General features: G+C 36.2%; 95 protein-coding genes, 1 tRNA gene and 2 pseudogenes. 31 read left to right on the top strand and 67 right to left on the bottom strand.

What is annotated here, in order from left to right:
- Positions 1–334: 334 nt before the first annotated feature.
- The 6 genes from B3P23_RS21270 to B3P23_RS21245 form a co-directional block, all read right to left on the bottom strand.
- Positions 335–787, bottom strand: coding sequence for a nuclear transport factor 2 family protein (locus B3P23_RS21270; protein WP_293929441.1), 453 nt, complete (start codon positions 785–787; stop codon positions 335–337).
- A 473-nt stretch (positions 788–1,260) separates the two neighbouring features.
- The gene (locus B3P23_RS21265) at positions 1,261–1,656 is read right to left on the bottom strand and encodes a hypothetical protein (protein ID WP_293929439.1); all 396 of its coding nucleotides are present in this window, start codon (positions 1,654–1,656) and stop codon (positions 1,261–1,263) included.
- A gap of 93 nt (positions 1,657–1,749) precedes the next feature.
- Complete coding sequence (locus B3P23_RS21260) at positions 1,750–1,974, bottom strand: hypothetical protein (RefSeq protein ID WP_293929437.1); 225 nt, start codon at positions 1,972–1,974, stop codon at positions 1,750–1,752.
- 145 nt (positions 1,975–2,119) lie between these two features.
- Positions 2,120–2,611, bottom strand: a complete 492-nt coding sequence (locus tag B3P23_RS21255) for a hypothetical protein (RefSeq protein ID WP_293929435.1) — start codon at positions 2,609–2,611, stop codon at positions 2,120–2,122.
- A 107-nt stretch (positions 2,612–2,718) separates the two neighbouring features.
- A complete protein-coding gene (locus B3P23_RS21250) occupies positions 2,719–3,018 on the bottom strand; it encodes a hypothetical protein (RefSeq protein WP_293929433.1) in 300 nt (99 codons plus the stop codon).
- A gap of 108 nt (positions 3,019–3,126) precedes the next feature.
- Positions 3,127–3,609, bottom strand: coding sequence for an HAD domain-containing protein (locus B3P23_RS21245; protein WP_293929431.1), 483 nt, complete (start codon positions 3,607–3,609; stop codon positions 3,127–3,129).
- A gap of 470 nt (positions 3,610–4,079) precedes the next feature.
- Here B3P23_RS21245 and B3P23_RS21240 point away from each other — a divergent pair, with 470 nt between their 5' ends.
- Entirely contained in the window at positions 4,080–4,718 is a 639-nt protein-coding gene (locus tag B3P23_RS21240) for a suppressor of fused domain protein (RefSeq protein ID WP_293929429.1), read from the top strand.
- Positions 4,719–5,027: 309 nt separating this feature from the next.
- Here the strand turns inward: B3P23_RS21240 and B3P23_RS21235 are convergent, their stop codons facing one another.
- From B3P23_RS21235 to B3P23_RS21220, 5 genes and pseudogenes are all read right to left on the bottom strand, one after another.
- The gene (locus B3P23_RS21235; RefSeq protein WP_108159680.1) at positions 5,028–5,912 is read right to left on the bottom strand and encodes an Rpn family recombination-promoting nuclease/putative transposase; all 885 of its coding nucleotides are present in this window, start codon (positions 5,910–5,912) and stop codon (positions 5,028–5,030) included.
- Positions 5,913–6,134: 222 nt separating this feature from the next.
- Entirely contained in the window at positions 6,135–6,584 is a 450-nt protein-coding gene (locus B3P23_RS21230) for a nuclear transport factor 2 family protein (RefSeq protein WP_293929426.1), read from the bottom strand.
- A gap of 913 nt (positions 6,585–7,497) precedes the next feature.
- Entirely contained in the window at positions 7,498–8,058 is a 561-nt protein-coding gene (locus tag B3P23_RS21225) for a hypothetical protein (protein ID WP_248753776.1), read from the bottom strand.
- Positions 8,059–8,181: 123 nt separating this feature from the next.
- Positions 8,182–8,316: pseudogene (locus B3P23_RS21520) on the bottom strand (RHS repeat-associated core domain-containing protein); the annotation flags it as partial.
- 278 nt (positions 8,317–8,594) lie between these two features.
- Entirely contained in the window at positions 8,595–9,779 is a 1,185-nt protein-coding gene (locus B3P23_RS21220; RefSeq protein ID WP_293929423.1) for an IS256 family transposase, read from the bottom strand.
- A gap of 133 nt (positions 9,780–9,912) precedes the next feature.
- Here B3P23_RS21220 and B3P23_RS21215 point away from each other — a divergent pair, with 133 nt between their 5' ends.
- A complete protein-coding gene (locus B3P23_RS21215; RefSeq protein ID WP_293929421.1) occupies positions 9,913–10,158 on the top strand; it encodes a hypothetical protein in 246 nt (81 codons plus the stop codon).
- A 250-nt stretch (positions 10,159–10,408) separates the two neighbouring features.
- On the opposite strand, the gene B3P23_RS21210 is transcribed toward B3P23_RS21215, so the two are convergent.
- On the bottom strand, positions 10,409–11,395 hold the full coding sequence (locus B3P23_RS21210; RefSeq protein ID WP_293929419.1) for an Rpn family recombination-promoting nuclease/putative transposase: 987 nt from the start codon (positions 11,393–11,395) through the stop codon (positions 10,409–10,411).
- A gap of 299 nt (positions 11,396–11,694) precedes the next feature.
- Between B3P23_RS21210 and B3P23_RS21205 the strand changes: the two genes are divergently transcribed.
- Positions 11,695–12,327 (top strand): hypothetical protein, encoded by a 633-nt coding sequence (locus tag B3P23_RS21205; protein WP_293929417.1) that lies wholly within the window; start codon positions 11,695–11,697, stop codon positions 12,325–12,327.
- A gap of 187 nt (positions 12,328–12,514) precedes the next feature.
- Here B3P23_RS21205 and B3P23_RS21200 read toward each other — a convergent pair whose 3' ends face one another.
- The 3 genes from B3P23_RS21200 to B3P23_RS21190 all read right to left on the bottom strand — a co-directional run bounded on the left by B3P23_RS21200 (position 12,515) and on the right by B3P23_RS21190 (position 14,960).
- Complete coding sequence (locus tag B3P23_RS21200; protein ID WP_293929415.1) at positions 12,515–12,757, bottom strand: hypothetical protein; 243 nt, start codon at positions 12,755–12,757, stop codon at positions 12,515–12,517.
- A 216-nt stretch (positions 12,758–12,973) separates the two neighbouring features.
- Positions 12,974–13,423, bottom strand: coding sequence for a nuclear transport factor 2 family protein (locus B3P23_RS21195; RefSeq protein ID WP_293929414.1), 450 nt, complete (start codon positions 13,421–13,423; stop codon positions 12,974–12,976).
- Positions 13,424–13,874: 451 nt separating this feature from the next.
- Positions 13,875–14,960 carry a glycoside hydrolase family 43 protein gene (locus B3P23_RS21190; protein WP_293929412.1) on the bottom strand — a complete coding sequence of 362 codons (1,086 nt, stop codon included), beginning with the start codon at positions 14,958–14,960 and terminating at the stop codon, positions 13,875–13,877.
- A gap of 445 nt (positions 14,961–15,405) precedes the next feature.
- Here B3P23_RS21190 and B3P23_RS21185 point away from each other — a divergent pair, with 445 nt between their 5' ends.
- On the top strand, positions 15,406–16,380 hold the full coding sequence (locus B3P23_RS21185) for a glycoside hydrolase family 43 protein (protein WP_293929410.1): 975 nt from the start codon (positions 15,406–15,408) through the stop codon (positions 16,378–16,380).
- 102 nt (positions 16,381–16,482) lie between these two features.
- Here the strand turns inward: B3P23_RS21185 and B3P23_RS21180 are convergent, their stop codons facing one another.
- Complete coding sequence (locus tag B3P23_RS21180) at positions 16,483–16,932, bottom strand: nuclear transport factor 2 family protein (RefSeq protein ID WP_293929408.1); 450 nt, start codon at positions 16,930–16,932, stop codon at positions 16,483–16,485.
- A gap of 203 nt (positions 16,933–17,135) precedes the next feature.
- Complete coding sequence (locus B3P23_RS21175) at positions 17,136–18,056, bottom strand: hypothetical protein (RefSeq protein ID WP_293929406.1); 921 nt, start codon at positions 18,054–18,056, stop codon at positions 17,136–17,138.
- 339 nt (positions 18,057–18,395) lie between these two features.
- On the opposite strand from B3P23_RS21175, the gene B3P23_RS21170 reads away from it, so the two are divergent.
- Together B3P23_RS21170 and B3P23_RS21165 are read left to right on the top strand one after the other, a co-directional pair.
- Positions 18,396–19,139: a class I SAM-dependent methyltransferase gene (locus tag B3P23_RS21170; protein WP_293929404.1), complete on the top strand. Its 744-nt coding sequence runs from the start codon at positions 18,396–18,398 to the stop codon at positions 19,137–19,139.
- 59 nt (positions 19,140–19,198) lie between these two features.
- Positions 19,199–20,155, top strand: a complete 957-nt coding sequence (locus tag B3P23_RS21165) for an alpha/beta fold hydrolase (RefSeq protein WP_293929402.1) — start codon at positions 19,199–19,201, stop codon at positions 20,153–20,155.
- 294 nt (positions 20,156–20,449) lie between these two features.
- Here B3P23_RS21165 and B3P23_RS21160 read toward each other — a convergent pair whose 3' ends face one another.
- The 4 genes from B3P23_RS21160 to B3P23_RS21145 all read right to left on the bottom strand — a co-directional run bounded on the left by B3P23_RS21160 (position 20,450) and on the right by B3P23_RS21145 (position 27,451).
- The gene (locus B3P23_RS21160; protein ID WP_293929400.1) at positions 20,450–22,981 is read right to left on the bottom strand and encodes a tetratricopeptide repeat protein; all 2,532 of its coding nucleotides are present in this window, start codon (positions 22,979–22,981) and stop codon (positions 20,450–20,452) included.
- Between the two features lie 1,012 nt (positions 22,982–23,993).
- Positions 23,994–24,461, bottom strand: coding sequence for a ferritin-like domain-containing protein (locus B3P23_RS21155; RefSeq protein ID WP_045756500.1), 468 nt, complete (start codon positions 24,459–24,461; stop codon positions 23,994–23,996).
- 324 nt (positions 24,462–24,785) lie between these two features.
- Positions 24,786–26,711: a sensor histidine kinase gene (locus tag B3P23_RS21150; RefSeq protein ID WP_293929398.1), complete on the bottom strand. Its 1,926-nt coding sequence runs from the start codon at positions 26,709–26,711 to the stop codon at positions 24,786–24,788.
- Positions 26,708–27,451, bottom strand: a complete 744-nt coding sequence (locus tag B3P23_RS21145; RefSeq protein ID WP_293929396.1) for a LytR/AlgR family response regulator transcription factor — start codon at positions 27,449–27,451, stop codon at positions 26,708–26,710. The genes B3P23_RS21150 and B3P23_RS21145 overlap by 4 nt, the downstream gene beginning before the upstream one ends.
- A gap of 348 nt (positions 27,452–27,799) precedes the next feature.
- On the opposite strand from B3P23_RS21145, the gene B3P23_RS21140 reads away from it, so the two are divergent.
- The 4 genes from B3P23_RS21140 to B3P23_RS21125 all read left to right on the top strand — a co-directional run bounded on the left by B3P23_RS21140 (position 27,800) and on the right by B3P23_RS21125 (position 32,787).
- Complete coding sequence (locus tag B3P23_RS21140; RefSeq protein ID WP_248753790.1) at positions 27,800–28,162, top strand: hypothetical protein; 363 nt, start codon at positions 27,800–27,802, stop codon at positions 28,160–28,162.
- A gap of 175 nt (positions 28,163–28,337) precedes the next feature.
- Positions 28,338–29,120 (top strand): GLPGLI family protein, encoded by a 783-nt coding sequence (locus tag B3P23_RS21135; protein WP_293929393.1) that lies wholly within the window; start codon positions 28,338–28,340, stop codon positions 29,118–29,120.
- Positions 29,117–31,798: a TonB-dependent receptor gene (locus B3P23_RS21130; RefSeq protein ID WP_293929391.1), complete on the top strand. Its 2,682-nt coding sequence runs from the start codon at positions 29,117–29,119 to the stop codon at positions 31,796–31,798. The genes B3P23_RS21135 and B3P23_RS21130 overlap by 4 nt, the downstream gene beginning before the upstream one ends.
- 512 nt (positions 31,799–32,310) lie before the next feature.
- Complete coding sequence (locus B3P23_RS21125) at positions 32,311–32,787, top strand: hypothetical protein (RefSeq protein ID WP_293929389.1); 477 nt, start codon at positions 32,311–32,313, stop codon at positions 32,785–32,787.
- A 116-nt stretch (positions 32,788–32,903) separates the two neighbouring features.
- Here B3P23_RS21125 and B3P23_RS21120 read toward each other — a convergent pair whose 3' ends face one another.
- Entirely contained in the window at positions 32,904–33,353 is a 450-nt protein-coding gene (locus B3P23_RS21120) for a nuclear transport factor 2 family protein (protein ID WP_293929387.1), read from the bottom strand.
- Between the two features lie 600 nt (positions 33,354–33,953).
- Between B3P23_RS21120 and B3P23_RS21115 the strand changes: the two genes are divergently transcribed.
- The 3 genes from B3P23_RS21115 (at position 33,954) to B3P23_RS21105 (ending at position 38,315) form a co-directional block, all read left to right on the top strand.
- Complete coding sequence (locus tag B3P23_RS21115; protein ID WP_293929385.1) at positions 33,954–34,400, top strand: DUF1572 family protein; 447 nt, start codon at positions 33,954–33,956, stop codon at positions 34,398–34,400.
- Positions 34,401–34,662: 262 nt separating this feature from the next.
- Positions 34,663–36,882, top strand: coding sequence for a TlpA family protein disulfide reductase (locus B3P23_RS21110; RefSeq protein WP_293929383.1), 2,220 nt, complete (start codon positions 34,663–34,665; stop codon positions 36,880–36,882).
- Between the two features lie 296 nt (positions 36,883–37,178).
- The gene (locus tag B3P23_RS21105) at positions 37,179–38,315 is read left to right on the top strand and encodes a hypothetical protein (RefSeq protein ID WP_293929381.1); all 1,137 of its coding nucleotides are present in this window, start codon (positions 37,179–37,181) and stop codon (positions 38,313–38,315) included.
- Between the two features lie 422 nt (positions 38,316–38,737).
- On the opposite strand, the gene B3P23_RS21100 is transcribed toward B3P23_RS21105, so the two are convergent.
- Positions 38,738–39,295: a GNAT family N-acetyltransferase gene (locus tag B3P23_RS21100; protein ID WP_293929379.1), complete on the bottom strand. Its 558-nt coding sequence runs from the start codon at positions 39,293–39,295 to the stop codon at positions 38,738–38,740.
- Positions 39,296–39,477: 182 nt separating this feature from the next.
- Between B3P23_RS21100 and B3P23_RS21095 the strand changes: the two genes are divergently transcribed.
- On the top strand, positions 39,478–39,756 hold the full coding sequence (locus B3P23_RS21095) for a DUF4342 domain-containing protein (RefSeq protein ID WP_293929377.1): 279 nt from the start codon (positions 39,478–39,480) through the stop codon (positions 39,754–39,756).
- A gap of 168 nt (positions 39,757–39,924) precedes the next feature.
- On the opposite strand, the gene B3P23_RS21090 is transcribed toward B3P23_RS21095, so the two are convergent.
- From B3P23_RS21090 to B3P23_RS21050, 9 genes are all read right to left on the bottom strand, one after another.
- Entirely contained in the window at positions 39,925–41,433 is a 1,509-nt protein-coding gene (locus B3P23_RS21090; RefSeq protein ID WP_293929375.1) for a RagB/SusD family nutrient uptake outer membrane protein, read from the bottom strand.
- Between the two features lie 20 nt (positions 41,434–41,453).
- The gene (locus tag B3P23_RS21085) at positions 41,454–44,615 is read right to left on the bottom strand and encodes a SusC/RagA family TonB-linked outer membrane protein (protein ID WP_293929373.1); all 3,162 of its coding nucleotides are present in this window, start codon (positions 44,613–44,615) and stop codon (positions 41,454–41,456) included.
- Positions 44,616–44,642: 27 nt separating this feature from the next.
- Entirely contained in the window at positions 44,643–45,641 is a 999-nt protein-coding gene (locus tag B3P23_RS21080) for a TlpA disulfide reductase family protein (protein WP_293929371.1), read from the bottom strand.
- A 27-nt stretch (positions 45,642–45,668) separates the two neighbouring features.
- Complete coding sequence (locus B3P23_RS21075) at positions 45,669–48,329, bottom strand: M14 family zinc carboxypeptidase (RefSeq protein ID WP_293929369.1); 2,661 nt, start codon at positions 48,327–48,329, stop codon at positions 45,669–45,671.
- Between the two features lie 886 nt (positions 48,330–49,215).
- Positions 49,216–49,974, bottom strand: coding sequence for a LytR/AlgR family response regulator transcription factor (locus tag B3P23_RS21070; RefSeq protein ID WP_293929367.1), 759 nt, complete (start codon positions 49,972–49,974; stop codon positions 49,216–49,218).
- 1 nt (position 49,975) lies between these two features.
- The gene (locus B3P23_RS21065; protein WP_293929365.1) at positions 49,976–51,001 is read right to left on the bottom strand and encodes a sensor histidine kinase; all 1,026 of its coding nucleotides are present in this window, start codon (positions 50,999–51,001) and stop codon (positions 49,976–49,978) included.
- Between the two features lie 72 nt (positions 51,002–51,073).
- Entirely contained in the window at positions 51,074–51,820 is a 747-nt protein-coding gene (locus tag B3P23_RS21060; protein WP_293929363.1) for a hypothetical protein, read from the bottom strand.
- Between the two features lie 396 nt (positions 51,821–52,216).
- Entirely contained in the window at positions 52,217–53,683 is a 1,467-nt protein-coding gene (locus B3P23_RS21055; protein ID WP_293929361.1) for a sigma 54-interacting transcriptional regulator, read from the bottom strand.
- Positions 53,684–53,748: 65 nt separating this feature from the next.
- Positions 53,749–54,870 carry a vWA domain-containing protein gene (locus B3P23_RS21050; protein WP_293929359.1) on the bottom strand — a complete coding sequence of 374 codons (1,122 nt, stop codon included), beginning with the start codon at positions 54,868–54,870 and terminating at the stop codon, positions 53,749–53,751.
- Positions 54,871–55,352: 482 nt separating this feature from the next.
- Between B3P23_RS21050 and B3P23_RS21045 the strand changes: the two genes are divergently transcribed.
- On the top strand, positions 55,353–55,976 hold the full coding sequence (locus B3P23_RS21045; protein WP_293929357.1) for an MCP four helix bundle domain-containing protein: 624 nt from the start codon (positions 55,353–55,355) through the stop codon (positions 55,974–55,976).
- 86 nt (positions 55,977–56,062) lie between these two features.
- Here the strand turns inward: B3P23_RS21045 and B3P23_RS21040 are convergent, their stop codons facing one another.
- Positions 56,063–56,536 carry a YdeI/OmpD-associated family protein gene (locus B3P23_RS21040; protein ID WP_293929355.1) on the bottom strand — a complete coding sequence of 158 codons (474 nt, stop codon included), beginning with the start codon at positions 56,534–56,536 and terminating at the stop codon, positions 56,063–56,065.
- On the bottom strand, positions 56,537–56,962 hold the full coding sequence (locus B3P23_RS21035) for a hypothetical protein (protein ID WP_293929353.1): 426 nt from the start codon (positions 56,960–56,962) through the stop codon (positions 56,537–56,539). It lies immediately after the preceding gene.
- A 530-nt stretch (positions 56,963–57,492) separates the two neighbouring features.
- Here B3P23_RS21035 and B3P23_RS21030 point away from each other — a divergent pair.
- Positions 57,493–58,185 (top strand): 3-keto-disaccharide hydrolase, encoded by a 693-nt coding sequence (locus tag B3P23_RS21030; RefSeq protein WP_293929351.1) that lies wholly within the window; start codon positions 57,493–57,495, stop codon positions 58,183–58,185.
- A gap of 407 nt (positions 58,186–58,592) precedes the next feature.
- Here B3P23_RS21030 and B3P23_RS21025 read toward each other — a convergent pair whose 3' ends face one another.
- From B3P23_RS21025 to B3P23_RS21015, 3 genes are all read right to left on the bottom strand, one after another.
- On the bottom strand, positions 58,593–59,060 hold the full coding sequence (locus B3P23_RS21025; RefSeq protein WP_293929350.1) for a GyrI-like domain-containing protein: 468 nt from the start codon (positions 59,058–59,060) through the stop codon (positions 58,593–58,595).
- 329 nt (positions 59,061–59,389) lie between these two features.
- A complete protein-coding gene (locus tag B3P23_RS21020) occupies positions 59,390–59,788 on the bottom strand; it encodes a hypothetical protein (RefSeq protein WP_293929348.1) in 399 nt (132 codons plus the stop codon).
- A 74-nt stretch (positions 59,789–59,862) separates the two neighbouring features.
- Positions 59,863–60,912, bottom strand: coding sequence for an AI-2E family transporter (locus B3P23_RS21015; protein ID WP_293929346.1), 1,050 nt, complete (start codon positions 60,910–60,912; stop codon positions 59,863–59,865).
- A gap of 697 nt (positions 60,913–61,609) precedes the next feature.
- On the opposite strand from B3P23_RS21015, the gene B3P23_RS21010 reads away from it, so the two are divergent.
- Both B3P23_RS21010 and B3P23_RS21005 read left to right on the top strand, forming a co-directional pair.
- On the top strand, positions 61,610–63,187 hold the full coding sequence (locus B3P23_RS21010; RefSeq protein ID WP_293929344.1) for a Na+/H+ antiporter: 1,578 nt from the start codon (positions 61,610–61,612) through the stop codon (positions 63,185–63,187).
- 67 nt (positions 63,188–63,254) lie between these two features.
- Positions 63,255–64,031, top strand: a complete 777-nt coding sequence (locus B3P23_RS21005) for a hypothetical protein (RefSeq protein ID WP_293929342.1) — start codon at positions 63,255–63,257, stop codon at positions 64,029–64,031.
- Between the two features lie 281 nt (positions 64,032–64,312).
- Here B3P23_RS21005 and B3P23_RS21000 read toward each other — a convergent pair whose 3' ends face one another.
- Complete coding sequence (locus B3P23_RS21000) at positions 64,313–66,022, bottom strand: FAD/NAD(P)-binding protein (RefSeq protein WP_293929340.1); 1,710 nt, start codon at positions 66,020–66,022, stop codon at positions 64,313–64,315.
- A 259-nt stretch (positions 66,023–66,281) separates the two neighbouring features.
- Positions 66,282–66,935 (bottom strand): hypothetical protein, encoded by a 654-nt coding sequence (locus tag B3P23_RS20995; RefSeq protein ID WP_293929338.1) that lies wholly within the window; start codon positions 66,933–66,935, stop codon positions 66,282–66,284.
- 472 nt (positions 66,936–67,407) lie between these two features.
- Here B3P23_RS20995 and B3P23_RS20990 point away from each other — a divergent pair, with 472 nt between their 5' ends.
- On the top strand, positions 67,408–68,079 hold the full coding sequence (locus tag B3P23_RS20990; RefSeq protein WP_293929336.1) for an SRPBCC family protein: 672 nt from the start codon (positions 67,408–67,410) through the stop codon (positions 68,077–68,079).
- A gap of 243 nt (positions 68,080–68,322) precedes the next feature.
- On the opposite strand, the gene B3P23_RS20985 is transcribed toward B3P23_RS20990, so the two are convergent.
- Entirely contained in the window at positions 68,323–68,772 is a 450-nt protein-coding gene (locus B3P23_RS20985) for a hypothetical protein (protein WP_293929334.1), read from the bottom strand.
- A gap of 494 nt (positions 68,773–69,266) precedes the next feature.
- Between B3P23_RS20985 and B3P23_RS20980 the strand changes: the two genes are divergently transcribed.
- From B3P23_RS20980 to B3P23_RS20965, 4 genes are all read left to right on the top strand, one after another.
- Positions 69,267–70,322, top strand: a complete 1,056-nt coding sequence (locus tag B3P23_RS20980; RefSeq protein WP_293929332.1) for a serine hydrolase domain-containing protein — start codon at positions 69,267–69,269, stop codon at positions 70,320–70,322.
- Between the two features lie 225 nt (positions 70,323–70,547).
- Complete coding sequence (locus B3P23_RS20975; RefSeq protein ID WP_293929330.1) at positions 70,548–71,345, top strand: alpha/beta fold hydrolase; 798 nt, start codon at positions 70,548–70,550, stop codon at positions 71,343–71,345.
- Complete coding sequence (locus tag B3P23_RS20970; RefSeq protein ID WP_293929328.1) at positions 71,335–72,444, top strand: PAS domain-containing sensor histidine kinase; 1,110 nt, start codon at positions 71,335–71,337, stop codon at positions 72,442–72,444. Before B3P23_RS20975 ends, B3P23_RS20970 begins: the two co-directional genes overlap by 11 nt.
- A 202-nt stretch (positions 72,445–72,646) precedes the next feature.
- Positions 72,647–72,925, top strand: a complete 279-nt coding sequence (locus B3P23_RS20965) for a hypothetical protein (protein ID WP_045754808.1) — start codon at positions 72,647–72,649, stop codon at positions 72,923–72,925.
- A 69-nt stretch (positions 72,926–72,994) separates the two neighbouring features.
- On the opposite strand, the gene B3P23_RS20960 is transcribed toward B3P23_RS20965, so the two are convergent.
- The 5 genes from B3P23_RS20960 to B3P23_RS20940 all read right to left on the bottom strand — a co-directional run bounded on the left by B3P23_RS20960 (position 72,995) and on the right by B3P23_RS20940 (position 80,006).
- On the bottom strand, positions 72,995–73,540 hold the full coding sequence (locus tag B3P23_RS20960) for a hypothetical protein (protein ID WP_045754809.1): 546 nt from the start codon (positions 73,538–73,540) through the stop codon (positions 72,995–72,997).
- Between the two features lie 274 nt (positions 73,541–73,814).
- On the bottom strand, positions 73,815–74,531 hold the full coding sequence (locus B3P23_RS20955; RefSeq protein WP_293929325.1) for a LytR/AlgR family response regulator transcription factor: 717 nt from the start codon (positions 74,529–74,531) through the stop codon (positions 73,815–73,817).
- Positions 74,532–74,534: 3 nt separating this feature from the next.
- On the bottom strand, positions 74,535–75,608 hold the full coding sequence (locus tag B3P23_RS20950) for a sensor histidine kinase (RefSeq protein WP_293929323.1): 1,074 nt from the start codon (positions 75,606–75,608) through the stop codon (positions 74,535–74,537).
- 1 nt (position 75,609) lies between these two features.
- Positions 75,610–77,907 (bottom strand): outer membrane beta-barrel family protein, encoded by a 2,298-nt coding sequence (locus tag B3P23_RS20945; protein ID WP_293929321.1) that lies wholly within the window; start codon positions 77,905–77,907, stop codon positions 75,610–75,612.
- Positions 77,908–78,371: 464 nt separating this feature from the next.
- Positions 78,372–80,006: an alpha-L-fucosidase gene (locus B3P23_RS20940; RefSeq protein ID WP_293929319.1), complete on the bottom strand. Its 1,635-nt coding sequence runs from the start codon at positions 80,004–80,006 to the stop codon at positions 78,372–78,374.
- Positions 80,007–80,269: 263 nt separating this feature from the next.
- Here B3P23_RS20940 and B3P23_RS20935 point away from each other — a divergent pair, with 263 nt between their 5' ends.
- Entirely contained in the window at positions 80,270–81,130 is an 861-nt protein-coding gene (locus B3P23_RS20935; RefSeq protein ID WP_293929317.1) for a helix-turn-helix domain-containing protein, read from the top strand.
- A gap of 88 nt (positions 81,131–81,218) precedes the next feature.
- Here B3P23_RS20935 and B3P23_RS20930 read toward each other — a convergent pair whose 3' ends face one another.
- The 7 genes from B3P23_RS20930 to B3P23_RS21515 form a co-directional block, all read right to left on the bottom strand.
- Positions 81,219–82,028 (bottom strand): penicillin-binding transpeptidase domain-containing protein, encoded by an 810-nt coding sequence (locus B3P23_RS20930; RefSeq protein ID WP_414713167.1) that lies wholly within the window; start codon positions 82,026–82,028, stop codon positions 81,219–81,221.
- A 161-nt stretch (positions 82,029–82,189) separates the two neighbouring features.
- The gene (locus B3P23_RS20925; RefSeq protein WP_293929313.1) at positions 82,190–85,426 is read right to left on the bottom strand and encodes a PAS domain S-box protein; all 3,237 of its coding nucleotides are present in this window, start codon (positions 85,424–85,426) and stop codon (positions 82,190–82,192) included.
- Positions 85,427–85,853: 427 nt separating this feature from the next.
- Entirely contained in the window at positions 85,854–86,297 is a 444-nt protein-coding gene (locus tag B3P23_RS20920) for a hypothetical protein (protein WP_293929311.1), read from the bottom strand.
- Between the two features lie 13 nt (positions 86,298–86,310).
- Positions 86,311–87,408 (bottom strand): efflux RND transporter periplasmic adaptor subunit, encoded by a 1,098-nt coding sequence (locus tag B3P23_RS20915; RefSeq protein WP_293929309.1) that lies wholly within the window; start codon positions 87,406–87,408, stop codon positions 86,311–86,313.
- A 12-nt stretch (positions 87,409–87,420) separates the two neighbouring features.
- Positions 87,421–90,564, bottom strand: a complete 3,144-nt coding sequence (locus tag B3P23_RS20910) for an efflux RND transporter permease subunit (RefSeq protein ID WP_293929307.1) — start codon at positions 90,562–90,564, stop codon at positions 87,421–87,423.
- Positions 90,565–90,575: 11 nt separating this feature from the next.
- Positions 90,576–91,970, bottom strand: coding sequence for a TolC family protein (locus tag B3P23_RS20905; RefSeq protein ID WP_293929305.1), 1,395 nt, complete (start codon positions 91,968–91,970; stop codon positions 90,576–90,578).
- 90 nt (positions 91,971–92,060) lie between these two features.
- Entirely contained in the window at positions 92,061–92,483 is a 423-nt protein-coding gene (locus B3P23_RS21515; RefSeq protein WP_414713165.1) for an HYC_CC_PP family protein, read from the bottom strand.
- Positions 92,484–92,811: 328 nt separating this feature from the next.
- Here B3P23_RS21515 and B3P23_RS20900 point away from each other — a divergent pair, with 328 nt between their 5' ends.
- From B3P23_RS20900 to B3P23_RS20880, 5 genes are all read left to right on the top strand, one after another.
- A complete protein-coding gene (locus B3P23_RS20900; RefSeq protein ID WP_293929303.1) occupies positions 92,812–94,398 on the top strand; it encodes an ABC-F family ATP-binding cassette domain-containing protein in 1,587 nt (528 codons plus the stop codon).
- A 333-nt stretch (positions 94,399–94,731) separates the two neighbouring features.
- Positions 94,732–95,628, top strand: coding sequence for a pirin family protein (locus B3P23_RS20895; RefSeq protein WP_045752199.1), 897 nt, complete (start codon positions 94,732–94,734; stop codon positions 95,626–95,628).
- Positions 95,625–96,017: an OsmC family protein gene (locus B3P23_RS20890; RefSeq protein WP_293929301.1), complete on the top strand. Its 393-nt coding sequence runs from the start codon at positions 95,625–95,627 to the stop codon at positions 96,015–96,017. The genes B3P23_RS20895 and B3P23_RS20890 overlap by 4 nt, the downstream gene beginning before the upstream one ends.
- A gap of 161 nt (positions 96,018–96,178) precedes the next feature.
- Positions 96,179–97,030, top strand: coding sequence for a TraB/GumN family protein (locus B3P23_RS20885; RefSeq protein ID WP_293929299.1), 852 nt, complete (start codon positions 96,179–96,181; stop codon positions 97,028–97,030).
- 2 nt (positions 97,031–97,032) lie between these two features.
- On the top strand, positions 97,033–97,449 hold the full coding sequence (locus tag B3P23_RS20880) for a DUF1801 domain-containing protein (protein ID WP_248753830.1): 417 nt from the start codon (positions 97,033–97,035) through the stop codon (positions 97,447–97,449).
- Between the two features lie 35 nt (positions 97,450–97,484).
- On the opposite strand, the gene B3P23_RS20875 is transcribed toward B3P23_RS20880, so the two are convergent.
- From B3P23_RS20875 to B3P23_RS20840, 8 genes and pseudogenes are all read right to left on the bottom strand, one after another.
- Positions 97,485–97,558, bottom strand: a tRNA-His gene (locus B3P23_RS20875).
- A 115-nt stretch (positions 97,559–97,673) separates the two neighbouring features.
- The gene (gene htpG, locus B3P23_RS20870; RefSeq protein WP_293929297.1) at positions 97,674–99,563 is read right to left on the bottom strand and encodes a molecular chaperone HtpG; all 1,890 of its coding nucleotides are present in this window, start codon (positions 99,561–99,563) and stop codon (positions 97,674–97,676) included.
- Between the two features lie 292 nt (positions 99,564–99,855).
- The gene (locus B3P23_RS20865) at positions 99,856–100,980 is read right to left on the bottom strand and encodes a DUF2891 domain-containing protein (protein ID WP_293929295.1); all 1,125 of its coding nucleotides are present in this window, start codon (positions 100,978–100,980) and stop codon (positions 99,856–99,858) included.
- Between the two features lie 85 nt (positions 100,981–101,065).
- Complete coding sequence (locus tag B3P23_RS20860; RefSeq protein ID WP_293929293.1) at positions 101,066–102,568, bottom strand: alpha-L-fucosidase; 1,503 nt, start codon at positions 102,566–102,568, stop codon at positions 101,066–101,068.
- 10 nt (positions 102,569–102,578) lie between these two features.
- Entirely contained in the window at positions 102,579–104,204 is a 1,626-nt protein-coding gene (locus tag B3P23_RS20855; RefSeq protein ID WP_293929291.1) for a beta-N-acetylhexosaminidase, read from the bottom strand.
- A 177-nt stretch (positions 104,205–104,381) separates the two neighbouring features.
- A pseudogene (locus B3P23_RS20850) lies at positions 104,382–105,084 on the bottom strand (SIR2 family NAD-dependent protein deacylase).
- Between the two features lie 14 nt (positions 105,085–105,098).
- Complete coding sequence (locus tag B3P23_RS20845; RefSeq protein WP_293929289.1) at positions 105,099–105,545, bottom strand: hypothetical protein; 447 nt, start codon at positions 105,543–105,545, stop codon at positions 105,099–105,101.
- Between the two features lie 42 nt (positions 105,546–105,587).
- Complete coding sequence (locus B3P23_RS20840) at positions 105,588–107,429, bottom strand: alpha-L-fucosidase (protein ID WP_293929287.1); 1,842 nt, start codon at positions 107,427–107,429, stop codon at positions 105,588–105,590.
- A 107-nt stretch (positions 107,430–107,536) separates the two neighbouring features.
- On the opposite strand from B3P23_RS20840, the gene rnhA reads away from it, so the two are divergent.
- Positions 107,537–108,034 carry a ribonuclease HI gene (gene rnhA, locus B3P23_RS20835; protein ID WP_108159772.1) on the top strand — a complete coding sequence of 166 codons (498 nt, stop codon included), beginning with the start codon at positions 107,537–107,539 and terminating at the stop codon, positions 108,032–108,034.
- Between the two features lie 83 nt (positions 108,035–108,117).
- Here rnhA and trxB read toward each other — a convergent pair whose 3' ends face one another.
- The 6 genes from trxB to B3P23_RS20805 form a co-directional block, all read right to left on the bottom strand.
- Positions 108,118–109,068, bottom strand: a complete 951-nt coding sequence (gene trxB / locus B3P23_RS20830; RefSeq protein ID WP_021190301.1) for a thioredoxin-disulfide reductase — start codon at positions 109,066–109,068, stop codon at positions 108,118–108,120.
- Between the two features lie 47 nt (positions 109,069–109,115).
- On the bottom strand, positions 109,116–110,066 hold the full coding sequence (locus tag B3P23_RS20825) for a 3'-5' exonuclease (RefSeq protein ID WP_293929283.1): 951 nt from the start codon (positions 110,064–110,066) through the stop codon (positions 109,116–109,118).
- A 92-nt stretch (positions 110,067–110,158) separates the two neighbouring features.
- Positions 110,159–111,463 carry a M16 family metallopeptidase gene (locus B3P23_RS20820; protein ID WP_293929281.1) on the bottom strand — a complete coding sequence of 435 codons (1,305 nt, stop codon included), beginning with the start codon at positions 111,461–111,463 and terminating at the stop codon, positions 110,159–110,161.
- On the bottom strand, positions 111,453–112,706 hold the full coding sequence (locus B3P23_RS20815) for a M16 family metallopeptidase (protein WP_045756306.1): 1,254 nt from the start codon (positions 112,704–112,706) through the stop codon (positions 111,453–111,455). Before B3P23_RS20815 ends, B3P23_RS20820 begins: the two co-directional genes overlap by 11 nt.
- Positions 112,707–112,725: 19 nt before the next feature.
- Positions 112,726–113,625: an oxygen-dependent coproporphyrinogen oxidase gene (gene hemF, locus B3P23_RS20810; RefSeq protein ID WP_293929279.1), complete on the bottom strand. Its 900-nt coding sequence runs from the start codon at positions 113,623–113,625 to the stop codon at positions 112,726–112,728.
- Positions 113,626–113,631: 6 nt separating this feature from the next.
- Positions 113,632–114,636 (bottom strand): NAD(P)H-dependent glycerol-3-phosphate dehydrogenase, encoded by a 1,005-nt coding sequence (locus B3P23_RS20805; RefSeq protein ID WP_248753840.1) that lies wholly within the window; start codon positions 114,634–114,636, stop codon positions 113,632–113,634.
- Positions 114,637–114,850: 214 nt separating this feature from the next.
- On the opposite strand from B3P23_RS20805, the gene B3P23_RS20800 reads away from it, so the two are divergent.
- Entirely contained in the window at positions 114,851–115,168 is a 318-nt protein-coding gene (locus B3P23_RS20800) for a hypothetical protein (RefSeq protein WP_293929277.1), read from the top strand.
- Here the strand turns inward: B3P23_RS20800 and B3P23_RS20795 are convergent.
- The coding region (locus tag B3P23_RS20795) for a hypothetical protein (RefSeq protein ID WP_293929275.1) at positions 115,149–115,343 on the bottom strand (195 nt) is incomplete at its 5' end. The two genes, B3P23_RS20800 and B3P23_RS20795, sit on opposite strands and share 20 nt — an antisense overlap.

Raw genomic sequence — 115,343 nt, 5'->3', positions numbered from 1 at the left:
AAATATAATTGTAACTCCACTGATTACTAGTAAATATAGTAATTTTATTAATAATCTTTACTTTACAATTAAACCGTAAAAAACGAAAATGAATACAGAGAATAGTGAGCTAAATACAAAGAATTAAAAACCCAACAAAACACAGGGCAAACTACTGCATATAAGGCAATTATAAAACATCAAAACAAAATCACCACCTTCATAAGTTATAATACAAAGAAAAGTATTGAAGTGACAATGACACAAAACCTTATTCCTTACTACTGGACGATAAAAAGAAAAACCACATCTCGCGATGTGGCTTTAACTAAACATATGATTAAACTTAACTTACTTATACCTTATACGTGTTGATGGATTGGGATACTTTCCAGTTACCACCGTCATTGACTAACGTCACGAGATCGGTTTTGGTAAACCCTTCAAATTGTTGGGTTACTTTTGCAACCATATAGTCACTAGATTGCTCAACAATTGTAGTGCTTGTTTTACAGTTCAATTGCTCGCCTTTTTGTTTTTTCAAGAATGAGATTACTTCTGAGCGGCTGTTGATCCTATCTGTTGATGCATGAACTTTCTGATTAAAATCTGATGTAAACAACTGCTCTACTCCTGCCGACTGTCCTTCGGTCATAACGGCTACGTAATGATCAATGGCTAGATCTACTGTGGATAGATTGACTATTGCTTTTTTAGAGTTGTCTCCTGCTGGTTTGCCTGCTGCCATCGTGAATGTTGATACTGCGATCAAGGCTGCTGCTACGAATGTTTTTGCTATAGTTTTCATAATGTCTTTATGTTATATTGTTAGTTTATTGTTCTTAGTTGTTGATTCAAAAGTAGGGTGTAATTCGTCCCTACCCTATGGCAATTAGACTAAACCAACTAAAAACTCGGTGAATGGTGGAAATGGGTAGGTGAATCTTTCTAAACTTTTTTGATTGGAAAGGAATTGTGACTAAATGTAAGCCAAAAGTTGAGTTTAGGAAATACTGCGATGGATTGGCTATACTTTTTTATAAATTAGATTCATAAATACAAGTGTTATCGGTATGCAAAAAATCAGACGTTTTATTAAAATCTTAATGCTGAATAAAAAACGACATTACGAGTTATTTCAAGGCATTCAATAGAAAAAAATGTTCACTTGAATAACTGAAATCATTGCTTATAAGACCTTCAGTTTGCTTATTGCAAGCTATTTCGCAATTCTCATTTTTCTTTTATCTCCTCCAAGTATCAAACACTAATTGGCAATACCTACTCATAACGAAATGGATTAAATCCATTTACTATATCAAACTCTGGCTCTTCTCCTTTAGACCTTAGTCTTGGATAAAATTCCATCAAGATATATTCATTTGGTAATATAAACAAAGACATTGTGCTGTAAACATCAGCTTTTACAGATAAAATTTCAACTTTCCGAAAACCAATACCCAATTTCTTTTTTATCGTCTTATATTTATATGGATTATTATTGATACTATCTTTTGTAATCAGCTCTCCATCTATTTTCACTTGTGCATCAATACTGTAACCGTCTGATGTTGAAGATGACATACCCAGATATATGATCGTTTCATATTTTACACCAAAGAGAAAAAAAGCTATCAAAGCCAAAACAATCACCAAAATTATAGTTTTTCTTTTCATTAAAAATAATTTATTTATATGGTAGTCCTACATTATTTATATGACCATTAGTTACACTTCTTCCATGTCTCATATGTAAAAATGGATAAGGTTTTACTCGGAACGAATTACTACCTTGGTTAATATTCGAATATCATACATAGTTCGTTCCTCCTTTGTCAATTTTGCGTAGCTGGCCAACTGAAAGAAGCGTTGAAATACTTCGGAATTCATAATCCTTGGAAAGGTCTTTAACATAGACATATTCTTAAGCATAAAGAATACTTTGTCCAGTTCGGCTTCAACCTCAGCTTCGCTTTTAACAAAAAAAATCATCATATATCATTATTTGATTAAATGCAATGTGCTTTTAGATTATTGTCTGTTTTAACCTAAAATATAAAATTGATATTAAAATTTTTGGCATCTATTTTCAGGATTATAAGGAACTCTGTTAGGCTCAACCTCTCTCCATGATTTATAATCATAATTTATAAATACCACTTCCTTGAAAATCGACACCAGTATTGATTCCTGGCGAAACGATAATAGCTACATCAAATAAATTAAAATCATCTATGATAGAATTCCAATAATCTAAATTTAATGAATCAGTGGGTGAATCCACCAATTCATCATAATCAAATTTTGAGGCGAGGTTTAGGAATAATTCCTTATTAACAAAAATAACAACACCTGAATCTGTCGTAAAGAAACCAATATCATTAACATCAATTTTATCGAAATCGACGTTTTTTATTTGATCAATCCTAAATACTTTTCCCTCAGGAACAAATTCTGCAAAAGGATTGTAAGTATATGGAAATACGATATTCCTAATTTCGTCAAATATATCATCCCTTTTTAGGTGTGCTAATTCTGCTCTAATTTCATTAATGTATAATGCGTCTATGACGATATACTTAATGGTAACTGACAATTCAATAGGTTCACCATTTAGCGAAATATTTTTCATGACTTTTAAATCTTATTTATATAGAATATACGGCAAGTAATCCAATCCATGGCAAGCAGGTTTGCGTTATTTTTGTAAACAATTAAAATATAGATATTTCACACTATCTAATATAAAACTAAACTATCATCAATCGCTTGATTTTTATCATTTTCAATATATAGGTATCTGCCAACTTCATTATTACCTGCATACAACAGTAAACAGACCTCAATATTATACTCCTCGAAAACTCTTTTCGAAAATACAATTTTTATATCTTTCTCAATTAACACAATATCATCAAAAGGCATGCTTAATTCATCTTTCAAAAATTGATTTGCATCATTTTGAATACACTGTTCGAAGCTTTCTTTGGCTTTATGATATAGTAGCGATAAATGTAATTCCGTATTTACAAATTCCATGATCAATTAATTTTAAGCTTTGTAATAAATTGTATTATTCTTGATTTCTGAATTGAATTTACGGGAGTAATCACAGCCTCGTGTTTAATAGTGTAGAACGGTAAGTTCTCAATCGATCTTACTTGACAACCTTCTCTGTAAAATTCGTTTTAAGTCATTTAGATCATTTAAACCAGTATAAGAATTTGTCAAGACTAAACGATCCTTTAGATGTGCAGGTAAATCATTCAGGGACTTATCATCATCTATAATGACAACCTCTTTATAATCTAAATTATTGGATTGAATCCATCCTAAAATCTCCTCTCTTCGAGTATATCGATGATTTGAAAAATACGCTTTATCATCTAAAATGGATAGATTTTTCAGCTCTAATCCTCTCCTTTTAAAAATGACTTTCCATTCTTGAATACTATATTTAAAACGATGTGATGTGGAAAGAATGACATTGTCCTTTGTTTTATAGATAACAGACTTTAAAATCTGAATAGATTGCGGATTAAACTTATAAAAGCCATCATCCTCCAATTCCACTTTTTGATGTGGATTAGCATGAACCAATACTCCGTCAATATCTAAGAAAAAAATCATTGTATCGTCTTTTTATATTTTTTTAAAAGGTTTTGAAAGGTTTGGGTTTAGAAAATATAAGCTATCCTTTCTTAAAAATAGCGATTTCTTTCTGTATATACTCCTAAAAAAACACTTTATTAGTGGGTGAAATTAAAAGATGGACTTGCAAATAAAATCAGCAGTATAAGTTAAGCCGTTTTTTTAAGATTTTGTTTTCTGCTGTCAAATTGTGCTATAGCAAGATTTTCTTATGCATAATGGCGACGCTCTCTATTATACCAAACTTCAATTTATTCGAATAAGTCTGTCCTCATTTGTTCCTTCGACTCTCTTGATCCAATTTGTTACCGCGGTTAAAATGCTTTCTACTTTGTCATGAATATCTGCAGTGGAGTTGCTACCTTTGAGTGTAGACTGTTTGCTCCTTACTTGTATAGTAGGTGAAATTTTTATCTATCGCCATCTTTTATAAACAATATTCGTAGAATATGAAAAACTCTGTACCCAATAGTGTCGAACTAATTGATAAACATTTAGACCTGTTTTTCGATGAAAATGATGACATTGTCGTCTTTGATGAAATTGAATCAGATGTCATTCATAGAGATGTGTATTTTGTAAAAGCAAATGAAGACAGGCCATATCATATTTTGTTAAGTTGTGGCATGAGTGCTTTGCCCATGAAAATTCCTGAAGACATTGATTCCTCTCCTTATGCTGAGGTCATGATTTTGTTACCTAAAGAATGGAACTTAGAATATGACTCCTTTAAGGATGAACGAAATTATTGGCCAATTCGCTTGATGAAAGAAATAATGATTTTGCCTCATCCTGATGAAACTTGGCTAGGATTTGGCCATACCTTTGCTCATGAGGATAATGAGGAATTTGCGGAGAGCATTGGTTTTAATTCGGTGATGCTTGCAAATTCTATGGAGCTACCTGACGATTTCACACAGATCGAACTTGATAATGATGAGTTCGTGACCATTTTTACTTTAATTCCGCTTTACAAAGAGGAGCTCAAATTTAAGAAACAAAATGGCGCCACCACTTTATTGGAGCGCTTTGACCAATTTGGGGTTGAGGAAATCGTAAAAGTTGGCAGACCAAATATTTGTGCTTAAATATATTCGGAAGACCATTTGTATAAGATAATTCTGTAAATTATAGGATTTAAAACACTGTCTTTGCACCATAATTTAGTTTTACTAAAACAAACTGTAGCATTAGCCTCTTCGTCGGAGCGGCCTTGCTATAAACCTACCTTGCGCCTACTATTTCTGTATACAAACTTTAGGAAAAAAGTAGACATTTCCGGAAGCTATATCAAACAAAGGGTGAATAAAATGTGAAAATGCCACAAAAAAAACCGCCTGGTCATCTCAAGCGGTTCTGTATATTTTAGAACAATGTTCTACTTCAGTTTTTTGATTTTAAAGTTTGTTAATAACCTCCAAAGATATGCCTAAACTCTTTGAAATAATTTCATCGCTTACACCAGATTTCTTTAACTCTCTTGCTGAAGCGATTTTCTCAGCATAGGCTTTAGCCTCGGCTTTTTTCTGACCTTCTTTCTGGCCTTCTTTTTTTGCGTATGCCAACGTGTTGGTATAATCGCGTTTACGATCTAAGCTGGATATGTAAGACATCTGTTCCTCAGGCGTTAGTTTTGCCAGTTCTCCTAGTTCAAAGATACGGGAGAATATTCTTTTATCCAAATAGTTAGGTAGCTTATCGATTTTATCCAAGTGCTTCATCAGATACATCCATTGATCCAGAATCGTCGGTAAATCGGCTTTAGCTTTATTAAAATTAGGTAATACAAGCATCTTGTAACTCAACTTAGGATATAGCACCTCCTGATCGAATTCGTCAATAATCTTACCACTATAAAAGTACTTATCACTATTGGCAACATCCAAACGAAAGCCTAAAACAGCGATAAAATAAATTGGCGGTAACTCATAATTATCTCCTTTCTTTCCTTTTTTAGCTAGACGACTAATGGTCCTAGAGGTGTAACCCACCGCACGATCAAAAAAGAAATCCTGATTCTGCAATTGCATCTCCACTAGAAAAACTTCTCCACCTACACCAACACATCGCAAATCAAAAATAACTTTGCGCTCATTAGGTTCATCGCCATCTTCCTCCACATTGCTATAGGTAAGATCCTCTACAACATGTTCGCCTTCTAAAATACTATTCAGAAAATTAATTAGGTTACCCTTATTCTCCTCTCGACCGAAATAAAATTTCCAACCGAAGTCACTTAAGATATCGATGTACTTCGAAAGGTTACTTATCTTTACACTCATAATGGTATATTATTGGTTATCAAGTAAAAATAAAAAACAAAACCTTTTAAACCAAATAATTTAGCAAAAAATACTAAATTATTTATCAAATCAAATATTTCTCTACTTACTGTTAAAAGAATAGGAAAAAACGTTTGTTGTTGGGTAAAATAGCTGTGAATACTAAAAAGAAAAGCCACATCTCTCGACGTGGCTTTTACTAAACATATGATTAAACTTAACTTACTTATACGAGTTGATGGATTGAGATACTTTCCAGTTGCCGCCATCATTGACCAATGTCACCAGATCGGTCTTGGTAAACCCTTCAAATTGTTGGGTCACTTTTGCAAGCATATAGTCACCTGAGTGCTCAACGATTGACGTGCTTGTTTTACAGTTCAGCTGCTCTCCTTTTTGCTTTTTCAAAAAGGAAATAACTTCTGAACGAGTGTTGGTCTTAGCGTTTGATGTCTGTACTTTTTGACTGAAGTCTGATGTAAACAGTTGCTCTACTCCTGCTGACTGTCCTTCGGTCATAACGGCTACGTAATGATCAATGGCTAGATCTGCTGTGGATAGGTTGACAGTTGCTTTTTTAGAGTTGTTTCCTGCCGGTTTGCCTGCTGCCATTGTGAATGTTGATACTGCGATCAAGGCTGCTGCTGCGAATGTTTTTGCTAAAGTTTTCATAATATCTTTATTTTATATTGTTAGTTTATTGTTCTTAATTGTTGATTCAAAAGTAGGGTGTAAATCGTTCCTACCCTATGGCAATTAGACTAAACCAACAAAAAACTCGGTGAATGGTGGAAATAGGGAGGTGAATCTTTTTAAACTATTTTATTTTTAGTTTAGTAAGTGATGAGATGGATTAGCTGAAATATGAAAAAAATAACTCTTTTTATAAAATTAATATAAATCGCTGTTTAAGACGCTGTAAACGAAACATTCAGCCATTCAAACTCTGTTAACATGCGCTAGAGCGGGGATAACTTTAGTACACCAATTAAGTTTTTTTAAACATCTTTTACTGTAGCATCATAAATATTCATATTATCCATTGTAGTTCTATATTTGCGCCATAGAATTTGTGTCTGCTACCGTCGATGCGTTTATTAAATCAGTCAAGCTGAAAAGCATTGCCAACATGTAGGTAATAAAAAGCCCATCCGATTAAGATTGGGCTTTTCAAATAAGAGGTATTTCTATTAATTATTTTTTCTGTTTGAAAAACGGTTCCATGGTATAATTGAGAGAAATAAAAGAAATGAGAAAAAAAATAACCTGAAAGAGTCTCTCCGTGAACCATCTGGCTGGTAAAAGTAATCATATCTATCATTATAAACTAAAGATATCTTTGACCCCTTAGGATACTTCAAACATTCCTCATTAGCCATTCTGACATAGTATACTTTCCCGTGATAATTGATATGGACAGATGAACTCCCCTTATAAGATCTGCAATATTGCTCAATTACAACATGTGATACTGGTACTTGCTTTTCCAATCTACTATTTTGAAGATAGAAGTAAACATTATAAGCTACCCCAACAATTAATATTGCAATCAAAAATGGCCGTATTTTAGAATAATTCATATAGCTTAGTTAGAAACTTTAATAATTTGGGGCACTCCTGCTTCAACGATACCCTTCGGACTAGTAGGACTAGTGAAATAAAGATTCAATTGCTGTAAAGCTTCTGCTCCGCCTCCCTTATAAGCGTCATTCACTGTTTTTACTCCCATATATGCTCTTGTATAACTACTATTCTGTTTAGAAAATTCTTCAAATTTATTTCGATTACGTTTTTGGGTATTTTTATTACGATGGCTATCATTTGCCATTCTGCGTTTATACTTTTCGGCTTTGCGTGCACTAACATTCATCTTTTTAAATATTTTTTTTTCAAGTTTATCAACATATTTCAAGGGGATAAACTTACCAATACCCGCTTCTAACAAACCTCCTGTAAAAGATTTCCACACGTCAAAACTTCCTTTTTCCGCCATATTTGTTATTGCACTCTCTACTGTACTTACCATTACATCTACACCGACATCGATTATCTTTGTTAGAGCTTTCTTCCCGACCTGACTGGATAAAGTATTAGTTAGAGAGCTAATACCTCCCGTAGCCAAACCTGAGGCACCTGATACTGCCAAAGACCAATAACTAATATCAGTTAAGGAAGTCCCAAAATCTTTTCCATTAATAAAATAGTTAATACCAACCTGCTGAATATAATCAGCAGCTATACCAATAACAGCTCCAACAGGTCCTGGAATCTATCCATTTTCATCTGTATAACTAAGTGGGTCATTAAGCACATAAGCATACGGGGTAACTTCTGGATAATAATCCGCTGCTGGATCAACCACATTCCATCTACCTATCTCTGCATCATAGAACCCTGCATCATAATCATATTGGCTAACACTTTCTAGTTACTACCACATTGCAAACCAATACATTACACTTTTTTCATATCTATTAACAGCCACACCATAACTAATGCCATGCTTCCAAATAGATGGCATTGAAGCATTTTCACCAAGAATTTCATTTTTAAATGGCCTTTCCTTATTATCAGTATGGATTATATAAAATTCATAATTAGGATCAGAGTATATACCATTTTTATAACTTATAAAATTGGGGAGTGTAACTCAAACTGTGTCATTGGATAATTAACCAAAATCTAAAAGCCTCTATCAAGTTTGAGCCTATCCCCAAATTTAATGTAAAGTTGGGATATGGTCAAGCCCCAGTTATGCACTGGCATTGTCCACTTTTTAGAGATGTCCTTTATTATCAGAAACATCAGCTTCATAAGAGCCTGCTCAGAACTGAATGCACCTTTAGACTTCGTTATTTTTCGGATCTGACGGTGCATTCCTTCAATAGGATTAGTGGTATAGATAGTCTTCCGGACCTGCTCATCATACTCAAAAAAAGTAGAGAGGTTGATCCAGTTATCGAGCCATGACTTAGCGGCTATGGGGTATTTCTTGCCCCATTTCTCTTCAAAGACCAGTAGCTTTTCATATCCCATTTCTTCGTTTACAGCTTTATAAATGGGCTTTAAATCTTCAATAACAGCCTTTTTGTCCTTTTCTGTAACGTAGCGCATGCTTGATCTAATCTGATGAACAATGCATAACTGAACTTTTGTTTTTGGAAAAATAGCTTCTATAGCTTCAGGAAAGCCCTTCAGTCCATCAATACAGGCTATCAGGATGTCCTCTACACCGCGTTGCTTTAGATCGGTGAGTACGGATAACCAGAATTTTGCTCCTTCGTTTTCCGAACTATATAGCCCTATCAGTTCTTTGCGACCATCCATTCCTATGCCCAGGATATTATAAATGGCCCGGGACTCAACCGTACCGTTCTGACGGACTTTATAATGCATGCAGTCTAGGAAAACAAAGGAATAGACGGCTTCTAGCGGACGACTTCGCCACTCGTTAACAGCAGGTATGACGCTTTCTGTAATACGGGATATTTCAGTTGCAGAAATCTCCATAGCATACATCTCACGGATAAAATCACTTATTGCACGTGTGCTCATACCTTTGGCATACATGCTCAGCACATGACCTTCCAGCTGTTCTGTTATAATAAGCTGGCGTTTGGGAACTACCTTGGGCTCAAATGTACCAGATCTATCCCGTCCAGATTCAAGTTCAAATGTACCTCTATTAAGACCTCGAACAGTCGTTTTGGTCTTGCCATTCCGACGATTGGAGTTCCCGGAAGCTTTATCTTCCTGAAGGTGACTTTCAAGCTCGCTATCCATCATCGACTCCAGTAAGTGCTTCATTAAGGGCGCTAGAACGCCATCATTTGGAGATAAACTCTTTCCGTTATAAAGACCTTGCATAGCTTCCCCTTTGAAGCGTTCAAAACGGCGACGCCCTCTTGAGTTCCTTTAAAAACAAACACGAACGAAAAATCAAATGGGGTCTTTTCTTTCATGACCATGTCGTTTGAATAATTAAATATAAAAAAACTTATTGAATTATTCCGTTGACACAGTTTACGTTACAGTCTCTGTGCAATCGGATCGGGTTATTTTTCAGATCGAGGATATAATAATTCAGGATGATCCCAACACAATTTATGTCGACATCAGTAATATCATGACGATCTTTGTTTCTCCTGTTAAATTTATCGGTGACTTGGATGATCTTTATATATTAACATTGAAGGTACGTAATGAGAGAAATATGAAAGATATGAATACCATTCGTATTCGCTGATAGGTATCGTAAACCTCTATGATCCCAGCTAATTAATGTTGCTACTTCTGCGGAAACGATGATCCATATTTAATTACTTTTTTAAGCTGTGTTTTAAAAATTATGACCAACATATTTAATAAAACTTTCCTACCACTAAATAAGACTCTTTAAAAAAATGGTTATTTGAGTGTCGCCCACTTGTAAGTAACAAGGGTACAAAAAAACCGCCTGGTCATCCCAAACGGTTCTGTTATTTTAGAATCCTGTTCTACTTCAGTTTTTCGATCTCTTCTATTGAAAGTCCGGTACCCTTAGCAATATCTGCTATTGGTAACCCCATTTTCTTAAAATTCAAAGCTGTTTCAATGGATTTTTTATGCTCTCCTTCAACAAGACCTTCTGCTTTTCCTTGAGTTTTTCCTTCAGCTTTAGCTGTTATTGCAACTCTTTTAGCTTCTTTTTCTGCTTTCTTAGCTTCTCTTATAGCTTCTTTCAATTGCTTTTCTAGTCCTTCCAGCCGTTTCTGTTGCTCTTGTTGATACATCCGCACTGCTTCAGCATCCCACTTACGTTTTAAACTAATATCATACATAGTTCGTTCCTCCTTTGTCAATTTTGCGTAGCTGGCCAACTGAAAGAACCGCTGAAATACGGCCGAATTCATAATTCGTGGCAAGGTCTTTAACGTTGACATATTCTTGAGCATAAAGAATACTTTGTCGAGTTCATCTTCAACCTCTGCTTCGCTTTTAACAAAGTTAATAATTTCTAAATAGATAAAGCCCAAACCCTCGTAAAAAATTTGTCCTGAATCTCTATGACACAGGCAGGTATCATGAAAATATGTACTCCGATCACCCCCTGGCATATGAAAGCCATCCATCAAGACAATGGTGTAAACCTCTGGAATGGCATACGCCCAGGCTTTGCGGTTTCCTTTGGGTGCTGTGTCTGAAATGACCTTGCTGGCATAGTACAGCATGCGTTGCTTCAGGTTGGTCTGTGTACTCGTCTGCATCTCGATGATGATCTCTTCTCCTGTACTAATCTGGACAACCAAATCAAAGATAACTTTACCAATCTCTTCGGTCGCTCCGATACGCTCGGTATCCCGATAAGTAAGATCTGTGATGGTCTTACGACCACGAAAGATGATGTTTAGAAAGTTGATCAGGTTGATCTTGTCTCCGAATAACCGCTTGAATCCTTCATCGGTGGTTGGATCAATAAAGACGGGTTGTGAATGTGCTAACATAATTCTAGGATTTACTTAAATAATTAATTACATAAATCAAATATGATAAAAACTAAAAATATTAGTCGGTTATTAAACGTTTGTTGTCGTTTGTTGTCGGCTAGCACAATTTAGAGCAATCTTTAGAGATACATTAGAAAAGAAAGAAAAGCCACATCTCTCGACCTGGCTTTTACTAAACATATGAAATTTACTTAACTTACTTATAGGAGTTGATGGATTGGCTAATCTTTTATTATCTTAGTTTAGTTAAACATAATATGAGCGGTAATTTTAGATAATGCCACAGCCAAACAAGAATGATAAATTTTGAAAACATAAAAACTTATTCAACTGAATTCCCAGAGGCTTGGAGTTTTTTGTGGTCACCAGAACAGGCAAGTAAAATACCGGAGGAACATAAAGACCAAATCTTCTTTCTGAATAACGAAGCAAGTGAGTTTGTGGAAAATTACATCAACAGCTCGAAAATGATTACAGGCCCATTATGGAAACCATTTAATGAAAAATACTTTAAAACAATTGAAGAATTTGAAGTAACAGAAGACTGTGAACACGAAATAAAAAAATGGCTTTATTCGAAACCTATTCCGTTCAACAAGTTTGTATTTATTTACAGTGATAGAGGTGGACAATCTGTAACACTGACTTGGAAGATGGTAATTAAATATTGGGAAGGAATTTTTTTTGCTGACGACTTAATCATATTTGACGAAACACTAAATTGGGGACTTTTTTATTTTCATGAAGACAGAATTTACTTTGGTTCAGACAAAATCTACGACAAAGAATTTGAGTATGAAAAAACTAGAGAACTTAACGAATTGAAACATAGATTTCTCAATAAAGATAATCTTAACTTTAACAATGAGGACAAGAAGAAATCTATAAGAGATTTTAAACAGAAATACAACACAGATAGAATTGAATAAAACCTACCGCTAACATTTTAGCAAAATGGTAGGTTTAGTGCTACATTCAAGTTCAGTTTTTCAATTATGGCGAAATTGTTAAAAAAGAATGGGAAGACGATTGTGGTTATGAATATCCATATGACAATATGCCCAACCAAGTGATGAATAGCAATAAAAACAGCACATAACTACTAGTTATTGTGAACTAGTAGCTTGTAGGCACAGAGTATTTAATCTTTAGACTTCCCTTTTTTGCTAGATAAGCCTGAAACCGAACTGCAACTTTTGGATTATACCAATCAACTTTCAGTTCCTTTTTAATATCTCCGCCAGCGATTGAGATTCCATGTACTTTTATTGAGTCATCTGTTTGTCCATCAATTTCGAGAATCAAAGTGGTGGCATCACTTACATCAGTTTCTGCAATAAACAGCGTGTCTTTACGCATATCTGATAATTGCCATTCGCCACGGTTCTTAGTATTGCACGAGACAAAGATTGCTATTAGAATAGCTGTTAAGACTTGTGCAAAAATGAATTTATAAAATCCTAAATATGATCCATATGGTAGTCGAGTACTGTTGTCCAGCGCGTCTGAGGATACTAAAAAGCAAAGCCTCATCTCACGATGTGGCTTTTACTAAACATATGAATTAAACTTAACTTACTTATACGAATTGATGGATTGGGATACCTTCCAGCTACCACCGTCATTGACTAATGTCACCAGATCAGTTTTGGTAAATCCGTCAAACTGCATGGTTACTTTGGCTAGCATATAATCACTTGATTGCTCAACGATCATGGTACTTGTTTTACAGTTCAACTGCTCGCCTTTTTGCTTTTTCAAGAATGAGATTACTTCTGAACGACTATTGATCCTATTTGTTGAAGCATGTACTTTCTGATTAAAATCTGATGTAAACAATTGCTCTACTCCTGCTGACTGTCCTTCGGTCATAACGGCAACGTAATGATCAATGGCTAGATCCGATGTGGATAGGTTGACAGTTGTTTTTTTAGAGTTGTCTCCTACTGGTTTGCCTGCTGCCATAGTGCATGTTGATATTGCGATCAAGGCTGCTGCTGCGAATGTTTTTGCTAAAGTTTTCATAATGTCTTTATATTATATTGTTAGTTTTTTGTTTATACATGTTTGTAATTGTTGATTCAAAAGTAGGGTGTAAATCGTCCCTACCCTATGGCAATTAGATTAAACCAACTAAAAACTCGGTGAATGGTGGAAATAGGGAGGTGAAGATAAGTTCTTTAAAGCAATGCGAAATTTGCAGATCAAAGTTGGTATGTGTGTTATGGATTTAATCTTGCGGAGGAACGATTTCAAGATAGAAAACAAGCAGCAACAAAAAAGGTATATGGCGCATAATAACATAGAGAATGCCACTATTTAAGTAAACGGTGGTATTCTCTATATTGAATCTGGGTTATTATGTATAATATTATTGAAATATAATCAATAATCAACTTTTTGAATTTTAATTTATTATATGGTATTTCCTATCTCATCAAAGTCGCAATACAATAAACTGAAAACATCAGCTTTATTAAGGTTTGACAGTTGGACCGTCCACTATAAGTTGACCGTTAGGTAAAATTTTCAGTTCATCTAAGAATACTAAGCGCTGACTGCCTGTTTTAGTCGTGCGGGCATGATATACACACCATACTTTGCCTTCTTTATCTCTCAAAAGACTGTTGTGACCCGTCCCTGAAACAATACCTCCATGGGATATGTTTTTTTGTAATATAGGGTTTGTTGCAGACTTTTCGAATGGGCCAAGTGGATTTGAGGCTGTTGCATAGCCAATAGCATAATTCTCTCCTCCGAAATGATTTGCGGAGTACATCATGTAATAGAGATTGTTATGCTTAAAGAGATAGGATCCTTCTGTCCATCTTCTATTCACTTCACCTGAAGTCACAGACCTGCTTTCCCATTCAGATTGTTTATCATCCATGGAAACAGGAGGACGTAACAATAATGTTGGCTCTCCAATTACATGCGAAAAATCTGAAGCTAGCTCTACTCCATATATCCAGCTTTCTTCTATTTCATCAAACATCCCCTGTTGCTTTGCCCAAGCTGCAATCTCCGATTGAACTGGATTTTTATAACAGCATCTGGAATAGTAAAGATACAAACGTCCATCTTCAGCAAAGTACACATTACCGTCAATAATGGGATATCCGGGGTCAAATAACGGACGACCTGTCAAATCAATAAATGGGCCTGTAGGATGGGTTGAGGTTGCGATACCAATACGATAATTTTCTAATTCATCATTCGGATTTTCTTTCCAATGTGCACTGTAAAACATATAGTACTTTCCTCCACGCTTATATACTTCTGGAGCCCAAAAATCTTTCGTCCCCCAGCTTTTATCTTGCTGAGCGATATACACGGTCCCCCTATGCTCCCATTGTTTTAGATCCTTAGAAGAATAGGCTACAAAACCATGCTCTACTCCACCAGTACCATACATATAATAGGCATCTGTTTCTTGATCATAGAGTACAAATGGGTCACCAAAAGCAACATCGAGTGGATTATTTGATTGGGCTTGTGAGGTGGAGAAAAACAACTGCCAGCAACCCATCAATAAGAATAAACATACATTTTTAGTAATCATATTTCAATTATTTTTTAAATAAAGTGCCCACCTCCGCCCAATATACCAGATCGTCCGATCGTAAGATAGGCATCAATCGATTCCCTTTATCATCTCCCCAATCGACCATAATCCAATAGAATAAACTAAAAACTTAAAGCGCTGTTTTAATTTCACATCTGTTTACATCTGTTCACAATTTGGCTATTCATATCTACCGATAGACTATTCATCTCAGGTTCTGCAATTTATCTTTTTATTTATCAATTTTATTTTTTTTGTTTATAATTGTATTGAAGCCCAATTACAAATCTATATCACGTAAAAATGTAAATTAAACTTTACATCATATTGCCCATTTTATTCAAAATCATTCCAATTTGTATCATGTGTGAGCAAAATGATCAACAGATTCATCGGTATTTGAATTTATGGCCAATTCTTCACAAGATTTGAATTCAAAAAAATGAAAATTATGACAAGCATTCCTTATCGTTTAATATCGATTATATGTTTATTTTTTATACTGTCGTTATATTGTAATGCCAATGATGATAAGTCTATTAAAATTATCGAAAACGAGCTACCTATTGCAGACCCTTACGTATTATTCCATAATGGCAAATACTATGCATATGGCACCCGCATAGATGGTTTTGAAGTTTATATTTCCGAGGATCTCAAGCATTGGAAGCGTAATGAAAATTTAGCACTTTCCCCTCAAGACTCTTGGGGAACACGATGGTTCTGGGCACCAGAGGTATATTACGTAACCGCTAAGAAAAAGTTTTACATGTTCTATTCCGTTGATGAACATATTTGTGTGGCTTCTTCCTCAAGCCCGGAAGGGCCTTTTATTCAAGAAGAAAAAAAACCTATTATTGCCAAAGAAAAAGGAATTGACAGTTCTCTTTTTATCGATGATGACGGAACTCCATATTTATTTTATGTCCGATTTACGGATGGAAATGTCATTTGGATGGCTGAGATGAACAATGATTTACAAAGTATAAAAGCAGAAACGCTCACAAAATGCATGAGCGCAAGTGAACCATGGGAGAAGAAACAAGCTACAGTCGTCGAAGGGCCGTCGATCTTAAAACGAGGCAATACGTACTATTTAATTTACTCTGCCAATCATTTTGAAAGCCAGGATTATGCTGTAGGCTATGCAACAGCCAGTTCACCCAAAGGTCCTTGGAAGAAATATAGTGGCAACCCCATCCTAAGGAGAGACCATCCCTCAGCATCGGGATTGCTCGGCACAGGTCATGGAGCTCCATTTATAAGTGCTGATGGCGGATATAAATATATATACCATGCTCATGCCAGCTCAACAAGTGTCGCTCCACGGACATCTTACATTAATGCTTTAGCAATTTCATCTGATGGCGTAATCAGCATTGTTGGAGAACCTATTAGACCGATAATTGTTAAATAAAGATGTTAAACCGTATTGATCGGGCAACACAGCTTAGGATACTAAAAAGCAAAGCCACATCTTGCGACGTGGCTTTTACTAAACATATGATTAAACAGTAAATTACTTGTACGAGTTGATGGATTGGGATACTTTCCAGTTGCCGCCATCATTGACCAAGGTGACTAAGTCGGTCTTGGTAAACCCTTCAAATTGTTGGGTCACTTTTGCAAGCATATAATCACTTGACTGCTCAACGATTGTGGTGCTTGTTTTACAGTTCAACTGCTCGCCTTTTTGTTTTTTCAAGAAGGAAATAACTTCTGAACGGCTGTTGGTTTGATCATTTGATGCATGTACTTTTTGACTGAAGTCGGATGTAAACAATTGCTCTACTCCTGCTGACTGCCCTTCGGTCATAACGGCTACGTAATGATCAATGGCTAGATCCGATGTGGATAGGTTGACAGTTGCTTTTTTAGAGTTGTCTCCTGCTGGTTTTACTGCTGCCATAGTGAAAGTAGATACTGCGATCAAGGCTGCTGCTGCGAATGTTTTTGCTAAAGTTTTCATAATGTCTTTATATTATATTGTTAGTTTTTTGTTTATACATGTTTGTAATTGTTGATTCAAAAGTAGGTTGTAAATCGTCCCTACCCTATGGCAATTAGATTAAACCAACTAAAAACTCGGTGAGTGGTGGAAATGGCTAGGTGAAAGTCACAAAAAAAACCGCTTGGTCATCCAAGCGGTTCTGTATATTTTGAAAATATGTTCTACTTCAGTTTTTCGATTTCCTCGATGGCAAGGCCGGTACCCTTAGCAATATCTGCTACAGGTAAACCCATTTTCTTAAATTCTAATGCAATAGCAAGCTTTTCTGCCTTAAGCTTAGCACGCTCTTCTAAACGACCCTTCTCAATGCCTTCTTTTTTAGCCTTATCCAATAAATATTCTTGAGTGCCCATTATTTTACTCCTTCCTAATTTGTTTTCAATTTCTGACTCAAATATAGTTAAACTACCCTGATTTTCAAAGCGTACGTAATACGTTAAAAAATTATAGAGACCCTGACGCGTACTCTTATCCATTTTACGACTCATCATCTCATCATACAGATCATGCTTGATATCCTTCAGTCTTTCGTCACTGATATTTTTATTCTTGATAGCCAATAATGTGGTCAGTACCACAACTGCGAATGGGTTAACATCAGTACGTAATGCGACCTCATCCTGATGCAACACCTTGTAACTATTAAAACGGTAATGGAGAATGGTGCCCATGAACTCCTTAACATAAACAGATGGATGGTAACTTTGGTTATCGTCGGCAAGAATAGCAATGGCAGAGATTGGAACCTGATACTTATCGGATATTTTATAGTAATATCGAAACATGCGCTCTGCAAGATCTCCCTTGCCTCTACTGGACTGTACCTCAATATGGCACAGTACAAACTGCTCACCGCCGTCTTTCAAATAGACTTTGACCAACTTATCTACAAAACGCACTCCCTTGCCGTTGGGCTCTGGAGGAAATAAGGACTCAAACTCTTTGTCTAAATAATCAAAGGGTGTACTCAGATCGAATATACTTGCTGCATCGGTAAAGAAAAACGCTAAAAAATGCGCAAAAGTCTGCTCTAAAATAGACTTCCAGAGCAGATCATCAACGCGATTGGAAGATTTACTCATAATAAACTGCTTATAATAAGGTTACTATAGTAAAGATACAAAATAAAGAATAGTAAGGCTAATATTTTTAGTAAATAAAATCTGTGAGAAAATGGGAAATTTAAAGGATAGTGAGCGCGAAGCTTGTTGTGCTTCTAATCATGTTGAAGAGCGATTAAAAAATAAACAATCATCGGTACAAAACGGTATACTTACTTCAATAGAAGAATAAATAATTTACTAACATGAGGAACTCCGTTGTATAAGACTGTTAATGAATTTTAGTACAATGCAACATTTGCTTAAATATATCTTATTTTAGGTTCAAAAATCTGACTTTACGTTGTAAATTAAAATATAATGATTGATAAATTATACCAGGATTTAAATTTGGTGCAATTCTATGACTATGATAATCCATGGTCAGAGAGTTATGATGTGATAAGTAATTTCGTAAAAATAGATGATAGCGTTTTAGATATAGGCTGCGGCACAGGTACAGTAGCAAGCGAGCTTATCCATAGATGTAAAGAAATATACGCTTTGGATATATCTGTAGAGATGTTAACAAGAGCAAAGGAAAAAACATCAAACGTCAATTGGATCCATGCTAGTGCTTCATCATTTTCATTTGATAAGAAGTTTGATTTCATTTTTTTGTCGGGTCATAGCTTTCAGACGCTGTTAACTGAAAATGATCGTTTAAAACTCTTGAAAAATATCGAAAATCACTTAAAAGATGATGGAACTTTCGTTTTTGATAGTCGAAATCCATTAGTGCAAGAATGGACTACATGGGGAGAAAAAGAGTCGATTCGATATTTTAAGCATCCTAATTACGGAATCATAAAAGCATGGAATGATTGGGAAGCGAAAGATGAAATTATAACATACCAAACCTTTTATAAGGTTTTGCATACTGATAAAAGGTGGGTGGCTTCTTCTCAGATTTCTTTCCCTATGAAAGAAGAAATTTATTCATTACTTGATCAAGCAGAATTAAGTGTTAAACATTTGTACGGTGACTGGCAATTAAATCCATATACGGACAAAAGTAATGAAATGATTTTTGTAGGTAGTAAAAGAATAATCAGTCTTAAATGATATTAGGGATTTAATGAAATCAACCTGTTTTTATAGTACACATACCGAAATTAAAAAAAATGGATAAAAACCGTCCTTCGCTCATAAAGAGAATAGCAAAAATATTCTTGAAAACAATCATCGGAATTGTAGTGATAATCGCTATCCTACTCCTTGCTACATTCGTAATTCATCGGATCAATTTAAGTCGCGAAGCCGATAAAATTGAAGATTATGGTCAAAAAATAAAAATTTTTGACGGTACCATGAATGTGACAATAGATGGACAGGGTGCAGATACGATCGTATTACTCACGGGATTTGGAACGGCAAGCCCAAGATTGGATTTTGAACCACTGATCAAAGAATTAGACCAGAAATATACCGTGATCACGATTGAACCTTTTGGTTATGGATTGAGCAGTGAAACAAAGCGTGAACGCAGTTTGAATAATATGGCGGAAGAAATCCACGAAGTGGTGAAGCAATTAAATCTTAACCGTTTTATATTAATGGGGCATTCCATTGCCGGGCTTTACAGCTTAGCATACATCAACAAGTATCCAGGTGAAGCAACCGCTTTTGTAGGCATTGATAGCAGTGTGCCAACACAACCGTGGCCGGGGTATAATTCGGCACCTATGGATTTTTTAGCCAAAGCAGGTGTAATGCGTGCATTTTTAAAGTTTTTTGGAGAGGAAAAACCTAAAGACGAATCAGAAGCACACCGTTTTGAACAAAAACACATGATTACGATGAAAGTAACCGGAAACAATACTTTGGACAGAGAAGCAACATCATTGAGTAATAGTTTTAAAGATGCTCAAAAACTAGCTTTCCCGAAGGATTTGCCTGTTTTATTATTTGCGGACAAAAACTCAGCTGTCAAAGGCTGGACAGAACTGCACCAAGAGCAAGCCAACAGCGTGGATAAGGGAAAACTCATCTTACTGCCGGGTTCTCATTATCTACATCATACTCAGTCGAAACGCATTGTAGAAGAGCTTGAGTCGTTTTTAGGAAAACAAAATAATTGAGCAGAATATAACTGCAATTATTGTGGTAAAGAATGTAGGTAATGAATTTTAGTAGAAAACAACTAGAACAACTTGTCGGCATGACTCATGAGGATTTGCTATTCTTCTCTTCATGACTAAAAGAAAAGTTTATCATAAAAACAGATTTTACTAGAATATCGAAAGCAGAAAACTACCTTTCATACATAGAAGAAGGAATGATCTGGAATTGCACAAAAAAAACCGCTTGGTCATCCCAGCGGTTTTATACATTTTATTTTGATGTTCTATGTCAGTTTTTTGATATTTTCAATGTTACTTTTTGTTCAATTTCTGTAAACGTTCTTTTGCTGACGGAATGATATCATCATCTTTTTCTTCATAATTTTCAATGACACTTTCCAACGTACTCTTTGCTTGCAAAGCATTGCCTTTACGCGCATAGCTATCAGCAAGCAATAGGAAACTCTTGGCTTCCCAGTATGTATTTTCTTCCTTACTGTTAATCACCTCAAAAGCTGTTTCGATGGCTTTGTCGTATTCCTTGTTATCATACTGCAGTTGCCCAACACGGTATCGCGCTTCTGCGCCAACCGCCTTTTGGCTCTTCAGAGCAGCCAAATTGAGTTCCTTCATGGCAGACACGATGTTCTTTTGTTGTAGCAATACCCTTCCACTGTATAAATGAGCTCTGGCAATTTCCTCCTGCGATGCGCCATCGTAATCCTTGATCAACTTCACATACTTGGCCATCTGCTCCATATCGCCGAGTTCGAAATAACAGATCATCAGGTTACTTATTGCATAACCATAGTTCTTTTTATACTCTGAATTGAGCTCCAATTTTTTGAGATGCACAATTGCCTCGTTGTATTCTTTTAGATCCAGGTATAGCGCAGCAACTGTCAGCAAGGTATTTTCAGTATACTTGCTTGTCCAGTCATTCAGGATGATATTCAGATCGTGCAGTGCTTCCTTTGGATGCCCAGTGCGGTATGAACTCACACCGCGGATATAACGGGCATATTTTTCTTGTTTGGGTTTCGGAAATTTATCAAAATAAGCATTGATGGCTTCGACCGAAGCTGCGTATTGCTGCTTGGCAAACAGAGATTGGGCTGCTTGAAAAGCCATATTGTCTTGCTCCGCAGGACTCAAATTACCGACATTGGTGCCGATAGCGTAATGAATATAGCTTGTAGCATCCCCTTGGTCTAGATAGATGTTTTCAATAAAACGCATCGCTTGCTGTGCCTCATTGGTTTTGGAATATTTCTCCACAACACTTTTGAAAGTGGCTTTCGCCGCTTCGGATTCATCTTTATTATACTGCACGAGCCCTATGCTCATCAATGCACGGGGTACATAGCTGCTGCGCGGGTACTTTTCGATCATCCGTTGCAATCCATCGATAGCGCGATCATAATCTCCCGTAGTGAAATACGTATAGGGAATCTCAAAGGCGGCGTCATCAGCATAGTTAGAACTCGGAAATTGTTTCAAAACAGACTGCAGAATCTTTAGCTTGGTTTGATGGTCTCCCTGCAATCCAAAGATAACTCCGCGTTGGAACAACGCATAATCCTGATTGGAAGTTTTGCTGTTGATAAGCTGGTCATAATATTGGTTGGCACGGTCGTAATTTCGCATGGATAAATAGGAATCGCCCAAACGTGCGATAACGTCATGACGTATTTTTTCGTCTAGCGAACTTCCCTCGACTGCCAAAAAGCGTTCAAAATAATCGGCCGACATACGAAAACTGTTATTTCTGAACGCTGCATAAGCCAACCCATAGTTTGCATAATTATATACGTCGGTGTTTTTTGCAACGGGCAATCGTAGGAATCTGGAGAAGTTTTCTACTGCCTCTCCGTATTTGCGTACTTCATACATCGCTTCTGCTTTCCAATACGTAGCCAGTGCTGCCATTTTTGCATCGATCGGGAATTTTTCCGATCTCATGAATATCGATATGCTATTTTCAAAAGCACGCTCGTTATAAAACTCCAGTCCGCGATAGTACGTTGCTTTCTGATAGGTAGCATCCGCTTCCCGCCCTCGATCTTTCAAAGATTCCAGCAGACTTACTCCGGTATGGAAATTGCTCGTGCCCAACAAGATTTGAGCGGATAATATTTCCGCACTTTCTTGTGTTTGAGCGCCCGGTTCACGACCTCCATATTCTTGAACAATATACTTCTCGAGAACTTTCTGAGCGGCTTGGGTGGAGTCCATTGCATACAACACCTTGGCGTAGTTAAATAACGCATCTGCTTTCAACTGGAGGTCGAAATCTAGTTTCATCGCTTTGACAAATGCATTTCGTGCTTGTTCCTTATCGCCGGTTTCTAGGGCAATATGACCCAGAGTAATGATCGACCCCTGATAAAAGGCATCAGAAGCATCCAGTGACTTCAAAATAGAGGCCGCCCTTGTATATTCACGTTCTTGGTAAGCCAGATAGCTGATACGGTAATTCTCAATATTGCTACGTAAAGCGTTTGGATGCTGTTTAAGCAATTTAGTGTAATAAGCTTGTTTGAATGTCTTATTTGCAAAATAAGTAGCCGTGGCTATTTGGCGTAGCTCTGTCTCAATGACTTCCCGATTGATAAGACTCATATCTGGGCTCCTGCGAACCTTTACGGCATCGGCCAGCACAGGTCGATAGTCGCGTACGACATCAATGGAATCCACCGTTTTAATTTGATATTCGTCCAGTTGTTGCTTTTCGATCTGCTGTTTCTCTACTTGCTGCCCATAGCCCGTAACCATCAAAGTTGAAATCGCTACAGTAAATAGGTATTTCAGGTAGTTGTGGTCAATTCTTTTTATCAATATCATTGTTCTTCCGTATTTCTGGGTATTTTCTAAATGTTCCTTTGCCGATGAAGCTATGTTGTCATCATCCTTTAGCTAGTAGGGTCAAAACTAAAGAATTCTAACAACATTGTGTAAACAGTCATTAAAAGATTGGCCTCTAAGAGGCAATCTCTAAGTCATATCAATCTTATTTCTGAGATCTCCTATTCCTCTGCTTGCTATCAGCAATTGAATTGAAACAATTTTAGAGCCAAGAAGAAAAATAGAAATTACAAAATGAATAAAATTTTTGACAACAGCTTGGTTGAGGACCGATCTGTTATTTTTTGTCTTTGCACACTTCCATTATATTGACAACTTAAAATTATTAAATTTGTCATGATTATCTCCTATTAATGATGACTAAAGTGTATAAACAATTTATCATCGAAATCATACATGTACCGAATTATAAAGATGATTCATCAGATAATATATTCAGATATTCTAAAATATACATAGGGAATGAATCCACTTACAATATAACATCAACATGCTATCAAAGTTTATCATAAGGGTCAAGTTACCTACAATTGCATAATCAAAGGTGCACAAGGTGTTACCTAATCCAGCTTTCATCTACTATATCGAATTGGAAACTGCTATTTATTGAACAATAGGGATATCGATCAAAAAAATCACCTACTTGTTTAAATGAGAATCATTTTATGTGAAGTCTATATAAATCATGGGTAGATTTCGATCTGTTTCCGCCCATAGGATTTTTTGGATTTCGTAACGATCTGAGTATATATGGTCTATTGAAAAATTCCAAAACCTTAACAAGGCTGAATTAGAAAACTACTGCAAACAAGAGTTGCCGAAAATAAGTACGGCTTTTCCATGAAAACTCTAAAATAAAATACCCGGAAAAACCGGGTATTTTAATGACAGCAATACTAATCGTTCATTCAACCTTTACATCGAAATAAAGGAAATAGTTTTATTTTTAAATTTCGCGGTGACTGCCGTTTCGGTTTTCATCGTATATAATTTAAAGCGACACCTCGTCACGCAACATTTTAATGGCATCATGTGCCTCCAGCTGTTTATCCAACTGCTTTAAAAGTATATTTTTCACCTCGACCGATAATTGATCATTATCTTCTTCCAGAATTTTTTTGTACGTTTCCTTAAACGCATCCTCTCCCTTTTCACAACTTTCTAATAAACTTTTTCTGTCATTACCTGCAATGGTTACTTTTATGTTCATCCACATTCTAAACAGTTTACCACTTAACATGGTTGCATCAGTTGGCTGTGCACCTTCTAAAACTACAAAAGGTTTCAGCTCTTCAATAAAATGCTGCGATTGCAAAACATATTTTGCAAATAATTGCTGTAAACTATCTAAACTTAGCGTATGCGAAAGATCTAAAGCAGTTTTATAACCTTCCACTCGATCATTATTAATTTTTATCAGGTCATTGATAATTTCCGGGTTGTTCAAGTGATTTTCCATAATACATGAGTTACTTTGTAAATATTTCTACTGGAATAACAACCTATCGGAAGAGGAGTTCATTGTCCTGATTGATTTCAAGTATTAACACCACTATTTGGTAATAAATTACATGGACAACGTATGGCTCCTATTTTTAAAAAAATGATATGCCAAATAATTGATCCAAAGATCATATGGATCAATTATTTGGCTTTTTTCGATTATACAACGTTAGGAATGCTTACTGACAAATTTAAACTACACAACATGATCTTCAAAGAATATATTATACGATAAACTCTGCCTACTCCCACTTTTTAAATATGGAATTCGATATAAATATCATCCAAATACAACAGGAATCTTCATCGTAATGATGGTTCCACTGGCTCCGGATGATTTAGTGACTTGTATGCTTGCCCTTTTGCCCAGTAACTGCATACGTTCGCGACTGATGATGCCCGAAAGTGACCTATGCGCGGGATCAACAATTACTTTTTCTATTTTACCACTGTCTTCAATTGTTACGGTTAGAAGATCATCTTCCAATTGAAAACGAATATGAATATCCCCCTCTCCGCTCTCCAGATCGAGACCATGAAGAATAGCATTTTCAACATAGGGTTGTATCAACATCGGCGGCAGCAATACCCCATCCGGATCCTGAATTTCCGATTGTACGATCGTATAGCTAAATGCTTCTTCACAACGCATCTGTTGCAGACTGATATAATTTTCCAAGGCCTCAATTTCCTCATTTAATGGAACCCAATCTTCACGACTCATTTCCAAACTACTACGCAACAAACGACTGAAACGGTTGAGGTACTTAATGGCTGCTTCCTTTTTATCCAGACGAACGAAACTTTGTACAGCCGCAAGTGTATTAAAGATAAAATGAGGTTCCATTTGTGTGCGCAACAATTTCTGCTGCAATAAAACCTTTTCTTTTTCTGCTCTGAAACGACGCTGACGAAAGCTATAATATAAAAACAGCATCATCATACCCAGTAATATGATACCCAATACCAAAACAGCAAGCCATAAGCGATTTTGCTGCAATTGCAGCTGATTGATTTTAATATTCTCATTTAAAGTACGAATGGAACGATCTTTTGCCTGCAATTGATAAAGTGAATTCATCTCCGCAGCGACTTGTGTATTTTCCATTTCATACACCTCCTTCTGTATCATCGAGACATGTTTCCATGCAGCTATTGCCTGGTCTTTTTTACCCTGCAATTGGTATAGAGCGGCTAAGGCCTCTTGATAAATAATCTCATTACTGGCAAATATGACATCTGGGTGTGTTTCCTCTAGATCGGTCGCTTGTTGAATATAGCCTGCTGCCAACGTCTGACGGTTATGCTCAAGATGAAAGGTTGCTACATTGCAATAGGCAATAAATAGGTTGTTGATAACAACGATCGATTTTTCAGTCTCATAGCGCTGTTCGTCGCTTTGCATTTTTAACAACTGATAATGGAGCAGCGAGTCTTTCTGCCCGATGGTGCTAAAATATTGTATCTTGGAATCGTATAGGTAACTTATATGGTACTTGTCGGGATGCTGGTTATGTAAGTCCTCCAATCTGCGGAGATAAGGCAGAAAACTTGCCGCTGGTTTGTCCCGCATCTTCAATGTCTGAATCAATTGTACCAACACGCGCTGTTTGTGTATATCACCCTCGGGTAACGAATCACATAGTGGTAATGCTGCACGGTTCATTTTCTCGGCGAGGTCATATTGAAAAGTTTTCAAGTTACTTTGTGCAGCGGAAAGCAACATCGCAGATTTTGCTTGAAAAGATAAATCGATGGTAGAATCTGATAGAACAATCGCTGCTGCTTTATTATAATAGTAGCCCGCTTCTTTTTGCCGTGACTCCATACTGCACACATTACCCAAGCCATTGTAGATAAGTGCCTTCATTTTAAGGTTGCCGTTTGTCGGTTCAATCAATTCGAGTGCTTGACCAATTAAAATACGGGCAGAATCTTTTCTCTGCATACCGTAGAGCCGCGCCAATTGATATTTTACCTCCACATGAAGCAGGGTATCTTTTAGGACAGACGGTTTCATAGCCATCTGCTGCCATACATGAAGCAGCGAGTCGCTGTTAGTAGATGCTATGGTCACCTTTTTTAAGGTATCGATCTGCGTTGAAATGGATGTTTCTTGCTGAAAAATTGGATTGCTATGCTGATAGCAGGAGAAAAGCCAGAAGCATAGCGCTACACAAAGTATCCATCGTGTTGTTTGTCTCATTTTTTTATTGATAGTAGCGTCAATATCGCACTTTTTCGGCGCATGGAAATGGGAATTTCTTCTTTGTTTTTAAGTACGATATACTCTGAGCGGTTAATTCCTGTCACATACTGCCTATTGACCAGATACGATTGATGTGTCCGTAAAAAATGGGGTGCAGGCAGCAGGTCTTCATAATATTTGAGTGGTTTGGAAATGAGTTCTTCTGTGCCGTCACTGAAAAAGAAAAATGTGTATGGCCCATCTCCTTTGCAATAGACAATATCATTTACGGATACAATCCGCATATTGTTGAGGGTACTCAGCACGATGCTTTCAGGAAGCTCGCCTACGGACATGCTATTCTGCGTCACTGACAATTGCTGCATCCATTGTGGATTGCTTTGGCGACGTCGTCGAAAGCGTTCAAGTGCTTCTTTGAGCTCGGTCTGGTCGACAGGTTTCAACAGGTAATCCAATGCTCCGAATTTGATCGCTTTAATGGCAAAATGATTGTATGCGGTAATAAAGATAATATTGGGAGGAATAGGATCGAGCTTTTTCAATAAATCGAAAGCTGTTCCATCACGAAGCTGTATATCCAATAAAACCACATCAGGTTGTGTTTCGACAATCAGCTTTTGAGCTGTACGTACACTGTCTGCCCAACCCAGCAGTTCTGCATCTTTTTCCAATCCGATGAGAAAGCTGATCTCTTTACGGACGGCCGGCTCATCTTCGACAATAACAACTTTGATCATAAAGGTCATGTATTTATTTACGCTAAAGATAATATATTACTGGGTTTGTTGCTTTAGTTCGTTTACAATTCGTTTGTAGTTTTTACAAACCGTCTAAAAATCCTCAAGTTGACACTTTTTAAGTATGTCTATATGCTGTCCTCGCAATGAGACCAGAATTGCGAGCTCTTATAGTTCAAATTAGGCCAGTTGTCATCATTGTGTGACGGATTGTAAACCGGAAATAGCGAATCATAAAGGATTTGCACATCTAAGCACAATGGGTATTATTTTTAATCATCAATTAAAGCCTAGGCTTGTCCTACGCAATGGTTTTACTAAAAAAATGAAAAAATGAAAAAATTATTTATGAGTATGGTAGCGCTGACTGTAATGTCATCAGCTGCCTTTGCAGATTCAGGTGAAAAAGCTGCTGCAGAAAAATCGGTTAATACAACCACTGTACACAAAATGAAGGTCGGGACAAATGTAGTTCATGTAACGGAGGAAGTGAAACAAACCCAGACGGGAAATGCTGTCGGTCAAACCTGTGTGTATACCCTCAGAGTTTATAATTCGTCTGGACAGCTGACCACTACACATAACCACAGTTATGAGCTGGGGGCCGAAAATGGTTACGGATTCTCTTGGGATAATTGCGGAGCTTATTTTAAACACATGAGAACCAGCTATATGCATATTTATCAAGCAGTTGTCTACAACGTAGGTTAATGAATCATGTTTAGCCTTTTTGGGTAACGAAGAAGGGCTTTCCTAGTTGCGACATTTTTTTCGCAAGAATAAGAAGGGCTTTTAGTCTTGTATATGATATCTACTAGAAGGGCGCTGTTTCCTATTGCTGTCGATGACGCATATAGGAAACAGCACTTTCATCACTTTTAAATTTATGAAATACTACTTATTATTTCTCCTATTATACTGTTCAGCCGATTATGTACAGGCGCAAAAATTGCAAGTCGAGTATGAATATATTCCTTCTGCTATGGCGACTTTTCGTGAACAGGTGTATTATGCCGATGCTGTGAAGACTGCAATACGCGATTCTATACCGGTCGCTTCTGCTGCAGGCGATGCGGAAAATGATGAATTATCTGCTGATTTTTCGATGATGCTGAATACCGGTACAAACTACAGGAGCATCGTGATACAGAAAGATGGGAATAGTGACTTGGTGGAAACGCGTACACTCCAAGGAAAGAATTATTTGGTGACAGATAAATTTCCTGATATCGAATGGAACACCAACTATACGGAAACGGACACCTTGGGTCAGTATATCTGTCATAAGGCGACAGCGAAATATCGAGGTACGACATTGATCGCTTACTACACAAATGAAATTCCGGTACCGGCCGGCCCTTACAAATTTGGAGGACTTCCGGGACTGATCGTGATGTTGTACAATGAAAGTGCTAACCCGAATTACTGGATGCTCAAAAAAGTCTCCTATCCCTACAATGGGGATATCCCGGTAGATGAAAAATATATCCTTTCGTTGCCTAAATTATCATTGGAAGATTATGTCAAGAAAGATGAGGTACTGATAGAAGAACAGATGCGCATCATGGAAAGCAAAATGCCTGTAATGGATGGTGTGACGGTGGAAAGAAATAAAGTACGCGGTACTGTTGAGCAGGTTTATGAATGGGAATCAGTTAAAGGAAAATGATTAATCATGTTGGTCTGTATCGCTATCTATTGATGATCGGCCTGTGGTCTGTCGTTTATTGTGCGCAGGCGCAGGTAGCTATTCATGGACAGGTAACGACTGCGGGGGTGCCCCTCGGAGGGGTTCGGGTAGATGCCCGCCTAGCGGGAACTTCGGCCTTGATAGCTTACTCTTTTACAGATGGGAATGGCAAATACCGTTTACTTATAGGTCAAACAGGTAAAATTGTTGTCAGCTTCAAATCATTAAGCTATGAACCGGTGACAAAAGTAATTGGACCGACGCTGACTGACACCTTGATTAACATAGCGCTTATAACTGGCGGTGTGGAGCGACTGCAGGAGATAGTGGTTAACGCAAAGCGTTCTTATAGACGTGGCAGGGATACTATAGAACTGGATGTAAAATCATTTCTGCAGGGCGATGAACGTAACGTGGAGGATCTGCTGAGAAAGATTCCCGGACTGAATATCGGTAGCGATGGCAGTATCAAAATTGGTGAAAAGGAAGTCGAGAAAGTCATGATAGAAGGAGATGATTTTTTTGAAAAGGGCTATCGCTTATTGACACAAAACATGTCGGTACAACCGTTGGATAAGGTGCAGGTATTACAACGTTATTCGAACAATAAACATTTGAAAGGGATTGAAAATTCAGATAAAGTCGCATTGAATCTACAACTTAAAGAAGACAGTAAAAATCAATGGCTGGGTTCGGTATCAGCTTCTGGAACGCCGTTCGAACCGTTATTTTACCAAGCCAATATTCATGTGATGAACTTTGGAAAAAGAAACAAGTTTTATTTGTTGGGAACAGCTAATAATAACGGTGTAGATGCCGTGGGCAGTATCAATCATTTGCTTTACTCGGGACAAACTGGTGAACCTGGCCAAATCGGTGTCGGTCTCACCACTCCCACTCTTATCGACAATACTCCCGACCTACCGGGGTTTGATTATAGAAGGACTAATTTTAATCATGATAAGCTACTGTCTTTCAATACGATCTTGAATCCTTCAAAGCGTCTCAAGATCAAATGGCTAGGTTTTGCAAATCCAACAAAAAAAACGTTCTACCGAAATACAGTGCAAGAATATGATATTGAGGATATTCAATTTAGCTATACTGAAGGATATAAACTTGATAAGAAAATAAATAATTATTATTCCAGATGGGAGATGCAGTATGATGTCAACAGTCGCTCTACTATGATCTACACCGGAAGTCTGGGATCACTGGGTAAATACGATAATGGGGCTCTGCTGCTTAATGGCGAAGGTACCACAGAACTGAGCAAAATGAAGGGCTTTCTGACCAACCAGCTCTTAACACATACATATAAGCTGTCGGACAACGAAGCTATTGTGAGTTCTGCCCGTTGGATTATGCAAAAATCACCATTGGATTATCATATCGATCAATATTATTACGAGGACCTGTTTCAGATTAAAGGGATCTCGAATGTCGACCAGCATGCCAAAAATGACCTTCAGTATGTCGGGGTCACATCGCATTATGTAAAGAGACAGCAAGGTGGTGACTTTATGGAAGTGGCTATTGCCAATGAATACAAGAATCAGACACTGGTGACTGACTTTATATTGCAGCGGGAAGATGGCAGCCAAATCCGCCCTTCGGGATTTTCAAATGGGATCAATTTTAGGACCAATAATACGCATATCATGACCAAGTATACTGTAAAAAGAAGGAAGTGGGAATTGACCCCCCAGTTGCGTGCGGGATTTATACAGCGTGATTTACGTCATGATGGCATCGCAACGAGTCAAAATAACTGGTTGATTTCTCCGAGCTTGTCTACAAAATGGTTAATACATCCTAAGGGGAAGCTGGAAGGCGAACTTTCTTTCCAACAAACTAGTACTGAGCTGATGGATGTCGCGCCAAATTATTTTAATACTGGCGTCCGGAATTTTGTAAAAGGCCTCGACGATATGGCTACATTGAACAACTCTGCTGCGGTAATCACCTATGCCTATGGTAATATGCTGGATAAATTTTTCGCCAATTTCTCCGTTGGTCATCAAACAATGTTTGATTACATCAGTAGCCAACGCATACTAAATCCTAATTTTAATCTAACGGAGAAGATATTGCTGAAAGATAAAAAAACAATGTTTTATAAAGCACAACTCAATTATTATGTCAAGTTGGTAAATGGGAATTTTAGGTTGGATATGGGGGCAGATTTTTCAGCTTATGAAGCTAGTATCGTCGGTGTAGGAAGGCGTAGCATTGCTTCCAGTTCCTACGACTATGGTGTGTCGTTTAGAAGTGTGTGGAAATCCAGATTGAACATACATACCGGATCGCAGATACAGATTAGATCTTTCAAGAGTGACAACCAAGATAAACTAAAAAACACCTACAGTTTTCTGCATTTTTTCTTCCATGTTGCCAAGGATATTCAGGCCAATATGAAAAATGAAGCCTATCATTTTGGTGATTTTCTCTCTGAATCGCCCAAAACATATTTCTTTTCGGATCTTTCTCTTTCTTATGATGCCAAGAAAATCAAGACCAAATTTAATATATCGGCCAAAAACCTATTTAACAACCGTCAATTTAGGAATGCCATTGTTACTGACACGTATCGGGCTGTAACCGAATACCGCCTTTTGCCGCGCTATTTTGCGCTGGGGATCAACTATAATTTTTGATGAATATTTGGATGGTATAGTTTCTGTGGATTGGCATGTACCAGTACGGCGTCTACATCTAAGAAAAAACATTGTACTCTGTTTTTGTAGTTTGCGTGGAAAGCTCTAGATTACGAAAAAGTAAGCTCTTCATTATTAAAACCAACACTTTATTTAATGAGCTTACATGACGAGAAGAACTTCCCACTAAGTTCAATCGTCTATATTCCTTTGTAATATCCCCGATTATTGGGATGCGCTAGTAGAACTATTCTATGTAATTTTGAATAACAGATCAATGATGCTCCTACTCAAACTTAAGGAGAGGTTAAAAATATTTTCAACGCGATTATGGTCATGTCAAAGCCTGCAACTATGACACGAAGTGAAAAAACAGGGCGATTAAAGCATTTATTATAGCCATTTAAAAACAGTAAGGAGTATAAATGGTTTGTGCAAGCATCTATACCAACGGAATTGTTAAAAAAAGAGAATCAAAAAGAATACTATTTTTAAACAAATAGGAATAAGATATGAACAGATTTAATGGCATCCATACTAAGATAACCCAAAAGGGAGCCGATTTGGCTAAACAAAAAATAGAAGCTGATTACAGTGAAAAATTTGTTTATGCTCTCCCCGATTGGGCGATGTTGACGGGCAATCCAGAGATAATCGGTGTCGTTCAAATTTATGGAAATGAAGGTATTCTGGTGACACAGCAGCGGGTGGATTTTGAAGTTGATTTTGGTGACGAGCACTCGATCATTTATTACACAAACTATCTGAATAATCAGATGAATGCTCACTTACCCCTATTGGGTTATGTGCTATTTTACAAAAATGTATTAATCGTACAAAAAGATCCAAATTATCCTTTAACATTAAGTGATTTAGAATCGGAAGAAATCATCCGTTACAACAGTAATAATATAAGCACAGATTTTTCTTTTATTATATGTAATAAGGAGCTGGAATTAGTGGCTTCTACTGCAGATTTGCGCGAGTAATCCGGCTGTGGACGAGTCTCTTTCAAAAAAGTTATCGCGCAACACAACGGAGTACTCTAAAAAGTAAAGCCACATCTGTCGACGTGGCCATTACTAAACATATGATTAAACAGTAATTACTTATAAGAGTTGATAGATTGGGATACTTTCCAATTTCCGCCGTCATTGACCAAGGTAATTAAATCGGTCTTGGTAAACCCTTCAAATTGTTGGCTCACTTTAGCAACTACATAGTTACTTGACTGCTCCACGATTGTGGTGTTTGTCTTACAGTTCAACTGCTCGCCTTTTTGCTTTTTCAATAAGGAGATAACTTCTCGGCGGCTATTCGTTTTATCTGTTGCGGCTTGGATTTTTTGACTGAATTCGGATGTAAAAAGCTGCTCTACTCCTGTTGACTGCCCTTCGGTCATAACTGCGACATAAGGGTCGATAGCGAGATCTGCTGTCGATAAGTTTACTACTGCTTTTTTAGAAATGTCTCCTACGGGTTTGCCTGCTGCCATGGTGCATGTAGATACTGCGATCAAGGCTGCTACTGCGAATGTTTTTGCTAAAGTATTCATATTGTCTTTATGTTATATTGTTAGTTTTTCTGTTCGTAATTGCATCAGCCCCTCATCCACCAACTCAAACTCGGATGTATGCTGACGTAATTGTTGATTCAAAAGTAGGGTGTTAATCGTGCCTCCTATATGGCAATTAGACTAAACCAACTAAAAACTCGGTGAATGGTAGAAATGGGTAGGTAAAACTAATTTAATGATCATGCACAGCAAGGTTCTACTTCAATATTTAATACGATAGTTGAGTCAATAAATAGAAGTTGAACGTTCTTTTTATAAGCTGTGATTTGATCGTGTATGTTGATGAGAGCTCATAAAGATATCTTTTTAAAACAGCTGAGAATTCTATCATTGTTGTGAAAGTTATTATATTAGAGCTATAAATAGCGACTTCGTAAAAAAGTGTTTTTGTTGGCATCATATTACTGATGGGATTTTTTGATTCTTTACAGAAAAAAATAACCGCGGTGACTAGTGATAACGGGTAACTATTTTACTTGATGGTAGCAAGATCTTGCCAAAGCGTCTTTGTGTGAATACTAAACTTTAAATCGTAGACCACGCTGTAACAATTTTAAAACGAAAATTAATTTTAAGACCATGATTATCAATACACTAAAGGCATTATTCCACAGAGATTTAAACAAATTGATCTCTGAAGTCAAACAGTACAAAAGCGAATCTGATATTTGGAAAATTAATGGCCAAATAAATAACTCGGCAGGTAATCTTTGTTTGCATTTGGTCGGCAATTTAAATACTTACATTGGAAGAGAATTAGGCAAGACAGGTTATGTAAGAAATCGGGAATTAGAGTTTTCATCTAAAGATATATCAAGACAAGAATTAATTCAAATGGTTGAAAATACGATAGAAATGATTAACCAGACATTGGATCATTTTGATGAAAATCTTTTAGAAGCCGAATACCCAATTTTGGTCCTTGACAATAAGACCTCTACTGAGTTTTTTTTAGTTCACTTAGCCACTCATTTGGCTTATCATCTTGGGCAAGTAAACTATCACAGACGACTAATTGAAAAATGAAAAAGTGCACAACAGGCCACTGCCAACATATGGCTAAACGACTTCGGTTAGATATGGTCATTCCTACTTCGTCCAACATGTAAAGGATAAAACTATGACTTGTTGCTTCATCATATTATGCACGGCACTCCGACTAAGGTGAATCAAATGCATATTTAAATAAATTATCCGTAATTAAAATTACTGCATTACCTAAAATTCCTCTGACACATAATTATTTCTATTAAATTTCCTATATTAGAGTAATTTAACCAATTAACCGATGAAGTACCTACTCCTAGTGGCCAGTTTGTGTGTACAAGTTGCTGTGGCGCAAAAGAAACCAACCGTTTATTATATTGTAAAACAAAACAGCAGTTACAACCGAAATGCTGATGAAAAAACCTATTATATAGCAGTAGAAAAGGTGAAGAAATCATCCAAACAAGGGGATCTTATGCAATTGCGCATAGTTGGTTTTGAGAACAAAAATGGCGACCGTTTATTCTCTACTGCTGACTTGGACAAAGGAGAGAATTTCTTGACGTCGACTGCTGCAATTTCCAATATCTATGGTTTGAAAAAACCATTTCAATTTACAGTCAATAAAGGACTGGTCAGCATCGATACATTTAAATGGAAAGATGAAATAAAACAACAGCTTGCAGCATGGGAAATACAAGATGATGTTTTTGAAAATTCTTTAAACAATACATTTTCAGAGTATAGTAACCTTTTGCAATCGCTCTATTTTGCAGAAATATCATCGTCGGATGAAAATGCATTGAAAACATCAGATATCACAAAAAATGGTATGACATATCATATGGTGAAGCAAGATAAATCGGTGATTACCATCCATTATTCACAAGTAGACAGCTCTTCGACATTGGAAGGCAGTACGAGCTTTGATCCAAAAATGCACCTTGTAGTCGATGAATCTAGAAAATCCAACTATTCATTTTTAGATGCAAATGGAAAAAAAATAAGCGGCCAATTTGCCAAATCGATACAGCGCGCTAGCAACTATACTGCAGCAGTAATTGAAAATGATTATTATGATATGCTCATAACAGGTAGTTATTGGAGCAACGCAGTAAATACTAAAGATAAAACGGATAGTCTCAAAGTACAACGATATATAGATTTATACGAAGCAAAATATGCAGACAACCGCGATTACATCAAAAATAAATTGGGCCATTTGCAAAAGTTGCGGAATAAGCAGTATGATGATGCATTATCATCTATAGCTCCAAAGCTGATAGCCGGTACTTATCATCTCAGCAACAGGGTTACATCCGATAATATTTCAGACCATGACTTTAAAGAAATCATACCACTCCTGAATGATGTGCAACTCTTCGATTATCTGCAACATTCGCTAAGTCAATACATCTTATCTCTTGACAGCGCCTCTTTGCAGAAGGCCCAACTTATTGCCAATCAGCTTAGCGAAAGAGAGCGAGTAGCGGCTAGACCCATGTACCTCTGGGCCACGGCAATGCAGATAAAGGATGTAGATAGCCTTAAACAAATCCAAAATGAAATCCTAAACATGGATAACGCTTACTGGAAGCAAGGAAATGCCGGTCGATATGCTCTTTTGATCCAGAAGCTACTTGCTGAGCATGCAGGATATGATGCACAGACGATGCAGAAAATCATCGATAAAATTAGTGTTCTATATGAAGACGAGTCAAATAAGAAACGGTTCTTACAAAAAGCTCATTTGGCATATGCATATTATCTGGCTTATGAAATGACACCGGTAGACCAAGAAGATCGGGCGTTCCTATTATTGGAAAAAGCGGCCTATTATTCTCCAAAAAGTGCAGCTGAAAAGGAACATGGAAGTTTCTATGATCGCGTATTTTTGAAATCAAAAGAAAACTATAATGACGATTATATGGCTTTATTAAGTAAGAAGGGCAAGAAGGATATTGCTCTTCAAAACTATATACAGGAGTTTCTGAATAATCCAGCGAGTAGTTTTAAAAGCTTGTCCACTTTTTATCGTGAAAATTATAATGAAAGCAGTTTCAGTGATTTTTTCAAAAAAGAGATTGTTCCCAAACTTGCAGATGCGCCATCATTTTTGTTAAAAGACATACAGGATAAGGATTTCTCATCCGCACAATTGAACGGAAAATGGACTGTTATCGATTTTTGGGGTACCTGGTGTGGTCCTTGTGTCGCTGAAATGCCCAAATTAAATCAGTATTACCTAGCGCTAAAGCAGGATAAAATGAGTAAAATCAACTTTATGAGCATAGCTTGTAGTGATACAAAAGAAAAAGTACAACGATTTTTATCAAACAATAATTACGATATACCGGTATTGATGTCCGACTCTAAAGTAGAACAAAATTATAAAGTGCGTGGATACCCAAGTAAATATATCATAACACCTGAAGGAAAATTAATTCCTACGGAATTTGGATTCAACTGGGAGACTTTGGTCTCTGAATTAAGCAAGTTATATACGGTTCCGGTGTCCTAGACAAAAAATATTGAAACTTGTGATCCATTCTTGCTGTTATGCTATCTATAAGAGTTGAGGCAACAACCAAAATATAGCATAACTCTGGGCTTGACAGCTGCCATTGGACACGTTGCCTAAAGTGACCTTGTTGGCATAGTACAGCATGTGTTGTTGTAGGCTGATCTGTGTTTTGTTATGTACTATATGGATCCTTTAGGGTTAAAAAAGAGTGCCTATTTTTCCTATTATATTCAACATTCTTTCGACAAAATCAATTTCTTTATCAATTTATTGTATCTTTCTAAAAAAAAGAAATGAAGAAAACCAACCTCCTAATTTTAACCTTATTAATTGCAAATTTCAGTTATTCTCAAACCACATTAATGGATAGTATAATTCAAAAAAACTACTCTACATTTAAAAAAAACAAGAACAATACTTTCGAAGGCAAGGGATGGGATACCCTTCAAGATGAAATCATCAAAAACAATTCTGTATTATTGGGCGAGTCACATTTTACCAATGAAGTTCCTTACTTTACAAATGCGATTATCAATAATATAAAGTTCGACAACTATATTTTGGAAATTGATCCCTATACCACCAACACCATAACAAAAAAAATTAAATCCTTATCTCCTGCAGAATTGGATAAATTCCGTGATGAATCAGGTTCAGCTTTATCTTTTTTAAAAGGAGAAACTGAGTTCGATTTATTCAAAAATATTGTTGATCAGAACATCAACATCTATGGAGCTGAGCAAATCAGTCTATTTTCAGACCAGCTACTCTTTACGGAATTGATTAAACAATCCAAAAATACCAAGGCAAAAGAAATTTATAAGCAGATGATCGCTAATTCTGCTGCTTATGATACAAAAAACAACAGCACATTCTATTTGTTCTCTGACGATTTTGTAGCAAAAATGAGCGCATTGAGCACGCTCAATTTTTCAGCTAACGAGAAAGAGCAGCTTGAAGCACTCAAATTAAGCAAAGAACTGTATTTAAATCGAATTCATGGGTTAAGAATTCAATACATAAAACACTTGGTGATTGAAAAACTCCCCGAATGGAAAAACAAAAAGAATCTTTTCAAATATGGTGCTAATCACATGCCTAAAGGAGAAAGTTTAATGGAAATTTTCGATCTTGGAAACCTCGTGGCCAATATTGAAGAGGCAAACTACAGGAAGTCATTACACATTATGATTACCGGAAAGGAAGAGGGTGAAACATTGGCTGATCTAGAACAATATAAAGCTTTCCTAACCGTGGTAAAAGATGACAATTGGTATGCTTTTGATTTAAAGCCTTTGAAACAAGCAATTTCTAAAAAGAAGCTTAAAGTGGAGGATTTGACGCTGGAAAGAATTATAAAAGGTTACGACTATTTGGTTTATATTCCAACTTTAACTAAAGCTCAAAATAGAGGCAAAAAAGATCATTAAAATACGCGTTAGAGCCGGCTTCCTATACCCCAGACACCAATACATTGACATGTATCGAAACGTTGATCAAACAAATGCCCTTTGCTGTATAGCATATTCAAACTGAATAGGCGAAAAGAATTTTTCGCCTATTCAATTCAGATAGAGTAATGTAAGATGACGTTAATCTCGATTCTTTTAGTATTGGTCACCGCAGTTAGTACCGGAAAATGGTTAGACTGAACGAGAAGTTTGCGTTATATCTCAATTATATTTGCAAAGTTAATACCCGAATTGCGGCTTCGGAATGGATACAACGATATGTAAAAAAACTATTGGGTACTACTCCAAAAGAATATAGGGAACGGATATGAAATGGCTGTACACTATCTTCTTTTGATTTTTGTAGTCATGTGTATGCTCCTACCGATTTTAAATTATTTTTACTGTACAGATTCATTTAATTTTGAATAAATAACGGTATCGAGAAATTTTCCATTATAAAACTCACTTTCCTTTAAATGTCCTTCCTTATTGAAATTGCATTTCTCTAATACCTTAGCGGATGCAAAGTTTTGTGGGTCTATGATTGCTTCAATGGAGTGCAGTTTCATCTCCGTAAAACCATAGTTAACTACTTTTGCTATTGCTTCTGTGATATAACCTCGTCCTTGAAATTCGGGAAGTAACATATAACCTATCTCTGCTCGGTAATGCTCAGGTTTAATATAATAATAACCTATTGTACCGATCATTTTGGGATTATCTTGTATGGTAATAACCCAATTGATCAGCTCACTATTGTTAATTTTTTCATCAGTTAGTTTAATAAATTCTGATATTTCGTCTAGAGTTGTAGCTACAGGACGAGGAATATATTTCATTATTTCTGTATCAGATCGGAGTGCATATAGTTCATTGACATCTTCTAAATCGGCACGTCTCAGTTTAAGTCTTTCTGTTTCCAAATTAGGAAAAGTTGAGAAATCTATATTTATCATTTTGGTCTTATATTTCTATAAAGTTATTATTTTTTTTAATCCAGAGCTACAGAAATAATCTGACTAACCGTAATATAGTACTGGTTTACCGACTTTCTATCCTCATCCGCCTATTAGCAATTAGTTCCAAAACTAAATCGAGTTATTTTTGAATCATAAACAAACACATAAACATATTTATCATGAAAACTAAAACAATCTTCGACATCAATAGCAAAACAATCTCCAATGGTTTTAAAAAAGCATTGGACTGGCTACAATCTTCTAAACTTAAAGTTTCCGCTAGTGATGGGAAAGTATACTTGCAGATTTCACTTCTATGGGCTATCGTTATTGGTATCATATTTCCTTTAGCCCTAATTGTATTGGTTGTACTAACAGTATTTTCAAATCTAACTATTGCTATTGAACAAGATATCAAACAAAGTAATAATAACCATAAAATTATTGAGTTGAAATAACTAGGATTAATGTCAACAAAGAACAACAAACTTTCATCAAATCTGATATGAAAATTGGCATATAATACTGATAAAAAAATAAAGCTAATGGTTAGATTAGCTTTATTTTTATTACGATAGAAATAGAATTTACTACTTTCCTACCCAGAGGAAAACAACAAATTAGTTTTATAGATTGGGGTTGTTATTTAATTCATTCAATGGTATTGGAAATAAAAAATACTTGCTATTGGGAGCCAGACTTGTTCCATCAGGAAATTTAAGAATGTAATGTCCCATTACAGATACTGTTTTGCCGGCATCATCAACAAAAGTTTGATTTGTTTCACGCCGTACTGGTGCAGTCTGCGTTCTCAAGATATCATATAATCGGAAACCTTCTCCCCATAATTCTTTCCGTCTTTCCAATAAGACCTCTTGGACAGTTTTCGATTTATCAAAGTTGGCAACATCAAGATTTTTTAAGGCACGTTTTGCCCTTAATTCATTCAAGAGATCAATTGCCCCTTTTACATCATCTAATCGAGCTCTACTCTCTGCTTCAATAAGTAATTGTTCAGAAGACCGCATTAAGACAATATGTCCATCGCGGTTAGGGTGCTTATTTTTAAATTTACGGTATCGATATGATCTATAAATTGCTTCGGCGGGCTGCTTCGCAATATCAAATAACGATTTTCGGACATCTCCCTCAGTAAATAAGCCGATAAAGTTGGGATCGGGAATGATACTGTTATAACCAAAGTATAAATTGACCCCTTTAGCATCCGTGGCATAAGGAGTAGTTTCGATATAGGCTAAAAAAGAAGCTCCGCCCAGATTTTGTGTTGCTGTCTGTGGATGCCCCCATATCCACTCTGTATTACTAACGTCATTAAATCCTTCTTTATATTGATCTGCTGTCATAATAGGATAACCCACACGCGCTTTTGCAGCATAATCACGTGCTTGCTCCCAGTTTTCCTGTGTTAAATAGGTCCTTGCTAAAAGTCCATAGACAACATTAAGATCAAACCTATTCTTGACCTTACGTTTAAAACCGGCCAGCAGCTTTTCTGCCTCTTTCAAATCGGATATAATTTGATCATATACCTGTTTTACCGTAGCAAGAGGTTTTGGTACTGTGGTTGGTGTTGTGGGATCCGTATAAATCGGAATTGCTTTAGCATTAGGATCTTTGGCATAGGTAAACTGATATTGACGAACAAGATTAAGATAGTTTAAACCTCTCAAGGCGTAAGCCTGTCCCTTGAGATGCTTTAAACTTTCTTTGCTGCTGTCATCAATGTTCAGATTAGCAATCAGATTGTTAGCGTGATCGATTGATTTATACTGTAAAGTCCAAAAGAATAGGGCTCGACGAGTAGTATGATCAAATGGATCTTTGTACGGATAAGAATCTCTAAAACCATAGCGACCATCGCGTGCAATGGCATCCTCTCCCATCACTTCATGCGTTAAAAATATAGTCGGAAGGCCGGGATTATCCTGCGAAGTACTATTCTCCATTAAAAAACGAATAGATCCGTTTATAAAGGCATCAATATTATTTTCGGAGGAAAATACCTCTGGTGTGGTAATCTGCGTCGCAGGCGCTGTATCAAAAAAGCTCTCGCTACAAGATGAAAGTACCAATATGGGTAATATGATCGTGATATATTTAAATTTTAATTTCATGATAAATCAGATTTTATAGATTAGAAGGAAACATTGAGAACTAGCGCATATGATTTTTGTGCAGGATAACGATAATAGGTAACACCACTCACCGTTTGTTCTGGATCTAACCCCTTTGTTCCATAGAAAGTCAACAAGTTTTCTCCTACAAATCTTATGCGGACATCCGAAAGTGACCATTTTGATACAAGCGTACGTGGAATAGTATAACTCAAACTTAAATTTTTCAATCTTCCATAACTTGCACTACGCAGGAATCGGGTCGATGGTATACTGTTCCACGAGTCTGTTACATACGATAATCTAGGAAAATCGGTGTCCGTATTTTCTGGCGTCCATCGATTTAGGGCTTCTTTAGACCAGCTACGTCCAGGAGCAGAACCAACATGCATAATCATCGGTTGATCGCCATCAAAAATTTTACCACCGAGACTGTAGGATAGCAAAAAAGAGAAATCAATACCTTTGTAAGTAAAACTATTGCTAATGCCTCCATAAAGATCTGGCAACGAGCTCCCTTCAAAATAGAAGGAAGCTTCATTTTGATTTGTAGTTGATGTACGACCAGTCACATTTCCCTCTGCATCTTTAACATCTTTATACCAGCTTGCTTTACCGCTTTCTGGGTCTACGCCTGCCCATTCTTTAATGTAAAAATCATAGATGGAACCTCCTTCAATCATTTTCTTCGTATTGCCATACTGTCCAATGGAACCCGTTAGAATTTCCTTCTGTGGTAACTTGGTAATTTTATTTTTATAATGACCAAAGTTTGCTGTGATTGACCATCTAAAGTCTGTATTACGAATAGGCACACCTGTAATCTGCCCATCTATTCCTCGATTACGGAGTGAACCAATATTAGCATCGATACCACTGTATCCAGTAGATGGTGAAAGTGGCTTTTGAAAAAGTAGATCTTTTGATTGCCTGTCATAGACATCAATCTGTGCAATCAGTCGATTATTAAACAGGGCTATATCTGCTCCAATATTGAGATTAAGGTTAGTCTCCCATTTTAGATCTGGTGTAGGTAGATCGGATGGTAACAGTCCGAGATTGTCCAAACTATTGTAGATGGAATAAAATCCGCCATAAGCATAATTGCCAACACGATCATTTCCCTGGGCACCATAACTGGCGCGCAAATTAAGATTATTGATGCTGGACACTTCTTTCAAGAAGGTCTCTTTTTTAATATTCCAGGCTGCTCCTACCGACCAAAAATTGCCCCAACGTGATTGTTTGCTGAATCTTGATGATCCATCTCGACGGTAACTGCTGGAAAAGTGGTAGCGATCAAGGTAATCATAGTTTACTTGTCCCAACCAACTCGCCAATTTATAATCGGAAGAGGTTCCGTTAAAAACCCCACTTAGTGTTCCGGCCGATGGTTCTGTCTTACCCAAAACCTGAAAACCCGTACGGCTGCCAGACAAAGAAGATGCACCTTCCACATACACTTCTGGCCCTACCAATGCGCTAAGATGATGTTTATTACCGAAAGTGGCCACATAGTTTAGAAAACTATTGATCGTATAGTTTAACGTACGACTTGAACTGCGGCTCGCCGAACCAGCCCCCTCTGTTAAAACTCCAGTACTATAATAGGAGTGCGAATAGGAATGTGAACTACTGTTTCTATAGTCGACATTGGCTGTGGTCTTTAGAAATAAATAATCCGTGAATGCTAATTTTAGATTTGTTCCTAACAAAACAGACTCATTGTTGCTTCCAGAAATAGCATTTTCGGCACTCCCTAAAATATTTGATCCGCTGGCTGCTGTTGTGGGACGCCATAATCCGTAATCCCAAATTTTATTACCTTGCTCGTCCAGAATATAAGTGCCATCAGCATTGCGTTGATAAACTGGATATAAATCTGATACTAAGCGTTGGAAATTGGCAAAGTTGCCTGTATTGCTATCACTCTGAGTCGGCGCACGCTGAAATCCGGAAGACAAGGCTACATTTCCACCGACTTCAAACCAGCTATTCACTTTTGACTGTATATTTGTACGAAAATTGTACCGTTTGAAATCTGCCGTACGAATCCAGCCCTGCTCATTTAAGTAGCCAGCTGATAGATAATAACGTGTACTTGTCCCTCCACCACTCAGATTAAGATCGTATTGCTGCCTTATGCCCTGACGAGCAATCGCCTTTCCCCAGTTGTCATTCCAAAGTGGTGTAGCTCCTGAGAGAAGCTTCCCATCAAGACCGACAGGTTTTGGAAAAGATGGGCCAAAAATATTGACTTTAAGTGCACCGTCTATTAGATAATCTGTGGCATATTGTGCTGCATCTGTAGCCGATTTTCCTTGATCAAGTTGCGTATTACGGATTGCTTCCCATTGCAATTCATAATATTCCTGTTGTGAGAGGTATTCGTAATCTTTTACTGCTCTACCGGTAAAGCCATAATTTGCAGAAAAATTGACTGCTGTTCTGCTGTTTAATTCTCCTGATTTGGTTGTAATTACAATAACGCCATTGGCGCCCCTTGATCCGTAAAGTGCACTTGCTGTTGCATCTTTTAAGACAGAAATGGATACAATATCTTTAGGATTAAGGCTATTAGGATTAGCTCCTGGAATACCGTCTACTACATATAACGGTGCTGTTGAGGCATTCACCGAACCGACTCCACGAACAAACAATTCTGCATCACTACCAGGTTGTCCGGAAGCGGCGATAGATTGTAGTCCGGGCACGGTACCTTGTAGTGCTTTTCCGATTGTTGTAATCTGCAGATTGTCCAATTCTTTACCGCTTACTGTCGCTACGGAACCGGTATAACTTGATCTTTTAGTGGTCGTATAACCAACAACTACCGTTTCTTCAAGCGTATTTTCAATGGGCTCAAGTTTAATGATCACAGGAGAATGATCTATAACCAAAGTCTTACTTGTATATCCAACAAAAGAAATCGTAACAGTAAAGGGTAACTTTTGTCCGGTTACAAATTGAAATTTCCCCAACCTATCTGTGGTCACTTGATGCGTTACATCCTTTAAACTTAGAGTCGCTCCAGAAAGTGGTTTTCCAGTGGTAGCATCTTCTACTACTCCACTGAGAACAGCATTTATGATTGATTTTGTTTGTTCCTGTGCATAGGTCGGTACAATAGCGCCGCTCCCAGATAACAAAAGAAGCAAATGAAATAGGGTTGATTTTCTCATTATTTTTAATATTTTTTAATCAATACATTACTCTCCATATAATTCCTTCAATTTTTGCTGTAAAGCTTCTCCTCGAATGTTTCGGGCCACGATAACACCATTTTCATCAATAAGAAAATTGCTTGGAATAAAGCGCACTCCGTACAATGCTGTAGCTTCACTGTCCCAATATGCAAGATCAGATACCTGTGTCCAATTCAGACCATCATCTTTGATCGCTTTCAGCCAGTCTTCTTTTTTCTTATCAAGTGAAACCCCAAATATTTGAAATCCTTTATCTTTATACTTTTGAAATGCGGCGACTATATTGGGGTTCTCTCGGCGACAAGGTCCACACCAAGCAGCCCAGAAATCTAAAAAGACATATCCCTTACCTAAATGCTCACTAAAGCGAACTTTGTTTCCTTCCGAATCAGTAGAAACAAAATCTAATGCTTTATTACCAGGTAGAACCGCACGTTGCTTTACAATTAAATCTTTTAAGATGCGAACATATTGCGTTTGCTGTAAAGAAACATCCAATAAATTAATATGCTCCTCGATCTCATCGGGGGATAAATTGTAAGAATAATTGCGAAACAGAGCATATGCTGCAACGATTGATTTTGGATCGGCCTCAATAAATTGTTTTGCTGTAAGTCCACGCTGTTCTTTACTTGATTTTTCAAAATAAGCTTGTGCTCTCGATCCTTTGATTACGGCACGATCACCTTTCTCTGCAGATTGAATAATAACTTCTATCGGAGTATCCTCTAAGAAAAGCTGTATAGGATAGCTTTCTTCATTAAACTTCAATGCGTATAGTTCTGGAAGTTCAACTTTTGTTGTGAAACTAAATCTTCCATTTTTTATCAGAGTTGAATCAATTGTCTTAAAGAGTTTATTGTCGTATCGCTGAATATATATTTTACCTTCTTTAAGGCTATTTACTTTTCCTGTTAAACGCAATGATGTTATTTTTTGTGCCGATGCCTGTTCTACAAGAAGTAGCATCAACACGACAAGTAATGTGTGTTTGTTTTTCATGTTTTTATTTATTTATAAGTTGTTTTATTATCTTCTTACTCCTGATTGAAGCATCTGTCCGAGGAGCACTGCATTAAAGAAACTTCGCGCGTTGCCAAAAGAAATACCTCTGAACAACGGATCATCAACGAAGTATACAATACGTCCATTTCCACTATTTTCTACAATAATACTAGCTGTCCCTTCAAGTTTCTTTTGATTGTCAATCGAAGCATATCCATTTAATAAGGGTGATTTACTATAGACAGAAACATTATTGTAAGGCTGATCACCTAATTCTATAAAAATGTTATGACTTCTATAAACAGCTTTATATTTTTGCGTATAACCATAACCGATAGGATGTGTACGATCGATTTCTGTATTAAAATAGGTACCACCTATACGTTTCGTTCCTTCTCTTGACTGTGCGGAAGCATATTCAAAGCGCTCTTTCGCTTTTTTGAGTTTACTATCTTTATCTCCAACACGTTCATCGAGGAATTTGAAGTTTGCAATTTTCTGATTGGCAAGCCACTGTCCTGCACGCCCTAATGCAATTAAAGTCCCTCCATTTCTCACCCAATTCTGAATGCGCTCTACTGCCGAAATATGTAATGCAGAATACTCCCCACTGACCAATACGAGTACTTGATATTCTTCTAAATTCACACGATTAAACTGTTCGATATTCAGCCGCAAGATGGGTTGTTCTAATTGGCGCTCAAATGCATACCATACTTCACCTGCTTCGTAGGCACTTATACCATTTCCAGTTAAAAGCAATGTGTTTTGGGATCGCAGAGCTTTAAATGCGCTACTTCCAAAATCAATTCCTTTTGCACTATAGCCCGTTGAAGATGCTGTAATATTCAGATTCCCTCTTTTGTTTAGATCTTGTAGCAACGTAAATAATTCATCAGCAGAAATCGTCTGACCATTGACTGGAATCAATAAACTACCATAATCAAAAGTAAGTGCTTGACCTTGATTAACGACCTCAAATGGACTAGTGGAAGATTTTACGAGGATATTCTGTTGCAACAATTGAGATAACAACCAAGGTGCTCCGTCTTGTCGCCAATCAACGAGGTAAGCATAATTACTCTTTATCAATGTGGATGCAGATATGGTTGGGTCAACAGTATGATCAGTCTCTTTTTTGTCTAGTTCTTGTTTTACTCCTGCATAAGGGAAACCATAGAGATAAGCAATAGAGTTACCAGAACCATCATAGAAAACACTGTCCACATACACTTTGGTTTCATCGAATATAACCTTGACGAGACGGTAGTTTGCCTGAGCAGTAGGAATAAGAATAGAAGATCCTTTTTCGAAATCTTTTCCATCCACCTTTATGTCTCTTTTATTATCAATAAATTGGATTTGATGTTGCGTTAGCAACTCTTTGAAATGATTTCCTGTACGATTGTTGTATTTCAGATCTACGATGTAGGCTTTGATCGGGTCTTTTGAGGCTAATTCAAACGCTGATCGGAAGAAGTTTAATTGATTTTCTTGAAGCTCAACGCGATGGTCTATTGCGGCATTAATACTTGCCAAGGCTATTCTAAAGTGGTTGCGAATAGCAAAAGGATACGTTAAATCACCATTATTTGTTACCTGAAAGAGTCCACGTGGACTTGCTTGCTCAAATAAGATTCCTAGGCTTCCGACATGATCGGGATAAGTGGATCCATATGTGGGATTGATATTATCAAACTGTTCTTTGGTGAAATAAAATGAACCTATTTCATCCAGTGTCTGTGCATAGTAGTTTGCAAATTTGTAATTAAGCGCGTAAGTTGATTTGGGTACAAGAGGTGACTCTTGGGCATCTGATTTTGTAGGTTCAAAAAAGAAAGAGGAAGATGCACCCATTTCGTGGAAATCACCTTGAAAATGAGGTAACCAATGTTGAAAATAATGTACACGCGCCTTACTCTCTGGATGCACTTGATTGATCCAATCACGATTGAGATCAAACCAATAGTGATTTGTTCGCCCACCAGGCCATACTTCATTATGTTCTCGATCCAAGGGGTTACCATTGGGCGGAAATGATGTATTGGCATTGACCCAGTTTACATAACGATCGTAACCATCTGGATTACGAACCGGATCTATAAAGAATATCGCTTTGGAAAGCTGATCTAAAACTTTCGGATCCTCTGATGCTGCCAAATAATAGGCTGTCAAAATAGAAGCTTCGGCAGCCGATGTTTCATTACCGTGTACGCTAAAGCCTAAAAATATTAATCCTGTTTGTTGCTTATTATTAACTGCTAAATTATCTTTTGCCAGCTTAACGTTTTTGATGTGCTGATCTCGTATTTGTTCACTATTACGAATGTTTTCTGGAGAAGATACTTTTAAAACGATCAAAGGTCGTCCCTCCCAGGTATAACCAATAGTATCAACTTTGACACGATCTGATATTCGCTCAAGGAGTCTAAAGTAATCAAGCAACTGGTCGTAACGTGTATGGCTATGGCCTATTTGCCGATTAAAAAATTGACTTGGTGCAGGAATGTCTGCTGAAAAACGGCTCTGTGATAGAAAATAATAATCTTTTTCTAAGTTTAAGGAGGCGGCACCTTTTTGAAGTAATTTGGGTGTTGTGGTTACTTGAGCATAGGAAAAAAGATTGCCACTGCTAAGAAAAAAAAGCAAAAGTAGGCCCTGTAAAAATACGCTGTATTTTTTCATGTAGATAGATTTGTTTAAATAGGTAAATACTTACAAGTACAAATGTTGCACTTGTTCCATAGTGGACAACAAGAAAAAACTTTCTCTTGTTGTTGATTTAGGACAGAAGAAAATATTTAAGCGCACTAGCGCATTCGATGTGGAATAATGGGTAATCGAATGTTTTTAACTTCATGAATGGAGGCAAATGTTAAATGTTGTTGTTTCATTAGAACTTAGTTTTTGTTAGGTAGTTTCGTCGCCAACGCCAATTGATAAACGATTTGGTTACAAATATAATATATGTTTGCAATAAATACTACTCAAATGGTAGTCTTTTTTATTTTTTTATTTTGATCGAACTAGTTTGTGCTTAAAAATTGATTCTATATCGCATACTATCCATTACACAAACACCTATTAAAAACTCATAATCAACCTATTAACTCATCATCTTCAAGGATGTTTATACTTTATTTTTTCAGTACCTATCATGTCTGAAAAAATAACATGTTTTAAATTCAATTCTGCCTGTTCTAGTGAATAAAGCATTTAAGGATCATCATTTCCTAATTTGTTTTAAAATAATATGAATTGGATGTCGAGATAAATGAGGTGATCGCGATCTATTATGATGAACAATATGGCTTTGATTCAATCCATTCAAATGCGATTATAATCATAGTATTTTTCTATTTATAGCTGTGGTGTTCTTCCTATTTGAATGGTGTATCCTTAACTTAAATCAAAGCGTTTAAGATAAAAAAAGCATGTTGCACCTACGCATTTTTACACTACTTTTTAGTATGCTATTCTTCTGTCGTTTTTAAAATAGATAAGATAATAAAGAATAGGCCTATATTATCAAATAAACAATGGAAAATAATCTTAAACTGATTGGATCAGCTTAATCTTCTATCCAACTTCGGAAAGCTGCTGTCATAGTTTGGCTGGTTTTAAGATATTCTTGATGTCCTTGTAGTTTTACAGCTAATGAATTCTTGTTGTAGCGTTCTATTTTTTCTACATATTTTTTGCAGATAAGTTCGCTTCGGTTAATCCTAAAAAAATCTGAAGGTTCCAGCTGCTCTTCTATTTCTTTTAAAGTCGACTCACTCAATACATGTTTTTTACCTAAGATATCATAAGCAAATAAAACGCCATCGGAGGCTTCAAAAAAGGTGATTTTTTCAGTGTCTAAAAAATAAATTCCCTGATGAAGACGTATGGTAAATCTTTTTTTATATGCCTTTGTTGAAAAGTTTTGCTCCATTAACTTTGCAATTCTTTCTATCATCACATCTTCTGTATTTCGTAACAACAAGAATTTATCCCAAGCTTTTTGAAAGCGTTCTTTCGAAAATGGTTTTAATAAATAGGCGATACCGTTAGTGTCAAATGCATCCATCCAGAACTGATCATAAGCTGTAGTAAAAATAATTGGACAATTGAGATGAATCTCCCGGTCGATGTCAAATGCATTACCATCCAACAGTTCTATATCCGAAAATATCAAATCCACAGTATTATTTTTTAAGAAGGAAATAGCTGTATCTACTGTATCAATTTCTGCTAGTACTTGGTTGGGTGTACTCAGTTCTTCGAGCAATCTTTTTATCTTTTTTCTTGCAGGAATTTCATCTTCAATAATAAGTACTTTTATCATCTTATAGTGTATATATCACGGGTATAAAAATAGAAAAATTGCTTTCGCTTTTTTGGATCTCAATCGGTTTATTGGTCAATAATTTATATTGTTCTTTCAGGTTATTCAAAGCTCTTCCCGATCTTGATTTCATATTTTGTTTCGGAATTAACGTATTGGATACGGAGCATATTGTAGTGATCTCTATGGTGATGAATACTGGTTTTTCCTCTGTTCCTATATTATGCTGAACGGCATTTTCAATGAGTAATTGCAATGTGAGTGGTAAGATATAGCCAGCGCCAGATGCTGTCTGTATTTTCAGTTGATAAGCATTGCCATATTTATGCTGTATTAATTTGAAATATTGCTCTGCAAAGATTAATTCTTCATGAATGGTCACGATTTTTCTATCTGAGGCATGTAAAACATAGCGATAAATTTCAGCAAACTCATTCAAAAATGATGATGCTTTTTGTTGGTCCTCTTCGATAAACTGATCAAGTATATTTAAATTATTAAACAGAAAATGTGGATTAAGCTGCGCCTTAAGTTGGCTTATTCTACTTTCTAGCAGTGCCTGATGATAAATGGATAATTCCTGTTGATGATTTTTATTTTTACTATAATAATAATATGCTAGAAAAAAACTACCAAAAATTATTCCGTCCATAAAATCTGAAAATGTAGAAATAGCTAATGTCTTGCTATTGAAATTTCGCTGTACAGTATCAAACAATAAGGCAATCACATAACCTAGTGCTTTTATCAATAAAACATAACTCAGTAAAGATGCACTAAAGATTTTAATGACTTCACTTAAGCTAAAGACAGATGATTTCTGCCAGTTTCTGATATAAAACTTGATGATTGAAAATAGTAAACTGGCAGCAACACATGTCATGATCGCAGCTTCGGGTGTAAAAATATAAACATTGATTTCACCTCTTATCCGGATCCTGGTTTGAATGGACTGTGCATAAGCAAATAATAAAACGAATGTTAGAAAATATTTATTTTTCTCTATTTTTCTTAGAAAATCTCTCATGATATATTTGATGTATCAATTTACAAAAATAGTCCTTTAAACCTATAGGACTATTTGCAAAAGGATATGATACTATTCTTTTCTTTTCGGAAACGAATCGATCGTATTTCCTTTCTCATCTAAAAAGTCTAGCTTTGCTACATTATTTTTATCAACATAAAACATTGCTCTAGGCATACCTTTATCATCAAAGAGAAATAGTCCATTATTTTGTTCTCTAGATTTCCCAAGCATTAAGCGGGGGGCACCACCAATTAATCCTTCCGTTTCATATAATTTATATTTTTCTTGCATCAGTTTAGGATCCTTTTTACGGAGAGCTTCCAATTCTTTCATGATCTCCATCGTTTTGGCTTGCGATTCTTTTGCTGGTCGATCATTAAATGACAAAGAACTACTCACAAACCTTTTATCTCCCTTCTGGTAGTCTTGCGTTAATAATTGCATCACTTGGTCACCATCAAATTGATCATAAGTGAGCGATAAACCTGAACTATGCCCATTTTCTGATTTTTTGCCATCGTATATAAAGCCTCCACACTCTATTCCATCCTCGTTAAAAAACAACATTCCGGAACGTTTTTTTCGATCTGCATTAGTCGATTTTCCGTTTATTTTTTCTTGACCATTCGGAAATTTATCCACATTTGTGATGATCATTTTGATGGAACCATCTTTCTCTACAATGTTAATACGCTCGACGTCTATTTCATTAAATTTATGATTTCCATACTTTTTAAATGCCAAAGTGGTCAATAAAGTCATACCGATTCCGCACGTTATTGCGAATGTTCTTAAAAAGGCTAGTTCTCTGTTCATCTGTTTTATTTTTTGGTATAGCAAAACTAGAGCAAGATCATGTGACAACCGCATATAGAATAATAGAAGCAGGAATAAAGTAAATGAGTACAGGAAAATTTAAGTTGAATGCCCATATTCCGTCCTTTATTTAAATAAAATGAGATGATCTCTTCCGCCTTTTTTAATTTTAATGAGTGGTATTATTCTGAACTGGATTGGTATGAATTTCTATAAGAGGAATTTCGTAAAATGCCTAAGAAGATAAAGGGGAATAAGAGAAGGAATTAGGGATCATAAAAGGAAAGTTGATAACAAAGATGACGGTGAAGTAAAGCAAATAAACTCACTAACAGTGTCAGAATTACTTCCACTGCTAGTGAATCATTTGCTCAGAGCAAGCAAAGACTTAAGTTATTATAAATTGTTTCTCAGATATTCTTGAAATTTATCTTGAAACTGCAGACCACTGCCTACTCTATATTTACTTAATTTGTTATGTAGTGTCAGTCCCCAAAGTATGAATTCGGTTAGAAAATAGGAATCTTCGGGTTTCGTTTGCGGCTGGTATTGCTGTATTAAAGTACGGATAGGTGTTACTTGGTCCAATACGCGCTCATAATCTACATCATGGAGTTCATCGGACAGTTCGATACCCTCCGATTCTGAGAACCAGCGAACAATGTCATCATACGGATAACGTTGGTTTTCCTTTTCAAACTTCTCAATTTTTGGAAATAAGCTAAGAAATAGACTTTTAACTGCACTTTCAATCAACTGCACCGCAACGGTAGCAGCTCCCTCTTGCTCTCCTTCATAGACGAGCTCAACTTTACCGGTTATAGCAGGCACAATACCCATAAAATCACTCAATCGTACAGCAGTAGCTCCTGCTCCGTTTTTGAGCATACGCAACTCGGCAGTGCTTAATAAGTTTTGAAATGCGGTAATGCTCATACGTGCGCTGACACCACTTTTCTCGTCAACATATTCGCTATTTCGTGCTTCAAAACTAATCTGCTCAATCAATTCGCGAGCAAGTTCAGGAACGTATATTTGCTTCTTTTGTGCAGCTTCCAAGTTAGCTTCTTGGGCGGTGATGGTCTTCGCTATCTCCACTGTTTCGGGGTAATGCGTCAATATCTGTGATCCTATTCGATCTTTTAGAGGCGTCACGATACTTCCTCTATTGGTGTAATCCTCCGGATTTGCGGTGAAGACAAACTGTACATCCAGCGGAAGGCGCAATTTAAATCCGCGGATCTGAATATCTCCTTCTTGCAATATATTGAAAAGTGCTACCTGGATCCTCGCCTGTAGATCGGGCAGTTCATTAATAACAAATATCGAGCGGTTGGCTCGTGGGATCATGCCAAAATGAATCACACGATCGTCTGCATAACTCAATCTCAAATTTGCTGCTTTGATCGGATCTACATCGCCAATCAAATCCGCTACCGTGACATCGGGTGTAGCGAGTTTCTCTGCAAAGCGGTCACTTCTGTGAAGCCAATCAATTGGTGTGTCATCGCCCTTTTCCTTCAATAGTTCAACTGCATAGCGTGATATTGGGCTAAAGGGATCATCATTGATCTCTGAACCTTGTACCATAGGTACATATTCATCCAACAGGTCAACCATAAGCCTCGCTAGTCGTGTCTTTGCTTGACCGCGGAGACCAAGTAAATTAATGTTATGTTTGGATAGTATCGCTCTTTCAAGTTCTGGAATAACCGTGTCCTCGTATCCATATACTCCATTAAATACAGATTCGCCTTTGCTTATCTTTGTAATCAGATTTTGTCGCAGTTCTTCTTTTATTGTCTTTGGTCTGTAACCTGAAGCCTTCAGTGCGCCAAATGTCGTATTCTTCGTGTAATCCATATGTTCTTTTAATAAAGCGCAAATGTTGCGCAAAATGTATATCCTATTTTCGTTCAGGTAATTGTTTATCGTATTCTTTTTCTGCGATTTTCTTCGTAATCCTCAAAAATCATTTCTCCGAGATCTCCAAGTCCTGTATAATAAGCCTTCCCTTGATTTGATGCCGTAAATTCGTCAACAAATTGCTGTAGATAGGGATCTGATGTAATCATAAAGGTTGTAATGGGTATGCCCAGCTTTCGTGCTTGTGCCGCCATGCTATAACACTTACTGGTAATAAAAGGATCCAAACCCATTGGATTTTTATAATAACTACCATCCGGCATGTTTAGACAGCTCGGTTTTCCGTCGGTAATCATAAATATCTGCTTGTTTGCATGTCGCTTACGTCTGAGTATCTCCATCGCTAATTTCAATCCCGCAACCGTATTGGTATGAAAAGGTCCCACTTGCAGGTATGGTAGATCTTTTATCGCTATAGGCCAGGCATCGTTACCAAAGACAATAATGTCCAGTGAATCTTTTGGGTACCGTGTCAAGATAAGCTCTGATAAGGCCATTGCCACCTTTTTTGCGGGTGTGATCCGGTCTTCCCCATATAAAATCATACTATGGCTGATATCGATCATCAACACCGTACTCATCTGTGACTTGAACTGCGTATCTTCGACAACAAGATCATTTTCTGATAAGGCAAACTCTCCTATACCATGATTAATCTGGGCATTTTTCAAGCTCTCGGTCAAAGCTATTTTCTCCAGGCTGTCTCCATATTGATAACTTCTAAAATCACCCATATTTTCGTCACTCCGCCCTTGATGATTGGTTTTATGATTGCCTGATTTTCCTTTTCGCATTTTTCCAAAAATCTGGTCCAATGCATGCTGCCGTAATGCTTTTTCCAACTTAGAGGTAATATCTACCCCACCACTGCCATCTTGCTCCAATTTTTCTCTGATATATCCTTTATTCTTTAGATCAGCAATGAAATCGTCTATGGTATATTCTGGAGTGGTCAGTTTAAATTCTTTGTCCAACTGCCGTAACCAATCAATAGCTTCACCAAAATCACCGGAGGTATGAGTAATCAGTTCTTTGAAAATAACAAATAATTTGTCAAAAGGCGTTTGAAACGGCTCGTCATATTGCTTAAAGATAAAACCCCTATTTCGTGTAGTGTTTTTCATGGATTCATTTTATTTGCATGATGAAGCTATTTACATCGTGATATCGCAATAGCTTCGCAGGATGAATTTACGAAATAATAATCCTTATAAAGAATCATCGGGTCCTTAATGATTTAAAGATGATATTTGAAGAAAGACGTATTGCTCACCTGTTTTTATTGCAGAGTTAAAATCTCCTGTACACAGATCTGCTAGACGAATTTGCATTTATGTTTAATACTTCCTTGAGCAATTACGTACATAAAGAATAAGAAAATAGGACAATTTGAAGCAGGTATTTTTCCAGACGTTCCATCAAATTGGTCGAATAAGTCGCGAAATTGAGCCTCATGTCTATCCTTACTTCGAAACTACTCAAGTAGTACCGAAACTCAGGATTTTGATTTGTTTTATCGATCAGGTCCTCTTCGCTTTAAAAACTACGTATTTCTGCTTTAGCTTAATTTTTATTAAATTGCTATTATTCAGTTTTTTTACAAAATATGCGAACAATGTGGACTTTTACCGTGAAAAATAAAATTAAGGTTGCGATGTTATTTTTCTCCGTCCTTTGTTTAGTGATGTTGACCAATATTCAAGAACAACGCTTGGTCAAAAGAATTAACGAATCGGTGACGTCTTTATATTCGGATCGCTTAGTAGTGGGTGATTATATTCACAAACTTTCTAATCGTATGGAGAAATTGCTAATTTTATTATCTACAGCTAATTTCTCACCGAAAGAAGTTCATTCGGAATTGAAAAAAATCGATCAACTGAATACTCTTTATGAAAAAACAGTGCTGACAGATAAAGAAAACATTAATTTTAATAAATTTAAAATCTATATTCAACAAATAACACAAAATGTCAATGCCACCGATCATGCCCAAGCAATTGAAATCAGTAAATATGCCCGCCAGACTTTGGAAACCTTATCTTCTATCCAAGTGGAGGAAGGAAAGGTGAAATTAGATGAAGTATTAAGCATGACGAGTACAAGTAGGTTAATGTCTTACATTGAAATCGTGATACTGATCGTTATCGCCGTATTAATTCAGATATTGGTATTTTCCGCTAAAGTAGATATGGGTGCCAAAGTTCCAAAAGATCATCGTCTAAATTAAGTATAGTGCTTAAATTTATAGCCTAATAGGGTCATCATTTTGCTGTGTAAATTAATGTCAATTATAGGACGTCTTTGATACATATCTTACTTTTTGAATAAAATTTCATTGATTATTTTAACTATTCTTTCAACTTTTATGTCATCTGTTTTTGCAGAATACACCCATTCAATTAGTTTTTTCTTTCTACTCTCCGGATATAATGAAAATTTTTCATAAACATGAGGATCATCTTTTAAAGAGAGTTCCATTTCTTCAGGCATCTCCGTTGGAAGCTCATCTTCATACAAGATAATATGCACATCATCTCCTTTTGCTTTTTTAATTTTACACCTGATGTCGGATTTTATGGGTAAAAAAAGGATGCCATTTCCCATTGACTGTAGCCTATAGTTCTTAATTTCATAACCATCGATGGTTCCCCTAACTCTTATCCAACCGAAGCGCACATCTTTGGGCGGTACAATTTCAGGTATTCGGGCAAAAGTCCATCCTCCCTTCCCTTCAAAGCGTTCGAGAATATATATTTTATCAATCAACGGGATCTGGCTCATCATCATTTAAGCTATTAGATACCAAAAATCAAGTTCCATACTATCTTGATCTGCTATTGCCAGCAATTCTTGACAAGAAGTGTCATCGAGGTATCCCATGCAGGTATTTTTTGTAGCGCCAAGCGTTTTACCTAGCGTTATTTCTGAAAAGGTGTTCGCGTTGATCTTTCCAATAAAGTGAGCTTGTGTATTATCAAACATATTTAAATACTGCTCTTCTATATTTTGTGATATCTGGAGTAAGTCATAAACATGATAATCCACACGTATAGAAAATATACCCCTCTCTACACATGAAAATACATCTGGAACTTGAAAACTCTCTTTTTGTATTTCATGATATTCAACTTGTACACTTTTGGGTTCAATTAAATTGAAGAAATTTTTAACTTCAGGAAGATACCGATATGATTTTCTAAATCTTTTAGACATTGAATGGATTCGCTAAATAAGACATTTGCATACTCGTTATCATAGTTTCTGACTAGGCAATGAAAAACTAGTCCCTGCTGTAGTGACAATGTGGTTTCAAATTTTAATACCGCTAACAAAAGCTCATCATCTGATACATCCTTCTTCTTCCTAAAGCGTGTAAACTCCATTACTTTGGCGGAGTGATTGTTTATTCGAATCATTATTGATAATCTTAATTTATACTTAGGCAAAAGTAAGTCCAAGAAAGACAGCCCTATGTCAGCAGTGATCACAATTTTTTATAAGTGTTTATTAGGAACATCCAGTCATTGTTAAGATTAGATCTCTTGGATTTTATTTACATTCAAGACCTTTCAGTACTTTTTTATATGAATATTTTCGAATTTAATGATCCGAACCCTTTCCAATTTTTAATCGTTTAGAACACAAGTAAATGGTCGTAAAAATTGATGCGCAAATATTATTCCTATGAAAATTATTATGTATGTTTGTTTTAACAATAATAATAACTCAAACCTAAACCAAATATGAACTTCTATTATTCAGCGATTTTTATTGTCAGTAGCTTAGCGATTTCCTTTTCTTCATGTGCTCAATCAAAAAGCCTTTTCAATGGCAAAGATTTAACAGGTTGGCATATCGATGTTCCAGAAATGGACAAAAATACGACTGTAAAAAGTCCTTTTCTTGTCAGAGAAGGAATGTTGGTCAGTATGGGTACACCAAATGGTCATATTATAACTGATCAATCGTACCAAAACTATAGCTTAGAAGTCGAATACCGTTTTGCAGGAAAACCAGGCAACTGTGGTGTACTGGTGCATGCTTCTACCCCACGCGCACTTTATGGAATGTTTCCAAAATCTATTGAGGTACAGATGATGCATGAAAATGCGGGAGACTTTTGGTGTATTGTAGAGGATATTAAAGTTCCAAATATGGTTGAACGTCGTGGTGAGGAAGCTGAATGGGGCATTACAGAGGGTAAAAATCGTCGCATTATAAATCTTACCGATCGCTCGGAAAAACCGCTTGGCGAATGGAATAACATGAGGATCGAATGTTTAGACCGGAAGATCAAAGTATGGGTGAATGATGACCTTGTAAATGAAGGTTACGACTGTACCGCAAATAGTGGACAGATTGCACTACAAGCTGAAGGTGCTGAAGTAGAGTTCCGTAAGGTTTTACTAACTCCGATAACACATCTTTCCAAATAAACGATACCATTAGTACTATACTATTTTTGCTTGCGAATATCCAGGTACAGATTTAAACCTCTATTTCATATACACAGAATACCAATATCTTCCATTAGATAATGGTATTCTGTATTTTGCGAACTGTAGCTGTTTTTAATTATCCTCATTGATTCAACTTACCATAAGCTTGTCACTTTTTTCAACAAAGAAACCTTCAAATATTGATATTTTTACTTTTATACTACAAGCTAATTTTTGCTGTATGAAAATGATATTGGTACATTGATACTATACGATATAATATCTTTTCTAGCAATACATCTTTGAGAACATGCATATCAGAAAATCATAAAATACAATTACAAAACCACCATATACGGATCTCAAACTTATGATAACTTTTTATCTTCGCTAAATAGGAAAACTCAATTCTTTACCGAGATATAGGTCTCCACCTCGGCCTCGGGACCATCATTGTATTTTTCACCATGTACGGTAAAATCTGCTTTATAAGCTCTTTTCAAATTAAACTCCTGATCAGCCCAAATATCCAACCATGTATTGAATACAGCTTCTGGCATCTTTCCTGTAGACACAAACTTAGCAAACTCTCCCCCTTCGATAACCAAACTAACGAATCCTTCTGGAATGGCTGTAAATACACCCACTTCATAGCCAATAATAGTATCGTAATACCCTGTAAAATCTGTTTCATAGTGGGTATAGACCGCATAAATATCGTTACTGATCTTGTGCTCGACCTGATGTATGGTTTCATCTTTCCAAAACTTTTGCCATAATAATTCGATATCATTTGCCGAGTGTCCATTTTCATTGGTAGTTCTAATGACCATACCGATAATCTTCTTTTCTTGAATAGTGATGTTCTCCATATTTTACACGTTGATTTTTAATATTTAACGAAAATAGTCAGGGCGACTGACAGCAGTATGTCAGCAGAAGGATTACTATTGAATTAAATGCATATACTGATAAAGAGAGCTACAAGTATAGATGATATCTCTTTCAAAAAAAGAGATTGATTTCCAAATGTATAAAATGCCAACGACCGTTCCTGTTGTTCAGTCTGATTAAAAATATTTAAAGTAGATTAGGTCCTGTTTATTTTTTCGACTTATTTTAAGCAACATAATCATCCTATTCTGACTTTCTGGAATATGATTACCTGACCTGATTTCTGTAACTCAACTAAAGATTTTGATTATCTCTCTCTGGTGAATATCTGTTTATCCCAAGTTGATGATTTCAGTATACCATTGGGCTTTGTACGGTATATGAGTTTGTTATTTTTCACCTCGATTTCACCGTACGGTGCATGATGCTCCCTGTCCTCAGGCATCACCAATCTGCCGTTTTTTACAAATGCTCTATAAACATCACCGCTTTCTCGACTTTGATATTTACGGGTCCAGTCGGTAATCATAGCATAACTGACATTTTCAAATGTTATCTGTAAGCATCTACTTGTTTTCTTATCAATCCAAATTCCGCTATATTGCTTTTGGATCTGCATCATCGTGAGAGGTGCTTGTTCACAACTACTTGATTTGTAGAAAAACAAAACGATTAAAAAAAGAAATACTTTTTTAAAGCTCGGCATAGTTAAATGTAAGATTTTTCATTTGCAACTTTCGCAAAAGTCAGATTAAATCTGAACAGCTCCATATTCTAGATTTAATCATCACTTTCTATTTCTTCGATCATCTCTCCTGCTGTCTCTTGTCTCAATACCCTGATTACGTATATTTCGTTAACGAAATTGACAAGAGCGACCAGTATCGGTGTTGCAAATAGCAAACCTAATGCTCCTGTAACTGTACCCATTAGCAATTGAAAAAAGAGTACCATAGCTGGTGGTAATGATAGCATCTTTTTCTGGACGAAGGGTGCAAAAACTGCTGATTCTATTATCTGGACGCCGACAAAAATTGCGATTATGTACAATGCTGTTACAGGTCCATCAAGCAAACCTACCAAAGCAGCAGGTATAAGTGCGATAGTTGGACCCAAATTGGGGATGAAAGACAGTATTCCTGCTATCAAGGCCAGAATCAACCAAAGTTCAATTCCTAAAATAAGCAAAGAAAGTGCTGTTAAAACAAAAACAAACAGCATATCCAATAATTGAACTTTCAACCAGATCTTCAACTGCTCTCCAACTTTAGTCAGAACCTCCTCTACTGTAGATTTATTCTTGTCAGGAAATAAGCTTACAATGCCAATCATATACTCCTTGGGGGAAATCATAATGAATATACCCAAAAATAGTAAGGCATAGAGATCTCCCAAAAAACCAAATGTACCACTGAATACCTGTGGTAAATGTTCTATAACTTTGGTCATCTGATCTTCTGCACTATCCATATTATCGATGAGATAAGTACCCCAATTCGTACTAGTCAAATAAGTCTGGAGATTGTCTATCATTTTAGGTACTGTAGCGGCCAGCTCCTTATATTGCGTAACGGCTGTATTGCCGATAAAATATGATATGGTGCTACAGAAGATAACAACCCAAAGTATAGCTAACAGTAAACATATTTTGGAATTTAAACCTGTCCATTGTTGTATCTTAGATGAAATTGCATGGAAAAGTATAGAAATGAGAATTCCTCCAAATAATAAAAGTAATAGTGTAGTAGCTTTTATGAATAAGACTGTCAACGTCAAGAATAGTAAAACAACGATACATATTGCTGCTGATTTTTTGTAAATGTCGCTCATAGGCAATTTGGATATAAATTTTTATTTATGTTCTACCCTATATTTAAATGAGTAGTTAATGAAGAACTTCCTCTCTAAAAATAACATTTGATACAGCTATTTGTTTTAAATCAATATATATAAACACCTTTAAAACTATAAAATCATATTAATGTGGGGTGTATCAAACAAAACTGTCGTTAATATTAATTTCCACTGCGGCAAACATAAGTCCTATTGGATGATCATTATTAACATATCTGAATAGATTTCTTTCCAATGCTTATATTGGATTTATATCAATTTAACCATTAGCCTATCCTTACATTCATCTTCATATGATCCATATTTTGAAATAATCAATAGTCTCGATCGGATGATCTCTTTGCACCTATTAAATTTTCGCTCAAACAGATAGCATTGATATATTTATCCTGAATCACATGGAAAAAAGAAAATTACAGAATTAGAATTATCGACTATCAGTTATAGTAAAATTATACAAACAGCATATTATGGATTAAAGAATATTCAAGATTGCATTGCGGTAACGCCAAAAGTGTTTTTACGATCAACTCCATCACAAAAGCTTTTACGGGAGTAGCCATCATGCAAATATATATTTTTTAAGGTGTTGCATACTTAGCCTATTCAAATTAAAATCGGCTGTAAATCTTTCTAAAAATTTAATATATATTTATATATCTAAAATCTATATATGTTAGAAAATTTTGAATTTTATCTATTTCTGGTCCTGATGATTACCATGCTTATTATGCTGGCAAAAAAAATTCAGGTCGCTTATCCTGTATTGCTTGTATTAGCAGGACTTTTGATAAGTTTTATTCCAGGAGTACCCCCTATAAAAATTGAACCAGAATTGATATTTATTCTCTTTTTACCTCCTCTGCTATATGAGGCGGCATGGTCGACCTCCTGGAAAGAACTTTGGCGCTGGCGTAGAATTATTTTTAGTTTTGCTTTTGTCGTTGTGTTTTTCACTGCGTTATCGGTTGCGATTTTCGCTAATTATTTTATTCCTGGATTTTCTTTAGCCTTAGGGTTTTTATTGGGTGGAATCGTTTCTCCCCCTGATGCAGTAAGTGCTGGAGCAATCTTAAAATTTGTTAAAGTACCAAAAAGATTGGCCTCCATACTCGAAGGTGAAAGTTTGTTGAATGATGCTTCTTCTTTAATCATTTTCCGGTTTGCAATGATTGCAGCAGCAACGGGACAATTTGTTTGGCAGGAGGCCGCGGGAAGCTTTGTATGGATGTGTATAGGTGGTGTGGGAATAGGGCTGACTATAGCATATATTTTTCTGAAAATGCACAAGATTTTACCCACAGATTCAAACACTGATATTTTACTCACTTTTATTGCACCCTTCTCAATGTATTTAGCAGCAGAACAGCTACACGCCTCTGGAGTGTTAGCTGTCGTAAGTGGTGGCTTGTTTCTTTCCTATAGAAGTCATGACTTTTTGAGCAGTGCATCTCGAATACGTACCGTCACGGTGTGGGAAACTTTTGTTTTTTTACTAAATGGTATTGTTTTTATGCTTATCGGTTTAGATTTGCCTGAAATTGTTTCCGGTTTAGGAGATACGGATATTTATACTGCAATTGGATATGGAATTGCCGTTACTGGCGTTCTAGTTATAGTAAGAGTTCTTGCCGGTTACGCCGCAGTGATTACGACTTTAATTATGAGAAATTTTATCACGGTTGCAGATGCTCAATCACCTGGATGGAAAACACCCATGATCATTGGATGGACAGGCATGAGAGGCGTAGTGTCTTTGGCCGCAGCGCTTTCAATCCCTTTGACTTTAAGTGATGGAACTCCTTTTCCTCAAAGGAATCTGATACTTTTCATCACATTTGTCGTCATTCTTCTCACATTGCTCGTACAGGGGCTTACTCTACCTATTCTATTAAAAAAATTTCCATTGATAGACCGTGATTTTGTGAGAAGCGAAAAAGAAATAGATTACGAAATACAGAACAACCTCGCTCAAGTGGCTGTTGATAAAATTCGTAGCGATTATGCACACAAAATAGAAAGTTTCCCAATATTGAAGGATCAATTAGAGAAATATGAACACCAATTGAGCAGTTCTGAAATCATTATTAATTACGCTGAATACCGAAATATTTATATTGACATTTTAGAAACGCAAAGGAACTGGCTGATCAATAAAAATCGTAAAGAACTTTTGCTAGATGAAGAAATCATAAAAAAACATCTTCGCCTACTTGATCTACAGGAAGAAAGATTGAATTTAAAAAGCTAGAATATGAAAACGAGTATTTTCATATAGAAAAAGAAATCCAGTACTTTAGCAATTACCGACATACAAAATGAAAAAACTAACCACACTGCTACTCCTAATCATGTCTACTGTATCCCTTTATTCACAAGAAAAAGTCGTGCTATCTCATACGATCAAAATATCAGATATGATTGAAATCAGTTTAGCGCTTGAAAATAAGTCCTATGGAAGATTTCACCTCATTAAAATAGATACGCTGACGACTACAAATTATAATGGGCAGATACTTCAAAATAACTTTTTTGAAAACATTTTCAGAAGAGCAAATGTTTTGGCTAGATATAATATCGATGAACATAAAAAATACAGAAACATGGATATTAAAGGTGTTATCAAATACTTTAAGCCTTCAGCAAATGAGAAATCATATTTCAATCTGGGTAAGCTTAAAGATTTAGAAAAAAACATGAATCTTATAGACAACCATTTAACAAAAAACAATTCGACAATTTATTTTGGTATCGTAGATTCGGTATATATACAACAGGTATTTCCCGATTTTAAATATAAGCTCAGTGAGGAGGACGATTATAAAGGTATTGACTTTGAAAGCTATGACCTGATGTATGTTTATAAATCGGATATCAATCAAGATGTTATAATAGCAGTTAATGAAGATCTTGACCATGGTTATAATAATCTGACGTTAACTGATAAAAAAACAAATATGATATACAAACTGATCAAATTAAAAAGAAATATGACTGCTGATGAAAGAGATGACATAAAAATTGAATTGATGATCGAAAATGAAAGTTCAATCGAAAGAATACCTTTTGATTTTAAAAATGTTGTAGTCAAATAACAAAATGATAGCTAGTACCGGATTTAATGGTACCATTCTGAAGTAATTTATAATAGATGCTTGTTAGATCATCTATGGATGTACACATTGCTACAGTATAATCCTCCTATTTTTTCGTAATAATACATAATTGCATCATAGAAATCAGCTATTAAAATCAATTTGCGTAGGTGATTTAATCTTTAGCATATTATATAAGAAAAGCTAATCTTGCGATTAGCTTTTCTTACAATACCTATTGATATTTACAAAGCGGTCACTGCTTAGTACGAGAACTTGCACTACTGATTTATAAACTTGACTATTCTCCTACTAGCCGTATCGCAAAAGTCAAGTCCAGAATAGTCCGGATTCAGCCCTCCTATGAATGGTACTGCCATTATAAAAAGATTTTTAGTTGCATTTCCAAAAGCATCAAGTGCCTGAAAATAATCATTTATACTTAAACCTTTTACTTGCATGTAATAACTGTTGTTACTATCGCTCTTGACATGGAGACTTTTTTCACTTACATATTTTTTTCCTTCATTCGGATCCTTAAAATTAAGATATCCTGTACTGATCAATCCTTGATCTTTTAGTCCTTCAAATGGCAGATCGTTAAATTCTAGGGGCTGTTGTCCAGTACCGTCAACATAGAGTTGATAATGGTGTTCGTGTTTTTTATCTTGTATATCCACATAACGATAGATTGCACCCGTATCAGCATGAGGATCAACATGACTATCTCTGTCAACTTGGATATGTTCAATAACACCAGCTTCATACAGCGCAATAATTTCTTTATACGATTCCTGTGGTAGAGAAGCGATGATTACACTGATAAGTGGCATTAATACTTTACGTAACCGCAGCATGTCTTCTGCCGAAAAATGCTTAGCTGGGTAATTCATTGCATAGCTGAAGGCTGCCAAACGCTCCTTCCAAGAAATAGACTTTCTTCTATTTATTGATTTTTTTGCCTCTAGATATTCAGCTCTAAAAAGGGTAAAACTATCTAGTTCCTTTCGCAAACTGAGCATTTCTTCGACAAATTCCTCAATAGTCATATCTTTGATCTTTTCATAAAATTCGGGATCACTATGCCTAATTGGGTTTTTGAAATTTCTTTCAAAAACGTAGTCGAGAGCCACAAAACCATTATTTTTCTCTTTATAATCATAAATCTCATCTAATGTCATTGACCAAGAAAGAGAGTATGGTTCGGACTCGGAATGGAAACGTAATGCAGGAAGATAACCACCAGTCGAAAAAAGATGTATAGAAAAGTTTTTAGAATCTTCATTCAGAACATAGCTTACTTTATCATCGTCATAGAAATACTGGCCATTTAACCGTGATAAAGTTTTGACAGCATCCACAGCAGTTAGGGAAGCTCCTTTAATAGCAACGGGAAAATTTGTTCTTTGATCAAATTTTGAAGGCGGATAAGGAGAATCATACCATCCTTTTTTCTTTCCTTCAAATGTTAATGGCCAGTAATGCCCTGTACATATAACCACAACCTCAGCATCATATACTTGATCATCTGTGATAGTGATCTTATAATTTTCTTTTTTACGATCATAGAGCAGGTCGGTCACAGCTGTATCAGTCAAAACATGCACCTTTATCTTAAGCTTTAGGGCTAGCTTAATATATTCGTGAAATTGATTTTCGAGATAATTTCCCAAAAGAAGTCTTGGTAAAACTTGATAAGGATTTAATTTGCCGTTTATATAATAATCTGGAAAATCATCAGTTGGATTTCGCGATAAATAATCAGCAACATCGTATATTAATTCTGGAATTTCATTAGCAGAAACATTCGCGAGATGTTCATTGCACGATCCATATTTCCCATAAGGCATACCAACTCCCAATCGCTCATTTTTTTCAAAAATATAGATATTTTCAACTTGAAGATTTTGATTCACAATCTCCTTTAACATAAATAAAGCTGCGGGTCCCCCTCCAATTAGTGCAACCGATCCTAATTTCTTATTTTCCATAAAAATTACTAGATTATTGATTCAAGACCCTATTCAAAATTCATACCTTTTTTACTATTTCTTTAATTTTTTAAGACAAAATTTTCAGAGAATATGATTATACTACTTGTTGGATCTGTTTTTTGGCATCTTTACTCGATTCACTTTTTAAATTCGATTGTTTTTCAATAAAGCGATCTTAACTATCATAATTGCTTTCACTTTGTCTAAATATAGTACTATAACACCAAACAAATTTAGTTAATTATGAAAAAGAAGATCATCTAATACTTTTAAGCTTACTTTCTAATCTTTTTGATAAAAAAATTAGATGATTTTTCTTAAGGTCTGTATTAAATTCATTATTAACAAATGAATCATTAATCGTTCCGTCGCTTTTTCTATAATTTCGTTCCATTACCTGCTCTCCCGCTAAAGCCAACTGTTCAAATGTACTAGGTTTAAAATTTCCGTTTACTTTTGTTCTAGGAATGATCATATTAGGCATAGACTCCAAATAAATATTCCATACTCCCTCCTCTTTAGCAGTATATAAAACTTGAATATAATCTAACTCTGCCAATGGACTTAAATCGCGATTGAGCAATAACAGATAACCTTTGTCACAGCTGCTATTTAAAAAAATTCGATCGTCGATTTGCCAGTCGCTAGTGTGCAGAAACTGAACGCCTTCAATACCGTCGTTAAGCCATGAAGTTATCGTCCGGTTTGCTGTTAATTTTATTTCCGTCTGTACCTGAGTATTATTTCTAGTTGTTTCACCTAAATTTCTGTTATTATGGTCGGATTGACATGCCACACTAAAAAGAAACATAACTATACTATTCAAAATAATATTTCTAATCATATTTACTTTATATAAATACTCATTTGTTAATTCGAGATCTTGCTTTGGATATATCACTACTTTCATGCCGAAATTCGAATCCACTGATTTATAAAAATTTATGGACAGAACCCTACATCTTACAAATTTATTTTCAATGGGCAATACGGCTATTACTGACCTGAAATACGAGTAAAATATGATCATAAGCCCATAATTTACTGGGAGATCTCCCTCTATTAAAGATGATGTTCGCGATAGATGATAAAGTATTAAATATTTTTCACCGTTTAACTTCGTGAGTGTCAAATAGACTATTACTGTAGACATCCGCGATCACTAGATGAGACTCCTTAAACATCAGTTATATAATAAGCACAAAATCCCTAAAGTTCACTTTTAGGGGTTTTAGAACTTCTGTAAAGAGATATGCCAATTTTTTCTGAAAGGATATCGACTAATACTGAATCTAAACTAACAAACTCCTGTTTGGTTTGTAATTATAGAAACAGTTTTGTGAAAATCAAAAAACTGTGATATCGTTAACTACATCATCCCTATGGAATTAAAACAAAACATCAGTAAGACGGAGCGTTTGATCACGATCCTATCATCTTCATATCTACTATATAAAAGCCTATCTGGCAAACAAAAGAATCCAGCTCTGGCTGCATCAAGCGCTTTGCTTTTATTAAGAGGTGCTGCGGGTTATTGCCCAGTTTATAATAAATTTGAGATCGACCATACAGATCAACCAACAGATGTAACTGTAGATTCGGTCATCACTGTCAATTACCCTCGTGAAGAAGTTTATGCATTCTGGCGTAAACTTGAAAATCTCCCACGCATAATGAAACATTTGGAACGTGTGAAAGTAATTGATGAAAAACATTCGGAATGGCAGGTTAAAACACCATCTGGAGTAGAGCCTCTGATATGGAAGGCTGCGATCAATGCGGATGTTGCCAATGAGCAAATTTCATGGTCAAGTATGGCTGATTCGTCGGTTCAAAATGCGGGAACTGTTAAATTTAAGGATATGGGAGAATCTGAAACTGAAATATCTTTTAAAATGTCCTATAAAGCTCCTCTGGGAGATATGGGTGCTGCAGTTGCTAAACTTTTAAATCCAGCTATTGAAAAAATGATCCATCAAGATTTTAAGAATTTCAAGGATTATATCGAATCTAATGATCAAAAAACAATTGAATCTGAAACTGCAAAAAAATAACTTCGCTTTAGATAATCGAAGTCAAGTGATTTGCTGACCGAAAAGCGAAAGCATAAAGAAGAAACCATAAAAACACATGACAAAGTGTATTTTGACAACGTCAAGCGATCGCATTTAATTTTCTTTAAACGCGAGCGCTTGACGATTTTTATGTTTAGAATGATGCACCTCTGAGATCTAATGCTAAAATTAATTGTAGCATTTGATCTCTATCCATGAGGGTCCATTACTATTTAATTAAGATCATTTCAATGTAGTATTGATCCACACATGATACGGGAATTTGATCAATTCTGACGGAGCTATATAATTTAAAATCAAACCTTTCTGATTACTTAAATATGTTTCCATATGTGCATCATCAGGGATAGAAACTGCTTCAAAAATAGCATCTTTATCAGTGGTATTGATATCGGCCTTGAGAACTTTTACTTTATTATCAATCAGCCAAAGTGCCAATTGCTCTCTTCCCATTTGTTTTAAATAACAAACCTCAGCATCGAAATTGTGTAGTTCATCTATAGCGCAATCTGGAAATACTGCTTTTAAGTAAAATTCATAAAGAGATTTATCGCCAGTACGAAGTGCATAGTTCTTGATAATGAGTCGATGTGGGTTGGTATCAAAATTAAAGTTGCCAGGATTTTCTAAAAATCCATAATACTCATTATAAAGGGTAATTCTCTTCTCCATATTGTTTTGCTGTACATCCATAATATCTTTTTTACTATATAAAACAAAGATCTCTCAAAGATGTTCACAAATAATTAACTAAAATGAAATAAGTAGAATCTATTCTAACCTGAATAAAGAAATTAATACGTGCAACTAGATATCCAAATAAAATCGACAGGACAGACGCTCACCTTAAATGTAACGTAAAAGAAAGGATACATTCTTGTTGTCCTAGTCATACTTTAATAGAATTGGAAAATAAATGATTAACATTTCCTTTTATATTAATTTTATTACTGTAACTTATTGACTCTCTACAACGTTATTTAAATGACAAAATAAAACTTTATGATAAAAGCATTCCTATTTTTAGTTTTTTTAAGTCTGCTATCGTTCTGCTTTTCTCAAAGATCCGTCAAAAGTAAAGATCAAGAGGTAGATCAATAGTGATGTTTGTGATGACGCAAAATAAAAAGCAAGATGATAAAATAAATACATATACCCATAGACCTATGATACAATTATTAAGATTTTTAGCATTTATATTTTTATCAGCTTCAGTATATTCGACTACCTATGGACAATTAAAAGATGATTATTCCGCTAAAATTGACAGTTTATTACAGACAACAGCCCCTAGAAGTTTTAATGGCGTTGTACTGATCACTAAAAAAGGAAAAATCGCCTACTCCAGAGCTTTTGGCTATTCGGATTTTGAGCATAAAATTCCTCTGAAAATAACCGATAAGTTTCGAATTCAGTCGAATAGTAAACAAATCACAGCAGTTTTAATTTTAAGAGAAGTTGACAAAGGAAATCTTTCGCTAGAAGTTCCCGTTAGAAAATACTTACCTCATATCACACAGTCCTGGGCAGACACCGTTACATTACATCATTTGTTAAATTTTTCGTCAGGGATAACGGATATTGACCAACCGTTAAATTTTAAACCGGGTACTGATTTTTTATATAATGTGATCTCGTACTCTATGCTAGGTCAAGTCATTGAAAAAGTAACTGGCAAAACATACATTGACGCCGCCACAGACTTGTTTGACGAGTTGGATATGAATAATAGCTTTTGTTATGAAGAACATAAAATGCAAAATAGATTGGTCAATGGATACACGAGTGCCGACAATATATTTAAATTAAGAGAACATCCTGTACAAAGAGAAGGGTGGATTGATTTTATTCCTGCGGGTGGAATTGTTTCAAATTTACAAGATCTTAATAATTGGGATATAAAATTGCATCATGGAAAAATATTGAAACCAGAGACGTATAAGCTAATGACCAGTTATAGTATAACAGCACAACATGAAGCTTTTGGTACAGCGCGTATTGGATATGGTTATGGTGTCTACGTCAATGACAAGACACCTGTAAAATACATCGGACATCCAGGAAAGGGATTGGGTTTTGCATCACTTAAAATTTATTTTCCTGAAAAAGATGTCGATATGATTGTATTAGAAAATCAATATAGTGATGACAGTAATCTTCATTACTATATTGAAAATAAAGTGAGAGAAATAGTCATGAATAGCAATTTATTGAATGAATAATACTGCTGTTTGATATCAATCCTTGGATATTTTACATTTTCTGTTTGTTGAGTACGTAGAGTATGTATTTTTGTGATGCATTCAAACTCTCTTTTGCAATATAGAGCTATTTACATTGTGTTATAAATGGGTTTATTGTATAGAAAATAAAAATTAAAGTTTTATTAGGTCATCAACAAATCGTAAATTAGATGAGATATATCACCTTAACCAAGATCTCTTCGTATGGGAATACTGAAAAGAAACAATGTTGTCGTAAGTGGAACTGGAGACCATGTCATGATGTTTGCTCACGGCTTCGGATGCGATCAAAATATGTGGCGTCATGTATATCCTTCATTCCAGGAGAACTACAAAACAGTACTTTTTGATCATGTAGGCGCAGGAAACTCTGATCTATCTGCATATTCTTTTGATAAATATGATCGTCTTGAGGGCTACGCAGAAGATATTGTAGCAATTGCTAAGGAACTAAAAATTAGCGACATTGTATTTGTTGGACACTCTGTGAGCGCTATAATGGGGCTTATAGCGGCGAAGATGGCTCCTGAAATTTTTAAGACACTGATTTTGGTAGCCCCCTCTCCTTCTTATATTAACCAAGAAGATTATATAGGAGGCTTTAGCCATTCAGAAATCGATGAGCTATTAGCATCATTAAATAATAACCATTTAGGTTGGTCAATGGCAATGGGCCCTGTCATCATGGGCAATCCTGACAAAAAGGAACTTGGAGCGGAACTCGCGAATAGCTTTTGTAAAACAGATCCCGAAATCGCAAAGCATTTTGCTCGGACTACATTTTTGACAGATAAGCGTGAAATCTTAGCAGATACAAGACATCCTGTGCTAATCTTACAATGTAGCAATGATGTGATTGCTCCAATTGAAGTAGGTCATTATTTGCACAGTAAAATACCGCTGAGTACACTTGTCATCATGGATGCAACTGGGCATTGTCCTAATTTGAGTGCTCCAGAAGAAACAATCTCAGCAATTAGCAATTACCTATATGACCAATAAGTTTATGCACCCTGACGCCGAAGATTTCGATGATTTCTTCGAATCGTCACGATGTGGTTTTGTCATTACGGATCCAACTGGAAATATTGCAAGGATCAACAAGCGCGCTACTACTTGGTTGAATACAGTACCTAATAAATTAGTGGGGCAGCGTTTTTCTAATATCCTAAGTGTAGGTGGAAGAATTTATTTCGAAACCCATCTTTGGCCATTATTGCGCTTGCAGGGACATTTTGATGAAATAGCACTTGAATTAGCAGATTCAGGAGATGGAAAATTACCTGTATATATAAATGGCTATGAAAGAAGAAATGATAAACAGCAGGTACTCTTCATACGCTTTAATATTTTTAGTGCATCAGATCGCCGACTGTACGAGGAAAATCTTCAGATGGCAAAACAGCTTGCTCAAGCTGAACTGAAAATGGAACAACAAAATGCCTTGATCCGCGAACAGTTTATTGCTGTACTCGGGCACGATCTGCGTAATCCCTTAGGTGGTATTATTAATGCGGCACAATTACTTGCTAGAAAAAAAATAGGACAGCCTGAAGAAAGACTTATTAATATAATTGAGAGTGGCTCCAGAAGGATGCACGAGATGATAGATAATATCATGGATCTTGCTCGTGGTCGTTTAGGAGGTGGATTTTTCATTACTCCGATTATATCTGATCTTGAAAAGTTACTGAATCAAGTTAGCGATGAGTTAAGGGTGACATATCCCGCGAGTATGATAGCATCAGATTTTAATATCAATCAACCCGTATCATGTGATCCTGGAAGATTAGCGCAGTTGGTGTCCAACTTACTTGGAAATGCAATTACACATGGATCTTATGATTCTCCTGTGATTTTACGTGCGACAACGACAAGTGATTATTGGGAGGTTATTGTCACAAATAAAGGAGAGCCAATTCCTGAAGAGGCATTGAAACATCTTTTCCACCCATTTCAACGTCAAAATAATCAAGCTAACCAGAATGGTCTTGGTCTTGGATTGTATATTGCTTCAGAAATAGCAAGGGCTCATAAAGGAACTTTGACTGTCAGATCAGATGCTCAAGAAACCTGTTTTACATTACAGGTTCCGCATTAGGCAGTATTTGATCAGCATCCGTGTTAAGATAAATTGAACATAGATAGTTGATATATCCTATTAAAGAACTCCCTCTGAGATCACTAACCGTAGAAAGTTATTACTTTACCGACTTTATACCTTGACCTACCTAATTCCCATAAGCACTGCAACGAAATAGCGCTACTTTTGATTCATAAATAAATACATAAACAGATTTATCATGAAAACTAAAACAATCTTCGACATCAATAGCAAAACAATTTCAAATGGTTTTCAAAAAGCATTTGATGCTCTTAGAAGCTCCAAATTGAAAGTTTCAGCTAGCACAGGAAAAGTGTACCTCCATATTTCTCTACTATGGGCGATCGTTATTGGTATCATATTTCCTGTATCACTTATCGGACTGTTGGTATTGACAGTATGTCTAAAACTGACTTTATCTATTGAACAAGATGTGCAACAACCAACAGGCAGTAATAGAATTATTGAATTAAAATAAGTAACCATGCAATCAATAGTGCTGTATAGCTTATTGATTGCATTATTTCTCTATACCATGTAGCGACTACTAAAACAGACCCTTAATAAAATTACCAATATCACCATTATCGTTTTCCCATGAATTTTTTGCAGTAGCCGCAGGATCCAAGATCACTTTACCCAAATCACTATTCTCATCAATACCTATTCCTCTCATTAGTGCTCCCCTAGCTTGATTGACGATACTATTATCCCCACCAAAAGGTTTCCCATTAAATATTTCTTTTACATCAATATGAGTGATATATTTCGGTAATATCAAAGAAATTCCTTTTGTAAATTTTGCAATTGCCAGATCAACCAGTGTTTGCGCTATTCCAATCATATCTTCCGTACACTCCGCATCAATTTGATTACTGATTTCCATTACTTGCCTATCGCTCTCATTTTTGTAATCCTCCGCTAATTTGAGTAAATTAACTAAGGGTTTTCCTGGTCCAGGATTATATTGCTCTGGATTTAACCCTTTGTCCACCTGATCTTTAATGTATAGTGCTACATCAGCTAATGTCTTATTCCAATTTTCCTTTGAAATTTGAATTTGCTCTTCTTTGAGCTTATCACAGTTTGCCATATTATTTTCTTTAACGAGGTTATAATTAGTTATTTTAATCCTTATCGCTTAATCTGAAAAGTAAACGTTGGCCTTGCTATCCAACATTCCTTATACTAATAGTACCAAAATCAGATGCTTCCCCTAATAGTGCGGACAAATGTTTGCTTGAATTCAATAGAAACTAGATAATTTACCTGTGAATAAAACTTGACTAAAAAATTGGCCCTAAGATGTAATTTAGAAAACTAAGAAAATAATGAGGTAAATAACTGAAGGAAAAGATTTTTTTAACCTATTGATGTCTTAAAATTAAAGTCATGACCTCATCTTTCAAATTGCGTGCGATAGGAATTTTGTAACTACCAACTTGTATCTGATTGCCTTCTATGGCAGAAATATTATTCATGTTGACAATGTAGGATCTGTGACAGCTAATAAACGGATGCTTTGGTAAAAGAGAAAACATTTGTTGAAGTGTACAATAGGTGATATCCTGACTGTGTAAGGTATGAACAATGACATAATTTCCCATACTTTGAATAAAAAGGATATCCTGTAGCATCACCTTTTTTAATTTTTTATCTACTTTAATAAAAATATGTTCCTCTTGTGCTTTTTTAGAGATATTCAAGCTATGCGCATGTGCTGTAGTGATGATTTCGTGGGCTCGATGGGCTGCCTTTAAAAACCTGCCAAATGGAACTGGTTTTAAAAGATAATCGACCACTTCTAATTCATATCCACGTAGTGCATATTTTTCATAGGCCGATACAATAATAATCTTTGGAGGACTGCTCAATGTGGCAATAAAATCTAAGCCCGAAAGTTCGGGCATCTCAATATCCAGAAAGATAAGGTCTACGTGCTCAGTATTGAGATATTCACTGAGTTCAATAGCATCTTCACACTCCGCCGTGAGTTTAAGAAAACTAATTTTCTCGATATAGGCAGCTATTCCTTTGCGTGCGAATGGCTCATCGTCAACAATGGCACATTTGATATCCATCATTCTTTACAAGTTTATGATTAATTCTGTTGAAAATAACTGTGGCTCCCTTTTAGATCTTAATATGTATTGATCAGGATATGATAAATCAAGCCTCTTTATAAGATTGGTCAATCCCGAACCAGATTTTACAGGCCCTCCAATCGGAATGCCCTGCTTATTCACTGTATATTCAAGCACAGTATTCGAAACCTTAAAAATTATCTCTTCACCTTGACGTTTTAGACTAATATCAATTTTATACTCACCTCTTACATACTTAAATGCGTTTTCGATGAGGGGCTGAAAAAGTAATGGAAAAATAGCAAGTCCTTCCCATTCGTCGTCAAAATCGGTATACACGGTTAATCTTTCAGTGAGTCTCTGCTGTTGAAAAGCGATATAGGATGTCAAATAGGTGATTTCCTGATCCAGTGACACTTTATCGTCAACATTATAGATTTGATAGCGCAATAATTCTGACAACTGCTCCAAGCTTCTTTTAGCCACAGTATTTGAGTCATCAACCTGAAAATATATGGTATTGAGGGCATTGAAAAGGAAATGTGGATGATATTGACTTCTTAATAATTGCAGATCGGTACCCAGTTTGTCTGCTTTGATTTGTTCAATATGAACCCTGCTATCTGTCAAACTTTTATTAATTACCTCATTTCTTAACAAGGTATAATAAAGTAATAACAAGGGAATATAAATGGCATTGACCAAAATATAATCAATAAAACCATCGCCCATGTAGACCCAGCCTAGGCGCTCACTGATGAAGATAATCGGATTAAGAATAACAATGACCTGAAGCAAGCCTATACTATATTCCTTCATAATATTCGTTGGAATATCATGAGCTCTAGAAAATAGTTTTTTGAGTCCATTGCGCCACATGAACGTGATAATATAGCAGATAGCTATCGAGATCATCAGTCCATTGGCGTGTATCCGAATACCACCTGACCAAAATTCATCTTTCTTTGTTAGATCAGTGACAATACGAAGGATATTAAAAGAAACAATACCCCATATGGCTGGCCCTACCTGATGTATTAAATTTACTTTTGGTTGTGAAGTTCTGGCTATCATCATATCAGTAACTAATTCTGTTATTTTCCTCTAAGCGGTTACCTATATTATTATTTTTAGGATCAGTTTTTCCTCCTTTATTCAACCTGTAAGAAAGATTAATCCCGAATGCTCTACTATCATAAGACTCTCGGTATTTTCCGTTCATTACATCTCCATTGAAGGTAATATTAGGTCTATTACTTCTAAAAAGGTCGTTGGCATAAATATACAAAGTAAATTTGTCTTGGAAAAAGGTTTTACGGAGTCCTGTATTGATAGACCACAAATGAGCAATATAAGCTTGACCCTCTGCCGTAGCACCATTGAAAAAACAATTAATTTCTAAATTTACTTTGGAAGGTAAATTAAATTGATTTTGTAATTGAATAGCAGGTGTCAACCGGCGATTGTGAAATACTTTATCCTTCGTGATCCATTCGAAGTTTTTGTACATTAAATTGGCATTTGCCTGTATATTCCAGCTGCGCATAGGTGATATAGTTGTCGCATTAAACCTTAAGCCAAAACCAGAAGCATGATCTAGATTCAGAGGCATTACTACCGTTCGATTATTATGGTCTAGATTGTAGCTTTTACTTATTGGATCTTGTTTTAGCGTGTAAGAAAACTGAAGTGAATACGTATTTTTAAAAACCCAAATCAATTCCATATTATTTACAAATTCTGGCTTTAGATCTGGATTTCCTTTTTCATAGAGATAAGGATCGTTTACTTCAACAAAAGGATTTAAATCTCTAAAGTTTGGACGATTTACTCTTCTATTATAATGTAATGATAGCTTTTGTTGAGTTGACATGCTATAGGTCATCGTCATATTTGGAAAAAAATTTTTATAGGATCTGAGTTGGTCATCATGTGTATCCGTATCGTTAGTAGCCAAACTGTTGAATGTGGCATGTTCATAACGTAATCCCATATCAAGTGTAAACACTTCTGATGTTTGATACTGCAATTGAAAAAACAATGATTTTAATTTCTCCCCATGCCCAAATCCATTACTGAGCTGTTTCTCTGCTTGCCATTGGTTATTTCGATACACATCATACAATGACTTTGTACGCATATTGACACGCGTATATTTACCTCCAAATGTCGACACTAGGTTTGAAATTATATTAAACTGATATTTACTCTGCATCGTGGTGATCTTCACCTGAACATCTGTATGACCAACTAACTCTTGCTTTTCGGATTTAAAGTTATCTACCAGCAATTTGTCAGACCACTGAACCTGCTGGTCTGACTGTCTAAAATCTTGACGATCGAAATAGTTTTCCCATTTTGAGTCTTTATCAATATTGGCAATTAAGAACGCACCTGTACTAAAATTTCTAAAGTTATGGTGCAGTAGATTACTCGTATTTATAACAGAATCAGGTTGTACCTTATGATATAGAAAAACCGAATTAACTTCTTCATCTTTAACTCGTCTGTTGTTATTAAGCAATACATACGCTCCTGTATTCACATGTTTAGTAGGGCTATAATCCAACGTACTGTTGTAATAATGGTTCATATAATCTTTTTTTCTAATAGCATCCATATCCAACTGTAAATCTTTAATGCTTTCTTTTGTATCATGATCCAGATACCTACTCGAAGTAATATCAACGAGATCCCGTCCCTTAGAATAGGAATATGAATTGGAAAGAGATACTTTTTTAATAGTTGTCTCAGCCATAATATGGTGTTGCATCCTATTGTATTTCCCTTGTTCCACCTGCGATGATATAATCACACGTATTCCATTTGATGCTTTAGTATTTCTTTTCAAATTTATAATGCGTGCATCACCTCCTGCATCTAACGTGGCATCGGGTTGTGTAATCAGCTCGACGATGTCTATGGAAGACGCTGGCATAGCCGACAGATAAGTGATCAGATTTTCTCCAGTTAAGAAGCTTGTTTTTCCATCGATAAGAAATTGTACACCCTCCTGTCCATTTAAACTTATTTTACCATTCGGCATAATCGTTACCCCGGGCATTTTCCGTAATACTTCTAAAGCATTTCCACTGGAATTTAGAGCTGTTTTTGACACTTCATAAGTCAGTTTTCCAGCGGTTAGTTTAATGGGATTGAATCTCCGAAAGATATTCACTTCTCCTATCTCGATAACCTTTTTCTTTATTGATGTGTCTCGCAAGAGATATAACGAGTCCGACCGACGATAGATATCATTATTCTCTGCATTGTTATATTGATCCATATCAAAAGCTCTAATTTGAACTTCTGCTTGTAATGATTTAAGAGAATACAGCATAATAGCCGATACCAAACAACTAAACCTCCAATTCATATTGCTTATATTTTTTACGAATCTATAGTCCCACAGAAAATCTATTAAATAATTTATTCGAACAGTCGTATATACGGGATGAATGGTAACATAAGTGCCATTGCAGAGATATGCACATGATCTCATTTTATGATTTGTTTCAGCACAAAGACGTCACAAGCAGAGCTTCTTATTATAAGTACCAAACGTTTGTCGATTTGAAGATTTCGTTACTGAGGGTATTTTTAACGTGTACTATATGGGTTAAAAGGGAGAATGCAAATCTTATAATTTGCGCTAGAAAGTAGGTGGATAACATATGGAAATAGCTTTACAGGAGGGAGGTCATCGCAACTTTATATCGACCAAGAAGTCGAAGAGAGCGAACTACTTTTAATATCGAAGGAGGATAAAGAATTAATCAACCCTATTACTTTAGCGTATCATCAGGAAATTTGATCCAATCATTTCCTGATGATATTTATTTAAGAAATTTTTAAGACTGTTGCATTTTCATCTTGGATCAAATCTGTTGGCATTTCAACCACTAGGCCATGATGATCCTGCTTAAATTGCACAGAACCCTTGTACCCCAATATTGTGACATTTGTGATCACCTTGGCATTGGGAGCATTTTTAGCTAAAGATGCAACTGTAACCGTCTGCTTATCGGACCTCCCCATTCTCATGACGTAAATGGTGTCTTTTTTTGTTGTAAATCTAAAATCTTCACTTGTCAAAGGTTTCCCTTTCCCCTCATTAAAACCCTGTGCATGCAATTCGGGAGCATGCTCTAGCGCTGGTCCTTCGCCAAAAATATGCCAAGGTCTAGTTCCTATTATAGCTTCTGAGTTAACCTTCATCCATGATGAAATGCCTTCAACTACAAACTGCGCTTTATCGTCAAGGGATCCATCTCCACGCAACGGAACACTCAATAGCAAGTTACCATTTTTGCTGACCACATCGATCAGCATATGTAAGATAGTTTTTGCAGATTTATAAAGATTATTATCATAAATGCGACGGTCATAATGCCATGCTCCAATACAAGTGCAGGTTTGCCAAGGCAGTGGTTCAATTTTATTACTTTGCCCACGTTCAATATCCCAAACCATACACTTACGTTGTTGCTCGTCTAAGATCTTACCATTGATTACCACTTCAACCTTACCGTTATTTTCCTTGGCACTTTTATTATAATAGTGAGCTGCAATATCCAATCCAACGTTGCTGATAGGCCAAAGTGGCAACGCAGTATCATCGAAATAAACAATATCGGGATGATAATTATCGATCAGCTCGAAAGTTCTATCTCTAAAATTTTCGCAATATGCCTTTGAAGGAATACTAACTCCGGAGTCGACATCCCAATGCCATTGTTGATGTATGCTATGATCCTGCTCACTGTCTCTACTGAGCGGATGGTTTTGAGCATACAGTTCCTGCGGATCATATCCCTCCCACCATTTACCTTTACCGTCAGCCTGGGTTAGATGACCATCATAAGGTACTCCTTTATATTGGCCTTTTTTATCAGCGCGTTGTGCCGTTTCATACCATGTCCAAGCATGTGCAGCGTGAACACTGACACCAAATTTAAGTCCTCTTTTCTTTGCAGCTGTGGCCCAGCCTTGAACAATATCTTTTTTAGGTCCAACATGTACACTATTCCACTTATGGTTTGTACTCTTGTACAGGTCTAAGTTATCATGATGATTAGCTAATGCCATAAAATATTGAGCTCCCGTATTTTTATATAAATCCATTAAGGATTCTGGATTCCATTTCTCTGCTTTCCATTCATGGATAACATCTTTAAACCCAAAAACTGATGGATGCCCATATTTTTCGATATGATAATGATACTGATCAGATCCTTCTTGATACATTCCGCGAGCATACCAATCACCTCGTTCCGGCTGACATTGAGGGCCCCAGTGTGCCCATATACCAAACTTGGCATCTCGGAACCATTCAGGCACACGATATTTTTCCAACGATTTCCAATCTGCTATAAATGGCACTTTCCCCCAATTCCCTATTGCAGAAATAGGCGTGCTCAGATATAATGTAGGTATCGCAGTTCCTAAAATCTTAATTACAGTTCTTCTGTCCATAGAAAAAATATTTTAATAAAATATAATCGAAAGGACTTTGCTGAATATGAACAGCATACATCCGGTCTATAATGGTTTATCTTGAATACATTCAAAATTAGTAGTATTATTGATTAGACTTGATAACGTTATCGATAAAGAATAGCACAATATCGACTTTTAAAGTTTATTGAAAATAATATATCTTTATATCAAAGTATCCATCTAAACAAAGTATATTATATCTGCTTTTATTATTTAAGTAGAAGAGGAAAACACAACACTTGAAAAACGAAAGACATCAATTTGATTTTATTCTATTAAATATTGGCTATGCAAAGCATGATGCTGATTGGAATTGGAAAAACGTCAGTAGCCCCTTTACACGCATTCATTGGGTCAGGAGCGGAACAGCTTGGCTGCATACTGGAAATACAAAATATCAACTTAAAGAAGATTGCCTTTATTTGACCCCCTCATACACAACTCATAGTTATGAATGTAGTGGTGAGCTTGAACTATATTATATTCATATTTATGAGAATTTAGAAAATACATCCAGTCTGTTTGACCAAATGTCTTTTCCTGTTGAGATACAAGGTGATCCTCTCCTATTAAGCCTAATAGAACGTTTAATTGCTATAAATCCTGAACGAGAATTATCCATATATGATCCTGATGCTTACGACAATGCTAATGAATTGATAAGAAATATCGCTGTACAGGCAAACACTTCACACGCTATTGATCTTGAAAGTCATGCTATAATCCAGCTATTGATAGCTCGCTTTTATACCTATGCGACAGAAAAATTGCCGCACGTAGATAAAAGGATGTCAAACGTGATAGATTATATTCATAACCATATCCACTGTTCTATTCGCATTTCTCAATTAGCTGAAATTTCTTGCTTGACCAAGGATCACTTTATACGTCTTTTCAAGAAGCAATTTAATGGCACACCAATAACGTACATAAACCAAAAAAAAATAGAAAAAGCTCAGCTCATGATGTTGCTCGAAAATTATAGTATTCAAGAAATTTCCTTTCAACTCGGATTTGAAAATGTTTCCTATTTTAATAGGCTTTTCAAAAAAATCACGGGAGAAAATCCTACTAACTATAGAAAGCGATTCAATATTTAATAACAGTATACCGCATCATATTTTTTATACGATGGATGATTATGATGTAATCGACCGGCATCAATTAATGATTACGCGATACGGATGATCACAGCATATGTAGTTCTTTTAGAATCTTCAATGTTATCTCTTTTCTACATTTACTAAAATTGACATTGATATCAGTTCGATCTTTAATCAGACGCGTTGCAAAGAAATAAACATGATCTTGCCGTTCAACATATCCAACCCACCAACCAATATCTTTTCCAGCATCGCGCGTCCATCCTGTCTTTGCTCTGATGGTATATGCTTTGGTTTTAGTTTCAATCATCATTTCTTTGAGAATCTCAAAAGAACTCTTTTTAAATGGTAAAGTTTCATGATACACAGCAAGTAATATTTCGATTTGATTGACTGGCGAAATAGCAAAGTTTCCAAAATTCCAAAAATCATCGTCATTGACACTTAGATCCACATTACCGTAATGACAAGCATTCAAATACGACTTATACCGTTCTTTACCGATTATCTTTGCCATCTCAACATAAGCCCAACCAGCAGATAATTTAAATGCTTCTTTCATACTGATGTCATGATAAATATCGGGTCGATAACCATATTTGACCGTATCAGTTGAACCAGGCCATTTGATGATGTGTTTTTCACTTGAGACGACACCAGTTTCAAGAGCGATTAATGTATTGATAATTTTAAAAGTAGAAGCTGGTAAGCTGGGCTGATTACTATCACTCATATCGCTAGAAATCCATTTTCTTTCCTTAAGATCATATATGGTAATACTCCCCTTTATGTTGCAATCTTCAAATGGTTGGGCAAGATTAACCTGTGCATTAGTCTTTATGACGATTGTACTGATCGCAAAGAGTATTAAGATAATCTTTCTCATGGATGATATTGGTTTCAATAATTTTGATAGATTTACCGCAAAGTACAAGAATATTTATCCTTCTTTAGACAGTCCTGTCCTATAATTTTCAAATCCATCCAAAATGTTGCAATTAGCTATTATCTCACCATACTTGACATCAATAAAATATATAAGTTTTGAGACGATAACTATTGCTTAAGCCATTTACCAATAATTTCTCGCAATGTTTGTTCAATAACTGGCTTCACAACAAAATCATTCATTCCTACTGCCAAACATTTATCTTTTTCACCCTTCACATTTCCTGCCGTTAAAGCAATTATTGGTATCTGTATGCCCGTTTCTTGATTTCTTATTTCCTGAGTTACTTCGTATCCATTCATTTCTGGCATTTGAATGTCCATCAAGATTAAATCTATATGATTTTCTTTAAAAAGTTTTAAACCCATAAAACCATCTACTGCTTCTAAAATTTCAGCATTTGGTAGGATATTTCGAACAAGTGTAGCTGTTAAAAGCATATTAAATTCATTATCTTCAACAATGAGCACTTTAAAATTGTATTTATGAACACTTTCCTTTTTTAACAAAGTTGTTCCTTGACTCTGTGCCATAAGCTGCACGTCTGACAAGGTTTTAAACAAATTTTCAAACAGTATAGGTTTAATCATCCAATGATGTAAATCTAGCTCTTTACAAATCTTGCCTATATCGTCTTTAAAATCATCAAACACTAAAATAATAGGTTGATCTAGGTCAGAATAAATCAATTTCTCTCTTATCTTTTTAATTGTTTCGATCCCACCCATAATGGGTATTTTATCATCGATGATAATAACGTCGTAACGATTTCCTGCCATCAATAGTTGCAACACTTCAAATCCATTGTTCCCTTGAAATACATTGATCTGTTTAAGCTTTAACTTCTGAACTAATGTTAATCTACTCGCTTGGTCGCTGTCAACAACCAGAACATTTTTAATTTGATCTAAATTCTTCCAATCTTGTGATTCGCCTTCCAATGATCGAAGTGTAATATCAAAAAAGAATAAGCTGCCGACACCATAAGTACTTTCTAATTGCAGTTTGCTACCCATCATATTCAGTAACTTATTTGATATGGTAAGGCCCAAACCTGTTCCGCCATAGCGCTTGGTAGTGGAAGTATCTTCTTGCGAAAATGCGTCAAAGATCTTTTCTTGCTTATCGACTTTTATACCGATTCCAGTGTCCCGAACACCAAAACGAAGGGTTGAAAACTGATCATCATGAAATAAAACTTCTACACTCAATTCGATTGTTCCTTTTTCCGTAAATTTAGTCGCATTGCTCAGAAGATTCATCAGTACTTGTTTAATACGTAAAGAATCAATCCAAACATAATGCGGAACATCTGGAGACACATTTAAATTTAATTCCAGTTTTTTTGACTCCATCTGAAAATTCAGAAAACTAGTCACTTGCTCCAGCAGCTCATAAAGTTCACTTCTTTCAATATCTAATTCCAACTTTCCAGCTTCAATCTTTGAAAAATCTAGAATATCATTGATAATACTTAATAAAAGATTAGCAGACTGATCAACTATTGCTAAGTAGCCTTTTTGAGTGTGATCCAATTCTGTTCTGGTCATCAGATCTGTAAATCCTATAATTCCATTTAAGGGCGTTCGGATTTCATGACTCATATTGGCTAAAAACTCTGATTTCGCTATATTGGCCTGCTCAGCAAGAAGTTTAGCTCGTTCTAATTCTTCCCTTTGATTAATGATTTTGCTAATATCAGTTGCTATACACAGATATCCAATGATAATTCCAGCGATATCCCGGATAGCTGTAATCGCTAAAGAAACATACAATGAAGATCCGTCTTTTCTAATATAGGTCCACTCCCTTTGCTCTGCTCCATAAATTTCGGGTTTTTCGACAAGAGCACGAAACCCCTTCACCTCGAAACCTAATTCTTCTTCAAGTTCCTTTGCACGAGATACAATTTCACCTTCTTTATGAAAAATTACCGGACTCAATTTACCGATTATTTCTTCACTATGATAGCCTAGTATATTTTCTGCTCCTTTATTAAATAGCGTAATTATACCTTGGGTATCGGTTGAAATAATACCAACAGCTGAAGTCGCTTCCAACACATCTTCGAGCAATTTTTTTGATTTAGCAGATTCTGCTTCAATCCGCTTACGCTTATCAATATCTTGAAAAGTCCCATATATGCGGATACAAGTTCCCTGCTCAAATTCGGCGTAGCCAAGCGCTCTCACCCACAATTCGACACCTTTAAATGTAATTATTTCTAATTCCAGATCCCAAGATTCTCCTTTGGAAATTGCTTTTTGGATAGCTTCAAGAATTTTGTCTCGACTCTCATTAGCTTTATAAAATTCGAGAGCTTTATCAATATCTGGTTGATAATTGTTAGGTACCTCGTGTATTTCTTTCGTTATTTCGGACCAAGATAATTCTTTACTCAAAAGACTATATTCCCAACCTCCTATACGAGCGACTCTTCCGGTCCTAGCCAGCATAGCTTGCGTTTGCTTTAAATCCTTCTCTAAATAATGTTGCTCGGTGACATCAACAGCATTGCCTATAATATAGGGGTTCTTCTCACCCTTATTTTGCAGAATATTATTGAAAAGCCAAATACGCAATTCTCCCGATTTTGTAGCAGTGCGCATTTCACCCTTTACCGTACCTTTTTGAACAATCTCATGAAGATAGCCTATCAAATTTTGATGTGCTTCGTGTGGAATAATATCAAACAAGGACATGTTTTCAATTTCAGATCTGGAATAACCAAGAATCGCCGCACCTGCATCATTCACAGTGAGCATATTACCTTCCAGATCATGTGTACACATCAGTCCCTGAGAATTATCAAAAAAAGCTTTTAACTTTTGCTCACTTTCCTTATAACTTTCTTTTTCTTTTCTGTTGACAATAAGGGCCATTGCCTCATCACGTAAGAGTGAAAGTGCTTTCTTTTGATCATCATTAAGCATCCTAGGGATTGTATCGATTACACACAATGTACCTAAAGCATAGCCATTGGGATCTATTAAAGGAAATCCGGCATAATAACGGATATGCGGATCAGCCGTGACGAGTTCATTTTCTTTAAAACGTTCATCCTCCGTAGCATCATAAACCTCCAAAAAATTATCTCCAGTAATAACATATCTGCAAAATGCTAAGTTACGTGACGTTTCTTGCACATCGAGCCCAACTCTGGATTTAAACCACTGCCTGTCTTTGTCAATCAATGATATAAGTGAAATCGGTGCTCCACAAACCAAAGAAGCTATCGTTGTAATGCGATCAAAGTCTTCTTCTATCTCTGTATCTAATATTTCATACTCGTGTAATGCACGAAGTCGCTCCGATTCATTATGGGGTAAAGGCGGATTGTTCATTGCTCTATTTTGAGTTAATTACCTTGAATATTCTACTTATTAAACAATCGAAAAGCACAACTACTCCTATCCCAAACCTATTCTCGATCAAGTCATTAAAAGCTATGTCTAAAAATTTAAAAGCAATTTATGATTCTTTTTTAACATATCTAATAACAAAAAGTTTTAATGTGAAAAATATTTAATTTTTCTAAAAAATAACAAGGTAAAATATTTCTAGTATAGATGGTATAAAATAACTAAGCATTGGAAATTATTATAATATGGGTTATAAAACAATAAGGCCTGGTTATGATCAAGTTTAAATCTATCTTGATTTAGCCGCGTCAAACACGTATTTCCTGTTCAGAAATTTGAAGATCAACTTAAAAAAGTTCTTATCAGCTGAGTAGCAACTGACAAGAACTTTTATCTACTTGAACTTCTTTTATTGCGCCGATCTTAGAAATGCGTCATAATTATGTTTACTTTCAAAGTAAGCAACTTCATCTTGATTGCCGATCAAGACAATGTATGCAGTAGCCTTATCTACCTTTTTTAAGCTATATGGATCAATTGCCATGCGCACTTTTGCATCATTAGGAATGCGTTCTTTGCACATTTCGCAACAGCCATAATACATCTTCCCTTCAAAAGGGACCTCCAGCTGTTGCTTGCCCATATACTCATCATTGACCATACAGACCAAATTATTAGAGACTTGATCCCCTTTGTTCGGCCTGGATGTAGCGATCACTTTATGATCAGCAAGCTCCTTTTGAAATGGTTCACCGCCAATTGCACCAGTCTCCTTTGGCGCATTATTATTACAAGATATGAATACGATGGTAGCAAAGACCACCATCGTAATTTTATTGAATTGTTTGATCATGTTATTCATTAATTTATTTATTTGGAATGGGTGTACCCTCCTGTATTTCTTCATTACCCAATTTAAGGATCATATCATTTTCAGTTAAGTCACCGACTACCTCTACCCGATCGGACATTACCCGACCTTTACTGATAGGTATTTTCTTGGCCTTGCCCGCTTCAACAGCGATCACATACATCCCCATATTACTATCAACTATAGCAGATTTGGGAACAAAGAATGTCGCTTCGCTATTTTGCAGTGGGATCTGAGTTTCTGCAATCATAAAAGGCTTCAATACATGATTTGTATTTATAAAATCTGCTTCTACTTTTTCTGATCGCAACTTAAGATCTAGACTACCCGATTTACGGCTTATTTGAGCAAAATATTTATGCTGAGGCTGTGATCTGACATAAAATTGAATGGTATCACCAAGCTTGATAAAAGGTGTATTAGCTTCAGGAATAGAAATATTAAGTCTCAATTTTTGATTGTTCTGCACGACCAATAAAGGCGATTTGCCCATGGGGCCAACATATGCACCTAGATCGACATTTCGATCTGTAATTATACCGTTGAATGGAGCACGGATCACCAAATAATCGTCTATATTTTTAATTTCACTATAAGCAGATTCTGCTGCTGCCAATTGTGCCTGATCCGACAACTTTCGTGCAGCAATCTGATCCATAGCATCCTGTGCAATAGCACCTTCGGTTTCATTAGCGTTAACCATACGATCATAGGTCGCCAAAGTAGCCAAGTATACCGCTCGTTGTGCCTTAAGTTTGGCTTTAGCTGTAGCGACTTGAGATTGGATTTCTGGAGCTTCTAAAGTCATCAAAACCTGTCCCGCGACAACTCGATCACCAATATCAACTCGTATATTTTTAACATAACTGTTTACTTTGGCAAACAGCTCAGTACTCTGATCAGGCAACAATTCACCCGCTAATTTTAAGATGACCAAAGGATTGATTTTTTGAACAGCAATGGTTTCAAAAGGGTTCATCATGGCAGCTTCCTTTTCCATGTTCTTTTCCTCTTTAGGTTCTTTCTCGGAATAGGCACAACCTGTAAAAATAAATACGGACGCTAGCAGCGCTATATAAATTAAGTTTTTCATTTTTTCTGTTTTCTAATTATTAAAATGGATACTATTCTCATCTTCAGGATCTAGCGATGGTGACTGAATCTTACTTTTGCCCATTACCCAGGCAAATACCAGTGGGAGGATGATCAGTACCGAAAATGTAGATGCCACCAATCCGCCTATTATAGCTCTACCCAAAGGTGAAACTTGATCACCACCTTCGCCAAAACCGATCGCCATGGGCAACATACCTGCTGTCATTGCTAGCGTAGTCATAATAATGGGTCTAATGCGCAACCCTGTTGCTGTAATCGCAGACTGAAAAGCATTTTTGTTTTCTAATCGCAAGGTTTCTGCATTACTGATCAGTAACACGGCATTGGAAATCGAAACTCCTATCGCCATGATGATACCCATATAAGATTGCATATTGATCGTAGATCCTGTTAATTTCAGCAACAGCAGAGAACCAAATATCACGAATGGCACAGTTGTCAAAATGGTTAATGAAACTTTGAATGATTGAAAATTTGCTGTTAGCATGAGAAAGATGACAACAATAGCGATCAATAATCCACCTGACAGGCTCTTCATTGTATTATCTAAAACTGGAGCCATACCAGCCACTTGAACAGTGACACCTTTGGGCAATTCGCCTAAAGAATCAATCGCTGCCTGTACATCTTTTTGGGCCCGACCTAAATCTGTCTGATGGACATTGGCTGTTACTGTGGTATAGCCCATCGTTCCCAAATTGTAGCTTTCTCCTAATGTTTTGACAGCTGTTATAGTAGCCACATCACCTAAAACTGGTCTATCAGCATTTTTTGACAAGGGAATATTAGCCAACTCATCTTGGCTATTGAGCATATTTTGTGGCATCTGTACCTGTACATCGTAAGCAATTCCCATCATCCCCCCAACCCACATATTTTTACTCGTATAGCGAGAAGAGGCTGTACTGGCGACCAATGATCTGGAAATATCCTGCGCATCTAAGCCCAACTGTGCAGCCCTATTTCTGTCAATATTAATTTCTAAAGCCGGATAATTCATAGATTGTGGTATTTTGATATCACGTAAATAATCCAATTCTTTCAGCTTCATCATCAATTTATTGGCAGACATAGCATTCATCTTCTTCATCATGCCCGAGATACGAATCTCAATAGCTGTATTTGCACCTTGACTTAAAATTTTCTCTGTCAGTTCGATCGGTTCAAATGATAATTTAAGTTCTGGCATTGTTTTTTTAAGATGAGCTCTTATTTCATCTTTTAGGACGTCCGAATTTCCTTTATAATCTTTTAATGCTACCTGAAGTAAAGCTTCATGTGGACCAGCATTGTAAAGATAAATAGGACTTACAGCAAAAGAAGATGGATGCAGCCCTATGTAAGCCGACGAAATTGCTATTTTATCTTTGCCGATCAAGTTATTCAGCTGCTGCAATACCGCCTTTACTTTTTCTTCCGTTTTTTCAATTCTCGTTCCCTCAGGTGCTGTTATCCTAACTTGAAACTGGCTCGAGTTTACATTCGGAAGGACATCTTTGCCTGTAAGCTGATACATAATAGCTGCCAAAGCAAGAATAAGCACCAGGCTAAAAGAAACGATCAACCTTTTATATTCCATTAACCTTTTTAGCAGATTGGAGTAGCGATCTTTAAATCGATCAAAAGCTTTCTCTTTACTCTCCCCACCTGTCCCATGATTATTTTTCATAATCCAATTAGCCATGATAGGAACAAAAGTCTGTGACATGAGATAGGATATAATCATAGAGAAACCAATCGAAAGTGCCAATGGCATAAACAATGAACCAGGTATCCCAGTCATAACCAATGCAGGGGCAAATACAGCAAGAATACAAAGTAATATCAGTAATTTTGGAAAAGCTATCTCCATACATGCATCCCAGATCGCTCTTGCTTTTGTTTTTCCCATGGCAAAGTGCTGATGAATATTTTCGATCGTTACCGTGCTCTCATCAACCAAAATACCAATCGCCAATGCCAACCCAGACAGACTCATGATATTGATAGTCTGTCCAAATAATTTAAGAAATAAAACACCAGAAATAATCGATATTGGAATGGTTAAAATAACAATCAAAGCTGCCCGCTTATCTCTTAAAAATAAAATGACCATTAAACCTGTTAACAAGGCACCCAATACCCCCTCTATGATCAAACTTTTCACCGCATTGATGACGTATACGGATTGATCAAATTCGTAGGAGATGGTGACATCATCTGGTAGATTTTTTTGAATATCAGGAATGACCTTTTTAAGATTTTGTACAACATCATATGTAGATGCTTTCCCCGATTTAGCAACATTGATATAAACCGAACGTTTACCATCTATTAAAGCGTATCCTGCAGTGATGTCGGCACCATCTTTTACTGTTGCCACATCTCTCAAGTATACATTATCGACTTGTCCTTTGAATAGTGGGATATCACCAAACTCCTCAACTGTTTTTAATGTATTGTTGGTCGGCGTCAGATAGTTGATATCATCTATATACACGTTTCCGGATGGAGAGGTAATATTTTGACGACTGATAATTTCCACGATCTGTTCTGGTGAGAGCTGATGAACGCGTAATTTATTAGGATCAATATTAATTTCAATAGTACGTGGACTACCTCCAAATGGTGGTGCTGTGGTTAATCCGGGTATAGCAATTAGAAAAGGACGAGCAGTAAAATTGGCGATGTCCTGTAGCTGATTATTCGTTTTCGTTTCACTTCGAAACACCAATTGCCCCACCGGCTGAGAAGAGGCATCAAATCGAATAATAAAGGGTGGCGGAGCACCATGAGGCAAAAACACTTGTGAACGGTTGGATAATGCAGTCAGCTGTGCGATCGCTTCACCCATTTCAGTTCCTTCGTAAAAATTGACCTTCATTAAGGTCAAACCTTGTGTATTTTTTGTTTCAATACTTTTTATACCATTTGTAAAAAGCATCATATTGACATACATTTTAGTAAAATAGCCCTCCATCTGCTGCGGAGTATACCCATTAAATGAATGCGCTACATAGACAACAGGTAGGTTCATCTCGGGTAGAATATCTACCTGTATTTCTTTTGCAGCTCGTATCCCGAAGAATAAAAGCCCCAGTACCATAACCATAATGGAAATTGGTTTGCGAAGTGCAAATCTGATTAAATTCATCTGTAAAAAAATTAGTATTGAGTTGCTTTTAAAAGTATAGAAATGTCACCCTGAGCGGATGCGAGCAATAACATCGCTTGCCAAACATTATTTTGAGCAATCTCATAATCAATCTCTGCTCGATTTAGACTGTACAATGCTTGAGTAAAATCAACTAAAGGAGTTAGTCCATTTTTATACAATGCAGTATGTTGTCGATGTGCTAGCTGAGCAGCTGTAAGTTGTACTTTGGTTTCCGCCAGATTATCCACCGCATTTTGAAATTGCACTTTCGCTAATTCTGTCTGTGCACTCAGTTCCTTCTCCATCAATGAATAATCTTGTTTTAAAGATTGGGTCTGAAATTGTTGTTCTTTAACTTTACTATCATAACGAAAGATATTAGTCAAATTCCAGCTTAATGTACCACCAATCAAAAAATTACTGCGTTGAATTCCCGTTCCCTTAAAGTAGGAAGACGAATAGGCCGTTTGATCTTGGATATAGTTCCAATCAAAACCTGAACCTCTTCCCTGTATCACACCAACAATATTGACAGTTGGCATTTTTTGGCTATGCATATACTTTTCAGACTGTTCACTTTCATCGATCTTGCGCTGATGCCAAGTTAATAAAGGATGATTGGCCGCACGCTTTTGAATTGTATCGCCAGATATATACGGTACAGTTGTATTAAATATACTATCCAACTGATATGTTTGAAATTCTTCATTCAGCAGTACGGCAAGGTGTTTTGAATATGATAGCTCTTTATCGTACGATTTTATTTCAAGAGATCTAGCATGGGAAACTTCCGCTTTTGCTAGCGACAGATCCACCTGAGGAATCAAACCACTGGCGGCTCTACTGCTTGTCATTTCGAAGAAGACTTGGGCGCGTTCGGTATTTTTACCCTGCACAAATCTGATCCGTTGACTAGCTAAAAGATTGAGATAAGCGGCAGCTACTTTGATCTGATGTTCAAAAATAATCTGATCGACATCTGCCGTTGCAACTTTTTCTTTTGAACTGGCAAGAGCGACCTGCTGTGTTTTTTTACCAAAAGTGAATATATTCCAATTGACATTTGCAAAATACAAAGACCCAAAAGCAGCGTTCCAATTTTGCTCAGCCAATGGCATCGAAGTGGCCGCAGAAGCCAAACCTCCGTAAGCATACAGCGGGCCATTTTGTGCATTGATAGTCCCATAGCTTTGCTGGGCTCCAAAAGTCACATCCGGAAGATATTGCTTGTTTTGAAATCGTGTATTTTGTACTGTTGACTGAACAAAAGATTGTTTTGATTTTATTTTATCATGATAATCTACTGCGCGTTGCAGTGCATCAGATAAATTTAATATTTGAGCAAAACCTGTAGTGTTGACTGCAAATATCAAACATATTGATGCCATGAATTTAAGATTCATAGACAAGAATTTAAAAAGTTAATATAAAGAATGGTTGCCATCTTCCGAATAATCGGCTATGGTCAAAATCGAATTCAATACTTAACCTTACTATATTCTATATAGACAATGGAAGATATATAAAGGATTAGAGCTGAGTGAAATTTTGGAAGACGAATATATCGGAAAATTAGGAACATGAAAGACCGATAATTTATCGAAAACAGTACCCCATATTCTATTGGGAATCGCCTCACCCAACACTTTAATAGAAAAATCAAATCCCCCCTGGTTACTTGAAGCTTTATCTGTTTTTAATAGTTGAATATCTATTTTGCAACAGTTCTTCTTCTTTTTGCTTAGTCCCCTTTCTTTAGCTATACATAGCGGACAAGGTAGTCTGGAATCAGGCGTTATATTTGTCAAACTTACTTGCTTACTTAAAGTTCCTTTGCACAAATGCACCTGTTTAGCAAAGCCCGAAGACAACACTAAATATACAATTGAGAGGAATATGGCAAATAGTTTTTTCATATACTGATGTGCAAAGCTAATCCAAATTGGAGATTACATATTTATAATATTATGGCTAAATATTGTAAAACTTTAGATTGGCTTATGTCAAATAAGAAAATTTCAAGTCTTTAGTATACTTGACTACAGATGAGTAATATCAATTCAAAATATTTTATACAATAAACATAAAAAGAATAAAGCTATTTTTATATCAGTGCAATTTTCATTAGTTTTGTGGCACAATTAATCGCAAACATATCCATGTAATAAATAATTTCTTTTTGCAAAATATTAAACGTGATCGCATACTCATGCCTCACTATCATTCATGCTTTAAAAAGAAATTATGCTTATTCTAGAAAACATTTCATATATACATCCAAACAAAGATCTTTTATTTCAAAATATTAATCTGAGTTTACACGATCATCAAAAAATTGCTCTAATCGGTAATAACGGAATTGGGAAATCCACTTTATTAAAGATCATTGCAGGTGAATTACAACCCGCTGACGGACATATAAGCACCGATGGCAGCCTATACTATGTTCCTCAAATATTTGGGCAGTACAATCATTTATCTGTTGCTCAGGTTTTAAAAATAGAATCCAAATTAACAGCTCTCCAAGAAATACTGGCTGGTAACGTGACTGAAGATAATTTTACTGCTCTTGAGGATGATTGGAATATAGAGGACCGCTGTCAGCAGGCTCTGAATTATTGGATGTTGACCGATATAGATCTCGGTCAAAAATTATCATCTTTAAGTGGCGGACAAAAGACAAAGGTTTTTTTGGCGGGTATCAACATTCATCAACCAAAATTGATTCTCTTAGATGAGCCGAGCAATCAATTAGACAGTATAAGTCGTTCTTTATTATATCAATATATACAGACTTCCACATGTTCGATTGTCATTGTGAGCCATGATCGCTCGTTATTAAATCAGCTTGAATTTATGTACGAGATGAATGCAACCGGATTGACCGGCTATATGGGAGATTATGATTTTTATCTTGAAGAAAAAAAAATCATACAAGATGCGCTCCAATCAGATGTAAAGCATCTCGAAAAAGAGCTACGAAAGACCAAGGTCAATGCACGTCGAACATTAGAACGCCAACAGAAACTTGATGCTCGAGGAAAAGCAAAGCAACAAAAAGAAGGTGTCTCGAGAATTATGATGAATACCTTGCGGAATAATGCTGAAAAAAGTACTGCTAAATTAAAAGATATCCATAGTGAAAAAAGTACAGGCTTATCAAAAGAATTACAAACTTTAAGAAAGGAAATTCCTGATATTGATAAAATAAAATTTGGATTAACAGATTCAACCTTACATACTGGCAAAATCCTTTATAAAATTAATTCTCTTAACCGTCAAATTCATGATAAATTGTTATGGCAAGAAGATTTAAACTTTCAGATCACCAGTGCTGAACGTATCGCAATAAAAGGTGAAAATGGTGCTGGAAAAAGTACACTTATACAGATCCTTTTAAACAACACGCCGAAGTTTACAGGTGAGGTATATCGTTTTCCCCATATATCGATATATATCGATCAAGATTATTCCATCATCAATAATGACCTAACGATCTATGATCAAGTGCAACAATTTAATGATACAGGACTACTGGAACATGAAATCAAAATTAGATTAAATCGATTCTTATTTGGAAAAGAATCATGGGATAAGCGATGTCGGACATTAAGTGGTGGCGAAAAAATGCGACTATGTCTATGTTGTTTAACCATTCGCAACTTAGCTCCAGACATGATTGTTATGGATGAACCTACCAATAACTTGGATATCCAAAATATAGAAATATTAACTGAAGCAATCAAAACGTATCAAGGTACCTTATTGATCGTATCTCATGATGATTATTTTTTAAAGGAAATAAATATCCAAAAAATAATACAACTTTAATCAGCAATATATCAGCTTTTCTATTGTACTTGAAGTATTTAAAATGCTCCAAATGCAATAGGAAAGTTTACGTAAATCACGCTACGCTCTAACGATATATGTGAATCATCATTAAAAATAAGCCATAATTTACAGATCCATCATTTTCTTAATCTAGATCAATGCTAAAAATAAAACAAGTACTTATCTTTAGCATTATAATCAACAGGTTCAGTTACCTTATCTTCATCCATATAGATACAGATGGAATATTTTAATCAGGTATAATCATGAAAATACCAAAACTAAAATACTGGATAACTGTTCCATATAGTAACATTTAAATAGCTTAACATGTCAAACATTGGTATCATTATAGAAGAACGTGCCGCAGATATCGGTAATTTTATGGTTGGTCGATTATTACCATTTCGTCAAAAAAGAATGGTAGGTCCCTTTTCTTTTATAGATCATATGGGGCCTGCAGCATTAAATGAATATGAAAATCTAGATGTCGGTCCTCATCCTCACATTGGATTGTCGACATTAACTTATCTTTTTGAGGGGGCGATCATGCATCGCGATAGTTTAGGTACAGAGATGGAAATAAAACCTGGTGCTGTCAACTGGATGACTGCAGGTAAAGGTGTAACTCATTCAGAGCGCACTCCTGAATACCTTAGGCATACCGACAAATTTTTACATGGTTTGCAAATTTGGGTTGCTCTACCAAAAGAGCTCGAAGAATGTGAACCTTCTTTTGAACATACAAATGCTGAAGATCTACCTCATTGGGAAGATGACCAAGGTGTCAACTTTAGGTTGATCGCAGGCGAAGCCTTTGGTAAAAAGTCTCCGGTCTCCGTATACAGTAAGCTTTATTTCATTGAAATTAAATCAAAAAATAAAGCAAAAGTTAGTATTGGAAAAGACCTATATGGTGAATCAGGACTTTATATCTTATCAGGTACAATCACTGATGCAGGAACAACTTTTGAATCAAAACAACTTCTGATAGCAAAAGATGCGCAATTGTGCGAATTTGAAATTGGTGAAGACACCACAATTTACATTTTTGGAGGTGAGCCTTTTCCAGAAGAGCGGTATATCCTTTGGAATTTTGTAAGTTCATCTAAAGAAAGATTAGAGCAAGCCAAGCAAGATTGGATTGACAAAAAATTTCCTCCTGTTGCTAATGAAACTGGCTATATACCGCTTCCAGAATTTTATCTAACAAAAAAAACATCATGAATATCGTAAAAGCATCCATTGGTACAGATAAATATAAAACATCTGTAATTGCAGGAAAGAACAGTATTGTTGTTGATGAACCTCTCGATAAAGGTGGGCTTGATCTAGGTTATCAACCACAGGAACTCCTGGCTGCTTCATTGGCCTCTTGTACTGCCATTACGTTGAAAATGTATGCTGACCATAAAGAATGGACAGTCAACTCTTTTCAGGTGGACGTAATGATTGAACAATCTGAAGATAAGAGCACAACAAAATTTGTAAGAAAAATAAGTTTTGAAGGTAAACTAGATGAAAAACAACACACTCGTATTGTAGCTATAGCCAATGCTTGTCCAATTCATAAAATACTTCTTTCCCAAATAGCGATCGATACAATACTCGTTTAATACCGCTGTGCTCTGACGTAACTAGTAGTAGTGCAACAGTAAAAGCATATCACTATAAAGGCTTTATGATTGATCAATCATAAAGCCTTTATAATGACAAAAAATCTGTAACATATGATGGGTCTTAGATACTAATGATATACTATACATTATAAACATATATGAAAAAGTTATCACTCATGGCTATCATAGCCTTTATTGTCGCTACATTTACAGTTCGTGCACAAGAAAATGCCATTCTTTGGAAAATATCAGGAAATGGTTTGGCCAAAGACTCCTACCTATTAGGTACGATGCATCTGATGTGTGAAGAAGACTATCTGTTAAAGGATAAAATCAAAAATCTGATCCCCAAAGTTGATGTGATAACCTTTGAAATTAATATTGGTTCAGAAGAAAATAAACCCATCATCCCTGAAATGATGAAACCTGACAGCAATTTCCTTAAAGGTATGACCAAAGCTGAACTCACTCAAATGGATAGCATCCTCACCTCACAACAACTGTCTATTCAAATGCTCGATATGATGTCACCAGCTGTATTTATATCCCTTTTAAGTTTAAAATCTTTAGAGTGCTCAGATCCTAGAAAAGTGAAAACAATGGAAACAGATATCCAAGCCCTGGCAACAGCTTCAAATAAAAAGATAGATGATCTCGAAACATTAAAATTTCAAATGGATATGTTAAACAATATGTTTAAAGCATCTGATTTATTGGAATATTTAAACAAAATTGATGAGATGCCAGCAATATCAAAAAAAATGGTAACCGCTTATCAAACCGAGAATTTAAAAGAGTTGGAAACAATTATTTATGATAATAGTTATATGTCTAAAGAAGATCTAGCAAACTTCTTGACTAAACGTAATATTAATTGGATGAATAAAATTCCATCGAAAATGTCAGCATCTTCCCATCTATTTGCTGTTGGAGCAGGACATTTGGTTGGAAAAAATGGTCTTTTAAACCTGTTAGCGGCTAAAGGCTATAAGCTCACTCCCATTCTTTAATTATGGCAAACAATAAAACTGTTGCAACTTCGGATTCAGTTCAGGATTTCATTGCACAAATACCAGATGAGCAGAAAAGAAAAGATAGTGATAGACTCATCCAAATTATGGAAGAGATCACTGGTGAACCTGCCGTACTATGGGGACCCAGTATTATTGGTTTTGGTTCGTACCACTACAAGTATGCAAGTGGCCATGAAGGAAACGCACCTTTGGCCGGATTTTCACCACGTAAAAGCGCCATTTCTTTATATCTATACATTTGTGAAAATGATATAGATCTTGATCTTAAAAAATTAGGAAAATTCAAAATGAGCAAGGCCTGTATCTATGTTAAAAAGTTGTCCGATATTCATGAAGATTTCCTCATTAAAATTATAAAAGATAGTATTGTTGCTGTAAAGATAAAATATGGATAAAAGAAAAAGGCAAAAGAGAACTCTTTCGCCTTTTGGGTAAATGATGGGGCTCGAACCCACGACCCTCGGTACCACAAACCGATGCTCTAACCAACTGAGCTACATCTACCGTGTTTGTGCTACAAAAGTAGAATTTTATTTGATATACTCCAAATGTTTTTAAGCAAAAAATCCTCATTACAACGTATCGTAATGAGGATTAAGGCATTATTTTTTAATTTTTATTAGATCATCTCAACACTGCGTTTCACAAATGACGTTAAAGCAGCACCTGTTAACAAACCGCGAGATAATAAAGCTAAGTCAAACGCTTGTTTTGCCAATTGCGCACCTTCTTCTTCAGTACTTGATAAAATGCGTTTCACCAGTGGGTGGTTACCATTTACGGTTACCTTATAGTTGTCAGGTAAGTTGCCGTAAAAGTTCATTCCGCCATTGGTTTTGGCCATATCTTTCATACGACGCATAAACTCATCGATCGTTACTGATACAGGTAATTCCTCAGCAGATAAAGCATCCACTTCAACTTTCATGTCCGGACGACTAATAGCTTTTTCAAAGATTGATAAGGCTTGTTTAGACTCCTCTTCGGAAATTGACAATTCTTGCTTCTCATCTTTTTCAATCAACTTATCGATAACATCTGCATCTACACGCTTCAACTGTACCTTCTCGCCACCTTTTTGTTCCAAATAGGAAGTAATATGAGTATCCAGTGGACCATCTAATACCAGTACATCATAACCTTTTGTCTTTGCACTTGAAATAAAGCTATCTTGTTGTGCCGCATCGTGGGTATAGAGATAGATGATATTACCGTCTTTATCAACCTGAATATCTTTTACTTTCTCAAAATACTCTTTAATCGTATAGTTTTCTTTATCAGTATTGGTCAATAGACAGAATTCATTTGCCTTTTCAGCAAATTTCTCATCGCTCAACATACCATATTTGATAAAAAGACCGATATCATTCCATTTTTCTTCAAAACCTTTACGATCTGTTTTAAAGATTTCCTGCAACTTATCAGCTACTTTTTTAGTGATATAGTTGTTGATCTTTTTCACGTTACTATCTGCTTGTAAGAAGCTTCTTGAAACGTTTAATGGGATATCCGGTGAGTCAATTACACCATGTAATAACATTAAAAATTCAGGAACAATATCTTTTACTTCGTCGGTAATGAATACTTGACGTGAGTATAATTTAATTTTATTACGTTGAATTTCTAATTCATTTTTAATTTTCGGGAAGTATAAAATTCCGGTTAAATTAAATGGATAATCCACATTTAAATGGATCCAGAATAATGGTTCGTCCATTGAATATGGATACAACTCTTTATAGAAAGCCAAATAGTCTGCATCTGTCAGTTCAGATGGAGCTTTCGTCCAAGCTGGGCTTGTGTTGTTGATGATGTTATCAACTTCAACAGATTTATATTTTGGTTTTCCTTCTTCATCTTCTCCATCTGGCTCAGACGTTGTTTTCGTTCCGAAGCGGATATTTACAGGAAGGAAGCGCGCATATTTGTCCAAGATCTCCTGTAAACGCGATTGGCTTAGGAATTCTGAAGACTCTTCATTAATGTGTAAGATGATATCAGTACCACGTGTCGTACGTGTACCTGCAGAAATTTCATACGAAGTACTACCATCACATGTCCAATGCGCAGCCTCTGCCCCATCTTGGTAAGATAACGTTTCGATTTCAACGTTATCAGCAACCATAAATGCGGAATAGAAACCTAATCCAAATCGACCGATGATTTCATTTGCATCATTTGCTTCTTTGAATTTTTCCATAAATTCAGTTGCACCTGAGAAGGCAACTTGATTGATGTATTTTTTAATCTCGTCAGCTGTCATACCGATACCATTATCCGAAATGGTAATCGTTTTTGCCGCTTCATCAAGTTTTACATCAACTAATAAATCACCTACTTCACCTTGGTATTGACCTAATGAAGCTAAGCGTTTTATTTTTTGAGAAGCATCCACCGCGTTTGAAACTAACTCGCGTAAGAAGATCTCATTATCAGAGTATAAGAATTTTTTAATGACAGGAAAAATGTTTTCCGTGTGGATTGAAATAGATCCTTTTTCTGTGTTCATATATATTTTATATTTAATTGCTAATTGATTTCACAGTTAAACATCAATCTATATTCCAAACAGTCAATTTGAGACAAGATGTCATATTTTAAGTTAAAATGACAATATCAGGGCTGTTCATTGCTTGACTTAATCTTTATTTTTTATTGTAGCCGAGTATCCATTAAATTTAAACGTATCGGAAGTGTGTAGGCTATCAGCTGCTCTCTCCTTCTTATTTAAAGAAATTGGGGTACATGAACTGATTATGCTCAATGCGATTATAATCGAAAAAATAAACTTGATCACAAACTTACTGATGTGTTATGGCATAAAGCGCAAATGTTCCTAACCAATGTGAGCCCATATAGTCGTCATTGCTGATATTAGGCAATGAGTAAGCCAAATGGTTATTTGCCTGTTGATGTAAATGATTTAGTTCCGGTAGTTTAGTAGCGATGCCATTAAGACAAGTTGCACGGCTAAAATTCAATCCATCTAAATGAACAAGCTTTCCATCCGTACGGTCTTTAACAATACCCGGCTCTAACTTAAATTCTTTCACAAATAAATCGGGCATAAAGTCTGTTAACCATTTTTTATATTCGTCATCATTTAAAACTTTTGTCATCAATAATGCCTCTTCTAAGCAAGGAGAAAGAAAATCGCTACCACTTGGCTCAAATGCCAGAGAGCAAGATTTATCGTTTATAAAAAGGCGCTTTGCATGTTGTGTAATTAAATTTTGAAAAGCTGTATCTTGCGTTACCTTTGCATAATCCATTGATAAACTAAATCCAAAAGCGGTATTATCATGCTGTCCCGAACGGATCGGATAAACAAGTTTAGGTAAATACCCTTCATAACGTTTTACAAGCAGATCTGCCAAAGGCTGTAGCGCTGTGGCCCACTGTTTCCCTTCAGGATCATTCCAAGTCAACAACTCTGCCTGCAGCTGCAAGAGCCACGCCCATCCATAGGTGCGTTCGAAGCTTGTATTATTACTGTCCAGGAAGAAAGCAATTTCCTGATCAACATTCGTTTTGGTTATCTTATCATTCAGGATCAGTCTCGCCTGTTTACTTTCACTGAGGTTAGGGAAAGTTTTCAATATTTTAACGATAGACCAATAACCATGAACGGATGAATGCCAATCAAAACAACCGTAAAAAATGGGATGTAATTGTTTTGGTGATTTCAGATCCTGAGCAGATCCGATGACCTGACCCAGTTTATTTGGATACTCCTGTTCAAGGCAATGTAATGGCAATGCCAATATTCTTTTTGCCTCAGTAGAATCCAGCACGACCTGTTGATTTTTTCCTGTTTCGCTATTTCCTGTTTCTGATTGTTGAGAAGTCGATCCTTGATTTTTGTTGCTATTGTTGCATGACAATAAAACAGTACAAGTAAAAATGGTAACTAATATTTTGAACATTTTCGGTACATGAATTGATTTCTAAAAATAACAAAAAAAAACCAAAATCATTGTTTTGGCTTTTCAAACTGTTTCAAACTATATTTTACATCTTAGCATCCATTAGCTTCTCCGCTTTTATTTTAGGTGCACCCGTTTTCATTTTAATGACAAAGGCTCTATCCGACTGGAAACTTTTCGGCAATAGCACATCATAATAGGTATTTTTATCGAGATCAATACCAAGATCCGAATGACGCATCTCCAACATTTGTCCATTAGCTAATAACGTGGCAGACACAGGAACCTCTGTCGCTGCCTTGGGTACAGATATCCGGACAATATGATTGACGGGCCTGTTGAAAACAGTGAGGTATAAGTTATCTGCTTTTTTAGTGAAGTACCCCAGTTTAGAATTGGTCATTCCTGCATGTTTGGCTCCATAGATCGCTTCACCATTTATTTTCATCCACTCACCAAGCTCTTTTGCTATTTTATCTTCCTCAGGATGCATATTTCCCTGGCCATCTGGCCCGAAATTTAAAACAAAATTACCACTTAGGGATGCTGAATAGGTCAGCATATCGATAATATCATCGGTGGTTTTGGTATAAATACCCGACCAATCTTTCATATATCCCCAACCGTTTGGTGGAATCGTCATCACACAATCCCAATCGCGCCCCTCTAACCAAGTGATATCTCCCGGCAATTTACGCTCCCAGCCTTGTTCATAATCACCCAACATCTGACCATTGGAATCAAAATGACGTTTCCCAAATTCATCATTTCGGAAACGGGAGCCAATGATAAGACCAGGATGTTTTTCCCGAAGTTCTTTTTCAAGATTGTAAGTAAAATCATAAGACTTTATCCAAGACTGATCCCAAGTACCGTCAAACCAAAATCCTTTCATCTGTGGATAATTAGTCATCAACTCCAGTAATTGATTTCTAGTATATTTCAAGAATTTATCAAACTTTTTCTTTTCCTCTGCCGTTATTGGTTCTTTGCCCATATAATCTGGATTGTTCCATTCCAATACAGAGAAATAAAGGTACACATCGATACCTACTGCGGTATAGGCATCTACAACCTCTTTCACAATATCTTTTTTATAGGGTGTCTTACTGATATTATATGGCGAATATATGGTTGGCCACATCGCGAAACCATCATGGTGTTTTGTCGTAAAAATCACGTACTTCGCTCCCATGTCTTTTGCTTGTTTTGCCCAACGCTTTGCGTCAAAATCTTTGGGATTAAATTGTTTGTAAAGGTTGTCGTATGTATTCACCCAATCTTTAGGAGCAGATGGTCCTCTCCATGAACGTATCCATTCGGATGCTGCCGCACCATCACGTGCACTCACTCCTTTCCATTCATTCCCTGGTATTGCATATAGCCCCCAATGTATAAATTGACCTAATCCATAATTGCGGAATGCAACCATTGCCTCATCTGTCCGATTGGCAGGTGACAATGGTCCATACTTAATTTCTTTGATTTCTGTTGATTTAATTTTTGGTCCGGTCCATTGTGCTTGTAGAGAATTGGCTCCAGCTAACAATGCCACAGCAAGTATAGATCTGCTTAATAAGTTATTCATATTTAATTGGTTATTCAGGATTATCAATATAAACGCGTTGTGTCTTTTTTATCACCACCGGTTCAGGATGTGCATTTGTAAATGGATCGTAGTAGTACAAATTTGCTTCACGATACAAATTCAAATGTTTTTTCAATGATTCTGAAAATTGCAGGTAATTTTTATTTGAACTTTTCGTCCAACCGACCTCCGCCAGAGCGGCCAATCGTGGAAAAATTAAATAGTCTAATCTATTGGTATTGATAACGGTTTCCGTCCATAAATTTCCCTGAATACCTAAAATCTGATTTTTCTCGGTCGTCAACGAAGCATAGTGATCTGGAGAAAAATTATACACATTTTCCAAAGGATTGTACAGTTTTCCCCATTTTCGCCCATATTTATGCGATTCTTCCTGTACAAAATCAAAATAAAGTGGTAATCTTGGTGTCAGTATTGTTTTATAGCCAGCCTTTAATATGGCTTTCAACTGCTCGGGTTTATCATGTCGCCACCACATGAGTATCGTTTTCTCTTTTGATAAATCGGCATCTACCATCTCATCCCATGCTAGTAAAGTGGCATCCATTGTTTTTAGCGAATCTGCCATGCGACGCATAAAGTAATTTTCTACCGCTTTGTTATCATTTAGATCATGCTTCTGCTTCAAATCCTGCACGTGGGTATCTGAATTCCATGCTTCACTGCCAAAGGATACTTCATCTCCGCCTAAATGTATTACCGCCGATGGAAACAGCGCTTTCGTTTCACGCAATACCTGAGTTAAAAAAGAATACGTTATATCTTTAGCCGGATGAAAAGTAAAATCCGGATGTTTTTCATTTCCACCACCACTCAGTTGCGGGTAAGCCCGATTAGCCGCTGTGGCATGGCCCGGCATATCGATTTCTGGGATGACTTCGATGTTCCTTTCTTGTGCATAAGCTACAATCTCTGTAATGTCGGCCTGCGTATAAAAGGCCGCGGGAGCATATGGATCAGTCTGGGAGCCAATACCACCGACCAATGTTAATAGAGGATATTTTTGAATTTCTAATCGCCAAGCGGGTTCATCAGTCAAGTGCCAATGGAACTTATTGAGTTTATAAAATGCCATCCAATCTAAGATGGATTTCACCTTTTCCTTTCCAAAAAAGTGACGTGATTCATCTAACATAAAACCTCGCCACGGATATGCTGGTTTATCTTTGATTTCAAAAGCAGGAATAGTGATTCCAGACGCAGATTTATTTCCAAAGCTAAATGCTTGCAAAAGCGAACTGACGGCATGGGTAGCTCCTGCAGGAGAGCTTGCATAAATAATTAGCGTACTACCCTCTGTCTTAATTTCATACTCCTCACTTTCAAGATGTTGCTTACGAACAAATTGAATTGCTGAAATCTGTTTTTTATCATGATGGATAAGTCCTGTATAACCAAATTTTGATAAAAGCTGCTTTTGAAGATACCGACCAACCGTATCAAAAGTCTTATCTCCAATCTGTATTTTACCAGATGAAGGAAAGAAATACGACCCTTCCGTCATCTCTATAAAATCTGGCTTCGGAATTAGAGATAACTGTGCTTTCGTAACACTGGAGCTAATCGTAAACAAGACGATAAATGCTGCTGCTTTGCCAAGTTTTTTTGTGATCATAAAATTTTATTAACCCTGTCACGACTACGCCTTGATTGTCTCGAGATGTGGTCAGAAAGAAAAACGTATTAATTCGATTTATAAAATCTAAATATATGCTTCTTGCAGATGATCTCAGGGAATATCTAGGATGCAAACGATTGTGCAAATGACGAAAACGTTAGCGTAATGAATTGCTTACAAAGTAGCATATCGCTCTATTAGCTGAGCAACCAGATAGGGAACTGCTTCCGATGCAGCACTTTCTATAGTACTTGCCCGTTTGGGTATCCGCGATGTATCAATCTGTTTATCAACAACATATAAATCGCATGTAGGTGCTATTATATCAACTAATCCTGCAGCTGGATATACAGCCAAAGAGGTGCCGATAACAATCATAATGTCGGCCTCTCGTGCCATTTCGATGGCTGGTTCCATATTCGGAACTGCCTCACCGAACCATACTATATTAGGTCTTAATTGGGAACCTTTTTCACATAAGTCACCCATTTTGATCTCATAACCGTCGATTGGATAGATTAGCCTTTTATCTTTTGATGAGCAAGCTTGATCTAATCTTCCATGCAAATGAAGCACATGATCAGAACCTGCCCGTTCATGTAATGTATCCACATTTTGCGTCACAATCTGTACATCAAACGACTTACCCAATGCGACCAGAGCTTCATGCGCAGCATTAGGTTTAGCCTGCATAGCGACTTGTCGCCGCATGTTATAAAAAATCTTGAACGAGTTTGGGATTACGGTACCAGCCATCAATACTAGCAACGTCATCTACATCATGCCCCTCCCACAATCCATCCGCATCTCTAAATGTCTTAATACCACTTTCTGCTGAGATACCAGCTCCGGTAAATACAATGATTTTCTTCTTCATATCTTCATTATCTACTACCAAGTTAAGACCGAATCTTGGAAATTTGTGGGCAATTGCAATTTAATGGAGTCTTTACTGCTGATGACATTATTATTGGACGTTATAAATGCTCTTTCAAAACTCACAAAAATCTTATTCGGTATATGCAGTTCTAAGGGAGATTTGGCCTTAAAAATGTAACGATTATTTTCCAAACTAAGATTTTTATAAATGCGATAAGCAACTACCTTAGCCTTTATTTTTTCAACTCCAGCGAGTTTCTTTATATCTGTTGTATTTTGAGCTTCGGTATCCTCATAGTACATAAAATGATCCGAATTAGCGAGATCTCTAATATCCAGGCGTTGCTCTAGCACTTCCCGGGCAAGTGAATCGGCACGTTGCTTTTGCGTTTCATTTCCGTTTCCGTGATTACAGGAAAGTAGCAGTGACAAGGGTAACAATGTTAAAATATATTTCATAATCATAAAAAAAGAGGCAATTAAAATTGCCTCTTTACAAATTTATAAATTACTTTCAATAGCTCCTACGTGCTCTCGATACAATTCAATTGGTTTATCCAATAAAACAGCAATTATTGTCATATTTTTATCCACCCGTTCTTTAGGAACGTCCATATAAACAATACCTGGAGTCGAACTCCAGTACAGTTTATTGAATATATCATGACCGATCATAGAACCTTCGCCTACTATGCGTATACGTGCAATGGTATTCTTAAGCCCTTTTAATGCAATAGGACCTGTTGGAGTTCCTTCAACGAAAAGATAAAGTGTCTGCTTATCTTTAGATAGCGCACTTAGTCCAGCGTAATGTCCATCAGGAATTCCAGCTTCAGCATCATGTAAAATTTCAGCATTTTTTGCTACCCACTCTTTCATATCGGCAGATGCAAATTTTAAGTTTTTATCTAATACATCGCCGTCTGCACTGATTTTGTCTTTAAACAAATTGGATCCCATGGCAGTAGCTTTACTAATTGTTGCAATGGCATACGCGGCTTGATTTTGGCCAGCAACTTCATAAGCAGTATAACTCACTTCTTTTCTTTCCAAATCAATAGCTGGCTTCTCATTAAAGGTAATGGCTACAACAGTTACAGCTGCATCGAAATTAGCTGTTGGTAGATTTAATTCTAGCGTATAATCATCATACTGATAATCTATTTTGTCTGAATTTCCAACAAATTTAATTGAAGTAGGTTTAGTTTTCAGACCTTGTAAAACTAATTTATCTTTGACATTATCCAAGTAGATGTATAATGTTTTTCCATCTTTAGAAAAAGCATTTTTATCATTCCAAAACCGAGATTGAACTCCTGCTCGGGTACCATAAATAGCGTCCTTGTGTTTAGAAGTCCATCTTCCTAATTCTTTCAAGATCTGCACCTGTTCTGTAGGAATTGTCCCATCAGCTTTAGGGCCAATATCCAATAAAAGATTTCCGCCCATTGAAATACAATCTACCAAAGTACGGACGATCATGTTTGGTGTTTTATAATGATGGTCAAAATGCTGATATCCCCACGAATCATTCATGGTATAGCAGAGTTCCCAGTAGCGTGCTTCAGGTTTTACAACCGGAATACCCTGCTCTGGAGTATCATAGTCACCGTGTTGATTCAGTCTGGAATTGATGATGATATTGGGATTATACTTGCGCAATTGTGTCAATGTTTCTTTTGCACGCCACTCCTGATCGTTGTGTTCCCAATCGCCATCAAACCAAATTAAATCTGGCTTATATGCTTTAGACAATTCTGCTAACTGTCCCTGATAGTAATTCACAAACTTATTCCAACGATTGGCATCATCGCCTACGTTATAACGTTTTTTTATTCTCGTATTGACATCATAGTCAGGATGACTCCAATCTGGTAATGAGTAATATAAACCGGTCTTAAGACCTTTTTTCTGAAGTGCGGTCACAAAGGGAGTCAAAACATCCTTTTTAGCAGCAGCATCTTTAGCTGTGGTAATCGCATTATTCGACTTGCTATCCCAAAGCGAGACCCCATCATGATGACGTGTTGTAATGACCGAATACTTCGCTCCCGATTCCTGAATCAATTTTGCCCATTCTTCCGGTTGATATTGGTTGGCTGTAAAACCAGCCAATTGCTTCATGTAATTTTCATGACTGATATAGTTATTAAAAAAAGCCCAAGATTCAGAAATCCCCTTAACCGAATAAATTCCCCAATGGATAAAAATGCCTAATTTTGCATCTTCAAACCATTCCATTTTTTTTACGTCCTCATTCTTGTTTTTAGTTTCTTGTGCAAAAACGTTATAGCTAGAAAGCGCTAAAAACAACACTGCTAATATTGACTTCTTCCGAATCATGTCTACTAATTGAAATATTAGGTTTTAAAAGGGGAAAAGTAAGAAATATATTCATGCAATTCAAACTTAAAGTCGCTATTTTGGCTTAATAATTTATCTTTGTATGGATGATTGAATTATATACGGATGGCGCTTCAAGCGGTAATCCAGGACCAGGTGGCTATGGCACAATATTAAGAACAATTTATACGGGTGATAACGAAGCGTATAAGGGGAAATTAATTGAAAAAGAATTCTCTGGTGGCTACCGCAAGACCACCAATAATCGAATGGAGCTAATGGCAGTAATTGTTGGTCTAGAAGCTTTAAAAAACTTAAATCAACAGGTTACGGTATATTCCGATTCCAAATATGTCATTGACGCCATCGATAAAAAATGGGTGTATGGCTGGATTCAAAAGGGATTCGCTGGTAAAAAAAATAAAGATCTCTGGATTAGATTGATGCAGGTTTACAAACTACATCAGGTAAAATTGGTGTGGGTAAAGGGTCATGCTGGTCATCCGCTCAATGAACGATGTGACCAATTGGCGGTAAAAGCCTCTAAAGATAAGTCTTGTTGGAAAATCGATTCTGTTTTTGAAATGGAAGAAGCAAAAGGATAAACAGAAATTATTATAATCTGTTTGAAATAGCAGAAGAAAGGCTAGCGAAATTGATATCGCTAGCCTTTTTATTGTTAACACGATTACGCAACATCTTCTTTAGCTGCCAGATAACGTTCTGCTTCCAAAGCGGCCATACAACCTGTTCCCGCAGCCGTAATTGCTTGGCGATATACATTATCCTGTACATCTCCGCAGGCAAACACACCTGGAATATTGGTTGCCGTAGTATTGGGTTGAGTGATTAAATAACCCGTTTCATCCATATCCAAGATACCGTTGAAAAGTTCTGTATTTGGCTTGTGCCCAATAGCAACAAAAAAACCTGTTACATCCAGCACTTTTTCAGATTGATCTTTGTTATTTAAAACACGAACACCTGTTACCACTTGACCATCACCTAAGATTTCCTTCGTTTCCGAGTTATAATGCACTTCAATGTTGGGAGTATTCATCACACGGTGAACCATTGCTTTAGAAGCTCTAAATTCATCACGACGTACCAACATATGTACCTTAGAACATAATTTTGCCAAATAAGTAGCTTCTTCGGCGGCTGTATCACCTGCACCTACAATAGCAACTTCTTGGTTTTTAAAGAAAAAACCGTCACATACTGCACAAGCAGATACACCAAAACCGTTATACTTTTGCTCACTATCCAATCCCAACCATTTTGCAGTAGCTCCAGTAGCGATGATCACAGTATCAGCAGTTACTGTTTTGATACCATCAATCTCAACCTGATGCACTGGACCAGAAAAATCAACTTTGGTCGCATATCCAAAACGGACATCTGTACCAAATCGTTCTGCCTGCATCCTTAGATCTTCCATCATGATTGGACCTGTAATTCCTTTAGGGTATCCAGGAAAATTATCAACTTCAGTTGTCTGAGTCAATTGACCCCCTGGTACCATCCCTGTATATATAACCGGTTTCATATCAGCACGGGCTGCATAAATAGCTGCCGTATATCCTGCGGGTCCTGAACCAATTATTAAACACTGTAGGTGTTCTATTTCTTGAGACATAATATTATTTTATAAAATCTTATTTTCTAATTAGCTAACCACTTGAACTAACCAAATTTATTTTTTAGACTTGCTAACATATCATTGGTGATCGCTGTTGGCTGGCTCTTATTTTCTTGTTTTTGAAATTCTTTTTTAGCCTGTTTTTTATCTTCAGCCGCGTGAATAGGTTCTGTTGATTTCGTTGCCTTTTTAGCCGCTCTATGCTTATTCCAGATCGTCTCTAAGCATTTCTTGGTATATAATGGGAAATCACCGTTCTGCATCCAAGCGTAATAACTCGGCTCAACATCAAATACATCCGTGACAGGTCTGCCTTTATGTTTACCAAAATTAATCACTTCGACCCCATCTTCATTGTAAACAATACGTCCTGCAAAATCAACTGGCTTTGTCATATTGGTAAACTCGGACAATGCTTGCACATCATTCACAACGGGTACAGATTGCTTACCATGTTTATCTTCATATACAGCTCCGTCATATTTCTTTAACTGTGCTTTTAAAACTTCATACGTGGCTCTTACGTCTGCTTCAGCATTATGTGCATTTTCCAAACTTTCATTGCAATAGAATTTATATGCAGCTTTCAAAGTACGCTGTTCCATTTGATGGAAAATATTTTGAACGTCAACAAAAACACGATTTTCTAATGAAAAATTAACTCCTGAACGCAAAAACTCCTCCATGAGCATCGGAATATCAAACTTATTTGAGTTATAACCCGCTAGATCTGCGTCGCCAATAAATGCTGCAACTTCTTCGCTTATTTGTTGAAATGTTGGCGCGTCTATAATATCGTCATCATATATACCATGGAACATGGATGATTCAGCAGGAATAGGCATAAGGGGATTGATCCGCTTCGTATACACTTGTTCCTCCCCATTTGGCAACACTTTTAATATTGATATTTCAACAATTCTGTCTGCCGAGATATTGATTCCTGTAGTCTCTAAATCAAAGAATGCTAAAGGTTTCTTGAGTTTCAATTCCATTACGAATTTTATTTATTAAATTGTTCCATACATCATTGTATACAACAAAAATACAAAGTATGAATGATTTTTTATTTATTGAAAGCCTATAATTACAATTTAGAGACTAATTCCATTGTTTTCATCTTTCCAATGACAATTTTGATCATCTTATTATAATCAAAATATCGTTCCGCTATTTCTTTTACTTTCTCAGGAGTCATTGCATTGATTTCTTTCATATAGTGATCGTAATACGATAATTCCATATTTGAAAGTAGTACATTCTTAAATTTATCGGCATGTGAAAAAATACTTTCCAGAGATCCCAACATGGATCCTGATAAATAATTTTTCACCAGTTCTAGCTCTTCTAAGGGTGCATGCTCTGTCCTCAAGATTTCAATTTCTTTTTCTATTTCAATCAGGGTGGCATCGGTGACATCTACGCCGACCTCAGTAGCAATAGTCATAAAGCCACCATACATCAATGTACCAACTGCTGATCCGATACTATAGGTATATCCTTTTTCTTCCCTAATATTACGCATCAATCTTGATCCAAAAAATCCGCCAAGTAACGTATTGACAAATTGTAAAGCTGGATAGTCCACATGATTACGATTGATGCTCGGCATACCGATACGAATTGCTGATTGCAAAGCATCAGCTTTTTCTTCATAAATCAAATGTCCAGTATCTGCCTTTAACGTCGGAGCCACTAAAGAAGTGGTTTTCATAGAAGTCCAATCTTCACCAAATTGCTGAATTAACTCTTCAAGTAAAGCTTCAGAAACATTTCCTGAAACAATTAATCTACAATTAGATGGCGTAAATTGCTGATGATATAAATCAATTAATGCATCTCTAGAAATCAAATCATAATCCACTAATGTAGGCGTTTTTCCGTAGCGATTTTCGGTTCCGAAAACATGATTATAATATGCTCTTCTCGCTAAGAAATCATTTTTATGAAGAGAAACTTGCAATTTCTGCTTATTATTTCTTAGGTATGTATCCAGCTCTTTTTGCGGTAAAGTAGATACGGTCAGGATTTCCTTAATTAACGGTAATAGAACAGCGCTATGCTTATTTAATGTATATAATGTTAATGAGGTGATATCAAATCCATATTCTGGCATTAAGAAAGCACCATAAAAATCAACTTTATCAGCAATTTCAGCACTATTGTAATTTATTGTTCCTTCTTTTAATAAAGCACTGAGCGCACTGTTTAAAAGTGGATTTTCATCTTCATTAAATACATTATTAAAAATCCATTCAATACGTACCAACTCTTGATCTGGAGAATGAAAAACATAGACAGGTAGTCCATTTTTAAATTTTAATACCTGTGGTTTTTTTAAATGAATATCACCGATTGGATTGGTTGGTGGGGCTATTGCTCTATTCAGCATTTGCGGCCTCCTTTGCTTTATAATACAATATGGTTGCGTTTTCTTTTCTAAAAATTTCTCTTGCTTGCTGCTGAATAGCCTCAGGTTGCACCGCCAAGTATTTAGCTGTTTCATGATTAAGTTCATTAGCATCACCTAATAACTCGTAGTAAGCTAAGTTCATTGCTTTATCTAGGATAGACAGCTCGGCAAAAACATGTGTGGATTCAATTTTATTTTTTACTTTTTCCAGCTCTTCAGCAGGCACTTCAATTGATTTCAAAATATCAAGTTCTTTCCAGATGGCTGCCTCAGCTTCTTCTAGTGTAATCCCATTGGATGGTTTTCCCTCTATTAAGAATAGATTGGGGTCGATACTCCCCATAACATAAGCATTAATTTCACTGAATAACTCTTGTTCTTTGACTAATCGACGATAAAGTCTTGAAGAAGATCCTCTAGAAAGCAAATCCGACACCAAGTCCATTGCGTGGTAATTTTCGTCCATTCGTGCAGGTGCGTGAAATGACATAAATAAAGCGTCTAATGGAACGTCTGCTACGACTGTTTCTCGACGCTCGCTCAGCTGCTTGGGCTCTTGTGGTATATTTCTATGATATTTATTTCCTGCAGGGATATCAGCAAACCATTTTGAAACCAATTTTTTGATTTCCTCAAATTGGACATCGCCCGCAATAACCATTATTGCATTCTGAGGAGTATAATGCTTTTTAAAAAATGCTTTCACATCTTCCATTTTTGCATCTTCAATATGTTTGAGTTCTTTACCAATAGTCGCCCACCTGTACGGATGTACTTGATACGCCAAAGGCCTTAATTTCAACCATACATCACCATAAGGCTGGTTGAGGTAACGCTGCTTAAACTCCTCACTAACAACACTTCTCTGTGTCTCTAAGCTTTGTTCCGAAAAGGAAAGGCTCAACATGCGATCTGATTCTAACCACAATGCTGTCTCTAGATTAGAAGAAGGTAATGTAATGTAGTAATTCGTAATATCATTACTGGTGAACGCATTATTTTCTCCACCCACTCGTTGCAGAGGGGTATCGTAATCTGGAATATGAACGGACCCTCCGAACATCAGATGTTCAAATAGATGTGCAAATCCCGTTTGATCTGGAGATTCATCTCGTGCACCAACATCATATAATATATTTACACAGGCCATTGCTGTGTTATTGTCTTCATGAACAAGCACACGAAGACCATTTTCGAGTTCAAATTTCTGATAAGAAACCATTCAGGTTATTTAGATTAATTTATTGTATCCAATTGATATCCTTCCTCAACAAAGAAAGAGTTTTAGCTTCTTCTGAACCTGCTTCTGGTTGAAAATCATATGCCCAGTTAGCTTGCGGCGGCAAACTCATTAAAATCGATTCAATACGACCGTTGGTTTCTAAACCAAATTTAGTTCCAGAATCCCAAACCAAGTTAAATTCAACATATCGACCTCTTCGGAGATATTGCCAGTTTTTATGCTTATCGTTATAATCTTTATGACGATTTCTATTGACTATCTCTGTATAAGTAGGTGCAAATGTGCGTCCTAAATCACAAGAATATACGAAAATTTCTTCAAATGTCAATCCTGTTTTTTCAGGCGTTAACTTATCATAAAATACACCTCCTATCCCTCTAGTTTCCTGCCTATGGCGAACATAGAAATAGTCATCCGCCCATTTCTTAAAATCTGTATAGAAATCGGGATGATGTAAGTCGCATACATTTTTCATCTGCTGATGAAAAAATTGGGCATCTTCTTCAATAACATAATGTGGTGTTAAGTCAATACCTCCACCAAACCAGCGAATCTCTTCATTTAATTCAAAATAACGAATATTCATATGAATAATCGGGACGAAGGGATTGTTAGGGTGAATTACTATGGATACGCCCGTCGCAAAGAATTCATCTTCCTCTACACCAAATGATTTTTTGATCTGTTCGGGCAATTTACCATGAACTGCAGAAAAGTTGACCCCTCCTTTTTCAATGATATTGCCATTTTGAATAATTCTTGTACGACCGCCGCCGCCACCCTCACGTTCCCAAATTTCTTCTTCAAACTTTGCTGTTCCATCTAACTTTTCAAGTGCTTGACATATCTCATCTTGAATTATTTTGTAGGTTTCAGCTATTTTTAATCTATCGATCATATTGGACTAACTTAATTTTTCGGCCAATTGGCTAATGATTGTTGTGGCAGATTTGTGCTGATATAAGATCTGATAAACGGCTTCACAAATCGGCAGTTCTATTTGATGCTTATGCATATAATGTTGTATACAAGCAGAGGCATAATATCCCTCGGCGACCATATTCATCTCAAGTTGAGCAGACTGAACGCTGTAGCCTTTACCGATCATTGCTCCAAAAGTTCTATTTCTACTGAACTGCGAATAGGCCGTGACCAATAGATCTCCTAAATAAGCTGATTTATTGATATCACGAAGCGGGTTTGGATCGATCGTTTCTACATAAGTCTCCATCTCCCGGATTGCATTTGAAATCAGGACCGCTTGAAAATTATCGCCATACCCTAAAGAATGACAAATTCCACCAGCCAAAGCGTAAATATTTTTCAAAACAGCTCCATATTCAATACCATAAACATCATCGGAAATAATGGTTTTGATGTACCTACATGCTAACAATGAAGCGACCCATTTGGCATTTTCTTCGGATTTAGATCCAAAAGTCAAATATGATAATTTCTCCAAGGAGACTTCTTCTGCATGACAAGGTCCACCGACTACTAAAATATGATCTAATGGCACATCGTATACTTGCTGGAGATAGTCTCCGATAATTAAATTCTCGTCAGGAACAATACCTTTTATAGCAGACACGATAATTTTGCCTTCAAAATCAGATTTTGTGACACCCTCTAGCGCTGCTTTAAGATATGCTGCTGGTGTGTTTAAAATAATAATATTCGATCTCTGAATAATTTCACGTGCATGGGTTGAAATATGATCAGTATCTAACTTTACTTCAACGGCACTTAAATAACTTGGATTTTTTTTATGCTCTTTGATATAGTCAACATCCTCTTGTTTACGGACCCACCAATAAATATCCTTCTCGACAACGTTGTCACCCAGCATTTTAATCATCGCTGTAGCCCAACTCCCACTACCAATAAGCCCTACTCTATTTTTTTGCATTAAATTTTATTATAGACAGTTTCAGCAAATATACTTAATTATACAATAATTAACATTCTCCTCCTCCCTAATCAGGATAATATATCTTAAAATACGAATTTAAAAAGGAAATTAAAATGGTACTAAAACACATATGATACCTAATTTGACCATATTCAGGTGTCAATCGTGTAAAACTTAATGTTTACTTTTGCTTTTCGATTAAAACGAATTTATGGAGAAATTACATTTTTCAAAGAATTGGAATAATAAATTAGATTGTATGGCATTTACAACGTTAAGACTGCCAAATCAAAAATATCAAATTAACCACTTATTTGAAATTACATTAGATGGGATCTGTAAAGGGATTGGAAAATTAATATCCATAAATTATATCAGTATTGATGATATTGATGAATTTATTGCTCGTTTAGATACGGGCTGCTCAATCGATGAGTGTAAAAATATCATCATCGATATTTACCCAAATATTGATTTTAATCAGCAGCAATTAGTATTGCTATTAATTTCTAAAGTTGATCAAGAGTAGTATTGATCGAATAGAATTCAAAGCTCCCAGACGCTCTTTCCTTAGATATTTTTCGGCAACCTGTAAACACTACTTCCACCTCATCAAGTTGATTTTCAAAATAAGTTAGTTGCATACGCAATAATACTTTGTCGATATATTCCATCTGTTGATTTTGTCCCTTCCTGAAAAAGGT

Origin of the sequence: Sphingobacterium sp. UBA6320 (assembly GCF_002440335.1) — a bacterium.
GTDB lineage: Bacteria > Bacteroidota > Bacteroidia > Sphingobacteriales > Sphingobacteriaceae > Sphingobacterium.
This window is presented reverse-complemented; position numbering and strand designations above follow the sequence as displayed.

Excerpts from the sequence above, each read along its gene's own strand:
- B3P23_RS20820 (WP_293929281.1), bottom strand. The coding sequence starts at position 111,463 with ATGCTGAATAGAGCAATAGCCCCACCAACCAATCCAATCGGTGATATT.
- B3P23_RS21140 (WP_248753790.1), top strand. The coding sequence starts at position 27,800 with ATGAGTATGGTAGCGCTGACTGTAATGTCATCAGCTGCCTTTGCAGAT.
- B3P23_RS21060 (WP_293929363.1), bottom strand. The coding sequence starts at position 51,820 with ATGAACAGAGAACTAGCCTTTTTAAGAACATTCGCAATAACGTGCGGA.
- B3P23_RS21240 (WP_293929429.1), top strand. The coding sequence starts at position 4,080 with ATGAAAAACTCTGTACCCAATAGTGTCGAACTAATTGATAAACATTTA.
- B3P23_RS21130 (WP_293929391.1), top strand. The coding sequence starts at position 29,117 with ATGATTAATCATGTTGGTCTGTATCGCTATCTATTGATGATCGGCCTG.
- B3P23_RS20905 (WP_293929305.1), bottom strand. The coding sequence starts at position 91,970 with ATGAATCTTAAATTCATGGCATCAATATGTTTGATATTTGCAGTCAAC.
- B3P23_RS21160 (WP_293929400.1), bottom strand. The coding sequence starts at position 22,981 with ATGATATTGATAAAAAGAATTGACCACAACTACCTGAAATACCTATTT.
- B3P23_RS20910 (WP_293929307.1), bottom strand. The coding sequence starts at position 90,564 with ATGAATTTAATCAGATTTGCACTTCGCAAACCAATTTCCATTATGGTT.
- B3P23_RS21100 (WP_293929379.1), bottom strand. The coding sequence starts at position 39,295 with ATGATAAATATAGATTTCTCAACTTTTCCTAATTTGGAAACAGAAAGA.
- B3P23_RS20940 (WP_293929319.1), bottom strand. The coding sequence starts at position 80,006 with ATGGACAGAAGAACTGTAATTAAGATTTTAGGAACTGCGATACCTACA.
- B3P23_RS21075 (WP_293929369.1), bottom strand. The coding sequence starts at position 48,329 with ATGAAAAAATACAGCGTATTTTTACAGGGCCTACTTTTGCTTTTTTTT.
- B3P23_RS21125 (WP_293929389.1), top strand. The coding sequence starts at position 32,311 with ATGAACAGATTTAATGGCATCCATACTAAGATAACCCAAAAGGGAGCC.
- B3P23_RS21260 (WP_293929437.1), bottom strand. The coding sequence starts at position 1,974 with ATGATGATTTTTTTTGTTAAAAGCGAAGCTGAGGTTGAAGCCGAACTG.
- B3P23_RS20990 (WP_293929336.1), top strand. The coding sequence starts at position 67,408 with ATGGAATTAAAACAAAACATCAGTAAGACGGAGCGTTTGATCACGATC.
- B3P23_RS20960 (WP_045754809.1), bottom strand. The coding sequence starts at position 73,540 with ATGGCAAACTGTGATAAGCTCAAAGAAGAGCAAATTCAAATTTCAAAG.
- B3P23_RS21210 (WP_293929419.1), bottom strand. The coding sequence starts at position 11,395 with ATGTTAGCACATTCACAACCCGTCTTTATTGATCCAACCACCGATGAA.
- B3P23_RS20825 (WP_293929283.1), bottom strand. The coding sequence starts at position 110,066 with ATGGAATTGAAACTCAAGAAACCTTTAGCATTCTTTGATTTAGAGACT.
- B3P23_RS21265 (WP_293929439.1), bottom strand. The coding sequence starts at position 1,656 with ATGAAAAGAAAAACTATAATTTTGGTGATTGTTTTGGCTTTGATAGCT.
- B3P23_RS21040 (WP_293929355.1), bottom strand. The coding sequence starts at position 56,536 with ATGATGATGAGCCAGATCCCGTTGATTGATAAAATATATATTCTCGAA.
- B3P23_RS20970 (WP_293929328.1), top strand. The coding sequence starts at position 71,335 with ATGACCAATAAGTTTATGCACCCTGACGCCGAAGATTTCGATGATTTC.
- B3P23_RS21035 (WP_293929353.1), bottom strand. The coding sequence starts at position 56,962 with ATGTCTAAAAGATTTAGAAAATCATATCGGTATCTTCCTGAAGTTAAA.
- B3P23_RS20995 (WP_293929338.1), bottom strand. The coding sequence starts at position 66,935 with ATGAAAGTAGTGATATATCCAAAGCAAGATCTCGAATTAACAAATGAG.
- B3P23_RS21220 (WP_293929423.1), bottom strand. The coding sequence starts at position 9,779 with ATGCAAGGTCTTTATAACGGAAAGAGTTTATCTCCAAATGATGGCGTT.
- B3P23_RS20895 (WP_045752199.1), top strand. The coding sequence starts at position 94,732 with ATGTCAAACATTGGTATCATTATAGAAGAACGTGCCGCAGATATCGGT.
- B3P23_RS20855 (WP_293929291.1), bottom strand. The coding sequence starts at position 104,204 with ATGATCACAAAAAAACTTGGCAAAGCAGCAGCATTTATCGTCTTGTTT.
- B3P23_RS21055 (WP_293929361.1), bottom strand. The coding sequence starts at position 53,683 with ATGGATTACACGAAGAATACGACATTTGGCGCACTGAAGGCTTCAGGT.
- B3P23_RS21105 (WP_293929381.1), top strand. The coding sequence starts at position 37,179 with ATGAAGAAAACCAACCTCCTAATTTTAACCTTATTAATTGCAAATTTC.
- B3P23_RS21175 (WP_293929406.1), bottom strand. The coding sequence starts at position 18,056 with ATGAGTAAATCTTCCAATCGCGTTGATGATCTGCTCTGGAAGTCTATT.
- B3P23_RS20885 (WP_293929299.1), top strand. The coding sequence starts at position 96,179 with ATGAAAAAGTTATCACTCATGGCTATCATAGCCTTTATTGTCGCTACA.
- B3P23_RS20945 (WP_293929321.1), bottom strand. The coding sequence starts at position 77,907 with ATGAATTGGAGGTTTAGTTGTTTGGTATCGGCTATTATGCTGTATTCT.
- B3P23_RS21195 (WP_293929414.1), bottom strand. The coding sequence starts at position 13,423 with ATGAAAACTTTAGCAAAAACATTCGCAGCAGCAGCCTTGATCGCAATA.
- B3P23_RS20865 (WP_293929295.1), bottom strand. The coding sequence starts at position 100,980 with ATGTTCAAAATATTAGTTACCATTTTTACTTGTACTGTTTTATTGTCA.
- B3P23_RS21230 (WP_293929426.1), bottom strand. The coding sequence starts at position 6,584 with ATGAAAACTTTAGCAAAAACATTCGCAGCAGCAGCCTTGATCGCAGTA.
- B3P23_RS20980 (WP_293929332.1), top strand. The coding sequence starts at position 69,267 with ATGATACAATTATTAAGATTTTTAGCATTTATATTTTTATCAGCTTCA.
- B3P23_RS20920 (WP_293929311.1), bottom strand. The coding sequence starts at position 86,297 with ATGATCAAACAATTCAATAAAATTACGATGGTGGTCTTTGCTACCATC.
- B3P23_RS21205 (WP_293929417.1), top strand. The coding sequence starts at position 11,695 with ATGATAAATTTTGAAAACATAAAAACTTATTCAACTGAATTCCCAGAG.
- B3P23_RS20900 (WP_293929303.1), top strand. The coding sequence starts at position 92,812 with ATGCTTATTCTAGAAAACATTTCATATATACATCCAAACAAAGATCTT.
- B3P23_RS20975 (WP_293929330.1), top strand. The coding sequence starts at position 70,548 with ATGGGAATACTGAAAAGAAACAATGTTGTCGTAAGTGGAACTGGAGAC.
- B3P23_RS20950 (WP_293929323.1), bottom strand. The coding sequence starts at position 75,608 with ATGATGATAGCCAGAACTTCACAACCAAAAGTAAATTTAATACATCAG.
- B3P23_RS21135 (WP_293929393.1), top strand. The coding sequence starts at position 28,338 with ATGAAATACTACTTATTATTTCTCCTATTATACTGTTCAGCCGATTAT.
- B3P23_RS21150 (WP_293929398.1), bottom strand. The coding sequence starts at position 26,711 with ATGAGACAAACAACACGATGGATACTTTGTGTAGCGCTATGCTTCTGG.
- B3P23_RS20955 (WP_293929325.1), bottom strand. The coding sequence starts at position 74,531 with ATGATGGATATCAAATGTGCCATTGTTGACGATGAGCCATTCGCACGC.
- B3P23_RS21270 (WP_293929441.1), bottom strand. The coding sequence starts at position 787 with ATGAAAACTATAGCAAAAACATTCGTAGCAGCAGCCTTGATCGCAGTA.
- B3P23_RS21120 (WP_293929387.1), bottom strand. The coding sequence starts at position 33,353 with ATGAATACTTTAGCAAAAACATTCGCAGTAGCAGCCTTGATCGCAGTA.
- B3P23_RS20915 (WP_293929309.1), bottom strand. The coding sequence starts at position 87,408 with ATGAAAAACTTAATTTATATAGCGCTGCTAGCGTCCGTATTTATTTTT.
- B3P23_RS21255 (WP_293929435.1), bottom strand. The coding sequence starts at position 2,611 with ATGAAAAATATTTCGCTAAATGGTGAACCTATTGAATTGTCAGTTACC.
- B3P23_RS21070 (WP_293929367.1), bottom strand. The coding sequence starts at position 49,974 with ATGATAAAAGTACTTATTATTGAAGATGAAATTCCTGCAAGAAAAAAG.
- B3P23_RS21170 (WP_293929404.1), top strand. The coding sequence starts at position 18,396 with ATGATTGATAAATTATACCAGGATTTAAATTTGGTGCAATTCTATGAC.
- B3P23_RS20840 (WP_293929287.1), bottom strand. The coding sequence starts at position 107,429 with ATGATTCGGAAGAAGTCAATATTAGCAGTGTTGTTTTTAGCGCTTTCT.
- B3P23_RS20860 (WP_293929293.1), bottom strand. The coding sequence starts at position 102,568 with ATGAATAACTTATTAAGCAGATCTATACTTGCTGTGGCATTGTTAGCT.
- B3P23_RS21050 (WP_293929359.1), bottom strand. The coding sequence starts at position 54,870 with ATGAAAAACACTACACGAAATAGGGGTTTTATCTTTAAGCAATATGAC.
- B3P23_RS21165 (WP_293929402.1), top strand. The coding sequence starts at position 19,199 with ATGGATAAAAACCGTCCTTCGCTCATAAAGAGAATAGCAAAAATATTC.
- B3P23_RS21000 (WP_293929340.1), bottom strand. The coding sequence starts at position 66,022 with ATGGAAAATAAGAAATTAGGATCGGTTGCACTAATTGGAGGGGGACCC.
- B3P23_RS21235 (WP_108159680.1), bottom strand. The coding sequence starts at position 5,912 with ATGAGTGTAAAGATAAGTAACCTTTCGAAGTACATCGATATCTTAAGT.
- B3P23_RS21015 (WP_293929346.1), bottom strand. The coding sequence starts at position 60,912 with ATGAGCGACATTTACAAAAAATCAGCAGCAATATGTATCGTTGTTTTA.
- B3P23_RS21045 (WP_293929357.1), top strand. The coding sequence starts at position 55,353 with ATGCGAACAATGTGGACTTTTACCGTGAAAAATAAAATTAAGGTTGCG.
- trxB (WP_021190301.1), bottom strand. The coding sequence starts at position 109,068 with ATGTCTCAAGAAATAGAACACCTACAGTGTTTAATAATTGGTTCAGGA.
- B3P23_RS21200 (WP_293929415.1), bottom strand. The coding sequence starts at position 12,757 with ATGCGTAAAGACACGCTGTTTATTGCAGAAACTGATGTAAGTGATGCC.
- B3P23_RS21180 (WP_293929408.1), bottom strand. The coding sequence starts at position 16,932 with ATGAAAACTTTAGCAAAAACATTCGCAGCAGCAGCCTTGATCGCAGTA.
- B3P23_RS21085 (WP_293929373.1), bottom strand. The coding sequence starts at position 44,615 with ATGAGAAAATCAACCCTATTTCATTTGCTTCTTTTGTTATCTGGGAGC.
- B3P23_RS20880 (WP_248753830.1), top strand. The coding sequence starts at position 97,033 with ATGGCAAACAATAAAACTGTTGCAACTTCGGATTCAGTTCAGGATTTC.
- B3P23_RS21030 (WP_293929351.1), top strand. The coding sequence starts at position 57,493 with ATGAACTTCTATTATTCAGCGATTTTTATTGTCAGTAGCTTAGCGATT.
- B3P23_RS21110 (WP_293929383.1), top strand. The coding sequence starts at position 34,663 with ATGAAGTACCTACTCCTAGTGGCCAGTTTGTGTGTACAAGTTGCTGTG.
- B3P23_RS20805 (WP_248753840.1), bottom strand. The coding sequence starts at position 114,636 with ATGCAAAAAAATAGAGTAGGGCTTATTGGTAGTGGGAGTTGGGCTACA.
- B3P23_RS21250 (WP_293929433.1), bottom strand. The coding sequence starts at position 3,018 with ATGGAATTTGTAAATACGGAATTACATTTATCGCTACTATATCATAAA.
- B3P23_RS21080 (WP_293929371.1), bottom strand. The coding sequence starts at position 45,641 with ATGAAAAACAAACACACATTACTTGTCGTGTTGATGCTACTTCTTGTA.
- B3P23_RS21245 (WP_293929431.1), bottom strand. The coding sequence starts at position 3,609 with ATGATTTTTTTCTTAGATATTGACGGAGTATTGGTTCATGCTAATCCA.
- B3P23_RS21185 (WP_293929410.1), top strand. The coding sequence starts at position 15,406 with ATGAAAATTATGACAAGCATTCCTTATCGTTTAATATCGATTATATGT.
- B3P23_RS20985 (WP_293929334.1), bottom strand. The coding sequence starts at position 68,772 with ATGGAGAAGAGAATTACCCTTTATAATGAGTATTATGGATTTTTAGAA.
- B3P23_RS21095 (WP_293929377.1), top strand. The coding sequence starts at position 39,478 with ATGAAAACTAAAACAATCTTCGACATCAATAGCAAAACAATCTCCAAT.
- B3P23_RS21090 (WP_293929375.1), bottom strand. The coding sequence starts at position 41,433 with ATGAAATTAAAATTTAAATATATCACGATCATATTACCCATATTGGTA.
- B3P23_RS21025 (WP_293929350.1), bottom strand. The coding sequence starts at position 59,060 with ATGGAGAACATCACTATTCAAGAAAAGAAGATTATCGGTATGGTCATT.
- B3P23_RS21010 (WP_293929344.1), top strand. The coding sequence starts at position 61,610 with ATGTTAGAAAATTTTGAATTTTATCTATTTCTGGTCCTGATGATTACC.
- B3P23_RS21005 (WP_293929342.1), top strand. The coding sequence starts at position 63,255 with ATGAAAAAACTAACCACACTGCTACTCCTAATCATGTCTACTGTATCC.
- B3P23_RS21515 (WP_414713165.1), bottom strand. The coding sequence starts at position 92,483 with ATGAAAAAACTATTTGCCATATTCCTCTCAATTGTATATTTAGTGTTG.
- htpG (WP_293929297.1), bottom strand. The coding sequence starts at position 99,563 with ATGAACACAGAAAAAGGATCTATTTCAATCCACACGGAAAACATTTTT.
- hemF (WP_293929279.1), bottom strand. The coding sequence starts at position 113,625 with ATGATCGATAGATTAAAAATAGCTGAAACCTACAAAATAATTCAAGAT.
- B3P23_RS20890 (WP_293929301.1), top strand. The coding sequence starts at position 95,625 with ATGAATATCGTAAAAGCATCCATTGGTACAGATAAATATAAAACATCT.
- B3P23_RS21020 (WP_293929348.1), bottom strand. The coding sequence starts at position 59,788 with ATGCCGAGCTTTAAAAAAGTATTTCTTTTTTTAATCGTTTTGTTTTTC.
- B3P23_RS21115 (WP_293929385.1), top strand. The coding sequence starts at position 33,954 with ATGATTATCAATACACTAAAGGCATTATTCCACAGAGATTTAAACAAA.
- B3P23_RS20925 (WP_293929313.1), bottom strand. The coding sequence starts at position 85,426 with ATGAACAATCCGCCTTTACCCCATAATGAATCGGAGCGACTTCGTGCA.
- B3P23_RS21145 (WP_293929396.1), bottom strand. The coding sequence starts at position 27,451 with ATGATCAAAGTTGTTATTGTCGAAGATGAGCCGGCCGTCCGTAAAGAG.
- B3P23_RS21190 (WP_293929412.1), bottom strand. The coding sequence starts at position 14,960 with ATGATTACTAAAAATGTATGTTTATTCTTATTGATGGGTTGCTGGCAG.
- B3P23_RS21155 (WP_045756500.1), bottom strand. The coding sequence starts at position 24,461 with ATGGAAAATCACTTGAACAACCCGGAAATTATCAATGACCTGATAAAA.
- B3P23_RS20815 (WP_045756306.1), bottom strand. The coding sequence starts at position 112,706 with ATGGTTTCTTATCAGAAATTTGAACTCGAAAATGGTCTTCGTGTGCTT.
- B3P23_RS20800 (WP_293929277.1), top strand. The coding sequence starts at position 114,851 with ATGGAGAAATTACATTTTTCAAAGAATTGGAATAATAAATTAGATTGT.
- B3P23_RS20845 (WP_293929289.1), bottom strand. The coding sequence starts at position 105,545 with ATGAAATATATTTTAACATTGTTACCCTTGTCACTGCTACTTTCCTGT.
- B3P23_RS21065 (WP_293929365.1), bottom strand. The coding sequence starts at position 51,001 with ATGAGAGATTTTCTAAGAAAAATAGAGAAAAATAAATATTTTCTAACA.
- B3P23_RS20965 (WP_045754808.1), top strand. The coding sequence starts at position 72,647 with ATGAAAACTAAAACAATCTTCGACATCAATAGCAAAACAATTTCAAAT.
- rnhA (WP_108159772.1), top strand. The coding sequence starts at position 107,537 with ATGATTGAATTATATACGGATGGCGCTTCAAGCGGTAATCCAGGACCA.